We start from the raw sequence: 113140 nt of genomic DNA, 5'->3' as shown, positions 1-113140 counted from the left end.
CACCGCGTCCAGTGGTGCGGCGACTGGCGGCGCAGCCACCGGCGGCAGCGGCGGCGCGGGTGGCACCGGCCAGGGCGGCACCGGCGGCGCAGGCGGCTCGGGTGGTACCAACACCGCCGGCAATGCAACCGGTGGTGCCGGTGCGGGCGGCTCCGGTGGGGCAGGCGGTGCGGGCGGCTCGATCGCCCTCGACGCCGGCGAGTTCAACATGTCCAACTCCATCAGCGGCGGCAGCCTGGCCAATAGCGCGGGCATCATCATCAATGCCCAGAACACCGGGATCGGTTCCCTGGTGCAGCAGAGTGCCAACGTGCAGGCCAACCTGAACGTCAGGTAAGCCTGTGTAGCCGATGCCGGGCGACCTGTCGCCCGGCATCCATGCAGCAAGCGCTGTAGGAGGCAGACCATGAGACCCCATTTGTCCATGATCGCCCTGGGTATTGCACTGGCGATGACTTGCAGTTCGCCTGCGTCGGTGCATGCAGAGGAGACCAACCCGGCCACCGTCGAGCTGGGCAGGCTTATAGACGCAGAGGTGCTCGCCGAGCAACGCGGCGGCTCGGACCTTCATTTGAGCGAGATCCGCGCCATCGGCTCGGTCAGCGAAGTGGAGGCGCACAACGTCGTGACCGGGCACAACGTCGTATCGGACGGTGTGCTGGCAGGCGCCTCCGGGATGCCGATGTTCATTCAGAATTCCGGCAACGGGGTGCTGATCCAGAACGCGGTGATCCTCAACGTCGAGGTCCAGTAAGGGGAGGTTGACGATGAAACGCTGCGCACTGCGTCGCGTTTTGCTTACCGTCGTGGCGATGGGGCACGGATTCTTCGCCACGACGGCTTTATCCGATGATCTGCGGATGATTGCGCCACTCGGCGGGCAACTGACCATCCCCACGGTCAGCCTGAAAAGCGCCCGCTTCGTGTCCACGCTGCGTCAGCAGTACGACTTCAGTTGCGGTTCGGCGGCGGTCGCGACCCTGCTCACCCACCACTACGACTATAAGGTGAATGAAGCACAGGTGTTCCAGGTCATGTTCGAACAGGGCGACCGCGACAAGATCCGTCGCGAGGGCTTTTCGATGCTCGACATGAAGCGCTATCTCGACCGGCTCGGCTTGCGCGCCGATGGCATCCAGGCGTCGCTCGACCAACTCGCTGCAGCCGGCGTTCCAGCAATCGCGCTGATCCGTGAGAACGGCTACGCGCATTTCGTCGTCGTCAAGGGACTGCGTACCGACAAGGTGCTGCTCGGCGACCCCGCACTGGGAACCCGGGCCATGCCGCGGAGCAGGTTCGAACAAATCTGGATCAACGGCATCCTGCTCGTCGCCCGCAACCGTGTCGACCTGGCGCGGTTCAACGAGGAATCGGACTGGCGCATCCTGCCGCGCGCTCCGCTGGCGCGTGGTCTGGACCGCAACATGGTCGACGTGCAGTTGCTGCGCCGTGGCCCGTGGGATCAATAGAGGCAGGCGCGCAATGAACAAGTCCCAGGCGACCCTGTTGATCACGATGTTCTCCACCCTGAGTGCCGGCATCGTTCAGGCGCTGGTCGAGGACGAAGCCTACTTGTCGGCAGGGGTGTCCGGCGACGGAATCCGCAGCGTGATGGACGGCACCGGCGTGGCCACCCGACAGGGCTTCAGCCCCAGGCATTGCGCACCTGGCGAGACCCCACCGGCCGAGTTGCTGACGCTCGCCGACTGGCCGCTGGATCAGAACGGAACCTGCACGCCGCACGGACTTGCGCTGGCCGCAAGGACGGAGGATTCGGCCATCGAGCCCGTTGTTGCGATCGTGGAAGTCGTGGAAGCAAGCATCCGACCGGTATCGACAAGACCGCTGTCAGCAGGGGTCGAAGTGGTGGAAGCGATCATTCGTCCGGTTTCCAGAAACACCGAAGAAGTGCTGGCACACGACGATCAGCTCAATCGCATCATCGATGCCTATGGAGACATCCCCGCCATCGTTCCCGCGGACGCGCCGGCCCCGGTCGTGGCCGTGGGTGAGCACGGGCGCGCCTACACGGCCGATGCGACGCGGATCGACGTTGGCGAAACGCGCCCCCTGGCTCAGCCGAAAACACACACCGTTCGCGACCTGCGCCAGCCCGACCGCGCCAGCTCGGTAGGCCCCCTGCGTCCGATCCGGCTTGCCGAAGCCCCCGCAATGGCCGATACCGATCTCGATACGCTGCGCGGCGGCTTTGAAGCCCCATCCGGGCTGCGCGTTTCGTTCGGCATCGAGCGTGCGGTGTTCGTCAATGGTGTGCTCGCCAGCGTGACCACGGTCAACCTCGCCGATCTGGGTCAGTTGAGCGGTCGAGGGCTGCCCGCGGGGTCCACGGTCGCCGTCATCCAGAACGGCCCGAACAACACCTTCGTGGGCAACGCCCTCAATGCCGGCGCGCTCGCGACCGTCATCCAGAACTCGCTCGACAACCAGAACATCCGGGCGATCACCACCATCAACGCCACCGTGAATAGCATGGAGATGCTGCGCAGCGGTCAGATGGGTCAGTCCATGCGCGACGCGATGGTGCATTCGCTGATGCGCTGATCCCGCCGCCGGAATGACAGCGGCGCCGGACACATACGCCGGCGCCGCGAGACGGCTCCGGCCGAAGAAAGCTACAACGAGAACGGCGCACGCAGCGTGAGCTGCAGATCGGGCGTATCGCGGGTCACCCCCACCCCGAGCGAAAGCGACAGCAGATTCCCCGAATTCAACCGGTGCGAGTAGCCCAGCAACAGCGTGCCCAGTTCGACCCGGACCGATCCTGGAGCGGTGCTGCCGTTGATCTTCACCTTGCCGACCGACTGGTGGTCATAGCCGATGCTGAACGAGGATCGGTCGTTGAGCGCCAAGCCCATGCCGAAGTTGAACCCGATCACCCCCCCGGGGGCGACATCGCCGATGAGGATGTCTTCGCCGTCGGTGTTGGCCTTCACATTGCTGCGCTTGATGCTGTACTGGTAACTGACGCCACCGAAGAACACCGCCGGATCCGACGGAATCAGCACGGTCAGGCCCGGGGTGAAGGTATAGAAACCGGACCCGGTGGGCAACTCCGTCTGCAGGCCGGTGCCGCGACCGCCAGGCAGGGTTCTGTTGGTCTCGACCTCGAACGGATCCTTGCCGGTGCGGGTCTTGAAGCGCAGCGAGGCGATGTAGTAGGGACTGTCGCCACCACCATCGTTGATCTGGTAGCGCCCGGAGATCTCGACGTCGCCCAGACCGCGGCCGTCCGCATCGAATACCGAATCCACGGCCGAACCCTGGAAAATCTCGCGGCTGATGCTGGTATCCGAGCGATAGACCCAGGGTATCTTCGCTTCCATCTCGAAGCGGTTGGTGATGCCGCGGCGCACGGTCAGCGCGGCGGTGAAGGTATTGCGCTTGACCTCGCGGACATCGATCAGACCGATGAGGATCGCGGGGATCACCGTGTAGCCGACCAGCGCGATGCGATTGCTCGACGAATAGGCGTACTGCAGCGACGGTTCGACGACCCATTTGCCCGGTGCGGTCAGGATCCCGGGCTGCTCGAACCCGACGGTGGCCATCTCGCGCTCACGGGCGGCGCGCGAGGGCGACGGCGCCTGACCGACCGGTTGCTGGGCCGGCGTCTGCTGCGCCTGCGGCTGCTGGGCCACGACGACCGGCGCCGCGCCGCTACCGGCGCCGGCCTCCGTTCCCCGTCCGCGAATCTCGCCGACTCCCAGTGCGCGGCGCAACTCGTTCAGCGCCGACTCCTGGCGTGCCAGCTCGGCCTTGAGTACGTCGATCTGTCTGCTCTGCGCACTGATCTGCTGCTGCATGCGGATCATGTCGGGGGCGTCGGCCTCCTGTTCCGCCGCCAGTACGAGGCCGGGTGCAACGGCAATCATCATGAGACCGGCAAGGCCCTGCCCCATGGCCTGCACGACCGGTGTCGGCTTGAACTTCATATCCCCTCCCGGATAGAACGGCGCCAGGCGCCACCATTCAGCTACAAGACAATTTTCAAGCGCTCGATCAACCGATACAGCGTGACCCGGGACACCCCGAGCTTGCGTGCCGTTTCCGACACATTGTTCTGATAGAGCTTGAGGCTGGATTCGATCACTTCGCGCTCCACGGTCGAACGCACCTCCTCGAGCGTCGGCATCGCCACCTGCTCGTGTGCCGGCGGCAGGCCGAGATCGGCGGCGCTGATGAAGCGGTTCTCGGTCATGATCATGGCATGCTGCACGCGATTGATGAGCTCGCGCACGTTGCCCGGCCACGGGTAGGCCACCATGGCCTGGTAAGCCTCGGCGCTGAAGCCCCGGACCTGCGGGCTGCGCTGATCCTGATTGGCGGCATAGATGGTCTGCGCCAGCAACTCGATGTCGTCCGGGCGCTCGCGCAGCGCCGGCACCGCGAGGTGCAGCACGTTGAGGCGGTAATAGAGATCGTCGCGGAAACGCCCCTCGGCGACCGCGAGCTTGAGATCCACATGGGTCGCGGCGACCACCCGCACATTCATGCGCAGGCGCTCGGTGCCGCCGACCCGGACGATGGTCTTTTCCTGCAGGAAGCGCAGCAGGCTGGCCTGCAGGTCCATCGGCAGATCACCGATCTCGTCGAGGAACAGCACCCCGTTGTTGGCGGCTTCAATATTGCCGATCTTGCGCTGATTTGCGCCGGTGAAGGCCCCGCGCTCATAGCCGAAAAGCTCGGAGTGGATGAGATTGGCCGGGATGGCGCCGCAGTTCATCGCGATGAAAGGCCCGCTTGCGCGCGGGGAATACTTGTGGATGGCATGGGCGACGAGTTCCTTGCCGGTGCCCGATTCGCCGCCGATGAGCACCGGCGCATCCACAGTGACGATCTTCTCGATCTGGCGGTAGAGCGTGACCATCTTCGGACTGCGCCCGGTCATGCCGAAGCGTCCGTCCTCCGCCGGGCGAATCTCGGCGCGCGGGCTCAGACTGGCCTTGCCATAGGCGTGACCGAGCGTCATCAACAGCCGCTCATGCTCCAGCGGCAGCGAATGAAAATCGTAGAAATTGCGTCGCAGCAGCGGCGCGAGCGTCGGACTGTCGAGCAAACCGCGTTGCAGGATGGCAATCCATTCGACATCGTAGCGCGACAGCAAGGCCTCGATGTCACGCGCCGGCCACGAATCCGAACGATCGAACGCCACCAGTCCCACCGACGGCGCGCCACTCCCCAACACCTTGCGCGCCCCGTCCAATGTGGAGGCGACCTGAAAGTCCCACCCGGGAAGCCGCAAACCTTCAAGTGCAGCGCGTGCAGCGCCCGTTCCGTCGAGCAGCAAACCCCTTCGTCCTAGCATAAGCCGACGACCTCAGGTCGATATCATCTACTCAGCAGGAAGAACGATGCGAATTGCCCATGACCGCCCGCGGATACCGTAGACATGGTGTCCGACGCGATCGGCGCTGGCGGGCGTCCTTCCCTCCTCCTGTTGGCCACACTCGCGTTGCCGGGTTCTTGGAGCCCGTTACGAGGTGCGGGTATTCGAGTTATAGACATCGCCTTCGCCGCGATCAAACCAAATCAGGTGGCATTGCCACCTGATTTGAGTCAAACGTGAGATATCTCACAATCCATATCTCATATCCGGAGAATCACCCGGTTTCACTTATTGACGCCATACCTCAAGACGAGTACTCGTGTTCATCAACATGGACTCTGAGCGCGCAGTACTTGAACTCCGGGATCTTGCCGATGGGGTCGAGCGCCGGCTGGGTGAGCAGGTTGGCGGCGGCCTCGACATAGCAGAAGGCCATGAACACCGAGCCGCGCTGCACCCCTTCGTCGGCGCGGGCCTCGAGCGCGATGCGACCGCGCCGCGTCTCCAGCACCACGCGCGCGCCGTGTTCCGCTCCGAGCGCCGCCAGGTCTGCCGGATGCATGCCGCACCATGGGGTCGGATCGAGCGCGTCGAGCACATCGGCGCGGCGCGTCATGCTCCCGGTGTGCCAGTGTTCGAGCACGCGCCCGGTGATCAGCACCATCGGGTAGTCGGCATCGGGCAGCTCGGCCGCCGGCAGCGGACTCACCGCCACGAACCGGCCGCGGCCGCTCGCGGTCGGAAAGTCGTGATCGAACAGCACCGGTTGCGAGGGCTCGTCCACCGCCATCTTCGGTGCCACCACCGCGCCCACCTCTTCGAGCGCGGCCCAGGTGATGCCGGCGTAGCTGGGCATCGCCTGGGCGAGTTCGGCGAAGACTTCGTGCGGCCCGGCGTAGTGCCAGTCCAGGCCCAGCCGCTTGGCGATCTCCTGGATGATCCAGCCGTCCTGGCGCGCGTCACCCGGTAGTGGCAGCACCGGGCGGGCGAGTTGCACCAGGCGATCGGTATTGGTGAAACTTCCGGTCTTCTCGTACAGGCTGGACGCGGGCAGCACCACGTCGGCAAGCATCGCGGTTTCGGTGAGGAAGATGTCCTGCACCACCAGATGCTCCAGCTTGGCGAGACCGTCACGGGCATGGTCCAGATCGGGATCGGACATCGCCGGGTTCTCACCCTCGATGTACATGCCGCGGATGCGGCCGGCGCACGCCGCATCCATGATCTCGACCACGGTGAGACCGGGTTCGGTCGGCAGCTTCGTGCCCCACAGCGCCTCGAAGCGTTCGCGCACTTCGGGGTCGGCCACCTTCTGGTAGTCGGGCAGCATCATCGGGATCAGGCCCGCGTCGGACGCGCCCTGCACGTTGTTCTGCCCGCGCAGCGGATGCAGCCCGGTCCCGGGGCGGCCGATCTGGCCGGTCATCAGTGCCAGCGCAATCAGGCAGCGCGCGTTGTCGGTGCCGTGGGTGTGCTGGGAGATGCCCATGCCCCAGAAGATGATGCTGTTGGGGCCGCGGGCGTAGGCGCGCGCGACTTCGCGCACGGTTTCGGCGGCAATCCCGGTGATCGCCGCCATGCGTTCGGGCGGGTAGTTGAGCGCGCCGTCGCGGAAAGCGTCGAAGCCTTCGGTGCGGCGGGCGATGAAATCGGCGTCGGTGAGGCCTTCCTCGATAATCACGCAGGCCATCGACAGCAGCAACGCGACATCGGCGTCTGCGCGGAACTGCAGGCTGCGCCACGCATGGCGCGCGAGCGGGGTTTCGCGCGGATCCATCATCACCAGCCTGGCGCCGCGTTCGGCGGCGTTCTTGATGAAGCTCGCCGCCACCGGATGGTTGGCCGCCGGGTTGGCGCCGATGACGATCATCAGGTCGGCAAACTCGACGTCGCGCACCGGGTTGGAGACCGCACCCGAGCCGATGCCTTCGAGCAGCGCCGCGACCGACGAGGCGTGGCACAGCCGGGTGCAGTGGTCGACGTTGTGGGTGCCGAAGCCGGTCCGCACCAGCTTCTGGAACAGATAGGCTTCCTCGTTGCTGCCCTTGGCCGAGCCGAAGCCGGCCAGCGCGTGCGGGCCGTGGTCGCGCTTGATCCGGGCGAGGCCGCCGGCGGCAACATCGAGCGCCTCGTCCCAGCTCGCCTCGCGAAAGGCGGCGAGCGGGTTGGCCGGGTCGAGGTTCACGCCCTTGGGGATGCCCGGTTTGCGGATCAGCGGCACGGTGAGGCGTTCACGGTTGCGGCTGTAGCTGAAACCGTAACGCCCCTTCACGCACAGGCGCCCGGCGTTGGCGGGGCCGTCACGGCCTTCGGCGAAAACGATCTTCTGGGCCGCACCTTCGCCCGCCACATGATAGGTGACCTGGCAGCCGACACCGCAGTACGGACACAGCGAGTCGATCTGGCGGGTGGGGATGTAGGACGCGGCAGCCGCCGTGGTTTCGCGGACCGGGGCCGGCACCACGGGCGCCGATTCGGCCGCCCGCGCCACCGCCGGCAGCAGCGCGCCGGTCGGACAGGCCTGCACACATTCGCCGCAACCGACACAGGTGGAGGTACCCATGGCCACGTCGAGGTCGAACACGATCTTCGAGGCCTCGCCGCGGTGGGCGTAGCCAATGACGTCGTTCACCTGGATCTCGCGGCAGGCGCGTACGCACCGGGTGCACTGGATGCAGGCGGCGAGGTTCACCGCGATGCCGGGGTGGCTCGCGTCCGCGGCCGGCTGTGCGCGCGGAGCAAAGCGGCTGGCGGTGACACCGAGCTGCTCGCACCAGTGGGCGAGTTCGGAGTCTGCCTTCTCGGTCTCGACCGGCACGTCGGCACGCAGCAGTTCTAGCACCATGCGCTGCGAGGCGCGGGCACGTGCGCTTGCGGCCTGCACCTTCATGCCCGGCTTCGGCGTCCGGCAGCAGGACGGCGCGAGCACCCGTTCGCCATCAATCTCGACCACGCAGGCGCGGCAGTTGCCATCGGCACGCAGACCGTCGGTGTAGCACAGGTGCGGAATGTCGACGCCGGCACGGCGTGCGGCGCGCAGGATGGTTTCACCCGGTGCGGCGTCGACGCGGCGTCCGTCGAGTTCGAAAGTGATGACATCCGCTGCACCATCGGCGGACACGGGGTTCGGCGTTGCCGGGGTCAGGACTGCTTGAGTCATGCTGCACCCTCCTTCACTTGCAGGGCATTTGCGTCGGCACCGACTTCGTGCGGGAAATAGCGCAGCACCGAACGGACCGGGTTGGGCGCGGCCTGGCCGAGGCCGCAGATCGAGGCGTCCATCATCGCGCTGCCGAGTTCGCCGAGCAGATCCGCGTCCCAGGCGGGCGCGGCCATCAGACCCGCCGCCTTGGCGGTGCCGACCCGGCACGGTGTGCACTGGCCACAGGACTCATGGGCGAAAAAGTGCATCGCGTTCTCGGCCAGCAGGCGGGCTCGGTCGTGCTGCGAGAACACCACGATCGCCGCCGAACCGATGAAACAGCCATAGGGCGCCAGCGTGTCGAAGTCGAGCGGCACGTCGGCCAGGCTCGCCGGCAGGATGCCGCCCGAGGCGCCGCCGGGAAAGTAGCCGTAGAGTTCGTGCCCCGGAAGCATGCCGCCGCAGTGCTCGTCGACCAGTTCGCGCAGCGTGATGCCGGCGTCGGTCACCACCACGCCCGGCTTCACGACGCGGCCGCTGACCGAGAAACTGCGCAGACCGTGGCGACCGTTGCGGCCACGCTTGTCGAGCCAGTCGTTGCCCTGCACCAGGCTGGTGTCGACGATGTCGCGCACCCACCACAGGGTTTCCGGGTTATGCACCAGCGTCGGCCGGCCGAACACCCCCACTTCCGCCACATAGGGCGGACGCAGCCGCGGCATGCCGCGCTTGCCCTCGATCGATTCGATCATCGCCGACTCTTCACCGCAGATATAGGCGCCGGCGCCACGGCGCACCTCGATCGGGGGCAGGTCGGGCCAGGCGGCGCGAACCTTGTCGAGTTCGGCGCAGAGCATGCGGCGCAGCGCCGGATACTCGTCGCGGATGTAGATCCAGATCGCGGCGACGCCGACGATGCGGGCCGCGATCAGCATGCCTTCGATGAAGCGATGCGGGTCGCTGCCGAGGTAGTGGCGGTCCTTGAAGGTGCCGGGTTCGCCCTCGTCGATGTTCACCGCCATGTTGCGCGGTGCCGGCTGCGCCATCACCGAGCGCCACTTGCGTGCCGCGGGAAATCCCGCGCCGCCCAGGCCGCGCAGGATCGCGGTATCGAGCGCGGTGAGGATGTCCTCGGCACTGTGCTCGCCACGGCCGATGGCTTCGTACAGGCGATAGCCGCCGGCCGCCCGGTAGGCGTCGAAGTCGATGATGTCGGGGGCGGGTTCGGTGCGTTCGTTGGCCACGACCACGGCCGCCACCTTGTCGGCATCGGCATGCACCACCGGGTTCTGTCCGACCACCGCCACCGGCGCACAGTCGCAGCGCCCCACGCAGGGCACGCGCTGCACCCTGACCTCCTTGCCCAGGCGCCCCTCCAGAGTGACGGCCAACTCGGCGCCGCCGTACATGGCACAGGTGAGCGAATCGCACACCCGCACCGTGAGTCGCGGCGGCGGTGTCTCCCCCGCGGCGACGACGTCGAAATGGTGATAGAAGGTGGCGACCTCGTACACCTCGGCCTGGGCGAGCTTCATCGCTTCGGCCAGCGCGGCGAGGTGTTCGGCGTACAGTGCGCCGTGGGCGTCCTGCATGCGATGCAGATACTCGATCAAACGGTCGGCGCGCGGCGCCTCGCCGGCAAGTGCGGTCTGCGCCGCGGCACGGGCGGCTTCCGAGAGCGGTGTGCGGGTGGGACCGCGGCGGCCCCCTGCTTTGTTGGACATCAGCCTTGATCCTTTCGGACTACATCTACAAATTTTAGTCAGTCGACGACTCGCCGGCCGATGGAAAAACATAATCTCCATCCGGCAAGAAAAACCGTCGGCGGGAAACTGCCCGAGCGCGTGCCCCACCCGTGCCGAAGGCCGCAGGGCGGCTTCGGCACGCCGTCCTGCCGGCCGAGGCGCCGGTGGCCGACTGAGCGGCCCTTACGGCAAGGGCGCAGCATTCGCCCCGACCGTGAACGGCACATCAATCCCACACCGTCGCAGCGGCTCCGTCGCGTTGTCCTTTCCCTTACACCAGGCTGCGCCCGCCCAGCGCACAGCGCTGGACCAGCGGCGACACCCGGTAGCGCTCCTCGCCGTAATGTTCGCGCAGATTGCCGAGCACCCGTGCAACGAAGGCGACCCCGAGCCGGTCGGCCCAGGCCAGCGGCCCCTCCGGGTAGTTGGTGCCGTGGCGCATCGCGGTGTCGATATCGTGCGCCGAACCGATGCCCTGCACCACCCCGTCGGCGGCTTCATTGGCCAGCATGCACACCGTGCGCAGGGCAATCAGGCCGCCCACGTCGTCGATCCGGCTGACCGCGATACCAGCCGCCTGCAGGGTGCCGACGACCTCGCACCAGGCGCCGTCGCCGCACTGATCGGCGCGCGACAGGGCCAGGCGCGGTGTTGCGCCATAGTCGCGGGCGAGGTCGACCAGCACCAGGTTCGGGGTGCCCTCCTCCGCCGCGCGGCGGGTCGCGGTGCGGCCGTCTGACAGCGCGACGCGGGCGCCGCCGATCAGCAGGTCGCCGGCACCGTCGCTCCGTGCCACCCCCACGCCGGCGCGCTCCAGACGCGCCAGCAGCGGGGTGGCGATGCCGAGGTCGCCGCGCACGGTCACCTGTTCGACCCGATCCATGGCGGGCTCGACCGTCGCTTGCGGTTTTGCTGCGCCGTCGCGGTAATCGTAAAAACCCTGGCCGGACTTGCGCCCGAGGCGTCCGGCAAGCGTGAGTTCCTGCTGGATCAGGCTCGGCGTGAAGCGCTTGTCGCCGAAATAGGCATCGAACACCGAGCGGGTCACGGCGTAATTCACGTCGTGGCCGATCAGGTCCATCAGCTCGAACGGCCCCATCGGAAAACTGCACGTCTCGCGCAGGATGGCATCGAGCGTGGCCGGCGTGGCCGCACGCTCGGCGAGCACGCGCAGCGCTTCGGCATAGTACGGCCGTGCCACCCGATTGACGATGAAGCCGGGAGTCGAGGTGGCATGCACCGGCACCTTGCCCCAGGCGCGGGCGGTGTCGTACAGCGTGGTGGCGGTCGCGGGGTCGGTGGCCAGCCCGGAGACGATCTCGACCAGGGCCATGCGCGGCGCCGGATTGAAGAAGTGCAGACCGCCGAGCTGCGCCGGACGGGCGAGTGCCGCGCCCATCGCGGTGACCGACAGCGACGAGGTGTTGGTGGCGAGGATCGCGTCCACGCGGACGAGCTCTTCCAGCTGGCGAAAGAGCTTTTGCTTGACCTCGAGGTTCTCGACGATGGCCTCGATCAGCAGGCCGGCGTCGGCCAGATCCTCGATCCGGCTGCTCGGCACCACCCGCGCCAGCGTGCTGACGCAATCGGCTTCCGAGAGCTTGCCCTTGCCGACCAGGAAGCGCAGATCCTTTTCGATGCCGGCCTTGCCACGGGCCACCGCCTCGGCGTTCATGTCGTAGAGGCACACTGGGTGTCCGGCGCGCGCGGCGACATGGGCGATACCGCTACCCATGGCGCCGGCGCCGATCACCGCGACCTTGATGGACGAATGGAGTGCAGCCATGCAGATACTTCCTTGTACGAGTGGAACCGGAAAGACGGTTTGGGGCGAGGAGCGACGGGAGCGTGCCCGCTCCGGCACCGTCACCCCGCTCCGATTCGAGCCCCTGGCGGTGGACCGGATGCCCGACGACGCGCTTATTCGGGCGTGTAAGCCATGAAATTCGACTTGGGGGTGCCGCAGTCGGGACAGACGAAGTCCTCGGGCACGTCCTCCCACAGGGTGCCGGGGGCGATGCCTTCGTCGGGCAGGCCGGTGGCTTCGTCGTAAGGGAAATAGCAGGCGCTGCACTGGTATTGAGCCATGGTGATTCTCCGTTGCGGGGCGGGGGATGCCCGGGTTGTGTGGTTTTTTGTCAGTTGGCGGGCAGTACGATGAGCTTGCCGGCAACCTTGCGGCCGGCCAGGGCCTGCATCGCCGCGACCGCGCCGTCGAGCCCGCAGGTGGCGGTGATCGGCGGGGCGAGGCTGCCGTCGGCAAAGCAGGCCAGCACGTCGGCAACCTGGCGCGCGGCTTCGTCCGGCTCGCGCCGCATCAGCTCGTCCCAGAACACGCCGGACAGCTCGCAGCCCTTGAGCAGCAGCAGATTGGCCGGGATACGCGGGATCTCGCCGGCGGCAAAGCCGATCACCAACACCCGCCCGCGCCAGGCGGTGGCACGCAGCGCAGCCTCGGTGTAGGGACCGCCGACCACATCGACGACGATGTCGGCACCCTGCCCGCCGGTGGCGGCCTTGACCGCGTCCTTCAGATCCGACGTGGTGTAGTCGATCAGCACGTCGGCGCCGTGCTTGCGGCACAGCGCCAGGCGCTCGGCACTGCCGGCGGCGGCGATCACCCGCGCACCGGCCGCTTTCGCGATCTGCACCGCGGCGAGACCGACGCCACCGGCGGCACCGAGCACCAGCACGGTCTCGCCCGCCTTGATCCGGGCCCGATCATGGAGGCCGAACCAGGCAGTGCCGTAGGTCACCAGTCCGGCGGCGACGGCCTCGAAGCTCACCGCCGCGGGCAGCGGCCAGGTCTGGCTCGCCCTGGCGCGGCAGACCTCGGCGTAGCCGCCGTAGGAGGTGAACGCACAGACGCGGTCGCCCGGTCGAACGTGGGTCACGCCCTCGCCCACCGCCGCCACGATCCCGCCGACCTCGCCGCCGGGCGAGAACGGAAAGCCCGGCTTGACCTGGTACTTGCCCTGCACGATCAGGGTGTCGTAAAAGTTGATGCCGGCGGCGCCGACGCGGATCGTAACTTCGCCCGCGGCCGGCTGCGGTTCGGGCAGGTCGCCGACGGTCAGGCGCTCGAGCGGCGCGAATTCAGTGCAGATCAGGGCGCGCATGGCAGGCTCCGGGCATCGAATCGGGGCGCATCAGAACGGCGCACCGGCGGGGAACTCGGGCGGGCGACGCTCGCGCACCGCGGCCAGGCCTTCGCGCACCTCGGGACCGGTGAAGCCGAGCATCTCGAGGGCCACCGAGTTGTCGAAGATCGGCCCGGCCTGGCGCAGCCAGTTGTTGAGGCTGTGCTTGGTCCAGCGCAGCGCGGTTTGCGGCCCGGCGGCGAGCTTGCGCGCGGTGTCCAGCGCGGTGTCCATCAGCGCGTCGGCATCGACGGCCATCGACACCAGGCCGATGCGCTCGGCCTCTTCGCCGCTGATCTCGTTCGACAGCAGCAGGTGGAGCTTGGCCTTGGCCATGCCGCACAGCAGCGGCCAGATGATCGCGGCGTGGTCGCCGGCGGCCACCCCGAGCCGGGTGTGGCCGTCGATCAGGCGCGCGTTCCTGGCCGCGATCGAGATGTCGGCCATCAGCGCCACCGCCAGCCCGCCGCCGACCGCCGGGCCGTTGATCGCGGAGACGATGATCTTCGAGCAGTTGATCATGTTGTAGACGATGTCGCGCGCTTCCTTCCACACCCGGGCGCGGTGCTCGAAGCTGTCGACCATGTCGCCGACCAGTTCCAGCGTGCCGCCGCCGGAGAAACCCTTGCCTTGGCCACGCACGACGATGACCGAGACATCCGGGTCGCGATCGAGGTCGCGCCAGATATCGGCCAGCTCGCCATGACCGCCATGGTCGGCCACCGGCAGCTTGCCGTCACGGCCCATGACGAGTTCGACGATGCCGCGTTCGTGGCGGATGAGTTCGAGCGAGGTATAGCGGGAATAGTCCATCATCGTTCCGGTTCGCTTAGGGCTTAAGGTCAGGGCTCAAGGTCAGGGCTTGAGATAGGCGGCAAACCTGGGCCGCCAGAAGTCATCGGAGATCGGCACCGGGCGCAGGGTCTCCATCGACGCCAGCACCACCTTCAGTTGTGCGCGCACGCGCAACTGCTCGCCGGCATGGGCCCCGATCTCGAGCTTGAGCGAGGCATTGCCGATCTCGGCCACCTGCAGTCTGAAGGTCAGCAGGTCGCCGTAGCGCGAGGGCGCGAGGTACTCGACCTCGAGCCGCACGATGGGGATACCGAGGCCGTGGTCTTCGTGCAGGGCATGAAAATCGATGCCGATGCCGTCGGCGAACCAGTCCTCGACCACCTCGTTGAACAGCTCCACATAGCGCGGGTAGAACACGATGCCGGCCGGATCGCAGTGGGAGAAGCGGATGCGCTTGACCCGCTCGTAGGAAGTGGCGGGCTTGTCCACGACCCGGTCGATGAAGGCCAGCACGGCGTCGATCACCGCCTGCGGCTGATCCTTGTGCGGCGAGTGGCGGCAGTCGGCGAGCTTGACCAGATCGACATCCTTCACCTGGGCGGCGATGCGGTCGATCTGATCCATGGTGCCGTACTCGTCATCCTCGCCCTGGATCGCGAGCACCGGGCACTGGATGCGCGGCAGGTATTCCTCGATGTTCCAGGCGCGAAAGTCGGGATGCAGCCAGATGTCGTTCCAGCCCCGGAACACGGCGTCGACGTGCTGGTGGTGCTTGCCCAGCCGGGTCGGCAGATCGGTGCTGACGTAGGCCTCTTTGGCCTGGGCGATGCTCGTTACCGAAATTTCCTCGACCAGCACGTGCGGTGCCATCACGACGATGCCCGCAAGCGGGGTGTCGGTGCCGCCGGCGCACAGCAGCGAGATCGAGCCGCCATCGGAATGCCCGAGCAGGATCGGTTTGTCGAGTCCGAGTTCGTCGAGCAGCGCCGGCAGTACTGCCAGCCCCTCGTCGTGCATGTAGTTCACCGCGCGCGGCAGCGTGGCCGGGTCGGAGCGGCCATAGCCGGCGCGCGAATACACGATCGCCTCGCATCCGGTGGCGTCGGCGATCTGCTGCGGAAAATCGCGCCACATCGAGATCGAGCCCAGGCCCTCATGCAGGAAGACGATCGCCGGCGCCCCCTCGCGTGGATGGGAGGACGGCAGGCGGACATACTCGAGGCGGATGCCGTTGATGCTGACAGTCTTCAATTCAGACTCCGAGATGTCTCTGGATGAGTTCGGGATTGTTGCGCACCTCTTCGCTCGGTCCGTCGAACACGACCTGGCCCTTGACCACGATCATCGAGCGGTCGGTGATCGAGGTCACCGCGGCGTGATTCTTGTCCACGATCACGGTGGCGATGCCGCTGTCGCGGATCTCGCGGATCACCCGCCAGATCTCGCGCACGATCAGCGGCGCCAGGCCCTCGGTAGCTTCGTCGAGGATCAGCAGGTCGGGATTGGTCATCAGCGCGCGGCCGATGGTGAGCATCTGCTGCTCGCCGCCGGAGAGCTGGCCGCCGCCGTTGTTGATGCGCTCGGCCAGGCGCGGAAAGGTGCTCATGACCCGGTCGAAGGTCCAGTCACACTGGCCGTCGACACCCGGGCGGGCCGCCATCATCAGGTTTTCGCGCACCGACAGGTTGGGGAAGATGCCCCGCCCCTCGGGCACGTAGGCGATGCCCTGGCGCGCGATCTTGAACGTGGGGCCGCCGGTCATGACGTCGCCGCGCACGCTCACGGTGCCGTGACGCGGCTTGACCAGGCCGAGCATGGAGCGGATCAGCGTGGTCTTGCCCATGCCGTTGCGCCCCATCAGGCCCAGCGTCTCGCCCTGGTGGATGCGGAAATCGACCCCGTGCAGGATGTGGCTGGAGCCGTAGTAGGTGTGCAGCTCTTTTGCTTCCAGAAGTACATTAGACATGGCCTTCCCCCAGGTAGGCGGTCTGCACGTCCGCACTGTTGCGGATCTGCTCGGGCGGGCCGGACTCGAGCACCACGCCGTTGACCATGACGGTGATCGTGTCGGCGACCGCGAACACCGCGTCCATGTCGTGCTCGACGAGCAGGATGGCGCGATTCTTCTTCAGTCCCTTCAGCAGTTCGACCATCTGCGCCGACTCCTCCGAGCCCATGCCGGCCAGCGGCTCGTCGAGCAGCAGCACGGTGGCGTCGGTGGCGAGCACCATCGCAATTTCGAGCTGGCGCTGCTCGCCGTGCGACATGGTGCCGGCGATGCGATCCTCGCGCCCGGCCAGGCCGGCCTCGAGGATGGCGGCTCGGGCGCGGTCGACGGTGTCGGCGAGGCCGAGCGCGTCGGTAAAGATCTTCCACGGCCGCGGGTTACGCGACTGCGCGGCGAGGCGGCAGTTCTCGAGCACGGTGAAGCCGGGGAAGATGTTGGTGCGCTGGTAGCTGCGGCCGATGCCGATGCGCGAACGCTGCGCCGCGCTCAGTCTGGTGATGTCGCGGCCGCCGAGCAGGATGCGCCCTTCGGACGGCGGCAGGTCGCCCGACAGCATGTTGATGCAGGTCGATTTGCCCGCACCGTTGGGCCCGAGCAGCGCATGCAGCTTGCCGCGCTCGAGGGTCAGGCACACGTCCTGGTTGGCCGCGAGCCCGCCGAAGCGACGGGTCAGCTTGTCGGCCACCATCATCGCCTCACCCGGCACCGCGGCACTGGCGCCGGCCACGACCGTCGGGCCGGCAATCGTCATCTCAGCCATTGTCGCGCTCCCCGTTGACCCTTTTGATGATGCGTCTCGGCAGGGCCGACAGCCCGCCAGGCATGAACAGCACCGCGGCGACAATGACGCCGCCCATCAGCAGCTGCCAATGCTTGGTCCAGTCGGAGAACAGTTCCTGCAGGCCGACGAAGGCGAAGGCGCCGATCACCGCGCCGGCCAGGTTGCCCATGCCGCCGAGGATGACCATCATCAGCACGTTGCCCGACTGGTGCCAGGACAGGTACTCCGGGGTGACGAAACCGAACAGCACCGCGTACAGAAAGCCCGCCACCCCGGCGAGCCCGCCGGCCAGCGTGAACGCTGCGAGTTTGTAGCGGAAGGTGAGGTAACCGAGCGACTGCATGCGGTGCTCGTTGCTGCGGATGCCCACCAGCACGCGACCGAAGGGCGAGCGCAGCACCAGGGTCAGGAACACGAACACCGCCACCAGCGCGACCACCACGAAGTAATACAGTTGGAGCGGCTCGTTGAGATCGAACGGGACCCAGCCGGCGATGCTCGCATCGGGCTTGAAGTTCACATAGATGCCGTCCGAGCCGCCACCGAGCGCGGTGTCGTGGAAGATGAAGTACACCATCTGGGCGAAGGCCAGCGTCACCATGATGAAGTAGATGCCCTTGGTGCGCAGCACGAACAAACCGATCACGAAGGCCGCGGCTGCCGCCGCCAGCACCGAGGCCGGCAGCGCGATCCAGAAGTCGGCCGGATCGTACTTGGGCGTGAGCAGCGCGACCGTATACGCGGCGATGCCGAAGTAGGCCGCGTGCCCGAGGCTGACCAGGCCGGTGAAGCCGACCAGCAGGTCCAGGCTCATGGCGAAGATGCCCAGGATCAGGATCTTGGCCAGCATCTCGGTATAGAAGCTCGAGCCGAAGGCCGGGTAGGCAATCAGCCCGACCAGCACCACGAGCTTGAGCGCGAGGGCGATGCGGAAACTGTTTTGTGGATTCATCTTGCCTTACCCTTTCCTGAAGATGCCTTCGGGGCGCCACAACAGCACCACGGCCATGACCAGGTACACCGCGAGACCGGCGAAGTCGGGCACCAGCACCTTGCCGAAAGTGTCGGCGAAGCCGATCAGCAAGGCCGCGACCAGCGCGCCCCATACCGAGCCGATGCCGCCGATGACGACGATCACGAAGGAGATGATCAGCACGCTGCCGCCCATGCCGGGATAGACCGACGAGATCGGTGCGGCGAGCATGCCGGCCAGTGCCGCCAGCGCCACGCCGAGCGCGAACACGGTGCGGTACAGCATGTTGATGTCGATCCCGAGCGCCTGGACCATGTCACGGTCGTGGCTGCCGGCGCGGATCATCATCCCCAGCCGGGTGCGCTGCATCAGCCACCACAGGCCGCCGGCGAGTGCGAGACAGACCACCGAGATCAGCAGCCGGTAGACCGGGTAGGACAAGGTGTCCGACAGCGGAATCGAGGCCGAGAACATGGCCGGGATGTCGACGCCGTGCACGTCGTCGCCCATGGTCAGGCTGCGCAGCTCCTCGAAGATCAGGATCAGGCCGTAGGTGAGCAGCACCTGCTCGAGGTGATCGCGTTTGTACAGGTGGGCGAACAGCAGCCATTCGAGCAGCGCGCCAAAGGCGAACGCGAGCGGAATGCCGAGCGCGATCGACAACATCAGGTTGCCGGTCATGCTGGTGAGCGCGAACGCGAGGTAGGCGCCGATCATGTAGAAGCTGCCGTGCGCCAGATTGATGATGCCCATGATGCCGAACACCAGCGTCAGGCCGCTTGCCACCAGGAACAGCAGCAGGCCGTATTGCAGTGCGTTCAGGATCTGGATCAGAAACGTCGTGAAATCCATGTGCCTTCCCCTCCGGGCGCCGCGTGGGCGCCCGGATACGGTTGGGTTGATGCGGGCCCGAAAGGCTTACATGCGGCAGCCGCGGGCGGGGTCGGCGAGCTTGGGCGCGGCGATGCCGACCACCTTGTTCTCCTGCCCCTCGGCCTTGCGCAGATAGATGTCCTGCACCGGGTTGTGGGCCTTGGACAGGGTGAAGGCACCACGCGGGCTGTCCACCGTGGCCGCTGCCATCGCCTTGATCATCGCCTCCTGCTCGAGCTTGCCGCCCTTGACCGCGTCGAGACCGGACTTGAGCATCTGCGCCGCGTCGTAGCCCTGCACCGCATACACGTCGGGCGGCATCTTGTAGGTGCTCGCATAGGTGCTGCGGAAGCTCTTGTCCTTGGCGTTGTCGAGACCGTCGGCGTAGTGCAGCGCGGTCAGCAGGCCTTCGCCCGAACCGCCCATCGCCGCCAGCGTGCCGTCGGTCAGGAAGCCGCTCGAATACAGCGGGATGCTGGCCTTGAGGCCGGCCGCGTCGTAGTCCTTGACGAACTTGACCGCGCCACCGCCGGCGAAGAACACATACACCGCATCCGGCTTGATCGAGGCGATCTCGGTCAGCAGGGCCTGGAACTCGACCCCCGGGAAGGGCAGCGTGAGCTGCTTGACCACCTTGCCGCCACCACTCTCGAAAGCCTTGGCGAAGCCGTTGGTCGCCTCTTCGCCGGCGGCGTACTTCCAGGTCAGGGTGACCGCGGTCTTGTGGCCGCGCTCGGCGGCGACCTTGCCCATCGCATAGCCCGGCTGCCAGTTGCTGAACGAGCTGCGGAACACGTTGGGCGCGCACAGCGGGCCGGTGAGTTCATCGGCGCCGGCATTGGGGATGATCATCAGGGTCTTGTTGTCACGGGCGACCTTGGCCATGGCCAGGGCCACGCCGGAGTGCACCGTCCCCACCAGCACGTCGACTTCGTCGCGCTTGACCAGCTTGTTGGCGTTCTCGGTGGCCTTGGCCGGATCCGACTCGTCATCGACGACGAAGTATTCGACCTCGCGCCCGGCCAGGTTACCGCCCTGTTCAGCCACGTACTGCTTGAAGCCGTTGGTGATGGCATTGCCCAGCGCGGCATAGGTGCCGGTGTAGGGCAGCATCAGACCGACCTTGATCTTCTCGGCTGCGTGGGCCGCGCCGAGCGGAGCGAACGTGCCGACGGCCAGACCGACCAGTGCGGCGATGGTGCGCAGGGTATTGCGTCGTTGTTGCTTTTTCATTCTTGTCTCCTCATGTTTTTCGATGAACGGGTGGCAGCCATACCACCACCCCAAGCCTTTACCAGGCCTGACTCCGGTTGGCCATGAAGGCCGCCTGGATTGCTTCCCAGTCCTCGCCGGTCAAATGCTGCTCGGCCAGCGGCAGGACCACCTCCTCTTCTTTTCTCATATGTTCCCACAGGAACTCGGCATAGGCCCTGAGGCTGCGCTCGAAACCGGCGAGCTCGCCGCTCTCGCGGTAGGCCTCCATCGCCTTGCGCACCGACGCGAGCAAGGTGGCGCAGACGTTGTGTTGACCTTCGAGCTCGTCGAGGATGGTGTCGGCCTCGGCGGTTCTCATCCGCAGCAGGCGGAACAGATACTCGTCCTCCTTGGGATGGTGCACCCGGTCGGGAATGGTCTCGATATAGTCGAACATTGCATGGAACAAGGGGAAGTCGGGTTTATCCCGACCCTCGCGCACCGCCTCGAGATGGGCCTGCAGGCCCTTGAGCACGGCGCCCATCGACTGGTGTTCGTCCTTGATGATGCCGATGGCCTGAAGCATGGCGTCTTGTGTCTTTGCGGTCATGGTGTCGGCTCCCGGTTCAGCGTGCGGACGCGGCGCGCAGTTTGAAACGCTGGATCTTGCCGGTGGCGGTCTTGGGCAGTTCGTCGACGAACTCCATCCAGCGCGGATATTTGTAGGGTGCAAGCTCGCGCTTGACATGGGCCTTGAGCGCCTCGCGCAGCGCATCGTCCGCCTTCAGCCCGGGCTTGAGCACGATGTAGGCCTTGGGCTTGATCAGCCTGTCCTCGTCCTCGCACCCCACCACCGCAGCCTCAAGCACGGCCTCGTGGCCGATCAGCGCCGACTCGACCTCGATCGGCGACACGTAGATGCCGCTGACCTTGAGCATGTCGTCGCTGCGCCCGGAATAGACATAGTAGCCGTCGGCATCGACCTGGTACTTGTCGCCGCTGCGCGTCCATTGTCCCTGGAAGGTGTGCCGGGTCTTCTCGCGGTTGTTCCAGTAACAGGCCGCCGCGGTCGGGCCGCTGATCTGCAGTTCGCCCGGCTCGCCGGGTGCGGTGACCTCGTTGCCCTCGTCGTCGATCAGGCGCACCGCATAGCCGGGCACCGGTTTGCCGGTGGTGCCGTAGCGCACGTCGCCGGCGCGGTTGGACAGGAAGATGTGCAGCATCTCGGTGGAGCCGATGCCGTCGAGAATGTCGACGCCGAAGCGCTCGGTCCACCGCTTGCCGATCTCCTGCGGCAGCGCCTCGCCCGCCGAGGTACAGGCGCGCAGGCGCATCTCGTCGCGGGTCGGACAGTCGGGGCTGGCGAGCATCGACGCGTACAGCGTGGGCACGCCGTAGAAGATGGTCGGACGGTGGGTGCGCAGGCGTTCGAACACCGCCGCCGGGGTCGGCCGCTCGGCCATCAGCACCGCGGTGGCCCCGACCGCCAGCGGGAAGGTCAGGCCGTTGCCCAGCCCGTAGGCGAAGAACAGCTTGGCGGCGGAGAACACCACGTCGTTCTCGGCTATGCCGATCACCGGGCGGGCATACAGTTCGGCGGTCTGGATCAGGCTGGAGTGGATATGCACCGTGCCCTTGGGGGCGCCGGTCGAACCCGAAGAATAGAGCCAGAAACAGGCATCGTCCGCCAGCGTCGCCGCAGCTTCGAACACCTCGGCGCCACCGTCGAGCAGGGTCGCGAGGCTGTCCGGACCGGGGTTGGCCGTGCCGGCAACAATGATGCGCTCGAGCGTCGGCACCTTGCCGAGCAGGGGCTGAAACAGCGGCAGCAGCGCGGCCGACACCACCGCGATGCGGGCACGGCTGTCGGTCAGCATGTACTCGTAGTCGTGCGCGGTGAGCAGGGTGTTGACCGCGATCGGCACCACGCCGGCCCTGATCGCGCCGAGGAACACGGTGGGAAATTCGATCGTGTCGTGCACGCACATCAGGATGCGGTCTTCCTGGCGCAGCCCGGCAGTGCCGCGCAAGGCGCTGGCGCAGCGATTGATCCGGCGCGCGAGCTCATCGTAGGTGTAGCTGCCACCATCGTCGATATAGGCGAGCTTGCTGCCGCGCCCGGCGATCAGGTTGCGGGCGATGAGATCGTCGGCGGCGTTGTACTGCCGAGGAATCTCGATACGGGGCGGACTCGTGGCGTGGTCCGCCGCACTCAGGGTGGGCATCGTCTGTCTCCTCTTTGTTGTTGCGCGACCGCTTCGGTCTTGCCGCGGTGCCCCCGACCGGTCTTGGTGCCGGTATGTGGAGCGGGTTTCGTGATCTTGCTGTGGCTTACTGCCGGGTGAATTCGATTGCGCCTTGCGGCAGCAGATAGAGGACATGAGCGCGCCCTGAGCTGACCGTCGGGCGGTGCACCGTGCCGGGACCGTACACGAACCAGCCGGCACCATGGCCGTCGAACTTCGCGTCGCCCTCGAGCGGCATGATCATGTCGATTTCGCCGTTGGGGTGGGCGTGCTGCGGCCCGACCACATCGGCCATCTCGACCACGTCGACGCTGTAGCCGTGCAGTTCCGGACAGGGCTTGATCACGCGGCCGTACTTGATGCCGCCGTGTTCGCGCTCGCACATCCAGCCGGCAGCCACGGCCTCGCGGCAGGCCGCGGCGATCGCCTGGAACTCGGGGCCGGTCGCGGGAAAGCGCTGGTTGAGGAAGGTCGCCAGCGCGGCATCGACCGGCATGCCGTCGATCGCGCCCGTCACTTTGGCAATCAGGGCCTGGAAGGATTCAGGGGTCATCGGAGCTCTCCTGTGGGATTAGAGGGATGGATGGTCAGGCGCCGAGCAACGCGGCGTCCGCCGAAGCCGCGCTCAGCGCATCGAGCAGCGCCGGACCACCCTGCACCACGTAGCGGCGGTGATACATCGCCAGCGCGCGCAGTCCGCCGAGTTCTTCGCCGCCGCCGGCGCGCCCCGCCCCGCCATGCAGGCAGGAAGGCATCACGTTGCCGTGGCCGGTGTGCTGGCTGCCGACCGCGGCATCGACCACCATGACCCGTCCATGCAGTTCGGCAATCCCCGGCACCAGTTCGCCCAGAAAGCCGGCATCGGCCGAATACACCGACGCCACCAGCGAGCCCCGCCCGCGGCGGGCGATCGCGACCGCCTCGGCGGTGTCGCCGTAGGGCAGCACCGTGGCCACCGGCCCGAAGACCTCCACATCGTGTACATATATGGCAGCCAGACCCTTGTCGCAGAACAGCAGGGTGGGCTGGACAAAGGCGGCAACGGCCGGATCGGCATCCACCGGACTGAAAGCTTCACCGCCGCCGAACACGAGTTCGGCATCCTGGCGCAGTTTCGCCAGCCCCTCGAAGGCCGCCGCCTGTTGCGCGCGGCTGACCAGCGGACCGACGCGCACGCCTTCGCTGCGCGGGTTGCCGACAGTCATGCCGGCCAGCTTCGCCGCGACCGCATCGGCCAACGCACGGGCGTTCGCCGCCGGCACCAGGATGCGGCGGATCGCGGTGCACTTCTGCCCAGTCTTGATCGTCAACTCGCGCACGATCTCTTTCACCGCGAGATCGAACTCGGCACTGCCGGGCACGGCGTCGGGCCCGAGGATGGCGCTGTTTACGCTGTCCGCCTCGACATTGAGCCGTACCGAGTTGGCCACCACCGCCGGATGGGTGCGGATGCGGGCAGCGGTATCGGCCGAACCGGTAAAGGAGACCACGTCGCATTCGCCGACATGGTCGAGCAGGTCGCGCGCCGAGCCGCACACGATGTTGAGCGCGCCCGGCGGCAGGATGCCGGCGGCGACCACGTCCTGCACCATGCGCTGGGTCAGCCAGGCGGTCGGCGTGGCCGGCTTGACCAGCACCGGCACACCGGCGAGCAGCGCCGGCGCAGCCTTCTCCCACAAGCCCCAGGCGGGGAAGTTGAAGGCATTGATGAAGATCGCGACCCCGCTCAGCGGGGTCAGGAAATGCTGCCCCTGGAAGGCATCGGTCTTGGCCAGCGCCACGCGCCCGCCTTCCTTCAGATGCGTCGCCGCACCGAGCACCTTGCCCGCGCGGGCATAGGTTTTGAGCGTGAAGATCGCGCCATCGACGTCGAACCCGGCGTCGGCAGCGCTGGAGCCGGAGTTGCGCAGCGAGATGTCGAAATAGGCATCGCGGTTGGCGGCAAGCACTTCGGCGACGCGCCCGAGTAAGGCTGCACGCGCCTCGTAGCTCATTGCCCGCAAGGCCGCCCCGCCCTGCTCGCGGGCGAAGGCCAGGCCGGCGCCGATATCGAGGCCGTCGGACGAAACCCGCACCAGTTCTTCACCGCTCACCGGGTCAACGAGGGCGATACCCTCGCCCGCGCCTTCCAGCCACTGCCCATTCATATGGTTCGCCAGCTTCACTCTGTCTCCTTCGGGGGTCGATACCACGGTCTGCGCCGCGCAAGATGAAGTAAAGCGCATCTATCGCGCTTCAGCTTGGATATAGAATACACCCACCGAAGTTTGCGTCAAGCACTTTAGTGCATGTTTCCAATCAACATCGCTTGCTGCATTGCACTATAGATCAGCATCTCCAAGCAACCTATAGTGGCAACTGCGATTCATCTCTACATGAACTGCACTAAACTGCACTTTACCTCTTGACGCCGTTTTTTTGATGCACTATTGTTCAACAACGCCGTGCAGTTTTCTGCACAAGGACATCCGACATGAACGCCAGGACCGAGATCGCCAACAACGCCCCCATCGAGCAGGAAGCCCGCCACACCGACGAACGCGGTGACGGCGAGTTTCTGATGGCGCTCGGCAAGCGCGTCCGCGAGATCCGCGACCGCCGCGGCATGACGCGCAAGCTGGTGGCACGCGAGGCGGCCGTATCGGAACGCCACCTCGCCCACCTCGAAGCGGGCGAAGGCAACGTCTCCATCGTGCTGCTGCGTCACATCAGCCGCGCGCTGGATGTATCGCTGATCGAACTGCTGGCGCCGGAAGCGGAGGACACGGTCGAGAAGCGCCTGATCCGTCGCTTCCTCGAGCGCCTGCCGCAGCACCGCCTGGAAGAAGTGGTGTTCCGCCTGATGCGCGACTTCGGTCACGAGGAAGCGGTGCGGCGCAAGCGCATCGCCCTGATCGGCCTGCGCGGTGCGGGCAAGTCGACCCTGGGCGGCAAGCTCGCCAACGAGATGGGCGTGCCCTTCATCGAACTCGACCGCGAGATCGAGCGCGAAACCGGCATGCCGGCGCGCGAACTGTTCGCGCTGTACGGCCAGGCCGGCTATCGCCGGATCGAGCATCGCACGCTCGAGCGCCTGTTCCGCGAGCAGGACAAGGGCGTGATCTCGGTCGGTGGCGGCGCAGTGTCGCAGCCGGAAACCTACGACCTGCTGCTGTCGAACTGCCTGACCGTGTGGGTGAAGGCGCAGCCGGAAGAACACATGGCCCGCGTACTGGCCCAGGGCGACCTGCGGCCGATGGCGGGCAACGACGAGGCGATGGAAGACCTCAAGCGCATTCTCGAGGCGCGCGAATCGCTCTACGCCAGGGCCGACACCGTGGTCGACACCTCGGGCGAGACCGTGGAGCAGAGTTTCATGAAGTTACGACAGCTCGTCATGAGCTGACCCCCCAAGAAGAGGAGACAGAAAGTGGAAGCAGCAATCGCCAACAAGCAGGAAGCCGTGGATACCGTGGATTACCGTACGGAGCCCTCGCGCTACAAGCACTGGAAGCTCGACGTCAATGGCGAAGTCGCCACCCTGACCCTGAACATCGACGAAGACGGCGGCATCCGCCCGGGCTACAAGCTCAAGCTGAACTCGTACGACCTCGGCGTGGACATCGAACTGCACGACGCGCTGCAGCGCATCCGCTTCGAACACCCGGTCGTCAAGAGCGTGGTGTTCACCTCCGGCAAGCCGAAGATCTTCTGTTCCGGCGCCAACATCTACATGCTGGGCGTCTCGTCCCACGCCTGGAAGGTGAACTTCTGCAAGTTCACCAATGAAACCCGCAACGGACTCGAGGATGCCAGCCAGTACTCCGGCATCAAGTCGATCGCCGCGTGCAACGGCACCACCGCCGGTGGCGGCTACGAGCTGGCGCTGGCGTGCGACGAGATCGTGCTGGTCGACGACCGCAACTCGTCTGTCTCGCTGCCCGAAGTGCCGCTGCTCGGCGTGCTGCCCGGCACCGGCGGCCTGACCCGTGTCACCGACAAGCGCAAGGTTCGTCGCGATCACGCCGACATCTTCTGCACCATCTCCGAAGGCGTGCGCGGTCAGCGTGCCAAGGACTGGCGCCTGGTCGACGACGTGGTCAAGGCGCAGCAATTCGGCGAGCACATCGCCCAGCGTGCCGCCGAACTGGCCAAGGGCTCGATCCGTCCGGCTCAGGCCAAGGGTGTGGCCCTGCCGAAACTGGAACGCACGGTCGACGCCACCGGTTACCACTACGAGTTCGTCGATGCCGCGATCGACGCCGCTGGCCGCACCGTGACTCTGACCGTGCGCGCACCGGCCGCCGTCACCGCGAGCACCACTGCCGAGATCGAAGCCGAAGGCGCCAACTGGTGGCCGCTGAAAATGGCACGCGAACTCGACGACGCGATCCTGAACCTGCGCACCAATCACCTCGACATCGGCCTGTGGCAGCTGCGCACCGAGGGCGACGCCCAGGTGGTGATGGACATCGACGCCACCCTCGTCGGCAACCAGGACAACTGGTTCGTGCGTGAAACCATGGGCATGCTGCGCCGCACGCTGGCCCGCATCGACGTGTCGTCGCGCAGCCTGTACGCGCTGATCGAGCCGGGCTCGTGCTTCGCCGGCACCCTGCTCGAGATCGCGCTCGCCGCCGACCGCAGCTTCATGCTCGACACCACCGACGCACCGAACGCGATCGGCCTGACCGCAATGAACTTCGGCCCGCTGCCGATGGTGAATGGCCTGTCGCGCATCGACGCCCGCTTCTACCAGGAAGAGGCCCCGATCGCCGCGGTGAAGGCACGCGAAGGCAGCCAGCTGACTGCGGCCGAGGCCTTCGAGCTCGGTCTGGTGACCTCGATCCCCGACGACCTCGACTGGGCCGACGAAGTGCGGATCGCGATCGAAGAGCGCGCCGCGCTGTCGCCGGACGCGCTGACCGGGCTGGAAGCCAACCTGCGCTTCGGCATCACCGAAACGATGAACACCCGCATCTTCGGTCGCCTGTCCGCGTGGCAGAACTGGATCTTCATCCGCCCGAACGCGGTCGGCGCGAACGGTGCACTGAAGCTGTTCGGATCGGGCAAGAAGGCCCAGTTCGACTGGAACCGGGTTTAAGGAAACCGCCCCCCGGCGCGCGTCCGTAGGGCGGGTTTCAGCCCGCCAGCCCGCGCCGGGGGGGGAAAACGAATCCCTCGTTCAGCCGCGTGGCAAGCCGTCCCTCTGCCGTTGCAGTCGGCGCCTTGACGCGGTTCAGGAGGTCAGTAGCAGAAAGCGGAGCCGTGGCCCGGAGGCCAGGTCCGAATCGTCAAAACCAGAGGAGTAGCGAGACATGATCAACTACAGCGACCGCATCCCGAACAACGTCAACCTGTCGGAGAACAAGACCCTGCAGCGTGCCCTCGAGCACTGGCAGCCGGCCTTCCTGCAGTGGTGGGACGACATGGGTCCGGACAACTCGACCAACTACGACGTGTATCTGCGCACCGCGGTCAGCGTCGACCCGACCGGCTGGGCCCACTTCGACCACGTCAAGATGCCCGACTACCGCTGGGGCATCTTCCTGACCCCGCAGGAGCAGAACAAGAAGATCACCTTCGGCGACCATAAGGGCGACGACGTGTGGCAGGAAGTGCCGGGCGAATACCGCTCCACCCTGCGCCGCATCATCGTGACCCAGGGCGACACCGAGCCGGCATCGGTCGAGCAGCAGCGCCACCTCGGTCTCACCGCGCCGTCGCTGTACGATCTGCGCAACCTGTTCCAGGTGAACGTCGAGGAAGGCCGCCACCTGTGGGCCATGGTCTACCTGCTGCACGCCCACTTCGGCCGCGACGGCCGCGAGGAAGGCGAGGCCCTGCTCGAGCGCCGTTCCGGTGACGAGGACAATCCCCGCATCCTGACCGCGTTCAACGAGAAGACGCCCGACTGGCTCAGCTTCTTCATGTTCACCTTCATCACCGACCGCGACGGCAAGTACCAGCTCGCCTCGCTGGCCGAGTCGGCCTTCGACCCGCTGGCGCGTACCTGCAAGTTCATGCTGACCGAAGAAGCGCACCACCTCTTCGTCGGTGAGTCCGGCATCGCCCGCATCATCCAGCGCACCTGCGAAGTGATGCAGCAACTGAAGACCGACGACAAGGACAAGCTGCGCGCCGCCGGCGTGATCGACCTGCCGACGCTGCAGAAGTACCTGAACTTCCACTTCAGCGTGACCAGCGACCTGTACGGCAACGAAGTGTCGTCGAACGCCGCGACCTACTACACCACCGGGTTGAAGGGCCGTTTCGAGGAAACCAAGATCGATGACGACCACAAGCTGATGAACAACGAGTACGAAGTGATGGACGTCGCCGGCGACAAGATCGGCAGCCGCCACGTCGCCGCCCTGTCGGCGCTCAACGAGCGCCTGCGCGACGACTGGATCACCGACGTGCAGGCCGGCGTCGACCGCTGGAACCGCATCCCGGCCAAGTTCGGCTTCGACTTCAAGTTCACCCTGCCGCACAAGGGCTTCCACCGCGCGATCGGCATGTTCTCCGACGTGCATGTGAGCCCGGACGGCCGCCTGCTGTCGGAAGTCGAATGGACCCACAAGCACCTGCAGTGGCTGCCCAGCGACGAGGACCGTCTGTACGTTCATTCGCTGATGGGGCGCTGTCTGGAGCCGGGCAAGTTCGCCAACTGGATTGCGGCGCCGGGTCGCGGCATCAACAACCAGCCGATCAACTTCGAGTACGTGCGGTTTAATTAACAGCAGGCGGGCATTGGAGGGTTCCTCCCCCTTCAAGGGGGAGGACAGGAGGGGGATGGGTTTTCATCGGCGCCGCTCAAACCACCCATCCCCACCCCAACCCGGGAGTCTCCGCTACGCTCGGCCGCTCCGGCGGCGCGCAGCGATGCTCCGCGAAACCCCGCCTCCGCCCCCTTGAAGGGGAGGGCGACAACCTCACACACCCTACGGAGAAAGGAGACAACATGAACGCGCCAGCAGAGCACGCCAACATCGCCCGGCAACACCTGATCGATCCGGAGATCTGCATTCGCTGCAATACCTGCGAGGAGATCTGTCCGGTTGACGCCATCACCCACGACGCGCGCAACTACGTCGTCAAGTTCGACGTCTGCAACGGCTGCCTGGCCTGCATTTCGCCCTGTCCGACCGGCGCGATCGACTCCTGGCGCAATGTCGAATCCGCAGCATCCTATTCGCTCGACGACCAGCTCGGCTGGGACGTCCTGCCCGACACCCGCGACCTCGACAAGTTCGAGGCCAGCACCGGCGCGGCTGCCAACGAGACGCCGGCCGAAGTGCAGCAGATCACCGACGTCGCCACCGCCGGCCATGGTGGCCCGGCGCTCGCACCGTGGTCCGCGTCGCACCCCTATGTGAACCTGTACTCGCCGGCCACCCCGGTCACCGCCACCGTCACCGGCAACTACCGCCTGACCGCGGAAGACGCCTCCAGCGACATCCACCACGTGGTGCTCGACTTCGGCGCGACCCCCTTCCCGGTGCTCGAAGGCCAGTCGATCGGCATCATCCCGCCCGGCACCGACGACAGGGGCAAGCCCCACCTGCTGCGCATGTACTCGGTGGCCAGCCCGCGCGAAGGCGAGCGCCCGCATCACAACAACCTGTCGCTCACGGTCAAGCGCGTCGCCGAAGACCACGAAGGCAAGCCGGCCAAGGGCGTCGCCTCGAACTACGTGTGCGACCTCAAGAAGGGCGACAAGGTGCAGGTCACCGGCCCCTACGGCTCGACCTTCCTGATGCCGAACAATCCCGGTTCGTCGATCATGATGATCTGCACCGGCACCGGCTCGGCGCCGATGCGGGCGATGACCGAGCGCCGCCGGCGGCGCATGGAGCTCAAGGAAGGTGGCGAGCTGCTGCTGTTCTTCGGCGCCCGCTCACCCGGCGAACTGCCCTACTTCGGCCCGCTGCAGAAGCTGCCCAAGGACTTCATCGACATCAACTTCGCGTTCTCGCGCGTACCGGACGAGCCCAAGATGTACGTCCAGGACCGCATCCGCGAGCGAGCCGACAAGGTGTTCAAGATGCTCACCGACGACAACGCCTACATCTACATCTGCGGCCTGAAGGGCATGGAAGCGGGCGTACTCGAAGCCTTCCGCGACATCTGCCGCGCCAACGGCATCGACTGGGAAGCACTGCGCCCGCAGATTCTTGCCAAGGGCCGCTTCCATATTGAAACGTACTGAGCGAAACGTGCTGGGCATTTTTTCTCCAGAGGGTTGTCTCCAACTCTCTCCTTCCGGGCGGGCGTGGCAACGCGCCCCCCGCTTTTCTTCAGACGAAGACTGACCGACCGATACGCCATGACCGCCACCGTCTATCTCTGCGACGCCATCCGCACCCCGTTCGGCCGCTACGGCGGCATGCTCTCGTCCCTGCGCACCGACGACCTCGCCGCGCTGCCGATCAAGGCCCTGATGGCGCGCAACGCGGGCGTCGACTGGTCTCAGGTCGACGACGTCATCTACGGCTGCGCCAACCAGGCCGGCGAAGACAACCGCAACGTCGCGCGCATGGCCGCGCTGCTGGCCGGCCTGCCGGTCGAGGTGCCCGGCAGCACCGTCAACCGCCTGTGTGGCTCCAGCCTCGACGCCATCGGCAGCGCCGCGCGCGCGATCGCCGGCGGCGAAGCCGCGCTGATGATCGCCGGCGGGGTCGAGAGCATGAGCCGCGCCCCCTTCGTGCTGGCCAAGGCCGACACCGCGTTCTCGCGCAGCGCAAGGATCGAGGACACCACCATCGGCTGGCGCTTCGTCAACCCGCTGATGAAAGCGCAATACGGCGTGGATTCCATGCCCGAGACCGCCGAGAACGTCGCCACCGACTTCAACGTCAGCCGTGCCGACCAGGACGCCCTCGCCCTGCGCAGCCAGCAGCGCTGGGCGGCCGCCGCCGAACGCGGCTTCTTCGCGCGCGAGATCGTCGCGGTCGACATCCCGCGCAAGAAGGGTGAGCCTGAGCGCATGCACGCCGACGAACATCCCCGCCCCGACACCACGCTCGAAATGCTCGCCAGGCTCAAGGGGGTGGTCCGCCCCGACGGCTCGGTGACCGCCGGCAACGCCTCCGGCGTCAATGACGGCGCCGCCGCGGTGCTGCTCGCCTCCGAAGCCGCGGTCAAGCGCCACGGCCTCACCCCGCGCGCGCGCATCCTCGGCGCCGCCGCGGCCGGGGTGGCGCCACGCATCATGGGCATCGGCCCGGCACCCGCCTCGCTCAAGCTGCTCGCCCGCCTCGGCATGAAGATCGGCGACTTCGATGTCATCGAACTCAACGAAGCCTTCGCCGCCCAGGCGCTGGCGGTGACCCGCCAGCTCGGACTGCCCGACGGAGCCGACCACGTCAACCCGAACGGCGGCGCGATCGCCATCGGCCATCCGCTCGGCGCCTCCGGTGCACGCCTGGTGACCACCGCCTTGAATCAGCTCGAAACCAGCGGCGGCCGCTACGGCCTGGCGACCATGTGCATCGGCGTCGGCCAGGGCATCGCGCTCGCGATCGAACGCGTGTAAACATCGACCGACGCCACAACGATAAACCGGGAAAGTGAGGAGAACACCGTGAGACCCGAAGCCATCCAGATCATCAAGGACGAACACCTCGCAATCAGCGCGGTGCTGTATTCGCTGCGCCACCTGGTCAGGCAGATGCGCGCCGGCGCCGCTGCCAATTTCCCGCTGTTGAAGGCGATCCTCGACTACGTCGTGTCCTACCCCGACCGCTGGCACCATCCGAAGGAAGACAAGTACCTGTTCGCCGCGGTCAAGCGCCGCACCCACGAGGCCGACGCGCTGATCGCCAAGCTCGAACGCGAACACCAGCTCGGCTATCCGATGATGGAAGCGCTCAAGAAACAGCTGACCGCGTTCCAGAACGGCGACGCCGCGGCGCGCGAGCAGTTCTTCGCCACTGCCGAGCACTATGCCGAACTCGAGTGGGCCCACCTCTCGACCGAAGAAGACGTGTTCATGCCGATTGCCGAACGCGTGCTCACCGCCGAGGACTGGGACGAGATCAACACCGCCTTCCGCGAGAACGACAACCCGCTGTTCGGGATCAAGCCCAAGGAAGAAGCCGAGGCGCTGTACCAGAAGATTCTCGCGCTGGCCCCGGCACCGATGGGCTTCGGCCCTGCGGCCTGACACCCGCGCCGTCCCGGCTTCGATCAGCACGCAGGGACAAGCAGCGCCGACGCAAGCGACTCAGTGCGCGCCGCGATCTCGCCCCGCGGCGGCCCGCACGAAAGACGGGGCATGCAGGTGCAATGCCGATCGAATGGCGCGGCAGCGGCGGTGGTTCACGCCCCGCCATCGCCAGCCGCATCTCATAGCGTCGTCCACCGGGCGAGACGCTCGCCCAGCCAGGCGGAGAGCAGCAGCCAGATCGGAACGAAGGCGATGAAGGCCCGGAGCACCCACTGGATGAACGGATGGGCATGATTCGCCTCGATGAAGTAACGCGCGATCAGCGTTCCCTTGACCCATACGAGGGCGGCAATCGCCAGCGGCAGCCACGAGGCACCGTGATACCACTGCCCGGCACCGAGGCTCCCGAGGGTCAACATCACGAGCAGCAACCAGGCGCCGGCAAGCGTGAGGCCACTTGTGCGAGAAGCTTGCGCGCGCATCTGAGCCGTCCTCCTGATCAAACCAGTACGTAACACAGCGAGAAAATGATCAGCCAGATCATGTCCGTCACATGCCAGTAGCAGGCCAGGGCCTCCAGGCCGGAATGCTCGGATGCGTCGTAGGCCCCGGCAAGATTCCGCGCCAAAACCCACAGGATGCCGAGAATGCCCCAGAAGCCATGCACCAGGTGGGTCAGCGTCAGGTAGTAGTACACCGTGAAGAAAATGCCGGAATTGCCACGAATGCCATGTGACAGATTCCAGTCGAACTCCAGATACTTGAGCAGGGGATAGCCGAGCGCCAGCACCAGACCGCCGGTGAGCCACAGCAGCGATCGCCCCCGCGCGCCAGCGCGGATCGCATGCACCGACAACGCGAGAAACAGGCTGCTGGTGAGCAGCAGCAAGGTGATCGCAGTGCCCGCCACCTGCGACAGCCGCGTGTGGCCCGCTTCGAACGCCGCTGGAAAATGGGCACGGGCAATGAAGTACACCGTAAACAGGACGGCAAACTCGACCAGCACGCAGGTGATGCCCACCCAGATACCCTTGTTGCCCGGGACGCGAAACGGTCGCGCGGGTCCACGCGCATCCGGGCGCACCGCATCGCGACGGGCTTGCGGGCGGGTGACGGGATCGAGACTCAGGACATCGTTCAGCACTTCGCGCTATCCGCGCTTGCGCAAAGCACTGGCGGGTCCTCGGCTTCGTCTGGCACGTCGAGGCCCCAATCGCCCCACCGGTACCAATCGTCCCCCAGCATCTCGGCCGGGTGCAGCGTACGACCCGAACCATTTCCGCAGTTCAGCGAATCGGCCGGACAATACTTGTCGCACCCCCAGCAGATTCGCTCGGGATGTTTGGGATGAAGGGGGAATTTTCTGGCCATTCGCGGAGAAGTGCGCACTTGCATGCGTACTCGCGGTTCGATAGTTGAGCATTATGCTCGGGCATATTGACCGGGCCTTGATACTCATCAAGCGGACCGATTCACCCGATCGGACCGTACTGGCGGACCGCGTCCGGAGCGCGGTGCGCAGGACCCGATCGAATCAACACCCGATTCGCGATCGACGCCTCAGTTGCTGGCCGCCCGGGTCCGCCACACCAGCCCCCAGGCCACGGCCGCCGTCATCACGCCCCAGAACCACATGCCGTTGGTCAGCGGCAGCACGGTGCCGTCCATGCGGGCTCCGAGCCAGTGCCCCATGCCGAAGGCCGACAGCATCATCAGGAAGCCGCTCAGCGCCGAGGCCGCCCCCGCGGTGTGCGGGAATGGTCCGACCGCGCCGCTCTGGCCGCAGGGCTGATGGATGCCGTGACCGAGCATGAAGACATAGACCGGCACCATGATCCCCCAAACGGTGTACACCCCGGCCAGCGCCAGCACGCCGAGGGTGGTGCCGCCGACCAGCGACAACATGCCGCCGATGGCCACCGTGCGGTGCACCCCGTAGCGCTTGAGCAGGCGCCGGCACAGCACCGTACCGACCAGGTATGAGGCCGCCATCGAGAACATCAGTCCGCCGTAGACCGTCTTCGACAGGCCGAGCAACTTGATGAACACGAACGACGAGGCGGCGAGGAAGGTGAACAGCCCGCCGTAGGAGGTCATGGCGAGCAGGGCGAAGGCCCAGAAGGTCGGATGGCGCAGGATGCCGGCCCAGGTACGGACCAGGGTGAGGGGCTCGAGCGCGCGGAGATTGGGCGTACGCATGCTCTCTTCGAAGCGCATCACCACCACCGCCAGCGCCGTCGCCGCGAACACCGCCAGCGCCAGCAGCGCCGCCCGCCAGCCGAACAGATCCGACAGCAGCCCGCCCAGCGGGGTACTCAGGCACGCGATCACGCCCAGGCCGGAGAGCCCCTTGCTCATCGCGCGCGCGCCCGCCTCCGGCGAATAAAGATCGCGCACGATCGCGCGCGCGCACATCACCGAGGCGCCCATCGCCGCCCCCTGCACGATGCGCCACACCACCAGCAGGCTCATCGACGGCGCGAAGGCGCTGCCGATGGCCGCGATGGTGTAGGCAACGAGCCCGACCAACAGCACCGGCCTGCGCCCGAATCGATCGGACAGCGGCCCCCACACCAGTTGTGACAGGCCGAAGGCCAGCAGCAAGCCGGACAGCGTCAGTTGCGCCTGCGCCATCGAGCCACCGAAACCGTCGGTGATCGCCGGCAGCGCGGGGAGGTAGAGATCGGTGGTGACCGGCTGCAAGCCAAGCAGCAGCGAAAGGATGAGCACTACCAGGGGAGAGGACATGGGAACGACGGCCGGACGCGCGAGCGGAAGCGATCGATTGTGTCCTGCCCGGTCAGGCCGGACAAGGCCGAAACACGCTAACTGCTATCCACAAATGGCATGGGCCGGAGGCATGGAAGGCGGGCGCCATGTCCGGCCTCCGCGATCCGGCTCAGGCCTGCCGATGGGTGTGGTAGTAGCTCATCCGCCGCCGCGGCGACAGATAGTTGAGCGCGGGCCGATCGAGCTCGCGCGGGTTGAGCACCAGATCGATCTGCACGTCTGGCTCCTCGATCAGATCGACGACCAGCGCATTCTCCTTGGGAATGGAGGGGTCGAACACCATCACCGACGGACGCAGCAGGTCGGCGTGATTGACCGCCACCACCAGCGCCACATTGCCGTTCGACAACTGTACCAGGGACCCGGGTGGATAGACCCCCATCAGCCGGATGAAGACCTGCAGCATGGTCTTGTCCCAGGCGTTGCCTTCGGCGCGGAACATCTGGGTGAGCGCCTCGGCCGGGGTGAGGGCAGCGTCGGCATTGAGCGGGTTGCACAGATTGTCGTAGCGGTTGGTGATCCCGACGATCCGCGCCAGCAGCGGTATCTGCTGGCCGCGGAGGCCGCGCGGGTAGCCTTTGCCGTCCATCGTTTCGTGATGCAGCTCGATCACGTCGCAAGCCGCCGGCGCCAGGGTGCCGGCCTCACGCGCCATCTCCCGGCCATAGGTGGTGTGCAGGCGGAAGAATTCTTCCTCGTGGCGGTTGCGTCTGTCATTGCGCAGCACGGTGTCCGGTATCCGCAGCTTGCCGATGTCGTGGAACAGCGCACCTTCGCCGAGCAGGCGCAGCACCTCCGGCGGCAACTTCAGTTCCCGTCCGAGCAACATCGACAGGATCACGACGTTCAGGACGTGGAAGTAGGCGGTTTCGTCGGACAGTTTTTCGTTCATCAGGTGAATCACGATGTCGCCCGACACCGACAGTCCGTCGACAATGCCGCCGACCAGCCTGCGTGCTGCCTCCAAAGCCTTGGCGCCCGCAGGCGACACATCACGCATCACCGTCCGCACCTCGGCCGCTGCCGCCACATACTGTTGCTCGCAGCGCGCGATCTCGGCGCGTTGCGCCGCCAGCTTGCGGGCCTGGGTCGCCTTTTGCAGCACCGCCTCCGGGACCGCAGCGGCCACGCTCCCGTCCGCATCGGCGCGCGACGCCTCCCCCTCCACGGGATCGTCGGCAGTCCGGGCAGCATTGCCCGCAGCAGCAACCGGTATCGATTCCGAAGCTGGCGCCGGTTCCGAAGATGAAGACGATTCCGAAGGTGGAGCCGGTTCCGAAGGTGGCGTCGAAGCAAGCGGTGCAGCGGTCGCCGGCGCAGCAGCGGGAGCCGGTTCAGCACCCGGAACGGGAGCCGCGCCCGCTGGCGCCACTGCGTCAGGCGCGGGCATCGGAGGCAGCGCTCCTTCATCGAGCGGCCGCGCCGTACTGCGGGCCGGGTAGTAGGTGATCGATTTCAGCCCGAGCGCCTGCAGTTCCCGGACCTGGGCGTCACTGGTGATCCTGAACTGACTGAACAGAAAGGAATGTTCCATCCAGTTCAGGTTCAGGCGCACGAACAGCCCCGGACAAAGCCGTGCCGGGTCAAGCTCGATCCCGCCGTCAGGGCCGCCAGCGCCAGATTTTCCAGGGGACACGGTGACTCCCTATGCATGGTGTGTTGCCGATGTATATCTGGATTTTAGCCGGCGCTGCCGATATCCTCGCTTAATCTTGATCAAGCGGGACAAATAATGTCCGCACATGGATCCTCCGCGAACCCGGACGCGCCGGACGAACAGCAGCCGGAGGGCTGGCTGCGCCCGCATCCGGATGGAATGGCAGATGCTTGGCGGCTTGCGCTCGAGTGCGCCGGCGACGGTGCATGGGATTGGAATATCGCCGCCGGCACGATCGTATGCGGGCCACGCTTCAAGGCCATGCTCGGTTACGCGGACGACGAACTGGGCACTTCCTGCGACGAACTGCTCGCCCGCGTCCACCCGGACGACCTGCCACGCCTGCGCGGGGGTGTGGCAGCCCACTTCGAACGCGAGGATCGCCCGTTCGGCTGTGACCTGCGCATCCGCAACCGCGATGACGAGTATCTGTGGATGCAGGTTCGCGGCCGTCTGGTCGAGCGCGACGCCGAGGGCCACCCGGTGCGAATGGTCGGCACCCAGCGCGACATCAGCCAGGCGCGACAGGCCGAGACCGTCCTGCAGCAGCAGCTGGCCGAGACGGTGCGCCTCAACCGCCAGCTCGAAGGTGCCCAGGTGCAGCTCGTCCAGTCCGAAAAGCTCGCCGCGATCGGCCAGCTGGCGGCCGGCGTGGCGCACGAAATGAACACCCCGCTCGGTTTCGTCAGCTCCAACTTCTCTACCCTGGAACGGTATGTGAGCCAGCTGTTTGCCGTGCTCGAAGCCTACCGCGCGGCCACCGCCGAGGGCGAGGAACGGGCGGAGGCCGAGGCCATCTATCGGGTCGCCGATATCGACTTCCTGCGCGACGACCTGCCCTCCCTGCTGGCCGAGACCCGCGACGGCCTCGACCGCGTGCAGCGCATCGTCCGTGACCTGAAGGATTTTTCGCGTGTCGGCGAGCAGGAGTGGCAATTCACCGACCTCCATCGCGGGCTCGACTCCACCCTCAACATCCTGCGTTACGAAATCAAGAACAAGGCCGAGGTCGTTCGTCGCTATGGCGACCTGCCCGAGGTCTGGTGCGTGCCGTCGATGATCAACCAGGTATTTCTCAACCTGCTCGCCAACGCGACCCAGGCGATCGAGACCCACGGCACGATCACGGTGCACACCGCGATCGAGGCGGACAATGTCGTGATCCGCATCGACGACACCGGCAGCGGCATCGCCCCCGAGCATCTGGGCCGCATCTTCGATCCCTTCTTCACCACCAAGCCGGCGGGCAAGGGTACCGGCCTGGGCTTGTCGCTGGCGCAGGACATCGTCCTCCAGCATCACGGCCGGCTCTCGGCCACCACCGTGCACGGCCAGGGCAGTACCTTCACCATCGAACTCCCGCTGACCACCCTGTCGCGCATGGAAACCCTCGCGTCGACCGATTCCGGCGAATCATCATGAATACGATTGCCGCGCCGGCTCCGGCGGCCACCCTGTTGCTGGTCGATGACGAGGCCAACATCCTGTCCAGCTTGCGCCGTCTGTTCAGACCGGAGGGATACCGCGTACTCACCGCCGAAAGCGGCGATGAGGCACTCGAACTGCTGGCCGCCGAAAGCGTGGATCTGATCCTGTCCGACATGCGCATGCCCGGCATGACCGGCGCCCAGCTGCTGGCCACCGCATGCGAGCGCTATCCGGGCAGCGTCCGCATCCTGCTCACCGGCTATGCGGACATGGCGTCCACGATCGACGCGATCAACCTCGGCCAGATCTATCGTTATGTGTCCAAGCCCTGGGACGACAACGAGCTGCGTCTCATTGTCCGCGACGCTCTCGCGCACGAGCGGCTCAAGCGCGAGAACGAGCGCATGTCGCGCACTATCGCCGAGCAGAACGAGCAGTTGCGCCAGTTCAATACCGAACTCGAAGCCAAGGTGCAGGCCCGCACCAGCGAGCTCAGCGCGGCGCTGTCCACGGTGGACAAGGCCCATCGCGAGCTCAGGCAGTCGTACATGGCCACGGTGCGCATTTTCTGCGACCTCATCGAATCGCGCAGCCCCCTGCTCAAGGGACACGGGCGGCGGGTGGCCGACCTGGCGCGCTCGATCGCGCGCAGCCTCGGGGTCGGCGACGCCGATCAGCAGACCCTCGTGCTTGCCGGGATGCTGCACGACATGGGCAAGATCGGCTTTCCGGACGAGCTCCTCGCCAAACCTTTCAGCACCCTGCACGCCGAAGAACGCGGAACCGTCATGCTGCATCCGGCGCGCGCCGAAACCCTGCTCATCGGCATCACCCCGCTGCGCGAGGCGGCCGGCATCATCCGCGGCCACCACGAGCACTTCGACGGCACCGGCTACCCGGACGGCATTGCGGGTCTGGCCATCCCGCGCCTCGCCCGCATCCTGGCGGTGGCCAACGCCTACGACGCGCTGCAGCTCGGCACCATGGTGGGGCGCACGCTCAGCCCGAAGGACGCACTCGAATTCATCGTCTCGCATCGCGGCAAACGTTTCGATCCGGAAGTGGTCGACGCCCTCGCCACCGTCGCCGCAGCGGTCCCGCCCGAGCGCGCGCGTCCGGAGCGGCGCCTGCGGCCCTCGCAGCTGGCGGCCGGCATGGTGCTGGCGCAGGACCTGATGCACGTCGATGGCTATCTGCTGCTGAGTCGCGGTTTCGTCGTCGACGACACGATCGTCCAGCAGCTGCTGCGCCTCGAACGCACCGAGGGGCGTCCGATCACGATCTGCATTGCCGCGCCGCAGACCGCGGAGCGCACATGACCAGGGAAGCGGCGGACGGCGCGGCGCCCTTTGCCTGGGCCGACTATTTCGAGACCGGCTTTGGTGAGGTCGACCAGCAGCATTACAAGCTCGTCGAGCTGATCAATCGCCTGGGCGAGCGTCTGGCCTCGGGGCGACCGCTGTCCGGCGAGGAGCTCGATCACGTACTCGGCGGCCTGCGCAAATACGCCGAACTGCACTTCAGCACCGAGGAGCAGATGATGCTGAACGGCGGCATCGATCGTCGCCATTTCGATGCGCATTGTCGCGCCCATGCCGACTTTGTCGGCCAGATCGATACCCTTGCCGGCAGCGCAGCCAGCGACCAGCGCGGTGCGCTGCCCGAACTGCTGCGCTATGTTTCGAGCTGGCTGGTGCTGCATATCCTCGGCATCGACATGTCGATGGCCCGTCAGCTGCGGTCGATCGCGGGTGGCACCGCTGCGGCCGACGCGTTCGAGCACGAGTCGCGTGCCGCCGACCCCGCCATGACCGCGCTGATCAACGCCGTGCACACGCTGTACAGCACGGTTGCCGAACGCAATGCAGCGCTGATCACGGCCCATGCCGAACTCGAGACCCGGGTCGCCGCGCGCACCGCCGAGCTGCAGGACGCGGTGCTGCGCCTCGAAGCGGCCAGGGAGGAAATTGTCCAGGCCGAAAAGATGGCCGCACTGGGTCAGTTCGCGGCCGGCATGGCGCATGAACTCAACACCCCGCTCGGCTATGTCGGCGGCAATCTCAATGCGCTCGGCGACTACTGCATGCGGCTGCTCGACCTCAGCGATCAGGCCGACAGCCTCACCGCCGGCGGGCCGCTCGAGAAGCCGTGGAAAAATGCTTGCGACCAGGCGGACCGTGCCTTCATCCGCGAAGATGCGCCCGAACTGCTGGGCGAGTCGCACGCGGGGCTGGAGCGGATCGGTCGCATTGTCGACGGCTTGCGCCGCAGCGCCGTCGGTATCGCCGAGCTTCCGGTCCCGACCGATTTCAACAGCATCGTCAGCCAGGTCATCCTCGAGCGCACGCCGACGCTGCCGCCTTCGATCCGGATCGATTGCGCGTGCGATTGTCCGATTACCGCACTGGTCTCGCCGCACGCCATCGCCAGTGCGGTCGAAGAGATTTTCGACAATGCGGTGAAGGCACTGGGCGACCAGGAGGGCGTCATCCGCTGCGTCGCCGATCACGATGCCGAGCACGTCTGGCTCGAAATCATCGACACCGGCCCGGGGGTCGACAGCGCCATCGCCGCGCACATTTTCGAGCCCTTCTTCACCACCCGGCCGGTAGGCGGCGGCGCCGGTCTCGGACTCTATCTCGCCTACCAGACCGCCCGCCAGCATGGCGGACACGTCGAACTCCGCAACGCCGGTCCCGGCGCCGTGTTTCGCCTCGTCCTGCCGAGGAGCGCCTGAGCGACTGCCGGCGCAGCCCACCGGCGCACCGGGCGCACCGGCGGGCACGCGCAGCGACTTCCTGATCACGACGCCGCAGGCGCCCACCCCGGCCCCGTTCGTGGTAGAACTGCCTTCTTCCCCCGCCCGATCCGCCCGCCGATGTCCGACCTGCCGCTGCGCGTCCTCGCCGTCATCCCGCCGATGACGCAGCTCAATACGCCCTACCCGTCTACCGCCTACCTGACCGGTTTCCTGCGTTCGCGCGGCGTCGACGCGGTGCAGGAAGATCTCGCGCTGGCGCTGGTGCTACGCCTCCTGTCCCCCGACGGCCTGGAGGCGATCCGCGCACGGGCGGACGAGATGCCGGTCCGGCGGCGCCCGCCGACGGTGCAGCACTTTCTCGATCACTTCGATCGCTACCGGGTCACCATCAGTCCCACGATTGCCTTCCTGCAAGGACGCGACCCGACCGTCGCCCACCGCATCTGCAGCCGCGCCTTTCTGCCCGAGGGCCCGCGTTTCGACGCCCTCGAGGTGTACTACGACCCCGACGGCGGCGATCCGCTGGCGTGGGCCTTCGGTTCGCTCGGGCAGCAGGACCGCGCCCGCCACCTCGCGACCCTCTACCTCGACGACCTCGCCGACGTGCTGCGCGAGGCGGTGGATCCGCGCTTCGAGTTCGTGCGCTACGCCGAGTCGCTGGCGCTGAGCCAGCCCACTTTCGAACCGCTGGCGCTGGCGCTGGCCGCCGCCCCCAATCTGGTGGACGAGACCCTGCAGGCCCTCGTCATCGACGCATTGAGGCGCCATGCGCCGCAGGTGGTGCTGCTGTCGGTTCCGTTTCCGGGCGCGGTGTATGCGGCGTTCCGGATTGCGCAGACGATCAAGGCCCGGCACCCCGAGATCGTCACCGTGCTCGGCGGCGGCTATGTGAACACCGAGTTGCGCGCACTGGGCGAGGCGCGGGTGTTCGATTACTTCGACTACGTCACCCTCGACGACGGCGAACGCCCGCTACTGGCGCTGCTCGAGCACCTGCGCGGCAAGCGCTCGTGCCAGCGTCTGGTGCGCACCTTCGTGCGCGACCCGGAGCCGGGCGCGGTGCGCTACGTCAATCTGGTCGAGCCCGACATTCCGTTCGCCGAAGTCGGCACCCCGACCTGGGACGGCCTGCCGCTCGACCGCTACCTGTCGCTGCTCGACATGCTCAACCCGATGCATCGGCTATGGTCGGACGGGCGCTGGAACAAGCTCACCGTGGCCCACGGCTGCTACTGGAAGAAGTGCAGCTTCTGCGACGTCAGCCTCGACTACATCGGCCGCTACGATGGCGCCCCGGCCGCCCTGCTGGTCGACCGGATCGTGGCGATCATCGCCGAAACCGGCCAGACCGGCTTCCACTTCGTCGACGAGGCCGCGCCGCCGAAAGCCCTGAAAGCGCTGGCGGAGGAGTTGCTGCGCCGTGGGGTGTCGATCTCGTGGTGGGGAAATATCCGCTTCGAGAAATCCTTCACCCCCGAACTGTGCCAGCTGCTCGCCGACAGCGGCTGCATCGCCATCTCCGGCGGCCTGGAGGTCGCGTCCGACCGCCTGCTCACGTTGATGAAGAAGGGCGTGTCGGTCGACCAGGTTGCGCGCGTGACCCACGCCTTTGCCGAGGCCGGCGTGCTGGTCCATGCCTATCTGATGTACGGTTTCCCGACCCAGACCGTGCACGACACGGTGGATGCGCTCGAATACGTGCGCCAGCTGTTCGAGGCCGGCTGCATCCAGTCGGGCTTCTTCCACCGCTTCGCGTGCACCGTGCATTCGCCGGTCGGCATGCACCCGGAAGAATACGGCGTGCGCCTGGTGCCACTGCCTGCGGGCAACTTCGCGCGCAACGACATCGGTTTCATCGACCCCACCGGGGTGGATCATGACGCGCTCGGCAAGGCCCTGAACAAGGCGCTGTACAACTACATGCACGGCATCGGACTCGATACCGACGTGCGCCAGTGGTTCGCCGGCAAGCTGCCGCGACCGCGGGTGGCGCGCCAGTTCATCGAGCGGGCGCTGAGCCGGCCGCCCGAACCGCCCCGCCGCTCGCGGGTCTGACCTGCATTCCCCTTATCCGGAGCCCACCGATGGACAAGCCCTCCCGCCGCGACCGCGCCGCCGGCGCCCTGATGGGCGCCTTCATCGGCGATGCGCTGGGCCTGGGCCCGCACTGGTACTACGACCTCGACGAGCTGCGCCGCGACCATGGCAACTGGATCGACGGCTATACCGAGCCCAAACCCGGCCGCTACCATGCGGGCATGAAGGCCGGGCAGCTGTCGCAGGCCGGCATCCTGTTGCAGCTCACGCTCGAGTCCCTGGTCGAATGCGGCGGCTACGACGAAGCCGATTTCTGCCGGCGACTGGACGAGGACCTGTTTCCATTGCTGGACGGCTCGCCGATGGGCGGGCCGGGTGGCTACACCAGCCAGTCGATCCGCGAGGCCTGGCGGCGCCGGGTACAGCAGCGCAAGCCGTGGGGCGAAACCGGCGGCCATGCCGACACCACCGAGGCGATCGAGCGCACGCTGGCGATCGCGGTGCGCTACGCACGGCAGCCGGATCGACTGGCCGCCGACATCGCGCGCAATACCGTACTCACCCAGGCCGACGCCGCGATCGTGGCGATGACCGTAGCCTATGGCGCGGTGCTCGGCCTGCTGGTGCAGGGGGAGCCCCTCGACGCTGCGATCTCGGGCAAGCTGATGGCCCAGGTCAAAGCGGGCGCCCTGCCCTTCCACACCGTGACCGGCGCCATGCTCCAGACGCCCCGCGCCGATGTGCCGGAGGGGCCGTCCGCCGGGCGTTTTTCCTCACCGGACGCACTGCTGACGCCGTCCTACATGGCCGCGGCAGCCGCCGACCCCGATATCCGCATCGAGCCGGCGTGGAAGGTATCGCTGGTGTATGGCATGCCGTGCGCGATCTATCACCAGTTGCCGGCGGCCTATTACCTGGCCGCCCGCTTCAGGCACGATTTCGAGTCTGCGGTGCTGCACGCGATCAATGGCGGCGGGCAGAACCAGGCTCGTGCCATGCTCACCGGGGCGCTGGTCGGGGCACAGGTCGGCCTGGCGGGCATCCCGCAACGCTTCATCGACGGTCTGGAGCACGGCAACGCGCTGTGCACCCTGGCGCAGCAGCTCGCGACCCGGGCCGACTGACGCGTATCCCCCGGGATGCGCCTCGTTCGACCGTGCCTTCACCCGCCGCTCCCGCACCGACGCCGAACCGCTCGCCCGATCAGCGTCCGCGCTGACGCATTGCAATCCAGTGGTCCACCGAGGCGCGCCCCGGCCCGTGGGCCATCAGGTACAGCAGCACGGCCGCCCACACGCCGTGGGTCGGCCACGCATCGGGATAGACGAAGATCTGGATGGTGAGCGTCATCACCAGCAGGGCGAGTGCCGACAGCCGCGTCGCCAGGCCGAACAGAATCAGGATCGGGAACAGATGCTCGGCGAAGGCGGCCATCGGCGCGGCGAGCTCGGGCGCAATCAGCGGCAGGCGGTATTCCTCCTGAAACAGGTATAGCGCACTGTCCGACAGGCTCGGCAGCCCCAGCGTGAACTCGCCGTTGATCAGGTCGATCGCCAGCCCCTCGACCTTGGTCTGGCCGGATTTCCAGAACACGCCGGCAATCGAGAAGCGGGCGATCAGCGCGATCAAGGTGTCGGGAATCCGGCCGAACAGGCCGATCAGGCGCTCGGCCTGCCGATGCAGGGGGTATCCGGTGCCAGATCCGGCGCCGGCTGCGGCTTCAGTGCGGGTGCTCATGATGATCTCCGATGTGGAGGGCGGTGATGATCTGCCACTGCAGCAGGATGGTCAGCCCAGTGACGAGATCGAAATCGGGGCCGGCTCCGTGCGCGGCGTGCTGCGCCGTCGCAAGCCCGGCCCCATGGAGGAGTCGGTCGATGAACACGGCGATGGCGGGGGCAAGTTCGACGCAGTGCACATCGAGCCCGGCACGCACCACGAGCACGCTCTGGGGTTGCGCGGGGTCGACGGTGGCCAGTTCGATCTCCGGCGCGCCCTCGCCCTGATGTGCGGCCCATAGTGAGAACACCGCGAATCGGGAGCGCAGGACGGCCGCCGACGGATGGGCCTCGATGCGCAGGGCGGGCAAGCGGGCGGGGTCCGCCAAGGCCGCCGCGATCTCGTCCGGCGCCAGCGCTTCGACATCGGCGGCATGGCAGGCCTCCAGTCGGGCCATCTCGAGGCGGGCCACGTCGGCCAGATAGGGGACCGATGCGGCCGGCGCGAAGGCGTCGACGAAGGCGGGAAAATCGCGCCCGTAGAAGGCCAGTACGCGCGAGCGTGGCGGCCGCACCGCGACGAACTCCCGCGCCATGGCGCGGAAGAAGGCTTCGCCGACCAGCGCACCGCACACCGGAAAGGTGGTACTCAGCGCATCGACCAGCGAAACCACGACGTTGTTGCGGTACACCGCGAAGCGCGTTGCCGGATCGGAGCCGTTCCATGCCCGCAACCCGTCAGGACAGGCCCACGCCGGATCGAGCAGGGCCCGGGCGAAGCTCGCCTGGGCGGTCATGCCTGTACCCCGACGGGCACATGCGCGGCAGCGGTCGCCGCCGTGGGCGCGGTCGGCAGCAGCATGGCGTCGGCAGTGTCGGCCTCGGCCAGCAACACGGCCAAGGACGGAATGTCGTTGTCACGCTCGATCAGGGTGGCGAGCGGCCCGGTCAGCTCGAGCACTTCGGCGTAAAGCGCCCAGACCGCCTGCGCAACCGGTGCACCGTGGCTGTCGATGAGCAGTGGGTCGCCGTTGGCGTCGGCCTGGACGGCGAATCCGGCAAGATGGATCTGTTCCACCCGGTCGAGCGGCAGGGCGCGGAGGTAGGCGTGGGCATCTCGATGGTGATTGACGCACGAAACATGCGCGTTATTCACGTCGAGCAGCAGACCGCAACCGGTGCGCCGCACCACTTCGGCGATGAAGTCGGCTTCGGACCGGGTCGAGGCCGCAAATTCGACATAGGTCGCCGGGTTCTCGAGCAGCATGCGACGACCGAGATGCGCCTGCACCTGGTCGATGTGATCGCACACGCGGGTCAGCGTGGCGAGCGTGTACGGCAGGGGCAACAGGTCGTTGAGGAAGACCCCGCCATGACTCGACCACGCCAGGTGCTCGGAGAAGGACTGCGGCGCATAGCGATCGACCAGCACCGCGAGTGCATCGAGATGGGCCGCATCGAGCGGCGCCTCGGCGCCGATCGACAAGCCGACGCCGTGCACGGACAGCGGGTAGTGTTCGCGGATGCGCCCCAGGTAGTGATGCAGCGGACCGCCGGGCACCATGTAGTTCTCGGCATGGATCTCGAAAAAACCGATCTCCGGCCGGGAGCCGAGGATGTCCCCGAAATGCACCGGCTTGAGCCCGAGACCGGCCCGTGCGGGCAGGCCCCGGACGGGCGGTCGCGATACGTGCCGACCGCTGGCGGACGCACGCCGGGCGGGCGACAGGGGTGCCTGGCAAGATGAGCTCATTCGGGCGCTCCGCGCGATGGGGGACGATCAGGCCTTCTTTTCCTTGAACGCTACAAGTTGGCCGGAGCCGGTCGGCGAGGTCGGCGATGCGGTCTTCTCGCACGTGCCCTTCGGGACCAGTGACCAGGCATTGCCCTGATAATCGACCTTCGAGGTGCCGGCGCAGGTGGTTCCGGGCCCGGCGGCACAATCGTTCTTGCCCTTGAGTGCGACCCCGAAGCATTTTTCCTTGTCCGCCGACTGGGCAGCGGCCGGCGTGGCGGCGATGGTGAGCGCTGCACTCAGTGCGAGCGCCATGGCAGCGGCGGAAGCGTAGCGGGTGGTGGTGGATTGCGACATGTAGATCTCCTGGGATGGACGGGAACTGGGGCTGATGAGCGACACGCCGAGCGATGTGTTCGACGTCTCGCTGGCTTGGTCGGCCTGCACCGGGGCTTTCTTACACGCCTGCCGAAAAGATTTTTCGAGACGGTCAGGCGCACGGGATGTAAGAATCCGCGACAGTCGCACGACCAAGCCTGCAAGCCACCGTCAATCGACCGATCGTCACACTTGCCGACACAAGGACCTCCATGCATGCCACGCTGCCCCTGCTCCAGGCAACCGATTTCCCCGCACTCAGGCGCCACCGTCTGAGCACGCTGCAGGTCAACCTCGGCTATCGCTGCAACCAGACCTGTGTGCATTGCCATGTGAACGCGGGACCGGGTCGTACCGAGATGATGGACGACGACACCCTGGCGCTGATCGGCCCCGTGATCGAGGCGCGCGGGATCGAGACGCTGGACCTGACCGGGGGCGCGCCCGAGCTTCATCCGGCGTTTCGCCAGGTGGTTGCCAGCGCTCGCGCGCTGGGCGTGCGGGTGATCGACCGTTGCAATCTGACCATCCTGTTCGAGTCCGGCCATGAGGATCTGGCCGATTTCCTCGCCGGCCAACAGGTCGAGGTGGTGGCCTCGCTACCCTGTTACTCCGAGAAAAACGTCGACCAGCAGCGCGGCAAGGGGGTGTTCGACAAGAGCATTGCCGCCCTGCGCCAGCTCAATGCCCGCGGCTATGGCGTGCCGGGTTCCGGGCTGGTGCTCAATCTGGTGTACAACCCGCAGGGGCCGTCGCTGCCGCCGGACCAGGCGAAGCTGCAGGCCGACTACAAGCGCGAATTGTTCGACCACTTCGGTGTCGTGTTCAACGAGCTGTATGCGCTCGCCAACATGCCGATCCAGCGCTTCGGCTCGACGCTGGTCTCGAAGGGGCTGTTCGAGGACTACATGGCGCTGCTGAAGGCGAACTTCGATCACGGCAACCTCGACGGCGTGATGTGCCGCAACCTGATCAGCGTGGACTGGCAGGGCTATCTCTACGACTGCGACTTCAATCAGCAGCTCGGCCTGGCCACCGCCGGTCAGGGGCGTCCCCACCTGCGCGACTTGGTGCACGCCAACCCGGAGGGACGCCCGATTCGCGTTGCTGACCACTGCTACGGCTGTACGGCCGGCCAGGGCAGCAGCTGCGGCGGTGCGCTGCACGAGCAGGCACGATGAGAAGACTCGTCCTGATCTTGACCATCGCGGTGATGGTCGGTCTGTTCTTTGCCTTCGATCTGCACCAGTGGCTGACGCTGGAAGGACTGAAGGCCGGCATGGAGCGCTTCGTGGCCTGGCACGAAGCGTCGCCGGTGCTGGTCGCCGCCGCCTACTTCGCGCTCTACATCGTGGTCACCGCGCTGTCGCTGCCCGGCGCGGCGGTGATGACGCTGGCCGGTGGCGCGCTGTTCGGCCTGGTCCAGGGCTTGGTGCTGGTGTCTTTTGCGTCGAGCATCGGCGCCACGCTGGCCTTTCTGGCCTCGCGCTACGTGCTGCGCGACAGCGTGCAGGCGCGCTTCGGCGACCGCCTCAAGGCGCTCAATGAAGGCATGCGCAAGGACGGTGCCTTCTATCTGTTCACCCTGCGCCTGGTGCCGGTATTCCCCTTCTTCCTGATCAACCTGCTGATGGGCCTGACCCCGATCCGCGCCGCCACCTTCTACTGGGTAAGCCAGGTGGGGATGCTGGCTGGCACGCTGGTGTACGTAAACGCGGGCACCCAGCTCGCCCGCATCGACGGCCTGGCCGGTATCGTGTCGCCCGGGCTGCTGGCGTCGTTCGCGCTGCTCGGGGTCTTTCCGCTGATCGCGAAAGGCGTGCTCGGCTGGCTGCAGCGGCGCCGGGTGTATGCCCGGTGGACCCGACCGCGGCGTTTCGACCGCAACCTGGTGGTGATCGGCGCGGGCGCAGCCGGCCTGGTGACCGCCTACATCGCCGCGGCCGTCAAGGCGAAGGTGACCCTGATCGAAGCGCACCGGATGGGCGGCGACTGCCTCAACTACGGCTGCGTGCCGAGCAAGGCGCTGATCCGCAGCGCCAAGCTCGCCCACCAGATTCGCCATGGCGAGCGCTACGGGCTGGAGCCCGGCGAGCCGGCATTCAGCTTTCGCAAGGTCATGGCGCGCATCCATGCGGTGATCCGCAGCGTCGAGCCCCATGACAGCGTCGAGCGCTACACTGCGCTCGGGGTCGAGGTGCTGCAGGGCTACGCCAAAGTGGTCGATCCGTGGACGGTCGAGGTCAAGCTGAACGATGGCGGTGTGCAGCGCCTCACCACGCGCAGCATCGTCATCGCGGCCGGCGCCAGCCCGGTGATCCCGAAGCTGCCGGGCATCGAAGACGTCGCCCCGCTGACCAGCGACACCCTGTGGGATGCGTTCTCCCGTCTCGACGCGCCGCCCGCGCGGCTGGTGGTGCTCGGGGGCGGGCCGATCGGCTGCGAACTGGCGCAGGCCCTCGCCCGGCTCGGTTCGCAGGTCACCCAGATCCAGGGCAGACCCGAGCTGTTGCCGCGCGAAGACAGCGAGGTCTCCGCACTGGTGCGCACGGCGCTTGAACATGACGGCGTCACCGTACTGACTGGACACCGGGCAGTTCGCTGCGGACGCGAAGGCGACGGCGTTGAGGTGCGCAAGTTCATTGTGGTCGAGCACGCCGGCCAGCAGCAGCGCATCGAGTTCGACACCCTGCTGTGTGCGGTGGGTCGGGCTCCACGCCTGAGCGGTTACGGACTGGAGGATCTGGGCGTTCCGGTCGAACGCACGGTGATCACCAACAACTACCTGGAGACGCTCTACCCCAACATCTTCGCCGCCGGCGACGTCGCCGGCCCTTACCAGTTCACCCACGTCGCGGCCCACCAGGCCTGGTATGCCGCGGTCAACGCCCTGTTCGGCAATGTGCGAAAGTTCAAGGCCGACTACTCGGTGGTCCCGTGGACCACCTTCGTCGATCCGGAGGTCGCCCGGGTCGGGCTCAGCGAGCATGAGGCGAAGGAGAAGGGCATCCCCTTCGAAGTCACCCGCTACGGGATCGACGACCTCGACCGCGCGATCGCCGACGGCGCGGCCTACGGCTTCGTCAAGGTGCTGACCGCGCCCGGCAGGGACCGCATCCTCGGCGTCACCCTGGTCGGCGAGCATGCTGGCGACCTGCTCGCCGAATTCGTGCTGGCGATGAAGCACGGCCTGGGGCTGAGCAAGATCCTCGGCACCATCCATACCTACCCCACCTTGTCCGAGGCCAACAAGTACGCCGCCGGCGAGTGGAAGCGCGCGCACGCGCCGCAGCGGACGCTGGCCTGGCTGGGCCGGTATCACGCGTGGCGCCGCGGATGAGCATGGAGCGCGCATGAAGCCGACCCGGATCGTCATCTTCGCCAAGGCGCCGGTCGCCGGCCGGGTCAAGACGCGGCTGATCCCCGCGCTCGGCGCAGAGGGCGCAACCCGGCTGGCGCGACGGATGCTGGCACATACGGTGGACAAGGCGATTGCGGCGGGTGTCGGTGCGGTGGAGCTTTGCGCCAGCCCGTCGATGAATGACCCGGCGTGGCACCGCCCGACCCTGCCGCCCCGGCTGCAATGGTCCGATCAGGGCGAAGGCGACCTCGGCCAGCGCATGGCACGTGCCGCCAGGCGGTGGCTCGACGCCGGTCAGCGGCTACTGCTGATCGGAACCGACTGCCCGGAACTGGACTGGCGCATGCTGCAGACGGCCGCCCGATCGCTGTCGGAGCACGACGCGGTGATCGTGCCCACGGCGGACGGCGGCTATGCCCTGCTCGGGCTGAACCGGTTCGATGCGACCATCTTCGACCACATCCGCTGGAGCACCGACACTGTGGCGCGGGAAACCCTGAACCGGATCGAAACCCTCGGCTGGACCGTGCACCGGCTGCCGAGCCTGCGTGACATCGACGAAGCGGCGGACCTTCGGTGGATTCCGGAAGCGTGGCGCGATGAAATCGGGCAGGATCGCCCCGCCGTGGATCAGCACGCTCATTCAAGCCCGAGCGGACACGCGCGATAGATCAAGACGACCCGCGGTGGTCTGCCGATCGCACCGCCGTCGGCGGTGGCGCCGTCAGTCGATCAGGAACGCACCGCGGGCGCGGTGCATGCGCCACTCGCCACCCTCGTCGCGGCACGCGCCATAGCGAAAAGAAGGCGGCATGGACGGCAGCACGAAGCGCATGTCGACAAACCATGCACAGCGCTCGGCCCCATCCCCGCCGTCCTCGTCCACCCGCTCCAGCACCGGAAACACCGCAAAGCGGCGAAAGCCGTCGAAGGCGGGCTGGTGCCATGCGTCACGGGCGAAGTCGCTCGCAGCCGCGGCATCGCCGAAGCGGCCAAGCACTTGCCACTGCGCCCGCATCACCGGCCGGAACGCCGAATGCAGGGTCTGCAAGGCGCCGATCCAGCTCAACGGTGGCCACAAATGCCGCGCCTCCACCAGCGCGATGTGGGCAACATGATAGGTATCGCCATCGCGGATGATCAGCTTCCAGTTGAACGGGGACAGCGGCTGCGGCAGCACATGCACCGCGACCGTCGCCAGGCCACGGCGGTCCGCATGCACGGCACCCGCGTCTCGCGCCCGCTGCATCTGCTGCGTCAGAAAGCTCATATAGGCAAGCAGCGCAATCAGCGCGAGCACCGCGGGTGAGCGTCGCTTCGGCAGCGCTACGCCCGCGCACAGGCCGGCGACGACGATGGCGCTGATCCATGGATCGATGACGAACGCGAGCGGCACCGAGTAGCGCGCGGTCGACAGGGGCGCGAGCAACATCAGGCCGTAGGCAGTAATGAGGTCGCCGCCAATATGGATGCCGATACCCAGGCAAGCCGGTCCGAAGAAGGCTTGCCAGCGGCGGTGCGCGGGGTCGAGCCACGCAAACAGGCGCGCCAGCGCAAGAGCCCACAGCGGCACCATGAGCGGTGCATGGGTGATGCCCTGATGCCAGTTCAGGTAGGTGATGGTGTCTATCAAGCGCAGCACGATGTCGACGTCGGGAAACACGGCGGCAACAAAGCCCGCCGCCACCCGGGAGCGAACCGGCAGCGCGCCGGGCCCCGGCGGGGTCGCGGCGGTCGCACGCGCGATCAGGGCGCCGCTGAGGGCGTGGGTCAGTGGATCCATTCGCGGATCCAATTCGCCAGACCGGTCAGGGCACCGGCCCGTTGCCGGACGGGTGCAGTGCATCCTTGGTGGTGCGCACGCCGCGACGCGCCCAACATCCACCGCACCCGTGGAACACCCATTGGTTGAGCGACTCGGCCGTTTCGAGGCGGTCATCGAGAAACCGGCGCGTGCGCTCCGCATCTTCCGAGCCGTCGTACATCCAGTAGGCAAAGGTCATCAGATAGATCGTCGTCAGCCCGGTCTCTTCCAGCGCCCGTCGCACAAAGCTGGCGTCGCGATGCGCGGCCTCGCGCATCCACTGCACGGTGCGGCTGACGCGCAGGAGGCCGGGAATCTGAATATGGAGGTGTCCCGGCTCGAGCTTGCCGTGGATCATCTCGCGCGTAAGCCTGCGATGCGGCGCGAGCGCATCGAGCCACGCCATGATCAGGCGATGCAGCCGGGCACGCGTCGGCAGGTGCGCAAAGGCCAGGCGTTCGGCCTCGGCGAGCATGGCGCCGTCGGCACGGTCGAACCACGCATCGACGATGTCCTCCTTCTCACGGAAATGATGGCGGATTTCGTCCAGCGAGATTCCCAGCTCCGACGCCACCTCGTGCAGACGCACGGTCTCCCAGCAGTCGCGTTCGCCCAATGCAATGGCGGTGTCGACGATGCGGTCACGGACGGTGTCGTGGTCTGACATATCGGCTCCTGCGGACACGATCGAATCGGTTTTCATTATAGGAAACCGCGATCAGGTCGCACCGCACCCGCCCATGCGGCCTGTTCATGCCGGCGCATGGGATCGGCCTCCAGTTCGCCAGGCTGCTAGAATCCCCCTGGCCTTCAGCCCTTCACCACCCTTCACCGCGCGCCCCCGATGCCCCCCGATGAGACTCCTGCTGATCGAAGATGACCCCATGATCGGCGCCGGCGTGCAGCAGGCGCTCCGCCAGGAAGGCTACGCGGTGGACTGGGTGCGCGACGGCGTCGCCGCCGAACTTGCGGTCGGCGACAACCCTTACGATCTGCTGCTCCTCGACCTCGGGCTGCCGCGGCGCGACGGCATCGAACTGCTCACCCGTCTGCGGGCGAGCGGAAACAAGCTTCCGGTACTGGTATTGACCGCCCGCGACACCGTTGCGGACCGGATCCGCGGCCTCGACGCGGGGGCCGACGACTATCTGGTCAAACCCTTCGACCTCGACGAACTCGCGGCCCGCATCCGCGCGCTGCTGCGCCGCCAGCGCGGCGAAGCAGCGCCGCTGATCACGCTCGGCATGTTGCAGGTGGATCCCGCGCGGCACGAGGTGACGCTCGCCGGCGAGCCGGTCCATCTGTCGGCGCGCGAGTTCGGCCTGCTCCGTGCCTTGCTGGAAGAGCCGGGCAAGCCGCTGTCCCGCGCCCAGCTCGAAGAGCGCCTGTACGGCTGGAACGAGGAAGTCGAAAGCAACGCGGTCGAGGTCTATATCCACGCCCTGCGCCGCAAGCTGGGGGCCGAATGGATACGCAACCTGCGCGGCGTCGGCTACTACCTGGCGGAGCCGAAATGAACTCGCTGCGCCGCACCCTGCTGATTTCCTTGCTCGGCGCGATCGTGGTCGTGTTCGCGATCGGCGGCTTCGCGACCTACCTGACCGCACGCGGCGAGATCGACACCCTGATGGACTACCATCTGCGCCAGCTCGCGCTGTCACTGCGCGACCAGCACTTCGGTGAGCCCACCACGCCGCCGCTCACCCCACCGGACCCGGCCTTCGATTTCGTCATCCAGATCTGGGACGATCAGGGCGTGCGCCTCTACCTGTCGCATCCGCACAGCGTGCTGCCCACGCTCGCCCAATTCGGCTACAACACGGTCCAGACCACCGAGGGCACCTGGCGGGTCTTCTCCGTTCCGCTCCAGGACCACGTCATCCAGATCGCGCAGCCGATGGCGGTACGCGGACGGATGGCGGCCGGCGCCGCCCTGCGCACGCTGATTCCGGTGCTCGCCCTGATCCCGCTGCTCGGCGGCCTGATCTGGTATCTGGTCGGCCGCGGCCTGCGCCCACTCGACCGCCTCGCCGCCGAAGTCGGCACGCGCCGGGCGGACTCGCTCGACTCCCTGCCCGCCGCCGATGTCCCCGACGAAGCACGGCCGCTGGTCCTCGCCCTCAATGCGCTGCTCGAACGCCTGGACCAGGCCCTGAGTGCACAGCGCGCCTTTGTCGCCGACGCCGCGCATGAGCTGCGCACGCCATTGGCGGCGCTGCAGATCCAGCTCCAACTCACCGAACGTGCACCGGACGAGGCGGCACGGCGCGCGGCGCTTACCGAGTTGCGACGGGGTCTGGAGCGGGCGTCCCATCTGGTGCAACAGCTGCTGACCCTGGCCCGCCAGGAGCCGGGCACCGATTCGAAGGGGGAAGTGGCCACCGTGGTGCTGGCCTCGATCGCGCGGCAGAGTCTCGCCGATCACGCCGCGCTCGCCGATGCGCGCCACATCGACCTCGGCGCCGTCGAACTGGACGACGGCCTGCACGTGACCGGCGACCCGGCCGCCCTGCGTACGCTGATCGGCAACGTGCTCGACAACGCCATCCGCTACACGCCCCCGGGCGGGCGCGTCGACCTCGCTGTCCATGGTCGACCGGCCAGCAGCCACGCCGGCGCCGGAGCTGCCACCGTGGCGACGGCGCCGCGGTGCTGGCTGTACGTGAGCGACAGCGGCCCCGGCATTCCTCCCGGCGAGCGGCAACGGGTGCTCGATCGCTTCTACCGACGGGCCGAGACCGACCAGCCGGGCAGCGGCCTCGGCCTGGCGATCGTGCGGTCGATCGCCGAGCGTCACGGTGCGTGCCTCGAACTCGATACCTCGCCCTACGGCGGGCTGCGGGTGGGGGTGGGCTTTCCGGCCACCTCCGCTGCCATTGCAGCTTAAGTCTGGTTTAAGTCTGGTCTCGCTACATTGAATGCCTCGCGGGCAGCATCTGCCCGTCCGGTTCAAGGAGCAAGCCATGAAAACTCGAGTACTCAAGCTGTCCGCCGTTGCCGCTGCCGTTACCGCACTCGCAGTGGGCGGCTATGGCATGTCCCGGCAGTCGACCGATACCGCGCCCGCAACCGTTGCGGTCGCCACCGGCGCAAGCACGGCTGCAAGCTCCTCCACCACCCAGTTCGCATTGCCGGATTTCCACAGCATCGTCGAGCGCTACGGTCCGGCCGTGGTGAACATCAGCGTCGAAGGCACGGAAAAGAGGCCGCACCAGGGCCAATCGCCGTTCGGCGGACCGGGCGCGGACGACCCCTTGTCCGAATTCTTCCGCCGCTTCGGACCGCAGGTCCCGATCCCGCAGGACGACCGCATCACCCACGGCATGGGTTCGGGCTTTATCGTCAGCGCCGACGGCACCATCCTCACCAATGCCCACGTGGTGGCCGAAGCCACCCAGGTCACGGTCAAGCTCACCGACACGCGCGAATTCGTCGCCAAAGTGGTCGGCATCGACCGCATTACCGACGTGGCCGTCCTCAAGATCGACGCCAGCGGCCTGCCCACCGTGCCGCTGGGCGATCCGGGGCAAACCCGGGTCGGCGACTGGGTGCTGGCGATCGGATCTCCATTCGGCTTCGAGAACAGCGTGACCGCCGGCATCGTCTCGGCCAAGTCGCGGTCCCTGCCGGACGACGGCTACGTGCCCTTCCTCCAGACCGATGTCGCGATCAACCCGGGCAACTCGGGCGGCCCGCTGCTCAACCTCAAGGGCGAAGTCGTCGGCATGAACTCGCAGATCTACAGCCGTTCGGGGGGCTATCAGGGCCTGTCGTTCGCCATTCCGATCAACGTTGCGGCGCAGGTCAAGGACCAGCTCCTGGCCCACGGCAAGGTCACCCGCGGCCGGCTCGGGGTGGTGGTTCAGGATCTCAACCAGGCGCTGGCGCAATCGTTCGGCCTCGACGCGGCGCGCGGTGCGCTCGTGAGTCGGGTCGAGGCCGATAGCCCCGCCGCCCGGGCCGGCATCGAGGCCGGCGACGTGATCGTCAAGATCGGCGACGAGGCCGTGGTGTCGTCGGCGGAACTGCCGCCGAAGGTGGCCGCCATTGCCCCGGGGCAGCCCATCACCCTCGAAGTATGGCGCCAGGGCAAGACACGCACGGTCACCGCAACCGCAGCCGAACTCAAGACCGCCGCCGCGGGTGACGACCCGTCGGCGACCGACCGTGGCCGGCTCGGGGTGGCGGTACGCCCGCTGAGCCCCGAAGAGGCGCAACAGACCGATGCCGATGGCGGACTGGTGGTACTCGATGCGTCCGGTCCCGCGGCCCGTGCCGGCATCCAGCAAGGGGACGTGATCCTCGCGGTAAACGGCAAGGCGGTGCGCAGCATGGACGACTTGCGCAATCAGCTCGCGACCCTCGGCAAACACGCGGCGATTCTCGTCCAGCGCGCCGATGCACGCATTTTCGTTCCGATCGAACTCGGCTAGGAGGCCGTCGGACTCGAGCGAACTGGCGCAATAGATCGGCCCAAGTCCGACCGCCGTCCAGGACAGCACAACACCGGCTACGGACCGCAGCACGCAGCCGCCACGACAAAGGAGCAACACATGAAACGCAGGCAACGGAGTTCACGACGGGTGTTGCGGCATTTTCTTCAGCTCGCCGCAGTCACCTTTGCGATCAACGCCAATGCGGTACCGCCGGCCAGGATGGACCGCGACGACGTGCCCAGGAGCACACGGCAACCCGAACTCAAGACGCGGGAGTCCGGCGCCGGCGAACGCAGCGAGCGGCCCCGCTACCTGCACGCCTTCGTCCTGCCGGACCATGCCCCCGGGACGCTGAATCACGCCGAGCTTGCCAGCGTTCGCATCCTCGACGCCCGCGGTCGCAACCTCGTGCACCTCGCGCTGCATGGCGCAGGCATGGTCGGCCCGCTCGATCACGGCCCCTACACCGTATTGCTCCGGATCTCCGGACTGACCGAGGTACACCGTCTGCGCATCGGCGCCGACACCTTGCCCTACCTGAGCTTCGGCGACACGGCCTGAGGAAGTCACGGATCAGGTGCAAGAAGCACGGGCAAGAAAAAAGCGCCCCGAGGGGCGCTTCTTTCCTGCAGCATTGGCGGAGACGAAGGGATTCGAACCCTTGAGACAGGTTTTGCCCGTCTGCTCCCTTAGCAGGGGAGTGCCTTCGACCTCTCGGCCACGTCTCCATCACGAAGGCGGGACTATATAGACTCCGCGCCTCGTGGTCAATTTCAGTTCGCGTCCTTATGCCTCAGATCGACTGGTCGAGTCCGAAGGCCTTGTGCAGCACGCGCACGGCGAGTTCCAGGTACTTTTCCTCGATCGCGACCGAGATCTTGATCTCGGACGTGGAGATCATCTGGATGTTGATGCCCTCCTCCGCCAGCGTACGGAACATCTTCGAGGCCACCCCCGGGTGCGAACGCATGCCCACGCCGACGATGGAAACCTTGCACATGGTCTTGTCCGACTCGATCTCGCGCGCACCGATATGCGCCTTGACGCCGTCGAGCACCTTCACCGCCTTGTCGAGATCGCCGCGGCTGACGGTAAACGAGAAGTCGGTGGTGCCGTCGTGGCCCACGTTCTGGATGATCATGTCCACGTCGATGTTGGCATCGGCCACCGGACCGAGAATCTGGTAGGCGATGCCGGGCTTGTCGGGCACGCCGAGCACGGTGAGCTTGGCCTCGTCGCGGTTGAACGCGATGCCGGAGATGACGGGTTGTTCCATGTTGTTGTCTTCCTCAACGGTGATGAGCGTGCCCTCGCCTTCCTCCTGGAAGCTGGAGAGGACGCGCAGCTTGACCTTGTACTTGCCGGCGAATTCGACCGCGCGGATCTGCAGCACCTTGGAGCCGAGACTGGCCATTTCCAGCATCTCTTCGAAGGTGATGGCGTCGAGCTTGCGGGCCTCAGGAACGACGCGCGGGTCGGTGGTGTAGACGCCATCGACGTCGGTATAGATCTGGCATTCGTCGGCCTTGAGCGCCGCAGCCAACGCCACACCGGTGGTATCCGAGCCGCCCCGACCGAGGGTGGTGATATTGCCGTGCTCGTCCACGCCCTGGAAACCGGCCACCACAACGACGCAATCGTCGTCCAGATCCTTGCGGATCGGGGCCTCGTCGATATTGAGAATGCGTGCCTTGGTATGCGCATTGTCGGTGAGGATGCGGACCTGCCCACCGGTGTAGCTGCGGGCCTTGAGCCCGATGTCGTGCAGCGCCATGCACAGCAGGCCGATCGTGACCTGCTCGCCGGTCGAGATCACCACGTCGAGTTCGCGGGGATCTGGATTTGCCGCGACTTCCTTGGTCAGCGCGATCAGGCGATTGGTCTCGCCACTCATTGCCGACACGGCGACCACTACCTGGTGCCCCTGTGCGCGGAACTTCGCCACTCTGCTGGCCACGTTCCTGATGCGCTCAGGGCTGCCCATCGAGGTGCCGCCGTACTTCTGAACTATCAGTGCCATCGTCGTATCCAAGAGCTTGTGGATAAAGGGCACGATTCTATCGAAACGCGGATTGTTTTGCAGGACTACAACAGGAGGGCATTTTTTGCTATACCGATTGCAGTTACCACCGGTTCGTGAATTATCACCGTTGTATATATGGCAAGTGCTGATCTATACTTCGGTCATCCTACAACTTAAGTTGTAGGAGCCCAATGAAGGCCCATCCAGCCTCGATATACGTCTGGCAACTCAACACAGGACACGATCATGAAGAACTCTGACAACCTCGATGTACGCGAAATCCGCCGCAAGCTCGGACTGAACCAGTCCCAGTTCTGGTCCAAGATCGGCGTGACCCAGAGCGGCGGCTCCCGCTACGAAAGCGGCCGCAACATTCCGCGCCCGGTTCAGGCCCTGCTGCGCCTCGTCCATGTCGAGCAGATCGACATCAACAAGGTCAAGAAGGACGACGTGGATGTGGCCGAGTACCTGAAGGCCTCCAATCCCGAGCTGTACAAGACCCTCAAGAAAGAAGCCAAGGCCAAGCGCAAGGGCTCCTGATTGCGGCACCCGCGAGTGGGTGCGCACAGGGATCAGGGGCTGACGCGAACCGTCAGCCCTTTTTGTTCGATCCGCGCGGCGATCGCCTCGAGCTCGCCGGTGGTCAGCGGCGACAGGTGTTCGGCCTCGGCTTGCATCGACGGTCGGGCAATGCCATAGAGCAGCACCCCGCGGAGCGTGTCGACCCCGGCACGGACGAGGACATCGAGGTAGGCGTCGAGTTCGTGCGCCGCTGGCAGGACACCGTCCCAGCGGAACATGCAGGTCTGCACCCAGGTCGGGCACAGGGACGAGCAGATCGCCAGATTGCGGACGATTGCAGCGGGCTCCAGGCGGACGCCGTTGATGCGCTCGATGGCCGCGGCGTCGCCCGCATCGACCTTGAACCAGACCTCGCCCCCCGCCGCACCGAGCAGGCGAACCCCATCCTGCACCCGGGTGTGGGTCATCAGGCTGCCATTGGTGATCAAGCGGATGGGAACCGCTGCGCCGAGGCCGAACTCGGCATGGAGTCGCGCCACCATGGCGATGGCCTCGGGAAACACCGCGGCGCTGGTCGGCTCGCCATTTCCGGAGAAGGCGATGTCACGAATTTCACGCAGGCCCTCGGGGGCATTCCAGGCGAGCCAGTCGCCGTTCACCAGCGCTTCGAGGAAACCACGCAGCTCGGCCTCGAGTACGGCCAGGTCGATATCGGGCGCCTTGCCACGCACCAGGTTCGGCACCTGGCAGTAGGCACAATGCCAGTTGCAGGCGTTGTTCGGATTGAGATTGATGCCGATCGACACGCCGCCGGCCCGTCTCGACAGCACCGGATAGATGTAAGTCAGGCCGGCCAGATCACGGTCGTGGTTATGGATGGTCAGGGTCACCGGGACTGAAATCATTGTGTGCTCAGTAGCTTGCGTATTTGCGGACGGCCATCCGGCACCCGCACGGATGGTATAATCCACGGCTGTTCAAGCGAGGTCCATCATGCGCATCACCCGTCGTCTCGAATTCGACGCTGGTCACCGGATTCCGGATCACGCCAGCCAGTGCCGGCATCTGCATGGCCATCGCTATGCGCTGGAGGTGACGCTTTCGGGCCAGATCATCGACGCTGCGGGGCAGGCGGTCAATGGCATGGTGATGGACTTCGCCGACGTCAAGAAAGTTGCCAACGAGATGATCGTCAAGCGCTGGGACCATGCATTTCTGGTCTATCGCGGCGACATCAGCGTCGTGGACTTCCTGGCCACGTTGCCCGGACACAAGACGGTGACCCTGGACGTGGTCCCGACCGCCGAGAATCTTGCGGCAGAAGCGTTCCGCGTGCTGAATGCCGCCTACAAGGATACCTATGGCAATCAGCTGAGGCTGGAACGGGTGCGCCTCTACGAGACCCCCAACTGCTGGGCCGACGCGGTGCGCAGCGAAACCTGAGCCCACCGTCCCCCGAGCCTCATGAACGACAAGGGGAGCCGGCGCTCCCCCTGTCTGCATCCGCAGTCGCTGCTTAAACCGAGTAGCGCCGCAACCGCAGCGAAAACTCCCGCAGTTGCTGAATGCCGCTCTGCTCCGCGCGCTCGATCCAGTCATTCAACTGTTTGAGCAACTGCTCGCGGCTCGCGGTCGAGCGCGCCCAGATTGCAGTCAGTTCCTCACGCATCGTCACCACGGTCGCCAGCGCATTGTTGCTGCGGATCACGACTTCGAGCTGCTGCTTCTGCCCGACTTCCAGGTGGCGCTCCTCGCCCGACAGTACCCAGCGCCGCAAGGCACGGGCGTCGAATCGGCCGACATGGTCCGCCTTGAGCTTGTCGATTTCGTCCGCGCAGATGCGCTTGAGCGACTGCACGTAGCGCGTCATGACATCGTAGCGGTGGGTGATGATGGCCTGCAGCGTATCGAGATCGGGAACGTGCTTCGCCTCGCCGAACTTCGGCACCGGGATCACCTTCTTCGCCTTGGCCAGACCGACGATCTCGAGCATCCGGATATACATCCAGCCGATGTCGAACTCGTACCACCTGGCCGAGAGCTTGGCCGACGTGGCAAAACTGTGGTGATTGTTGTGCAGCTCCTCGCCGCCGATCAGGATGCCCCACGGAACGAGGTTGGTCGACGCATCGCTGCAGTCGAAGTTGCGATAGCCGAAGTAATGGCCCAGACCGTTGACCACGCCGGCAGCCCAGATCGGAATCCACATCATCTGCACCGCCCAGATCGTGAGCCCGAGCGGTCCGAAGGCGGCGACGTTGATGACCAGCATCAACGACACCCCGACGACCGAGCGCCGGTAGACATGACGCTCGATCCAGTCGTCGGGCGTGCCGTGACCGTAACGCTGCAGCGTTTCGGTGTTCTTTGCCTCGGCCCGATAAAGCTCGGCGCCCTCGAACAGCACCTTGCGGATGCCGCGCGTCTGCGGGCTGTGCGGATCGTCGGCGGTCTCGCACTTGGCGTGATGCTTGCGGTGGATCGCTGCCCACTCGCCGGTCACCATGCCGGTGGTCAGCCACAGCCAGAGGCGGAAGAAGTGGCTCGGTAGCGGATGCAGATCAAGCGCACGGTGCGCCTGATGACGATGCAGGTAGATGGTGACGGAAGCAATGGTGATGTGGGTCAGCACCAGGGCGACGACGACATACCCCCACCAGGGGAGCTCGAACAACCCGGAATACATTCAAAAAAGTCCTTATGCGAGAATGGCTTGTTGCTCGACGATTCTACGCGAGGCATGGCCGGGCGACAAAAGAATCACCCCGCCGGAAATCCGCGATCGCCATCATTCGGGGACTTGATCACTTTGGACAACAGAAACCGCAGGAAGTGGCGGGAGCAAGCGAATTTCGCGCTGCGGGAATGGAATGCCGATGCCGGCACCCTTGAACCGGCGCCACACCTCCAGGTTGATCGCAGAGGAGATCGCCAGCGTGCCCTCCTGCGGATCGGCAATCCAGCAGCCCAGGCGCAGGTCGATCCCATTGTCGCCAAAGCCGGTCAGGAAAGCCACCGGCGCGGGATCCTGCAGCACACGGGGCTGGGTGGCGGCAACCTCCACCAGGATCCTCATCGCGTGCTCCAGGTCGGCGTCGTAACTCACCTGGAATGCCAAGGGCAGTGCGACCTTGCTGTCGCTGAAGGTTTCGTTCTGCACCACCGAACCGACCAGAATCTCGTTGGGCACGATGGATTCGATGCCGCTCGGCGCCCGGATCACCGTGTAGCGGGTGGTGATCTCCTTGACGACGCCACGCTCGGAACCAACCGAAATGAGGTTGCCGATGCGCAGCGAGCGATCAAGCAGAATGATGAAGCCGGAGACGTAGTTCGCGGCGATCTTCTGCATGCCGAAGCCGAGCCCGACGCCAAGCGCACCACCGAACACCGACAGCGTGGTGAGATCGATGCCGACCATCGGCAAGGCCACCAGGAAAGCCACCAGGATGAGCAAGGCCTTGGTGACCCGGGTCAGCACCAGCCGCACGCTGGCGTCGATGCTGGTGGCCGCGACCAGCTTGCGCTCCAGCGTGCCAGCCACCCACATCGCCACCAGCAGGGTCAGCAGCACCATCGCCAGCCCCTGCATCAGGGTCCACGCCGACAGTTTCTGCCCGCCGAGGGTGAAGGACATCGCCTTCAGACTGTCGATCACTTCCGGCAACCAGCCCACAATGTGCAGGGCCACGACGCCCCACGCGAGAGTGGCGAACACCTTCTCGAATGCCCCCAGCCAGCTCGAACGCCTGACCGCCTGGCGCAAGGCGAAGACCACGAAGCGGATCACCGCGAGCGAGGTCAGCAGCGGAACCGCCAGATCGAGCAGGTGGACGGAGTGAAAGCGCGCCAGCACCCAGCGCCCGACGACGACCAACACCAGCGCCGCGAGGGGAAACAGCACCCGCTTGGCGCCATGCTGGCCGAAGCGGAGCGCTGAACTCAGGGCTTCGGGCTCGGCCTGGCGCAACCGTTGGTCCAGCGCGCGCTGAATCAGCCAGCCGGCAATCAGCGCACCGCCAATGATGGCCAGTTGCAAAAGCACGGCAGTCTGGCTCAGCTCCGCGCCCGCCAGCGCGAACACCGCAGCGAGTTCGGGGGGAGCGGCACTTTCCGGCATGGTCAGGGCTTCCAGGGCAGTCGGGAAATCGGGGTCGCCTGCGCCCGATGGCGCAGCCAGTTGTCGCGATAGGCGCGGGCGAGCGGGCAATGTCCGCGCAGCACCAGCAGATTCTCGGCATTGCGGTGCTCCGCCGACCAGGTGAAATTGTAGGAGCCGGTCACCACGTTGCAGCCCGGCCCCTCTGCATCGGCAATCAGCACCTTGTTGTGCGCCGCCCGGTAGCGCGTCTCGAACGCCACCGGCACCCCGGCGGCGAGCAGGCGAGGCACGGCATTGCCCTTGTCGCGCCGGTTCATCTCGCCGTCGGCCAGCACCTCGACGCGCACCCCGCGCCGGTGCGCGGCGACCAGTGCGTCGGCGAAGTGCTTGCTGGTAAACGCATAGGCCTGCACCTGCAGGCTCTTGCGCGCGCCCCTGACCACCCCCAGCAGCAGTGCTTCGGGATTGTCCCAGGGCGAGAAGGCGAGCTCGACCTCGCCCTGCGCGCGAAAAGTCTGGGCCGCTCCGGCGCCGGCCATCCACGCCAGCAAGGCAAGCGCGATGCCGCCGCGCCGCCAGCGCTCAGGCATCGGCAGTGCGTTCCAGCACCGCGGCGAAGAAGCCGTCGGTGTCATGCTGGTGCGGGGACAGGCGCAGGCGCTCTCCGGTGGCAAGCTTCAGCCCCTGGCGCTCGAGGATGTCTTCGGCCGACACCGTCCGGAAGCCGGGATGGGCGGCGAGGAAGGCATCGACCACGCCGTCGTTCTCCTCGGCCAGCAGGCTGCAGGTGGCATAGACCAGGCGTCCACCGGGCCGCACCAGGCGTGCGGCCGCGGCCAGGATGGCGCCCTGCTTGACCACCATCTCGTCGACCGACTCCGGCGTCTGCCGCCACTTGAGGTCGGGATTGCGGCGCAATGTGCCGAGCCCGCTGCACGGCGCATCGACCAGCACGCGGTCGGCCTTGCCGGCAAGGCGCTTCACCTTGGCATCGTTCTCGTGCGCGATGAGCACCGGATGCACGTTCGACAGGCCGGCCCGAGACATTCTCGGTTTGAGCTTGGCGAGCCGCTTTTCCGACACGTCGAAGGCATAGAGGCGCCCGGTCGAGCGCATCATCGCCCCCAGTTGCAAGGTCTTGCCGCCGGCACCGGCGCAGAAATCGACCACCAGTTCACTGCGTTTGGGCTGGACCAGCAAGCCCAGCAACTGGCTACCCTGATCCTGAACTTCGAAGCTGCCGTCGAGAAACAGCGGGTGCTTCTGCAGCGCAGGTTTGCCACCAAGGCGTACGCCTTGTGGCGACAGGGCGCACGGCTCGGCCTCGAAACCGTCCGCGCGCAGGCGGGCAAGGACCGCTTCGCGATCGGTCTTCAGCAGGTTGATCCGCAGGTCGAGCGGCGCTGCGCGATTGAGGCTGTGCGCCAGTTGCAGCAACGCGGCCTCGTCGTGCGAGCCGAGCAGGCGTTCGGCAAGCCAGTCGGGAAGGTCGGCACGCTCGGCGACCGTGCCTTCATCCAGCGCCGCAGACTTGATGGTCTCGATCCAGCTGCGCTCGGTGGCCGAGGCGAGGCCTTCGAACTGGCGCATCGGCCAACCTTCGCCACGCGCCAGCCAGGCCAGCAGCAACTGCCGCGGGGTCGCGTTGGCTCCGGCCAGGCGGCGCAGCCAGCGCAACCGGCGCACGATGCCATAGACCGTTTCGGCAATGAAACCGCGATCGCGATGACCGAGTTCCCGATTCTCGCGAAAGTGCCGCGACAGCACCGCGTCGGCCGGGTGTTCGAACGACAGCACGGTGCCCAGCACCTGGGTGGTCTGGATGATGAGACCGCGCGAGATGGCCTCGGCTGCCTTGACTGTTTTCTGCATGATGTCCGTTCAGTTGATGTGGAGGTCGGCCTGCGGGTACGCCGGCACTTCTTCTTTGAGTTCGATGATTTCCGTATTGTCTGTGGTCTCGCCCGATGTCTTGCCCGGCGGCGACAGGCGCAACTCGATGGCCTGCTGGTCGAGCACCTCGCCCTTGTCGTCCACCATCCGGATACGCACCGGCAGCATGCCGTAATTTCGCGCCAGCCAGATGTCGATGGTGAGCTTGCCGTCTTCGGCCTGGGCCCGCAGACGCAGGGTATCCAGATTACCGATGGGCAGGCGCAGCCCCTCTTCACCCACGGCCTCGAGCAGTACGGTCTTTGCGTCCTTGTTGCTCGCCACGATGAGCGTTCGCGGCAAACCGGCAACGCCCACGATACCGATCTGATGCCACAGGCTGAGCACGTCCTGATCGCCGGCCTGCAGGCTCGCCGTGCGTCGCTCGCGTTCACCGCGGCGGATGCTCACCCGCTCATTGTTCCAGTCGAACACCGCGGTTTCCACTGCCTTGCCCTTCTGCGTCACCGAAAAAAGCTGCGGCCTGAGCCCCTGCGGGCCCAGTTCGCCCTCACTCCGCTGCACGTAGTGGAACCCGCGCAGCAGCGCCGCAACGCCGGTAGTCTCAAGCGTGACCTGCATCTGGTAGCGATCGCGGTCATGCCACCAGGCGTGGCGCGCCTCGCCAACCTGCAGGCCACCGCTGCCGAGGAGTACCCGGAACACGATCTCGCCCTGCTCGGGCCAGCCGTCGATCGCGAACACCTCGGCGGACGCAGACGGCGCACCGGCAGCCTGTGCAAGCGCGGCAGGAATTGGGGAAGCGTCCGCTGCCGCATCGAGCGGCAAAGGGTCGGGCAGTGCATCGCTGAGCACGGGCTCGGCGGGCGCCACCGCGGCTACCGCCGGTGGACGCTTGGGCTTTGCGGGCTTTGCCGGCTTTGGCGGCGTTGGCGGCGTTGGCGGGTTGATCCGCGGCGGCGCCGCGACAGGTGGTGGCGGCGGCGGGGAATCCGGGAGCGATTGTGCCGCGCTGATCTCGACCGGTACCGTCAGCGGGCGCAAGGTCGCACGCAGCACCGGCTCGGCGGGCTCAGCCGGGGGCTCCGGCCATGACCAACTGGTGGTGCCGAGCAAGGCAGCGTGCGCCAGCACCGATACCCCCAGCGCCACGAACAGGCTGCGCTCGACCATCGCAAGCCCGGCCTCAGCCGGACACCTCCTCGAGCGGCGGAATACTCCACGCGGTCGCGCTCTGACCCGCGTTGGCGATCGCGACCCGGCCGTCGGCGCCGATCGCAACGCGGTCCTCGACGAACCAGCGCACCGCCTGCGGATAGATTCGATGCTCCTGCTCGAGCACGCGCGCGGCCAGAGCGGCCTCGTCGTCGTCAGGTCGTACCGGCACCACGGCCTGAACGACGATCGGGCCGCAGTCCAGGGTCGGCGTCACGAAGTGCACGGTGGCACCGTGCACCCGCACCCCGGCCTCGAGCGCACGGCGATGGGTATGCAGCCCCGGAAAAGACGGCAACAGCGACGGATGGATGTTGATCAGACGGCCTTCGTAGTGGCGGACGAAATCGTCGGTCAGCACCCGCATGAAGCCGGCGAGCACCACCAGATCGGGGTGATGACGGTCGATCGCGGCCGCCAGGGCGGTGTCGAAGCTGGCGCGATCGGGATAATCGGTGTGATCGACGACGGCAGTGGCAATGCCGTGTGCGGCTGCAAAGGCGAGGCCCGATGCCGACGGCCGGTTGCTGACGACCGCAGCGACGCGCAGGCCGGGAATCGCTGCACGCACGATCGCCTCCATATTGCTGCCACGCCCGGAAACCAGAATAACGATGGACTTCATGACTCTCTGAAAGGGATGCCGGTCGTCAATACACCGGCAGAAAGACGGCAGTTGCCAGGTTCTGGACCACACGGGTAACGGTACGTTCGGTTTTTTCTTCGACCACGTCGGAAAGCACCTCGAGCTGCCCGATGACGCGACCGAACTCGCGCTCGAAACTCAGGTTGCTCACTGCGCCGGCCTCGTTCGACAGCAGCAGCAGGCTGCCGCCGGCGTCACGCGCATTGGCCAGCTTCCACGCTGCGATCTCGACGTTGCGGGCAGCATTGTAGAGGTGCTGGGCGTCAAGATCATCCAGAAGATAAAACTCTTCACGATCGCCAAAGGCCGACTGCACCATGCTCGCCAGCCCGACCATGTAAGCCTGGACGCGATCGCCGCGATAGTCCGGATGCAGGGCGACGGTGAGGGCATCGATATCGCGCCGGTAACCGAGCGACTCGAGGCGCCAGCCGTGAGCGGCGTCGAAGATGCCCGCCACTGCCGCCTCGACGCTGGCCGCCTCGGACTTGCGCCACTCGCGCGGGTTACGCTTGTACAATTTCTCGGCCAGCCGCCGAAGACTGGCGAAAATCCGCTGCTGATGCGCCTCGGCGAAGCGGTTGAAATCGGATTTCATCAGATGCTGCGGCGCGAACCCGGGCAAGCGTCCCAGCTTCGGCCCGGTCCCCGGCGACGAGCAGGCAATCAGGCCGGCACCGAGTATCGCCACCACCAGTCCGCGCCGGACCCTGCGCTCACGCGTCATTCAGCCCCCTTATCGAACATGCAGCCGGGCGTCCCCGATCACTTCGCCCCAGATCATACCGGATCGACATTGATCGCAATGGGTCTGGATCGCCGCCACGCGCCCGTATAATTCCAGCCCGTGCGCCAACATTGTCCTGGCTATGCCCTCCATCCACCGCCTGTCAGACCTCCTTGTCAACCAGATCGCCGCCGGCGAGGTGGTCGACCGCCCCGCGTCGGTGCTCAAGGAAGTCCTCGAGAACGCGGTGGATGCCGGCGCACGGGCGATCGAAGTCCAGCTCGAACAGGGTGGTGTGCGCCGTATCCGGGTGAGCGACGACGGCTGCGGCATCGAACGCGATGAGCTCGCGCTCGCGCTGGAACGTCACGCGACCAGCAAGATCGCCAGCCTGGACGACCTCGAACGGGTCGGGACCATGGGCTTCAGGGGTGAAGCGCTGGCGGCGATTGCTGCGGTGGCGCGCACCACGATCACCAGCCGTGCCGAGGGCGCTGGCCATGCGTGGCGGATCGACGGCGACAACCGCGCACTGACACCCGCCGCACTCAACCAGGGCACGGTGGTGGACGTGGCCGACCTGTATTACAACACCCCGGCCCGGCGCAAATTCCTCAAGTCGGAGAGTACCGAATACGCCCACTGCGACGACATGTTCCGCCGCGTCGCCCTGGCGCGGCCCGACGTCGGACTGCAACTGAGCCACAACGGCAGGGTGGTGCACCGGCTGCCGCCGGGGGAGCCGATCCGCCGGGTGGCGGCGCTGATGGGTGACGACTTTCTCGAACATGCCCGCGAGGTGCGTGCCGAGGGCGGCATCCTTGGTCTCACCGGTTTTGCTTCGCTGCCCGCCTACTCGCGCACCAGCCGCGACGCCCAGTACTTTTTCGTCAACGGCCGCTATGTGCGCGACAAGCTGCTGACCCACGCCGTCCGGCAGGCCTACACCGACATCCTGCACGGCAGCCGCCATCCGGCCTATGTGCTGTTCCTCGAACTCGATCCCGCGGGCGTCGATGTGAACGTGCACCCGGCAAAGATCGAAGTGCGTTTTCGCGATGCGCGCCCCGTGCATCAGTTCGTGTTCCATGCGGTGAGCCGCGCCCTGGCCGAGTCAGGCGCCGGGCGCGCGCTGGAAGATGCGCTCAACGCACCGCGTGTCGAATCGACCGCACCGGAACCCGCCCCGTCCGCACCCGGTGCGCCACGCGTCGCACCGGCTTACAGCAGTGCACCGGACGGCGGTTGGCAGCGCCCGGTACAGGGGCAACTGGCAATGGATTCGGCCACCCGTTCCTACTTCGAGTTTGCCGCAAGCGCGCGGCCACCAAGCACCGGATTTCGCCACGACTCCGGTTCTTCGGCCCGGTCAGCCCCCACCCCGCAGCCGCTGCCGGAAGGCGAGACCGGCGCGCCATTGGGCTATGCGGTCGCCCAGCTGCACGGCGTCTACATCCTTGCGCAGAATGCCAGGGGCCTGGTGCTGGTCGACATGCACGCCGCCCACGAACGCATCCTGTACGAGAAGCTCAAGACCGTACTCGACGGCACGCCCGCGGTGCAGCGCCTGCTGATCCCGGCGGTGTTCTCGGTCAGCGCGAAGGACATGGCAGTGGTCGAGGAAAGTACCGAGGTTCTCGCGCGCATGGGCTTCGAGGTGGCGCCTGCCGGCCCGCTGGAGCTGGCGGTACGCAGCGTACCCGCCCTCCTCGCCAGCGCGCCGGTCGCCGAACTGGTCCGCAAGCTGCTGGAAGAACTGCGCGAGTTTCCCGCGTCCGAGGTGGCCACTGCGCGGCGCAACGAATTGCTCGCCACCATGGCCTGCCATGGCGCGGTCCGCGCCAACCGGCAACTCGCCCTGCCCGAAATGAATGCCCTGCTGCGCGACATGGAAGCCACCGAACGTGCCGACCAGTGCAATCACGGCCGCCCGACCTGGACCCAGCTGACGATGGCCGATCTCGACCGCTTCTTCATGCGCGGCCAATAGGCCATTGCGCGCCGCCCGGGATCGACCCGGACCGATCGCGCCCACTCAGTCAGGCCCGGCCCCTCTCAGGCGCGGTACACCAGCACCCCGACCACCACCGCGACGACCGTGGCCCAGCCGAGGCGATCGATGTAGCGGTGCAGCACCGCCTCCATCCGCGCCCCGCCCCACGCCATCAGAGCGGCCACGAGAAAGAAGCGCGCCCCGCGCCCGACCAGCGATGCCAGAGCAAAAGGCAACACCGCCATCGACAGTGCACCGGCGGCGATCGTGAACACCTTGTACGGAATCGGCGAGAAGCCGGCAACGAATACGGCCCAGAAGCCCCACTCGCCAAACCAGGTCACCGCCACGTCGTAACTGCTCCAGTAGCGGGTGGTACGCAGCCAGGGCTCGATCATCTCGAACGCGTAGACACCAATCAGGTAGCCGAACAGCCCGCCGGTCACCGATGCCAGCGTCGTGATCAGCGCGAACCATAACGCCCGCTTCGGATTGGCGAGACTCATCGGGGCGAGCATCACGTCGGGCGGAATCGGGAAGAAGGACGACTCTGCAAAACTGAGCCCGCCCAGAAACCACGGTGCATGCCGGTGCCGTGCCCACTGCATGGCACGTTGATAGAGCGGAGAGAAAATCTTCACGAAAACATCCTTGCAATCCGAAGTTCCGGCAGCGGCCGGGAGCGGCCGCCATGATAGCCGTTTGAGGTGACGACAACCGCGATCATGCCGACCGTGGCGCTTAGCGTGGCGCCGGACGACGGTCGTCGGGCCGGGTGATGTCGTCGGCCACACGCTCGCGCCGCCTGTCGTCCGGTGGCTGCCGAGGGGGTCGCTCGGCCTCGCCTGCCGGCCGCTGCGGCGGGCGCTCGCCCCGACTCGGCGCGCCGGGGTGCGGAGGCCTGGAGTCGCCCGGAGGGCGGTCCGGTCGCAGCACCGGCGGGCGATGTGGTCGCGTCGGCACCACGATGTAGCGCCGGCCGATCGGCTGTCCGTCGACATCGCACGGCTCCCGATAGCGAGCCTCGCATTCGGCCTGCGACCTTGCATCCCGCGCCTCGCGCTCGCGGTCGGCTTCGTCACGATCCTGCCGCAGCGCCCGCTCCGCTTCCAGCGCGCGCTCCAGTCGTTCGAGCCGCTCGGCGTCGGAGGGGGGGACCGGGGTCGGCACGGGTTGGCGCACCGGGGCCGGCACGACGGTCAGGCGGCCATCCGCATCGAGCGGTTCTGCCTGCACGCCCGGTGGCGGCAGGTTGCCATAGTTGACCCGGCCATCCCTATCCTTCCAGCGATAGACCGCCGCGTCGTCGGCCATCGACGCCGACGCCAGGAGCACCCCGATCGCACCCGCCACCCACCCGCATCTCATCACCATCTCCCGCCCTTCATCCGCGCTCGCGCGGCAAATGCCGAACCACGCAGCCCTGAGAGCTTACCGCACGCGGCCGGATCCGCAGAACGCAAAGCGCAACAAGGAGTTGCCGCTTTTCCAGGCACTCAATATTCATATAGAAAAGTGTTGCAGGACACCGTCCGTGCCCGCAGAATCCGGCTCTTCCAGCAGATGCAAAGGCACTCCGATACAGCGCCTGCAGGGAAGCCGCGGCGAGCGGGGCGCAAAGCGCCACGATGCAATCCGGCTATACGGCGGGATTCGTTCCCGCGCCTTGAGCGAGATCCGGCCAAACCGACCATGAGCAAGCGCCCCCCGACCCCGCTGTCCCTCAAGCTGGTACTGATCGTTCCCTATGTGGTACTGGTGATTGCACTGGCGCTCGCGGTCGGGATCCTGTCCTACTCGGCCGGCAGCCGGGCAGTGGTCACGGTATCGGAACATCTGCTGCTGGAGACCGTCGGCCGCATCGCCCAGGCGGTCGACCGGCACATCGTCGGCTCGGGCGCGGTGCTCGAATCCGCCTTTCCGGACGGCATGGCCGCACCGGGCACGATCGAATCGGAGTTCCACGACCTTCGCACGCGGTTCTGGATTGCCACCTCGCTGCACATCGATCCGAACAACTATGTGTATTACGGCAACGAATCGGGCCAGGGCCTCGGGCTCTATCGCCACTCGCTGCACGACGCAGAGCTGCGCATGAAGATCACTGCCGACGAGCATCGTGCAATCTATCGCTTCAGCGGGATCGACGGTCCACTCGAATTCGAGCGCCGCGAGACCAAGCTGTTCGACCCCCGCACCCGCCCCTGGTACGCAGATGGCAAACGCGTATCCGGCCACACCTGGACCTCGGTCTATATCGACTTCGGCACCCGCGAACTGGTTGCAACCCGCGCCCGTCGCGTACTCGCTGCCTCCGGAGCGTTCGAGGGTGTGGTGGCCACCGACGTATCGTTGCGCGCGCTCAACGACTTTGTCGGCAAACTGGAGGTCTCGCCCAATGGCATCGCCTTCATCATCGAACAGGACGGCAACCTGATCGCTTCGTCCGCCAGCCCGAACGTCGTCAGCCTGCCCGACGGCGGCAACGCCAGGCTCCGCGCGGCAGACAGCGAGCATCCGCTGCTGCGGGCGTCGTACCGGCTGGTGCAGGAGCGACTGGGTGCGCCCGACGCCACCGCCCTGCCCCGCGTGCTGACCTTCATGACCGACGAAGGCGACGAGATCCACGTCGCATTCGATCGGATCGAGGACGCCGCCGGGCTGGAGTGGATCACGATCGTGGCGATGCCGACCAGCGACTTCATGGCCGGCGTTACCGACAACGTCAGCCGTACCGTGCTGCTTGCCGCCGCGGCGGTCGCGCTGGCGGTGCTGATCGGATTCCGTATTCTGGCCTGGGTCGCCGGCGACCTGAGACGCATCTCCGAGGCTGCGCGCAAGGTGGGCGAAGGCGAATTCGACGCGCCGGTCGGCGTCCAGCGCAGCGACGAGATCGGCGAGCTTGCGCGCAGCTTCGAGGCCATGCAGACCCGCCTGCGCACCGACAAACTGACCGGCCTCGCCAATCGGGACGCTTTCCTGCAGCGGCTGCGCAAGCGCATTGCGGTGGCAGGCAGCGACCGTCGCAGCACCCTGTTCGGTGTGCTCTTCATCGATCTCAACCGCTTCAAGCAAGTCAACGACCGCTACGGGCACGACGCCGGCGACATCGCCCTGCAGGAAATCGCCGAGCGCTTGCGCACCAACGTTCGCGCAGGCGACCTGGTGGCACGTTACGCCGGCGACGAATTCGTAATCCTGCTCGACCAGATCGCCAGTCGTGAAGCGGTCGGCCATATTCGCCGCCAGATCGAGGAGGTGCTGCGCCAGCCGCTGACCGCGATCGAAGTGGCCGACGCCGAACCGATCAGGGTCGGCGGTGCGATCGGGGAAGCGCTCTACCCCGAGGACGGCAGCGATGCCGAGAGTCTGCTCAAGAGCGCCGACCGGGCCATGTACGTACACAAATTTGGCGAGCGGGACGACGATATCGATCCGCCCTGCTGAGGCCGCGGCTTATCCCCAGCGGCCGTAGACAAGGCACTGGACAAGTTGTGGATAGATCGTCCAAGCGCCTGAACGCAATCGTCTTGCGTCGATCGCACATAAAATGCGCAAGCCGGCCCACGATCGGCGCTCAGGTCTAGTGTCGCTCCCGTCGCGCCATCGAACAAACTGCACCTGTACGGGGCAGCGCACCAAGATGGCGTGCGACAGGGCTGCAGGTTCCCCGTGTTCCAGCGTCAACCGACTGCCAGGGTCCGCACTGTCTATACGGTGCACCCGCCGGCAACCATGGTCTTGGTGCGAAGCCGCAGGTCTGCTGCCGAATGGCACGAGGCTTGCTAAAATCGTCGTGACATGCCGGCTTACCCGGGCCGCCAACAAACAACCACGCCCCTGCTCACCGGAGACCTCGATGACGCTGTCCCGCTCGTTCGCCGCTTTCGTGCTGTTGCTTGCCGCCAATTCCGTCGGTGCGCACCCCGGCCACGAGGCCGCCGGCTTCGCGTCCGGCTTCCACCACCCTCTCGGCGGACTCGACCACGTGCTGGCGATGCTGGCCGTCGGTCTGTATGCCGGCCGTCAGCCGGGCGCGATGCGATGGGCACTGCCCGGCGCCTTCGTCGCGGCCATGCTCGGCGGCGCAGCGATCGGCGCCACCGGCGTCGAACTGCCGGCGGTCGAGACCGGCATCGCGGTATCGGTACTGGTATTCGGGGTGCTGATCGCGTTCATGACCCGGCCCCCACTGGCCGTGGCCGTGGCGCTGGTGGCCGCATTCGCGCTGTTCCACGGCTACGCGCATCACGCCGAAATGGGCGATGGCACGCTCGCCTCCTACGCCGCCGGCTTTGCCATCGCGACCGCGGGTTTGCACGGCGCAGGCTTCATGGTGGCGCGCTGGCTACCGCAAACACCGCCCGCCATCCTCGGCAAACGTGTGCTCGGCGCGCTGATTGCCGGCACCGGGGCAGCGCTGCTGGGCATCTGAGGCGAGCGCTTCAGGGCAGGACGCGCTCGCGCAGGAAGGACGGAAAGCGCGGCAGCCCCTTGCGCGTCAGTTCGCGGTAGCGATAGGTGATGATCGTCCCGATCGCGGGCGCCCGCCGACGCTGTACATCCGTGAACCCGCTGCCGACGCGAAAGCGGCGTCCGTCGGCGGCCTCGACCTCCAGTGCCCCCAACAGGCCGCGATACTTGCCCTTGCCCGGCACATGCGCCACCACTCGGGCCTCGGCGTCGAGCCAGGGCACGTATTTCAGCACGGCGTCGCTGCGCCCGGCCACCCGACGGGCATCTGCCCGATGCAGCATCAGACCCTCGCCGCCCCGCCGCAGAACCTGATCGAACATGTTACGCAGTGCCTCGCGGTCGGCCACACGCTGCTGGTGGACAAACTGCACCCACGGCACACCGGCATCGCCGACCACGTCCCGGATCGCCGACACGCGATCGCTGAAGCTGCCCGGGTGCTCGGGCAGATCGAAAACCATGTATTTCACGCTGCGCCAGGCATCATCGTCGGGCTCGCGGGTGCGCACCACGCCGACCAGTTCCTCGAAGCGGCGGCGGCCGATCCACAGTTCGCCGTCGAGCGCCTGCTGCGGAAGGCCGGCGACGAACCAGTCGGGTGCGGCCACCGGCTGACCGCTGCGAAAGTAGAGCAGCCTGCCGTCCCACAGCGCGCGCACACCATCGAGTTTCTCACTGACCCAGTAATCGGCGGGATCGATGCCTTCATGATAGCGATCGGCGAGCATCACGGATGGCGCCGCCGACCACGCCGGGCAGGCACATGCAAGCAGCAGTCCCCACAGGACGCGGAGTATCGGCTGCAACAGGCGGGCGGGAAGGCTGATCATGGCATTTTTCCGGAACCATCCGAATGATGCCATCAGGATAATCCGGATGTACACGCCGGCGCTGTATACATTCGGCACGACGCCTGGGCGCGCATCCCGGTACCGCAAACGACGAGGCGCTGGGATAATGCGACTCCAACCACGCCTTGTTCACCGATGACCCACGCCGGACTTCCACCCGCCCTGCTGCTGCTCGGTCCCACTGCCAGCGGCAAGACGGCCTGCGCGCTGGCGCTGGCGCGCGAATTGCCGATCGAGATCGTCAGCGTCGACTCGGCCCTGGTTTATCGCGACATGGACATCGGCACCGCCAAGCCGAGCGCGGACGAGCAGGCGGCCTGCCCGCATCACCTGATCGACATCCTGAGCCCGGAGGCCGCCTACTCGGCGGCGTGTTTTCGCCGCGATGCCCTCCGGCTGATGGCCGAGATCACCGCGCGTGGGCGTATCCCGGTGCTCACCGGCGGCACCATGCTCTACTTCAAGGCCTTGCGCGATGGCTTGTCCGACCTGCCTCAGGCCGATGCCGAGCTACGTAACGAAATCGACGAAGCCGCCCGCGCCGGCGGCTGGCCCGCCGTGCATGCCGAACTTGCCCGGCTCGACCCCGAGGCCGCGGCGCGGCTCGAGCCGAACGATTCGCAACGCATCCAGCGCGCGCTCGAGATCGTGCGCGTCACCGGCCGCCCGCTGGCCGACAGCTACGCCCGCCGCGAGATGACGCCACCGCCCTTCCGCCTGCAGCCGATCGCCCTCGTGCCATCGGACCGCGGCGTGCTGCACGCACGGATTGCCGAACGCTTCGACCTGATGCTCGGCGCGGGCCTGATCGACGAGGTCGGGCGACTGCGCACACGCTATCGGCTCGACCTGTCGATGCCGTCGATGCGCTGCGTCGGCTATCGTCAGGCCTGGGAATACCTGGACGGTGCGGGCGATCTCGAGCTGCTCCGATTCAAGGGCATTGCTGCCACCCGCCAGTTGGCCAAGCGCCAGCTCACCTGGCAGCGCCAGTTCCGAGACCGCTGGCCAGAGCTGGTCGAAATCGACTGCCTGCGTCCCGACCTTGCTGCGGCAGTGCGCGAGACTGCGCTCGGCCGACTCGATGCCTGATCACCGCAACAAACCTGGAAAGCACTCAGATGGATGAACAAATCATTGCCGATGTAAGCCAGTGGCTCGACGACGTCGTGATCGGCCTCAACCTGTGCCCCTTCGCCGCCAGACCGCGGGCGGAGAAACGGGTTCGGATCTGCGTCAGCCACGCGACCACCGACGAAGCCCTGCTCGACGACCTGCAGGCTGAACTCGAGCGTCTGTCGGATGCCTCTTCGCAAGAAATCGAGACCACCCTGCTGGCGATTCCCGACATGCTCGCCAGCTTCGAGGACTACAACCAGTTTCTCGATCTGGTCGACCTGTGGCTCGATCAGTTCGGCTGGGAAGGCGACCTGCAGGTGGCGAGCTTTCACCCCGACTACCAGTTTGCCGACACCGAGCCGGACGACGCCGGCAATCTCACCAATCGTTCGCCCTGGCCCTTGTTGCATCTGATCCGCGAGGACAGTCTGGAGCAGGCCCTGGAACATTTCCCCGACGCCGAGGGCATCCCTGAACGCAACATCAAGCGCATGGAGACGCTCTCGGCCGACGAGCGGCGGCGGCTGTTTCCCTATCTCTTCGGCTGACCGGGCAACAGCACCACGCGGGTACCGGCCAGGCGATCGTGCAGGAACTGTCGATCGCCGTCGACCAGCGCCCACAACAGACCGACCCCGCCGAGCAGCAGCGACGGCCACGACAGCGCATAGCGCAGCCAGCTGCGCGCGCTGTCCGGATTGCGGCCGTCATCGGCGTTCACCAGTTTCAGGCGCCAGGTCTGCATCGCCAGGGTCTGGCCGTGGCGGTGCCAGTACCAGACAAAATAGAAACCGAGCACCAGGAACACATGAAGCCAGGCCAGCCAGCCCGGCGGCGTGAATTCGAACCCCAGTCCAAGCAGCAGATACGGCACCATGAAGGTCAATGCCAGCACGCCGAGCAGCAGCATGGATTCGTAGAGCATGCTGGCCAGACGACGACGCACGCCGGCGAGTTCGACCACGGTGGGCAGGGCAGCAGCGGCAGCGGAACGGCCGACCACGGCTGCGGGTTTCTTGCTTGTTCGACTCATCGGGATACGTTCACCTGTCCTTGAATCGCTGCACCGGGACGGCGCGGCGACGGGGTCGCCTGCGATGGGCGACGCTCCTCAGGGCACAGATTCTGATAGCGTTCCCACTCTGCGTGCAAATTGGCGCGTCGCTCGGGCGGCAGATTGCGCAGGGCCCGGTACTGCTCGCGGGCGCGGCTGCGATCGTTTGAACGCACGCTTTTCGCTGCCTTCGAGAAACGCGGCGAGTTCAGCACGGGAAGCCAGCGGCAAATCCTTGAGGAAACACAGTCCGTTGCCGAACTGTGGGGCTGCATGCCCAGCCTTGACCAAACGGCCCCTGAACGGTACTGTTCTCCGTTTCTTCAAACGTAATACAAGGCGAGCTTGCGATGGTGCTGACTGGAGCGGAAATTGTAATCAGGTGCCTGCAGGAAGAAAAGGTCGAATACGTATTCGGCTATCCGGGCGGCGCCGTACTGTTCATCTACGATGCGCTCTTCCAGCAGGATCAGATCCGGCACATCCTGGTTCGCCACGAGCAGGCGGCGGTCCATGCCGCTGACGGCTTCGCGCGCAGCACGCAAAGCGTGGGCGTGGCACTGGTCACCTCGGGCCCGGGTGCGACCAATGCGGTGACCGGCATCGCCACCGCCTTCTGCGATTCGATCCCGATGGTGATCATCTCCGGTCAGGTGCCGACCGCCGCGATCGGCCAGGACGCCTTCCAGGAAGTCGACACCGTCGGCATCACCCGCCCCTGTGTGAAGCACAACTTTCTGGTGCGCGACGTCCGTGACATCGCCCCGACACTGAAGAAAGCCTTCTATCTCGCGAAATCGGGCCGCCCCGGCCCGGTGCTGGTGGACATTCCCAAGGACATCACCAACACCCGGTGCGAGTTCGAGTATCCGAAAGAGATCTCGATGCGCTCCTACAACCCGGTGGTCAAGGGTCACCAGGGCCAGATCAAGAAGGCCGTGCAGTTGCTGCTCGAAGCCAAGCGCCCGATGATTTACGCCGGCGGCGGGGTGGTGCTGTCGGATGCTGCCGAACAGCTGACCAAACTCACCCGCCTGCTCGGCTACCCGATCACCACCACCCTGATGGGCCTCGGCGGCTACCCGGCGAGCGACGGCCAGTACCTCGGCATGCCGGGCATGCACGGCACTTACGAAGCCAACATGTCGATGCACTACTCCGACGTGCTGCTGGCCGTCGGCGCCCGGTTCGACGACCGCGTGATCGGCGACCCGGCCAACTTCGCCGAAGAGCCGCGCAAGATCATCCACATCGACATCGACCCGTCGTCGATCTCCAAGCGCGTGCGGGTCGACGTGCCCATCGTCGGTGACATCAAGGACGTGCTCGACGAGATGATCCGCCAGCTCGAAGCCGGCCCCGCCCGCCCCGACATCGGCGCGTGGTGGAAGCAGGTCGGGGAGTGGCGCAGCCGCAAGTGCATGGAATACAAGAATTCCGACACCATCATCAAGCCGCAGTTCGTGGTCCAGAAGCTGTGGGAAGTCACCGGCGGCGACGCCTACGTCAGCTCCGACGTCGGCCAGCACCAGATGTGGGCGGCCCAGTACTACCGCTTCGACAAGCCGCGACGCTGGCTCAACTCCGGCGGCCTGGGCACCATGGGCGTGGGCATGCCTTACGCGATGGGTGCACAGCTCGCGCATCCCGGCGCACCGGTGGCCTGCATCACCGGTGAAGCCTCGATCCAGATGAACATCCAGGAACTGTCGACCTGCAAGCAGTTTCGTCTGCCGATCAAGATCTGCAACCTGAACAACCGCTATCTGGGCATGGTGCGCCAGTGGCAGCAGCTGTTCCACGGCCAGCGCTACTCCGAGTCCTACATGGATTCGCTGCCCGATTTCGCCAAGTTGGCGGAATCCTACGGCCACGTCGGCATCCGCATCGACAAGCCGTGCGATGTCGAAGGCGCACTGCGCGAGGCCTTCACCACGCACAAGAACGATCTCGTGTTCCTCGACTTCCAGGTCGATCAGACGGAAAACGTGTATCCCATGGTTCAGGGCGGCAAGGGTCTCACCCAGATGATCCTGTCGGCCGAAGACCTGTGATCTGCGCAACCTTGTCACTCATCTGAATCCAGGACCGAAATCATCATGCGTCACGTCATTTCCCTGCTGATCGAAAACGAATCCGGCGCGCTGTCGCGTGTCTCCGGCCTGTTCTCCGCACGCGGCTACAACATCGAATCGCTGACCGTGGCGCCGACCGAAGACGCGTCGATGTCGCGCATGACCATCGTCACCACCGGCTCGGACGAGATCATCGAGCAGATCACCAAGCAGCTGAACAAGCTGATCGAAGTGGTCAAGGTGGTCGATATCTCCGAAGCCGCCCACATCGAACGCGAGCTGATGCTGATCAAGGTCCGTGCCACCGGCAAGGACCGCGAGGAGATCAAGCGCACCGCCGACATCTTCCGCGCCCGCATCATCGACGTCACCGAAGCCTCCTACGTAATCGAGCTCACCGGCAACCAGTCCAAGCTCGACGCCTTCATTGGCGCCATCGAACCGACGCTCATCCTCGAGACCGTGCGCTCGGGCGTATGTGGCGTCGGGCGTGGCGATCGCGTGCTGAAGCTCTGATTTCTCCTCCCGTTTTGCGTCGGGCCGACGCGCCTTTATCATGTCGGCCGCCGGCGATTCCCGCCCTCGATATCTGAAAGGAAAACCATGAAAGTTTATTACGACAAGGACGCCGACCTCTCCCTGATCAAGGGCAAGAAGGTCACCATCGTCGGCTATGGCTCGCAGGGCCACGCCCACGCCCAGAACCTGAACGACTCCGGCGTCAAGGTCACGGTTGCGGTGCGCAAGGGCGGTCCGTCGTGGGACAAGGCCAAGGCCGCCGGGCTGAAGGTCGAGGAAATCGCCAAGGCGGTCAAGGCCGCCGACATCGTCATGATCCTGTTGCCGGACGAGAACATTCCGCAGGTGTACAAGGAAGACGTCGAGCCCAACATCAAGAAGGGCGGCGTGCTGGCCTTCGCCCACGGCTTCAACGTGCATTACAACCAGGTCGTGCCGCGTGAAGATCTGGACGTGATCATGGTCGCCCCCAAGGGCCCCGGCCACACCGTGCGCTCCGAGTACCTGCGCGGGGGCGGCGTGCCCTCGCTGATCGCGGTGTACCAGGACAAGTCGGGCAAGGCCAAGGACATCGCACTGTCCTACGCGGCAGCCAACGGCGGCACCAAGGGCGGCGTGATCGAGACCAACTTCAAGGAAGAGACCGAAACCGACCTGTTCGGCGAACAGGCCGTACTGTGCGGCGGCGCGGTCGAACTGGTGAAGATGGGCTTCGAGACCCTGACCGAAGCCGGCTACGCCCCCGAGATGGCCTACTTCGAGTGCCTCCACGAACTCAAGCTGATCGTCGACCTGATGTACGAAGGCGGCATCGCCAACATGAACTACTCCATCTCCAACAACGCGGAGTATGGCGAGTACGTGACCGGCCCCGAGGTCATCAACGAACAGTCGCGTGCCGCCATGCGCAACGCCCTGAAGCGCATCCAGAGCGGCGAATACGCCAAGATGTTCATTCAGGAAGGCAAGACCAACTACCCGAGCATGACCGCGCGTCGCCGCCTCAATGCCGAACACGCAATCGAGCAGGTCGGTGGCCAGCTGCGCGACATGATGCCGTGGATCAAGGCCAAGGCACTGGTCGACAAGTCGAAGAACTGAGACTGACCGTCCGGGTTCGAGAGGCCGGGGGCGCACTGCGCCCCCGGCCTTTTTATTGGTCATGCGCCCGTAACGACTCGATACATTTGGAATATCCGGCTTAAGCCTGGCTTCATGCTGGCGCGTTCAAATGCATCCCGTCGTCCCGCCCGGGACGCTGCACTCGACCAAGGAAGCCACCATGAAAAAACTCGCCGTATCGATCGTTGTTGCCCTCACCACCACCAGCGCGCTGGCCGGTCCCACCTGCAATGCCCCGGAAGAGAAATGGATGAAGGAGTCCGATTTCAAGGCCCGACTCGAGGCCCAGGGCTACCAGATCAAGACCTTCAAGGTGAGCAAGGGCAAGTGCTACGAAATCTACGGTTTCGACAAGGACGGCAAGAAGGTCGAGATCTACTTCGACCCGATCACCGCGGCCGTGCTGGAAAAGAAGGCGTGATCGGGGCGTAGTTTTCGAGACACCGGCGTTGGGCGCTCCCCCCGCCCGACGCCGCCAACAAAGGAGCAAAGCCATGAACGACGTTCGCGCGGCCACCGCAGTCCGGGTCTGGGACCCCTTCGTCCGTATCTTCCACTGGAGCCTGGTCACCTGCGTGGTGCTCAATTACTTTGTCATCGACGACGGAGAAGCCGCTCATCAGTGGCTCGGCTATATCGCGAGTGCACTCGTGATGGCGCGCATCGTGTGGGGCTTCGTGGGCTCGAAACACGCGCGCTTCACCGACTTCTTTCCGACGCCTTCACGCATCAGACAGCATCTGCGCCGTGCGATCGCCGGAGAGCCCGATTTCCATCCCGGGCACAATCCGATCGGCGCATTGATGATGCTCGCGCTGCTTACTCTGGTACTGGCACTGGGTCTGACCGGTTTCATGCAAGGTCTCGATGCCTTCTGGGGCGAGGAGTGGCTTCAGGAAACACACGCGGTGCTCGGTTCCACCCTGATCGCCTTCGCCGGCCTCCATGGACTCGCTGCGATCATCATGAGCCGGGTCGAACGAACCAATTTGATCGGCGCCATGTTTTCGGGGGTCAAGGTCCGCCGCGGCATCGCATCCGCCCGCTGACACCATGATCGCCCCTCCCGGATTCCCGATGAACATGTGGTGAATGAGCACCTCATGTGTGGTTCAGACAACGTCGCGCAGAATGCATCCATGGCAGACGCATCCATTCAAGGCGCCGGCCCGGAACACATCCGAACCGACTGAATCACCACCATGGCGCCCCAGGCGCCCGAGGAGCACACCATGAAATTCCGCGAAACAGCATTCTTCCATGAGCTTTTTGCCGTCGTCGTCGGCACCGTGCTGGCGGTTGCCAGCTTTGCCTTCCTTGCCATCCCGCTCAGCATTGCGCCGACCAGGGTCCTACTCCATCTAACGTGACCCCGTTCCGGATACGCTCCCGCCTGAGCGGGAGCCGCAAGCGGGAGCCGCAGTCGGCTGTGCCCCCCAAAGGTGGAGATGGCGGGTCACCTGCCCTTCGTCTTTGCCTCGAGATGAGGGTCGACCGGCGGAACGACGCTGGAGCCTGCGGTCAAGGGCAAACGCGGCATGGTCTGTTGCGGGAAGTTGCCACCAAGGCTGCCCAGAAAGGCGACCACATCCTTGACCTGCGCCTGGGAAAGGTCCTTGTTCAGCTGGGCTTTCGCCATCACCCGCACCGCCTCGTCAAGCGTCGGGACCTTCCCGTTGTGCAGGTAGGGCGCTGTCAGTGCAACGTTACGCAGGGTCGGAACACGCCATAGATGCCGATCGCCCTCCTGCCCGGTAGCGGACTGTCGCCCCGTATCCGATAGCAAATCGTACTTCGTGTCGAACTCGCTGCCGGCGACGGTCGGAAACTTCATGAAGAACCCTTCGCCTGCGGGCAGTGGCGGACCACTGAAGTTAGCGCCCGAGTGGCACGCGTTGCAACCTACTTCGGCAAAGGTTTGCATGCCGCGCAGCTGTCGCGCATCCAGCGCGGTCTTGTCGCCCCTGACATAACGGTCATACGGTGTATCCGGGTTGATCAGGGTGCGCTCGTATGCCGCAATTGCCTTTGCGACATTATCGATATTGAGCGGCTCCTGTGTTTCGGGGAAGGCCGCCTTGAACAGCGGCAGATAGCCCGGAATGGCCTTAAGCCGCTCCACCGCGACCTTGGCGTCACTCATGCCCATCTCGATCGGATTCGTGATCGGTCCCTTGGCCTGATCCTCCAGCGTGGCCGCACGGCCATCCCAGAACTGGGTGGAGAGGAAGGCCGCATTCCACACGCTGGGCGCACTGCGTCCCCCGCGCGCGTCATGCATGCCGATGGAGTTAGGCCGATTGTCGTCACCCCCTGCCATCACGTTGTGACACGAGTTACAGGACATCGTCCCATGTTCGGAAAGGCGCGGATCGAAGAACAGCATCTTCCCGAGTTCGACCTTCTCATCGGTCTGTGGATTGCTCGACGGACTCGGCGCCTGCTTCGGCAGAGCCTCCCACTGTTGTGCCTGCGCGCCGCTCGGTAGCGTACAGACACCCGACAGCATCAGGGCCAGCATCGTTTTCTTCATGGTCACCACTCCTTCATGAATTGTTCCCCGGATATTCGATGTCTCGAACGCCGCGTTTCGGATCGACTCTTCAGTCACTCCGGGGCGCGGAAAAATCTCCGAAAGATCGAATGCCGGACGATTGCATATGCCAGGTGAACACAGGATGAATGACGACGATGCCGAAAGAAGTGTCCTTGTCCTCCGTCTGGGCGGCTTCGGCCCCGCCGATGGCCCGCTGAGCGCGGACTCGGGATGACTCGGCAACGTGGCATCGCCGCGCCCATGTGCGGCAGGCCGGGCAAAGCGCGTTCGATAGGCTAGAATCGGGGCTCACCTCAAGTCGAGTCCTGACCATGGACCACCCCGACCGCATGCCCCTGATCACCCCCGACAAGCGCCGCCGCGGCATTTACATCCTGCCCAACCTGTTCACCACCGCCGCGCTGTTCGCCGGCTTCTTTGCCATCGTGCAGGCCATGAACCAACGCTTCGAAGTGGCCGCAGTCGCCATCTTCATCGCCATGGTGCTCGACGGCCTCGACGGCCGCATCGCCCGCCTGACCCACACCCAGAGCGAATTCGGCGCCGAGTACGACTCGCTGTCCGACATGGTCTCGTTCGGGGCGGCACCGGCGCTGGTGGTGTACGAGTGGGCCCTCAAGGACATGGGCAAGCTCGGCTGGATCGCGGCCTTCATCTACTGCGCCGGCGCGGCCCTGCGTCTGGCACGGTTCAACACCAATATCGAGGTCGTGGACAAGCGCTACTTCCAGGGTCTGCCCAGCCCCGCGGCAGCCGCACTGGTCGCCGGGCTGGTATGGGTGGTGATCGACAACGGTATTACAGGCCAGGATGTGCGCTGGTACGCCTGCATCCTGACCATCTTTGCCGGCATCTCGATGGTCAGCAACGTGCTGTTCTGGAGCGGCAAGAGCATCAACCTGCGCAAGAGTGTGCCCTTCATCGTCGTGATCGCGCTGGTGATGGGTTTTGCCCTGGTGTCGAGCTATCCGCCGGGGGTGTTGTTCGCGCTGTTCGTCGTGTATGCACTGTCGGGCTATGTGGTGTACGTGATGCGGTGGTTCCGGCGCAGACGCCGGGCCGAGGCGCTCGCTGCCACTTCGCGACCCGCCGCGACGCCGGATGAAGCGCCGCCGCAAGACGCGCCGCCGCCGGACTCTAGCGCGGGCAAAAATCAGGATTGAGCCAGCCCCGCAGTCGGGCCCGTTTCACATCTTTTTCACATGCACTTGAGCTCCAGCTGACACGGCGGGAAGCAGTATCGGGAATCTGTCGCCGGAGTCCCGCATGTCCCGTCCGTGGTCCCGCCTGCCCTCCCCCTCGGGGTTGAATCGCTTCCTGCTGCTGTCATGGGCCATCGCGGTCGTCCAGGTCCTGCTGTTCCAGAGCGCGCGCGAATTCGGCACACCGGCCGTGGCCGGCTGGAGCCTGGTCACCACTCTGACCTACGCCGGCATCTACCTGCTGCCGACCGTGCTGTCGTGTCACTTCGCGCTCCGTTTGCTCCGGCCCCACGGCGGCAACCCCGCGGCCGCGGTATTGATGGGCCTGTTGGCAGTCGGACTCGCGGCACTCACCCAGGTGCTGCTGTTTGCAGACCGCATGATCTACGGCATGTACGGTTTTCACATCAACGGTTTCGTGGTGGACCTGGTCCTCACGCCCGGCGGCATCGCTTCGCTCGGCGCCAGTCGCAGCACCGAATTGACCGCCGCTGCCATCGTGTTCGCCCTGGTCGTCATGCAGGGCGGCGCCTGGCTGCTGGCGCTGCGGACAAGGCCGGCAGCCACGCCGCCCCGAACGCACCGCTGGCGTTGGATTCTGGCCGCCTTTCTTGCCCTCGCCTTGGGCGAACGCCTTGCCTACGGCTACAGCGCCATCGTGCACTACGAACCGATTCTGTTCGCCAGCGAGCGTTACCCGCTCTATCTGCCCCTGACCTTCGGCAAGACCGCGCGCAAGCTCGGAATTGCTGGCGCGACAGACGGCGAAGACGGCGTCCGGGTCCGCCACGGCACGCTCGCCTATCCGCGCGTCGCACTCGATGTCGTCGCACCGCCGAAACCCCTCAATATCGTATGGCTGGTTGCGGAGTCGCTGCGCTTCGACATGCTCGACGCGAGGATCATGCCGCAATTGTGGTCGTTCTCGAACCAGGCGCTGCGCCTGGAGAAGCATTTCAGCGGCGGCAACATGACCCAGATGGGCGTGTTCTCCATGTTCTACGGCCTGTATGGCAACAACTGGTTTCCGATGCTGTCCGCGCGGCGCGCGCCCGTGCTGATGGACGTGCTGCAACAGCAGGACTACCAGTTCAGCCTGCACACCAGTCAACGCTTTACCTACCCGGCTTTCGACAAGACCGTGTTCGCCAACATGCGGCCCCAGGACATGCACCCCATCGAAGGCGGCGCCCCGGCGTGGCAGCGCGATGTGCAGAACATCGACGACATGCTCGGCTTCATCGACGGGCGCGCCACCGATCGTCCGTTCATGACCTACATGTTCTTCGAATCGACCCACGCCAACTACGACTTCCCGGAGCACGCCGCGATCGCGCGCCCGTACATGGAGGACTTCAACTACATCACCACCGACCTCGCATCCGGGATCGCGCCGATCAAGAACCGCTACATCAACGCGGCGCATCACGTCGATGCGCAGATCGGACGCGTGGTCGAGCATCTGCGCAAGAATGGCTTGATCGACAACACCGTGGTGATCGTGCTCGGCGACCACGGCGAGGAGTTCATGGAGCGCAAACGCTGGGGCCACAGTGCGGAGTTCAACCGCTTCCAGACCGGCACCCCGGCGGTCATCCATGTTCCGGGAAGCGCGCCGCGGGTGGTCACCGGCATCACCAGCCACCTCGATATCCCGGCCACGCTGATGCCACTGCTCGGCGTACGCAATCCGCCCACCGACTATTCCAACGGCCAGAGCCTGCTCGCCGCCGACTATCACCGCGACTACGCGGTGGCGGCGGACTGGAACCGCATTGCCTATATCGGTGAAGACTATAAAGTTGCCTTTCCGATCAACGCTTCCGGTGCCATACGCCGCGAGGTCACCGACGGCGACGACCATCCGGTTGCCGACGTCGCGGCCGTCCGCACGGCCATCCGTCAGCCGATGATCGAGATTATGGATACACTCACCCGCTTTACCCGCTCGCCCGGCTGACACGCCCGGACAGGACGCCACCATGCGGCTGCTGTTGATCGAAGACAACCGCGACATCCTCGCCAACCTCGCCGATTACCTCACGCTCAAGGGCTACGAGACCGATTGCGCACAGGACGGCCTTACCGGCCTGCATCTGGCAGCCGTCAATCACTACGACCTCATCGTGCTCGACGTGATGCTGCCGGGCATGGATGGCTTCAGCCTGTGCCAGCGCTTGCGCGAGAGCGAGCGCAGCGATACCCCGGTGATCATGCTCACCGCGCGTGACGCGCTCGACGACCGCCTGACCGGATTTCGCGCCGGTGCCGATGACTATCTCACCAAGCCCTTCGCCCTCTCCGAACTCGCTGCTCGGATCGAGGCCGTGCTCAAGCGCAGCCGCGGGGGCGGGCGGCGTCAGCTCCGGGTGGCAGATCTGAGCTACGATCTGGACACGCTCGAGGTCAGCCGCGGCGGCCAGTCGCTGCACCTGGGCCCGATCGCGCTCAAGCTGCTCGCGGTGCTGATGCAGAAGAGCCCGGCGGTGGTGCGGCGCGAAGTCCTGGAAGCCGCACTGTGGGGCGACGAACCGCCCGACAGCGACAGCCTGCGCAGCCACATCCACGCGCTGCGCCAGCAACTCGACAAACCCTTCCCCACTCCCCTGCTGCATACCGTGCATGGTGTCGGCTTCCGCCTTGCCGCGCTCACGCATGAAGTCTGATTCCAGCCTGTCACACCGTATCGTCGCGGCATTCACGCTGATGACGGTGGTGGTCGCCGGCCTGTTTGCGATCGCCATCGTAGTGTTCATCGAGCAGGCCGAGATCCAGCTGATTGACGAAAACCTGAACCGTCAGCTCGACGTCATCATCTCGAGCGTGGACGAGGGCGAAACGCCGTATCTCGGCCCCGAGCTCACCCTGTATCGCAGCGGCGCTGCCGCCGATCCACCACTGCCAGATTGGCTGCAGGGCCTGCAACCCGGCCTCGGCGAGATCGTACGCGACGGCGTCGAATGGCATGTGACGGTGCGGGATGTGGCCGACCGCCGCTACATCCTGTTGCTGGATCAGGTGGAGTTCGAGCAGCGGGAGGAGATGCTCCATCTGGCAGCGAGCGGTGGATTCGTCCTCAGCGTTCTCGCGGCATTGCTCATCGGCGCGCTGACTGCACGAAAAGTCATCGCCCCGGTGATTCGCCTCGCCGGTCAGGTGCAGCATCGCGACCAGCTCCTTTCGCTTGCGCCGCCACTGGCCACCGATTATCCGGCCAATGAGGTCGGCCAGCTGGCGCAAGCCTTCGACAACACCCTCAACCGGCTACGTGCCGCCCTCGATCGCGAGCGGCTGTTCACCAGCGACGTCAGCCACGAGTTGCGAACGCCGCTGATGGTGATTGCAAGCTCCTGCGAACTGCTGCTGGAAACCTTGCCGCCGGGCGCGCGCGAACGGGTCCAGCTGGTTCGCATCGAGCACGCCTGCGAAGAAATGCGCGAGCTGGTGGAAACCTTCATGTGGCTTGCGCGCGGCGCGGAAGCCACACAGGAGACCAGCTCGGCGAGCACGCTGCGCACGATTGCCGAAGAGCAGATCCGCCGCTGGCAACCGGAAGCCGATCAACGCGGGCTGACGCTGGGGCTCGAGTTCGACGGCGAGGACGATCGCAGCACCCGCTACCCGACGCCGATGTTGCGCGCAGTCATCGCCAACCTGCTGCGCAACGCCCTTCACTACACCGATCGCGGCGGCGTGCGTCTGGTGGTGCGCGGCACACGCTTTCAGGTCATCGACAGTGGCGCGGGGATTCCGGAAGCCGAGCGGCTGAGCGTGTTCCGGCCCTTCGTGCGGGGCGGCGCGACGCGCGGTGACGGCATCGGCATCGGACTTTCGCTGGTACAGCGCATCTGTGCCCGACAAGGGTGGCAGATCCGGCTTTCGGAAGCGGCCGGCGGTGGCTGCGTGTTCGAGGTGGACTTGGGCGATTTGACGGAAGTTTGACACGCGGCTGACGGCGCGATCACGGCCGCGGACTCAAGCTGAGCGCTGTGATCCTTTCCGGAGTCAGGCCGTGTCCCGTTCCAGCCCCCAGCCGATTGAACTGCCCTTTTCCGAAAAATACGATCAGGCCCATTCCGCGGCCTACTTCGAGAAGCATCAGGATGGCCTGGCCCGCCGTCTGTCTCACCAGCGCGACCTGCAACTGGCACGCAAGGCGCTCAATCTGGCCGGCGATCCCACCCTGGTGCTCGACCTGCCCTGCGGCGCCGGTCGCTTCTGGCCCCTGCTGGCGGAACAACCCAACCGGGTGATCCTGGCCGCCGACAATTCGGCCGACATGCTCACGATCGCCCGCCAGTCCCAAGCGCCCTCGGTGGTGAGCCGGGTAAAGACCTTCCAGACCTCGGCGTTCGATATCGACCTGCCCGATCGCGCGGTCGACAGCATCTTCTGCATGCGCCTGATGCACCACGTCGGCGACTCCGCGCATCGCGTCCAGATGCTGCGCGAGTTCCACCGCGTGACCCGGGACACCGTGATCCTGTCGCTATGGGTCGACGGCAACTACAAGGCGTGGAAACGCAGAAGGCTCGAAGCGGACCGCGACCGCCGCATCGGCCGCGGGCTGCAGAACCGCTTCGTGATACCGGCCAGACAGATCGAGAGCGAGTTCCACGGCACCGGCTTCGAGATGCTCGGTCACTACGACTTCCTGCCGCTCTATGCGATGTGGCGGGTGTACGTGCTGCGCCGGACGGACCGATGAGCGCGCTCGTCAGCTCCATGGCGCGCAGCGCACCGCAGCCCGGTGCATTCGAGCGCTGGTGGACGGCGCGCGGCGAATGGGTGGAGACGCCCAACGAACGGCGTAATGGCTGGAGCGGCGTGGTCAGGGCAAACACCGGCGACCGACTGTGCTACATCAAGCGCCAGCGTCATCACCTGTGCCACAGCTTCGCCCACCCCTTCGGCTGGCCGACAGCAAGCCGCGAAGCACATTTCCTGAAGCAGGTCGAAAAGCTTGGCCTGCAGGTTCCGGAGATCGTGTTCCATGGCACACGCGAGACCGCAGGCGGTACCGAGGCCCTGCTCGTCACCCGGGCACTCGAAGGCTATGCCGCGCTGTCGGCGCAAACGGCGCTGAGCCCGGCGCAACAGGACGCCCTGGCGATCGAGCTGGGAAGGGCGCTGGGCGTGCTCCATCGCGCCCGCCTGCAACACGGGTGCCTGTACGACAAGCACATCATGGTGCGATGGCACGGCGACAAGCCGGAAATCGCCCTGCTCGATCTGGAAAAAATGCGCCGGCGATTCACCGCCGAGGCCGCCGCGCGGCGCGATCTGGACCAGCTCCGACGGCATCAGTCCGTATTCGCCGCGGCCGTCTGGACCCGGCTGACCGACGCACATCGCCGGGCCCTCAATCGATGAGCTCGTACTTGCGTGGACCGTGCCCTCAAGCCGCAACCGGCCTTCAGCCGATCGCTCGCGGCGGGGCCGCGCGGAACACGACCATCCCGAACCGACCAAGACTGACATGAAACCCAGGGTCGAAGCCCCGAAAGACCCCATCGCCGAAGTCCTGCGCAGCTATTTCGTCCTTCTTTACCTCGCCGTGTTCGCGATGATGGCGATGTTCTGGCGCTTCGCCGAGACGGATCTGCCGACCGTGCAGGGCTTCATCCTTGCCACCTCGGCCAGTTATGCGGCGCTGTATACGCTCATTCCGCTGGCCCTGACCAGCGCGATCGCATGGGCCCTGCGGCCTGCAATCGCACGCGCTCACTGGCGCCGCAAGCTCGTCTATCTGACCGCCTACCTGAGCGGCACGCTCACCCTGGTATGCATGTACGCCGACTACCGGGTGTACGACCTGTACGAATTCCACCTCAATGGATTCGTATGGAATCTGGTGAGCACCCGTGGCGGTGTCGCCGCGCTCGGGGCAACCGACTCCACCATGGTGACCATCACCCTCCAGGTGTGCCTGTTCTTTGTCGCCACCGCGCTTGCGCTATGGTTGCTGCATCGCCACCAAAAGGCACACAGCCCGGTCTCCCGCCGGGCGCTGCTCGCGGCTACGAGTGCGATGCTGCTGATACTCGGAGCGGGCGAAGTGGTGTACGCCTACAGCGTGCATACCGGACAGGAGGAATACCTGCAGGCCGCGGAAGTGGTCCCCTTCCATCTGCACACCAGCGCGAGCGGCACCTTCAAACGGATGGGCATCGAGCGCACCGCGCTCACCGAACGGAGGATAGCCACCGGCGAGGTCGACTACCCGGGCACGAATCTCGTTTCGACGCCCCTCAGGCGCTACCCGAATGTGATCATGCTGGTCGCCGAGTCCTTCCGCTGGGATCTGCTCGATCCGGAAATCACCCCCAATATCTGGGCGTTCTCGAACCAGGCACTGCGCTTCGATCGTCACTACAGCGGTGGCAACCGGACACGCATGGGCCTGTTCTCGATGTTCTACGGCCTCTATGCGCCCTACTGGTACAGCTTCGAGCGCCAGCGTGTGGCACCGGCGCTGATGAACTTCCTGCAGGACAAGAACTACCAGCTGGCGCTGCACACCAGCCAGAGCTTCGACTACCCCGAGCTGCGCAACACCGTGTTCGCCGGCATCCCCGAGCAGTACATGCAGGAACTGCAAAGCGGTGAACCGTGGAAGCGGGACGTGCAGAATATCAGCGACATCATCGGCAAGCTGGACCAGCGCGACCCGGACCGCCCGTTCTACGGCTTCATGTTCTTCGAATCCACCCACGCTCCCTACACCTTCCCCGAAGCAGCGGTGATCCGGCCGGAGTACGAGCCCGACCTGAACTACGTCCGGATGAATCTGCAGGACAATATCGACGGCATCCATGCCCGCTACATCAATGCCGCCCATCACGTGGACCAGGAGGTGGGTCGCCTGCTCGATTACCTCAAGCATCACGACATGCTCGACGACACCATCGTGATGTTCACCGGTGATCACGGCGAAGAGTTCATGGAAAAAGGGCACTGGGGGCACGGCCACAACCGGACCTTTCCCGAAGAACAGATCCGCGTACCGCTGGTGCTGTGGATGCCCGGTCACCAACCCGAGGTCGTCGACTACCGCACCTCACACGCGCAGATCTCGCCCACGCTGCTCGAGGAACTCGGCGTCACGCAGGCTGCAAGCACTTACAGTTCGGCAAGCAATCTGTTCACCCCGCTCTCCTACTTCGTTGCCAGCGGCTACGACTACATGACCGTTTTCGACAGCAAGCACAAGATCACCTTTCCATTCACCGGCTCGGACTTCTTCCGCTACATGGTCAACGACCGCAACGACCGTGCGCTTGGTCGCGAGGCGCGCAAGGAGGTGGTGGCGCAATATCAGGACCGGATCGACGAGGTGGTCGGCGAGAGCCAGCGCTTCGTTCGCTGATGCCCTCGGGAACGGGCTCACGGCCTGTGTCCCTCCCAGGCATCTTGATTGCCCTTATCCGGCCCTGCGGAAGGTCTTGTTCATCTGACGCTCAGACAAGGTGTGCGAGGATCGGAAACTTCGGGCAGCCCGGTTGCGTCTCATGCTTCCCGATGTCAATGCCGACCAGTGGGCGCTTGCGTGCAATGTGTTCGCATAAGCCCACCGGTCATCACCCACGCCCCCAGGACAGGAAGAACACATGACCCCGAATCAACAGCAGGCCGTCCTCACCATCGGACTGATGGCCGCATTCGCCGACGGCGCCAATGACGATCGCGAGCGCGAACAGATTCGCCAGATGGCCGAGTCCCTTGGCGGCGAAGCCGGTGCATCCGGGCTGCCCGGTCTCTACCGGCAGGTGCTGCTCAAGCGCGCGAGCATGACCGATGCGGCGGCCAGCCTGACTGAACTCGACCATCGCCAGCTGGCCTACGAGATGGCGGTCTGTGTCTGCGATGTGGACGGCCACCTCTCGGGCGCGGAGAAACAGTTCCTCGCCGAGTTGGCGACAAGCCTGGGTCTGGACCGCGGCGTGACCGCGCCGATGGACCGGCAGGCGGACGCGCTGGCCGACCTGGTCGAGGCCGCGGCCCCTGCCACGGTGGCCACGGACACGCCGCCCACCCCAGGCATTGCGGCCGACCCAAACGCCCGGTCCGCGCACAAGCCCGAGCTCGACCGCAGCGTTCTCAACCATGCCATCCTCGCCGGCGCACTCGAGCTGCTGCCGCAATCGTGGGCATCGATGGCCATCATTCCGCTGCAGATCAAGATGGTCTATGGCATCGGCAAGGCCTATGGCCACGAACTCGACCAGGGCCATATTCGCGAGCTGCTGGCAACCGTCGGCGTCGGACTGACCTCGCAGTACCTGGAGCAGTTCGGGCGCAAGCTGCTCGGCGGCCTGCTGGGCAAGATCGGCGGCGGGCTGGGCCGGCAGGTCGGCAAGAGCGCCACCGGGGTCGCCTTCTCCTTCGCCACCACCTATGCGCTCGGGCAGGTCGCCAGCCGCTACTACGCCGGCGGACGAACGATGAGCACGGCGCTGCTCAAGGAGAGCTTCCAGGGCTTGCTCGGTCCGGCAAAGGACATGCAGAACCAGTATCTGCCGCAGATCCGGGACAAGGCGAGCACCCTGGACATGGCCCAGGTCATGAACATGGTGCGCGGCAACACGCTGTAGGCACGATAGGGCGGGGGGCTGTCGTCGCGGCGATGGCGGGTGGTTTCGCCGATACGGGCCAACATCGGCCGATTGCCGGCCGACTACGGGCTGCCTGCCGGCAAACTCAGGGCGGCGCGCAACCCACCCGCCGGGGAGGTATCCAGCGCAACCTGGCCGCCATACAGCCGGGCCAGGTCGCTGACGATGGCCAGCCCCAGCCCGGAGCCGGGGACCTGCTCGTCGGCGCGTACGCCGCGGGCAAACACCGCCTCACGCGCAGCTGGCGGCAGTCCGGGACCATCGTCGTCGATCGTGACCACCACACTGCCCGCAAGGACGGAGACGCGCACATCGACCCGATGCGCAGCCCATTTGCACGCATTCTCGAGCAGATTGCCGAGCATCTCCTGCAGATCCTGCTCCTCGCCGCGAAACGTGGACTCACCCGCCAACCCCGACCAGCCCAGCTCCACCACCCGGTCCGGATGCAGTCGCTGCATGAGCCGCAGCAGCCCTTCGAGCACCGGCCGCAGCGGCGTGCGCAGTCCCGGCACCTGCACCGCCGCCGCCGCCCGCGCCCGTGCGAGGTGATAATCGACCTGACGGCGGGCGGTCGCCACCTGCTCGGTCACCAGGCGCGCCAGCGAGCTGTCCTCCTGCGCGGCTGCGTTGGCGAGCACGGCAAGCGGCGTCTTGACAGCGTGGGCCAGATTGCCCGCCTGGGTGCGGGCCCGCGTCACCACCTCGGCGTCATGCACCAGCACCGCGTTGAAGTCCTCTACGAGGGGCTGCACTTCATCCGGAAAGCGGCCTTCGAGCAAGCGCTCGCGCCCGTCGCGTACCGCGGCAAGGCCCACATGGAGGCGCCGCAGCGGCGCCAGCCCGGCCCATATCTGGATGAACACGGCCGCCAGCAGGCCGGCGGCCAGAATGCACAAGGCCAGGATCAGCAGTCCGACGAAGTCTTGCACCGGCCCTTTCATCGCCTGTTCGTCGGCGGCGACGATCAGGCGCAGCGCCAAGTCGGGATGGTCCGCGGGTCGAACCAGACGCTCGATGGAGATCAGCATCGCGCCATCCGGCCCCGCCACCCGATGAAGATGGATCTGTCCATCATCGGGACTATCAGCCGGCACCTGCAACACCTGATCCCACAGCGAGCGCGAGCGCAGACTGCCGACGCCTTCCGGACCCGGCGTGTCGACCTGCCAGTACAGACCGGAATAGGGTTTGCGCAGCCGCGGATCGCTCAGTTCTGACACCAGCTGCGGGCGGCGGTCGGCGCCGGTCTCGACGTGTGCAGTCAGTTGATCGAGGTGCATCTGCAGCTCCGCTTCGAAGCGGGTCGCGACATGTTGCCGAAACAGGTCGGCAAGGAAGAACCCGGACAGGGTGAGGGTCGCGAAAATCCAGACCAGACTGCCCAGCAGCAGCCGCAAGCGCAATGAGCCCGGACCGGGCACACGGAACCTCATGTCGGGGCGGCCAGGCGATAACCCAGCCCGCGGGCGGTCTCGATCAGGCCGGGCGGCAGCTTCTTGCGCAAGCGCCCGATGAAGACCTCGATGGTGTTGGAGTCGCGGTCGTAGTCCTGGGCATAGATGTGTTCGTTGAGGTCGGTGCGCGACACCACTTCGCCCTGGTGGTGCATCAGGTAGGCCAGCACCCGGAACTCGTGGCTGGTGAGCGTCACCGGCTGCCCGTCCACGCTGACCCGACCGGCCCGGGTGTCGAGCACCACCGGCCCGCAGCTCAGTATCGCACTGGCATGACCGCCGGCACGCCGGATCAGCGCCCGCACCCGGGCGAGCAACTCTTCCATGTGGAACGGCTTGGTCAGGTAGTCGTCGGCGCCGGCATCGATGCCGGCCACCTTCTCGTGCCAGCTGTCGCGCGCAGTGAGGATCAGCACCGGAACCGTCAGCCCCGCCGCACGCCATTTTCCCAGCACGGTAAGGCCGTCCATGCGCGGCAGGCCGAGGTCGAGCACGATTGCATCGAAGGCTTCGACCGACCCGAGATAGTGCCCATCCTCACCGTTGTCCGCGCTCACCGCCGCATAGCCCGCCTCGCCCAGCGCGTGCACCAGCTGACGCGCCAGCGTCGGCTCGTCCTCCACCACCAGGATACGCATCAGCGCACCTTTTCCCAGGTCTTGTGACCATCCGCATCGCGGCCCCGGATCGACAGCACGCGACCGTCGCGCGCATCGACCTCGAGCTTGGCGAGGCTACCGTCGGCACGCAACAGCTTGATCTCGTACAACCAGTGGCCATCGTCACGTTCGAGCTCGATCTCGACGATCTGACCCGGATGATCGCGCTCGACCACATCGATGATGGCGCGCAGGGGCATCACCTCGCCGGCTTCGAGCGCACGCCGCGCACGCTCGTGATCCTGCGCGTCACTGGCCATGACAGGGCCAGGGTGGACGGAAGCACCAAATCCCACAACAAACAGGATCGCCAGAACTCGTTTTGCAGACTGGAACATCAGAGGCCTCCTTTGATGGGCGAAATAGGCCCTATATCCGACTCAGGCGGCAGTGACCACACGCCGCAGCCCACTTATAGGGGAACGGAGCTGAATCTGCGGTGAACACGACCCTCAGCATTCGTTCAGAAGACACCTGCCACGATAGCGCCATCTTCAACGCCACACCTCAATACCACACCATCGGGAGCAAGCATGAACCGCAAACAGACCACCCTTGCCCTAGCCCTGTTCGCCGGGCTGCTCTCCTCCGCCGTGGCCGGCCCGAGCGACGATCTCCTTGCCCGTTACGCCACCGAGGCGCGCACCGCAGACGCCAGCTTCAGCACCTTCTCCGCGACCCGTGGTGAGGCCTTGCACCGCGACCGCCATGGCCTGGGAAAACCGGACACCCCGTCCTGTACCGCCTGTCACGCCGATGACCCGCGCCGGCCCGGGCGTACCCGGACCGGGAAAGCGGTCGACCCGGTTGCGGTCTCGGTCAGCCCGGCGCGCTACACCGATGCCGCAAAAGTCGAAAAATGGTTCAGGCGCAACTGTACCGAAGTGTTGGGACGCGAATGCACCCCGCGCGAAAAGGGCGACTGGATCACCTACATGATGGGCCTGTGAGCCCCGGGAGCACACCATGAACATGACACCGATCCGTCCCTTCCTCTCCGCGGCAATGATCCTGGCGGTCAGTGCCTTTGCCCTGTCCGGCGCGAGTGCGGACGGCAAGCACTTTTTTGCACCGGTCGGCGACAAGCTCACCGCGGACGAATGTGGCAGCTGTCATATGGCCTTTCCGCCATCGATGCTGCCCACCGCCTCGTGGCAGAAGATGATGGGCGAGCTCGGCCAGCACTTCGGCGAGGACGCCAGCGTCGACGCCGATACCGCCGCGCTGATCACCCGCTACCTGAGCTCGAACGCCGGCGATGCAAGCGGCCTGCGCTTCGGCGGCAAACTGCTGCGCGACCTCGCCCCGGGCGCGGCGCCGCAACGAATCACCGAATTGCCGCGGTGGCGACGCGAGCACCGTGAGATCAGCGCTGCCGAGTGGGCAGATCCGAAGGTGAAGTCGAAGGCGAACTGCGGCGCCTGTCACGCGGACGCGGAACGTGGCTACTTCGACGACGACTGAAAGTCGGCCTCCCTGCACGACCTCGGATGCTGCCCGGCGGCGCCACCTTGCCACCGCAAACGACAGGACCATCAAGATGAAACGCTTTCTCTTCTGCTTCCTCAGCCTGGTCAGTCTCGCCGGCGTCGGCGCGCTGCTCGCCGACCCCGCCCCGGCAGCAGTGGCTGCGCCGTGGGTGTTGCGTCAGCAGGCGCTTTATCTCACCGGCCTGTGGTCCTTTTCCCTGATGTCGCTGGCCATGGTCCTGGCCACGCGACCCACCTGGCTGGAGCCGCTGCTGGGCGGCATGGACCAGATCTATCGCACCCACAAATGGACCGGCATTCTCGCCGTCGGGTTCGCCGCCGCGCATTGGCTGGTGGAGATGTCGGATGACGTGATCAAGGCCATGATCGGGCGTGAAGGCCGGTTTCCGAAAGAACGTGGCAGCGGCTTCCTCGAGATGATGCGCGATGTCGGCGAGGATCTCGGCGAATGGGCGATCTATGCGCTGCTCGCGATGCTGGTGATCACGCTGTTGCGCCGCTTTCCCTACCACCTGTGGCGCTATGTGCATCACGCCATGCCGGTGCTCTACCTGATGCTGGTGATCCACAGCGCCTTCCTCGCCCCGGTCGGCTGGTGGGCCGGGCCGGCCGGACCCTTGCTGGCGCTGCTCATTGCGGCGGGATCGGCCGCGGCGCTGCTGTCACTGGCGGGGCGCGTCGGACGGCGGCGCCAGGTCGGCGGCACCGTCGAATCGTTCCGTAACGCGGGCACCGGTGTCACCGAGGTCGTGTGCCAACTCGATCCCGCCTGGAAAGGCCACAAGGCCGGCCAGTTTGCCTTTGCCACCTTCCAGTCGCTCGAGGGCGCCCATCCGTTCACCATTGCCAGTGCAGACCGTGGAGATCGTCGCATCACCTTCCAGATCAAGGCCCTCGGCGACTACACCCGCCGTCTCGGCGAACGCCTGCACCACGGGCAGCCGGTCACCATCGAAGGCCCCTATGGGCGCTTCGATTTCCGCCGGGGCTCGGCGCGTGCCCGACAGATCTGGATCGCCGGCGGCATCGGCATCACCCCCTTCCTCGCCTGGCTCGAATCCCTGCAGGACACCGGGAACGTGCCAGATGCGGACCTGTACTACAGTACCCGGGCGCGCGCCGACGACCCCTTCGTCCCCCGGCTCGAGGCCTTGTGCAAGCCACTGCCCACCGTGCGGCTGCACATCATCAGTACCGACCGTGACGGCACACTGAGCGCAGAACTTCTGCACCAGCGTCACGGCGACGCAAAGCGGACCGACATCTGGTTCTGCGGTCCGCGCCCCTTCGGCGACGCACTGCGCGCCGGCCTCGCCCGCCTTGGCATGCGCCGGCTGCGCTTTCATCAGGAAGCGTTCGAGATGCGCTGATCCCGACCGGGGCGCGCAACGCGCCCTGCCTGGCGGCCTCGTGCTCCTCCGGGAGCGGCTTGCCATGACGCAAATCGCTGCTTTATAGTGCGACACATGACTACCGAACGCGGCCTTCCTCTCCCGTCGCTTCGCCTCCTGCCGGCGGGCGTGCCACTGTGCGCCCTGCTGCTGCGCCCCGCGCGCTAAATACCTACCCCCTCCCTTCGTGCTTCACCCCCTGCCCGCGAAACTACGCCGGCAGCCCCGCCGCATCCGCAAACCGAACCCCTGCAGGAGCCGACCATGAAAGACCAGTTGATCATTTTCGATACCACCTTGCGCGACGGCGAACAGAGCCCGGGCGCCTCCATGACCCGCGACGAGAAGCTGCGCATCGCCCGGCAACTGGAGCGGATGCGAGTAGATGTGATCGAAGCGGGCTTTGCAGCGGCCTCCAACGGGGACTTCGAGGCCGTGCGTTCGATCGCCGAAGCGATCAAGGAATCGACCGTCTGTTCGCTCGCACGCGCCAGCGAGAACGACATCCGCCGCTCCGGCGAGGCGATCCGCCCGGCCGCGCACGGTCGCATCCACACCTTCATCGCCACCAGCCCGATCCATATGGAAAAGAAGCTGCGGATGACACCCGACCAGGTCGTCGAGCAGGCGGTCAAGTCGATTGGCTGGGCACGGGAATACACCGACGATGTCGAGTTCTCGGCAGAGGATGCCGGCCGCTCGGAGATCGACTTCCTGGTGCGGATCTTCGATGCCGTGATCAAGGCCGGCGCCACCACCATCAACGTGCCCGACACCGTCGGCTACAACGTGCCCGAACAGTACGCCGCCACCATGCGCACGCTGATCGAACGTGTGCCGAACTCGGACAAGGTCATCTGGTCGGTGCATTGCCACAACGACCTCGGCCTTGCGGTATCCAACTCGCTGGCGGCAGTGATGGTCGGCGCGCGTCAGGTGGAATGCACCATCAACGGTCTCGGCGAACGCGCCGGCAATGCCTCGCTGGAAGAGATCGTGATGGCCGTCCGCACCCGTGCCGACGTGTTCCCGGTGGAGACCCGCATCGACGCCACCCAGATCGTGCCGGCCTCGCGTCTGGTGTCGCAGGTCACCGGTTACGCGGTGCAGCCGAACAAGGCCATCGTCGGTGCCAACGCCTTTGCCCACGAATCCGGCATTCATCAGGACGGTGTGCTCAAGCATCGCGAAACCTACGAAATCATGCGCGCCGAGGACGTGGGCTGGGGTGCGAACAAGCTGGTGCTCGGCAAGCACTCCGGGCGCAACGCCTTCCGCGCGCGCCTGCAGGAACTCGGCATCGAGGTCGAATCCGAAGAGCAGCTCAATCTCGCCTTTGCCAGCTTCAAGGAGCTCGCCGACAAGAAGCACGAGATCTTCGACCAGGATCTTTACGCCCTGATGAGCGATGAGGCAATCACCCCGGAGATCGAACACTACCGCCTGGTGGCCAGCCGTTTTCACTCCGAGACCGGCGAAACCCCGCAGGCGGAAATCACCGTGAGCGCGGGTGGCAAGGAGACGCGCGCCAGGGCGACCGGTTCGGGTCCGGTCGACGCCGCGTTCAAGGCCATCGAGTCGGTGGCGGCGAGCGGCACCGAACTGCTGCTCTATTCGGTCAACGCAATCACCACCGGCACCGATGCGCAGGGCGAGGTGACCGTGCGCCTCGCGCGCGACGGGCGCATCGTCAATGGCCAGGGCGCCGACACCGACATCATCGTGGCTTCGGTCAAGGCCTACCTGAATGCGCTCAACAAGCTCCACGCCGGGGCGGAGAAACTGAACCCGCAGGTCTGACGCCAGGGTCGGTCGGCAGCAGGCTCAAGGCACGCGCAAGGCCGACTTTCGCCGACCTCAGGTGCCTGCGCCTGGCCTTGGTGCTCGAACCACCCCCTGCGGCGGGCTTAAGTCCGCCCTTCCGCGGCGGACGTGATCCGGATGGCGGGAATCGGCACTTCACCCGGATCACGAGCATCTGCGAACGCCGCAACACACGGCGACTCCCGCTCACTCCTGGCGCAGGCGGGAAGGCGCGGCGTTACGGGCGTAGTACATGGTGCTCAGGAACAGCACCACCGACAGCGCGACCTCGATCAGCGCCAGCGTTCCAGTCAGCCCGGGGTCGCTCGCCCGCACCACCCCCTCGGTGAAGTACAGCAGCACCAGCATCGACAGCCACTGGTAGGTGTAGCGCTTGCCACGCAGGATGCCGAACACCGCCGGCAGCAAGGGCACCACCTTGAGCATCATCCACGAGCCCTCGGGGCGCAGCGGCGCAAGCCATACCTCCCACAGCACGCACAGCACGATGAGGGCCAGCAGCGCCGCGCTCGAGATCAGGGACAGGAGGCGCGGGCTCATTGTGCCACCGCCAGTTTCTTTGCCACGCCGGCAAGACGCCTGCCCTGCGCCAGCGCCAGGGCGATCTCGTCGTCGGTCAGCACCGGCATGCCGTCCGCCCCGGCGACATGGGTGACGCCGTAGGGCGTGCCGCCACTTCGGGTGGCGTTCAACGCCGGCTCGGTGTATGGCAGCCCGACCAGCACCATGCCGTGGTGCATCAGCGGCAGCATCATCGACAGCAAGGTGCTCTCCTGACCGCCATGCTGGCTTGCCGTCGACGCGAACACACAGGCCGGTTTTCCCGCCAGCGTGCCATTGACCCAGGCTCCGGCGAGCCCGTCGACAAAGTATTTCATCGGCGCCGCCATGTTGCCGAAACGGGTCGGACTGCCGAGCGCCAGCCCGACGCATTCTTCAAGGTCACGAAGCTCGACATAGGGCGGACCGGCTGCGGGGATCTCCGCTTCCACTGCCTCGCACACGGCAGACACCCGCGGTACGGTACGCACCCGCGCCCGCATCCCCGGTACCTGATGGATGCCACGGGCAATCTGTTCGGCCAGCGCCCGGACCGAGCCGCGATGGCTGTAATACAGCACGAGTATTTCCTGCATGAAGAACCGGAGTCGATAGAATGCGCGGATTATACCCGTCACCCCGCCGACCCCGTCCGCACCCTCCCATGACGCTGCAGTCATTCCGCGATTTCGCCGCGCTCTTTGCCGAGCGCTTCACCTCGACCCGCTGCCCGCAAGTGGCCAGCAGTCTGGCATTCACCACCTTGCTTGCGCTGGTGCCGCTGATCACGGTCACCATCTCGGCGTTCGGCAATTTGCCCGGCATGGATGCGATCGGGGCCTCGCTCAAGGTCTTCCTGCTCGAGAACATGCTGCCTGACCGCGCGGGCAAGATCATCACCACCTATGCGATCCAGTTCTCGCAGAAGGCCGCGCGACTGACCCTGATCGGCACCACCCTGCTGGCGATCGCCGCCTTGCTGCTGCTCGCCACCATCGAGCGCGTGTTCAACCACATCTGGGGGGTCCGCCGGCCTCGGCGGATGCTGCTCCGGATCACGGTCTATTGGTTCGTGCTGACCCTCGGACCGGCCATTCTGGGCGCGAGCGTGATCGCAACCGGTTACCTGGTGAGTACCTCGATGCAGTGGTCCGCGCATCTGCCGTGGGTCGGCGAGCTTGCAGCCCGGCTGCTCCCGCCGTTAATGCTGGGCGCCCTGTTCAGCTTCCTGTACTACGCGGTGCCCAATCATCCGGTTCGTCCGCTGCATGCGGTCGCCGGCGGATATGCCGCCGCGCTGGTGTTCTCGCTGATGCAGCGGGCATTCGGCATGTTCATCGCCCAGTTCCCGACCTACACCCTGATCTACGGCACCTTTGCCGTGCTGCCGATCTTCCTGCTGTGGCTCTATCTGTCGTGGATCGTCGTCCTCCTCGGCGCCCTGGTCGCCGCCACCCTGCCCGCCTTTGTCGAGCGCCGGCGCCGGGTGGCAAGCTTCCCCGGAAGCGAGGCCTGGGCCGCCGTCATCCTGCTCGTGCACCTGGCACGAGCCCAGCGGACCGGATCCAGCATCAGTTTCACCGGCCTGCGCGACCAGGCCGGGCTCTCGGAACACGACGCCGAGACCCTGCTCGGCAAACTCGGCGAGGCAGGCTGGGCGACGCGTTCCGAGACCGGTGAGTGGGTGCTGACCCGCGCGCCCGAGCTGATCCGGGTCAGCGACATCATCCGCCGCTTCGCCCTCGACGCCGCGGCATGGCGCAGTGCCTCGGGCGGCGCCCTGTCCGCACTCGCACAACGACTGGAGCGCAGCCTGAACATGGACGACGAAAGCCTCGCATGCCTACTCATCCCACCGGATCAGGATGCCTCGGGGACGCCTTGACGGGGGTCGGCAGACGGCGGCCGCCCGCCGATCAGATCGGATAGGGATCGATTTCGTACTGAAACAGTTCAATGGCTGCAGTCTGCAGATCCAGTCCGAGCACCCGGCCCTGGGCGACATACAGCTGCTCGCCTTCGTGCACCAGCACGAAGCGACGCGACACATAGGTGCCGGCATGGGTCACCAGTGCAAGATGCGGGCGGACGGCCGGCAATGGCTGCAGCATCAGTGCGGGAGAGGTATTGCGGGCGTCGCTGCCGCGAAAACCGATCGACACCGAAGTATAGCCTTGCGCCACCACCTGCAGGCCGAGCTCGACCTGATCCGGATTGTCGCTGCGGATCCAGCGCACCACACAGATCGACCAGGGCTGCGCCCCGTCCCGGCGCAGGGCGAGGATCATCCCCGCCGACAATGCGCCGTCGACGCCGCCCACACACAGGATCGCGTAGCCGCCCGGACTCTCGTTGAACACCATCCACTCACCGATCGACGCCGGATTACCGCGGCCGACATCCCAGATCGCCTTCAACCCGGCGCTGACCTGAACCGTGTATTGATGCTTGCGCCGGGGCTGGCTTCGCATCGGGGGAGAGGTCCAGCGCTCGTGCAGTCGACGCAGGAGCGACAACACCTCGACCGGGGTCAGCCCCTCGGGCAGCCCCGAGGTGTCGGGATCGAGCAGTTCGCCGTCGCGCTCGAGCCCCACCACCTCGGCCTGGAGAATGCGTTCCTCGAGCCACTCGGTCTGCACGCCGACCCGCCTGATCATAGACTGCGGGCTGAAATGGAGAACAGAGGAGCCCTCGCCAGGCCGCCTTCGGGAAATCGCAATCGGCGGATTGTCCTGGGCGGTATCGAGCCAGTACGAGGTCGCCGCCGGCTCGATCGGCTGCAAGGAAAGCGTGGCATCGCTCGCCGCCACCTCGAGATAGTCGTACAGCCACTGCAGTTCGCGTGCAGTCAGGCTTTCCGGCTGGCTGACCGCGACCGCCAGCAGGCGCCGGTATTGTCGGCACGCCGGGGGCATGACCGCATCCGATGCGTCCTCGCCCATCTGATCGCGCTGGCCCGACGCCAGCCACAGCATGTGCGCCCGCTGCCACAGTCCGTAGGGTGCCGCAGCGCCGGCCATCGCGCCGAGAATGCAGGCCTCGCCCACCACCCCGAGCGCGTGTCCGCTGAGCACAACGAGCTCCTGCCGCCTCGACCGCAGCCAGCGCCGCTGCACGTCGGCAAGCAGCACCCGGTAGTGTTCCGCGATCACCAGCAAACTGTCGATCAGGGTCACCGCCGGACCGTGGAGTTCGCGCGACAAGGGCAGCGTCGCGGTCAGCAGACCGGGCCGGAACCGCCCGCTGATATCGAGTGCACGCAGCCTGAACAGCGCGAGCAGCTCTTCGCGTTGCGAAATCGACAGCGCTTCATCCGCGGCCACAGCCAGATGGCTGCGGAGCATCGCCAGATCGCCGAGCGGGTCATCGCCGGGTTCACCGGCAAGCCAGGTCAGCACTGCATCAAGCGTTTCGGAAGATTGCGCTGGCTCGGACATCGCATGTCGCCGCGGGTTGAAGGTTCCGCCATTCTATTCAAATTTGCCGCCTCGCACCGATGCCACGCGTTTTTCCCTGATCGCTCCGGGACGAGGGTTGGCGGGCATCTGCAGTGCGCACCAACCCTCGATAGTCGCAAGAACCTTGCTGTAATCCTCCGTGTGCCATACAATCATGCGCTTTTCGTCTTCACCGATCTCAGGATACTCAGATGGTCGTCATTCGCCTTGCCCGTGGTGGCGCCAAAAAGCGCCCGTTCTACAACATCGTCGCTGCCGACTCGCGTAACCGTCGTGACGGTCGCTTCATCGAGCGCGTCGGGTTCTACAATCCGGTTGCTTCCGGCGCCGAGAAAACCCTCGTCGTCAATGCCGAGCGTCTCGCCTACTGGGAACAGAACGGCGCGCAGCTCTCGCCGACGGTTGCCCGTCTGGTGAAGCAGTCTGCCAAGGCCGCCTGATTCTCAGGCTGTTGAAAGCATGATTGTACTGGGGCGCATCGTCGCCCCATTCGGCGTTCAGGGCTGGCTCAAGATTCATCCGTTCGGCGACGACGCGCTGTCGTGGCGCAGCATGCCGGACTGGTGGATTGCGACCGACCCCGATGCGCCGGCAGAAAACTGGTCACGGCGCAAGCTCGCCGGCTGTCGTGCACACGGCAAAGGCCTGGTTGCCGCGCTCGAGGGCGTGAATGACCGCAACGGCGCCGAGGCAGTCGAAGGCTGGTACATCGGTGCGCCCCGCGAGGCGCTGCCTGCGCCGGCCACGGACGAATACTACTGGGGCGACCTGGTGGGCCTGGCAGTGATCAACGAGGCTGACGAGCCCCTGGGCAGCGTCAGCGGACTGATCTCCACCGGAGCCCACGATGTGCTCCAGGTGCAGGACGGCGACAACGAACGGTTGATCCCCTTCGTTGCCGCCTATGTACTCGATGTAGACCTTGCTGCCCGGCGCATTCGGGTGGCGTGGCAGAAGGACTGGTGAATCCGGCGTGATTCAGGCGACCGGCGGCCCGCGCCGCTACGATGTGGTTACCCTGTTTCCCGAGATGTTCGCCGCCCTGACCGGCAGCGGCATCACCCGGCGCGCGCTGGATCGCGATCTGTACCGGATCGCGTTCCACAACCCGCGCGACTTCACCAGCAATGCCCACCACACGGTGGACGACCGACCCTATGGCGGCGGCCCCGGCATGGTCATGCTGGCCCATCCGCTGGAGCAGAGCATCCGGCAGGCTAGGCAGCAACAGCAGGACGCGCTCGGCACGGCCGGTCCGGTGATCTACCTGTCGCCGCAGGGCAGGACGCTGCAGCACCGCCGGGTAATGGAACTGGCGCAGGCGCCGGGTCTGATCCTGCTGTGCGGAAGATATGAAGGGGTTGATCAGCGTCTGATCGACCGCTGCGTGGATGAGGAGATCTCGCTCGGCGATTTCGTCCTCTCGGGTGGCGAACTGCCCGCGATGGTGCTGCTCGATGCCATCGTGCGCCAGCTGCCCGGCGCACTGAACGACGCCGATTCGGCGGTGGAGGATTCCTTCGCCGACGGCCTGCTGGACTGTCCGCACTACACGCGGCCAGAGGTATACGAGAATGAACGGGTGCCGGATGTGCTGTTGTCCGGCAACCATGCCTTGATCCGCCGCTGGCGGCTGAAGCAGGCCCTGGGCCGCACCTGGTTGCGGCGCCCGGAACTGCTCGCCGACAGGGCGAAGAACAAGGAAGAATTGCGCCTGCTGGAGGAATTCCGGCAGGAGCAGACGGAAGCGGCGGAAGGCAGGACCGACTGACGCTTCGATGACAAACCGCATGCATCAGGTTGCGACCTGCTCTGCATGTCAGGCCACTGGCCACTAGACGACATGGAGTCGAACACATGAACCTGATTCAGCAGCTCGAACAGGAAGAACTCGCCCGCCTGACCGAAGGCAAGACTTTCCCGGCATTCGCCCCCGGCGACACCGTGGTGGTGCAGGTCAAGGTCAAGGAAGGCACGCGCGAACGTCTGCAGGCTTACGAAGGCGTCGTCATCGCCAAGCGTAACCGCGGTCTCAACTCGTCCTTCATCGTGCGCAAGATCTCCTCCGGCGAGGGCGTCGAGCGTACGTTCCAGACCTACTCCCCGCTGGTCGCCTCGATCGAAGTCAAGCGCCGCGGCGACGTTCGTCGCGCCAAGCTGTACTACCTGCGCCAGCGCTCGGGCAAGTCGGCACGGATCAAGGAAAAGCTGGACTACAAGTCGGCTGCAGCAAGGAAGCATCAGGGCTGATTCCGGACACCGGAAGCGCACAAGAAACGGACCCGAGGGTCCGTTTTTTCATGCTGCCATGGGCTCCGGGGCGGCGCCCATGGCAGCTGCGCCGGAACGGCAATGCCCTGCGTCGGTCAGCGGCGTTCGACCGTATACAGCATTACCGCGGCCGCGAGCAGGAACAGCAGGCTTGGCGTCATGGCCGCCAATGCCGGCGCCCACGCGTTGATCACCCCGAGATTGGAGAACAATCCGTTCAACAGATGGAAACCCACCCCGAGCATCACGCCGAGGAAGACCTTCACGCTCACGCCGCCCATGCGGTCATGGGTGAAGGCGAAGGGCAGCGCCAGGGCGATCATCACCAGGGCCGCAAACGGGTAGGTCAGCTTCTTCCACAGCGCGATCTCGTAGCGGTCGGCGCTCTGCTGGTTGTCGCGCAAGTGCCTGATGAAGGCCCACAGATTGGCCACCGACATCCGCTCCGGCACCACCATCAGCACGCTCAGCACCTCCGGCGTCAGATCCGAGCGCCAGATGAACTCCGGCAGCTGTTCGAGCTCGGTGCGCTCGCCGAGAAAATTCGTGCGAACCACCCCGGTCAGCCGCCAGAACCCTTCCCGCGCATATTCGCCCCGTCCGGCCTCGCTGAGCGAGGTCAATACGTCGTTCTCGTCGAAGGCATAGATCCGCACCTGCTCCATCGTCCGATCGGGTTGCATGGTGCGCACATTGACAACCAGCCGCCCATCCTTGACCCACAGCCCCGAGTCCAACTGCTGCGAAACGGTGGAACTGGTGGCGGTCAGCCGCCATTGCTGGGCGGCGGTCTCGGCCGGAGGCGCGATGTACTCACCAAACACGAAGATGAGCACCACGAACGCACTGCCGATCAGCCCGAGCGCCCGCAGCATCTTCCAGGTCGACATGCCAGAAGCGCGCATCACGGTGATCTCGGAGTGGCGCGCGAGGGTCGTCAAGGCGTAGAGCGAGCCGATCAGCACCGCAACCGGCAACAGTTCGTAGACTCTGCCGGGCAGGATCATCGCCACGTAAACCATGGCGTGGTGAAGCATGTACCCGTCCTTGCCGACACTTTCGAGTTCGTTTACGAAATCGAAAAAGGCAAACAGGGCAAGGAAAGCGACCAGCACCGTGGCCGTCGCACCGTAGATTTCGCGGGCCAGGTAGCGCGTCAGCGTCCAGCTCATGCGCGCGCCCGCCAGAACGGAGAGACCGCCAGTCTCCGATAGAACATGATCGCCAGCAAGGCCAGCACGATCAGATGCGGGAGCAGCACCGCCAACTCGAAGCGCATCCGCCCCTGCGCCACCCAAGCCTGGCAGATACTGATCATGTTGCTGTAGATCAGGTAGATCAGGATCGCCAGCAGCAGATTGTTGGTACGTCCGGCGCGCGGATTGACGAAAGACAGCGGAATCGCCAGCACGGCCAGCAACAGCGCCGCCAGCGGAATGCCGATACGGCCGGCAAGCTCGCCGAGGTTGCGCTCATCGGGGTTCTGCAGCAACTCCGCGGTCGGCCGCGAGCGGGTCCTGGCGGGCGCCGACGCCGTCTGACGTTCCTCGATCTGCACCTGATAGCGCTCGAATTCCATCACCCGGTATTCCGGCGTGCCCGGCGTGCCGTCGTAACGCCGGCCCTTTTCGAGAATCACGTAGCGGTTGCCCTCGGCATCGGCTTTCAGCGAACCCTCGGCAGCCGCGATGACGGTCAGCGTGCCTTCCTTTTCTTCGCTGACGAACACATTGCGCACCCGACCATCGGCGCCCGCCCCGACCTCGACGAAGAACACCCGGCGTGCGCCCGAGGATTCGCGGAACACCCCGGGCGCCACCCGCTGGGTATCGTCACGACTGTCGAGCCGGTCACGATATTCGGCGTTCTGGACTTCCGCCCACGGACCGAGGAACAGGGTCACCCCCGCGATCACCACCACCAGCGGCACGGCAAAGCGCAGCACCGGCCCGATCCAGGCGGTGAGCGGCACGCCCGCGGCGAACCACACCACCATCTCCGAGTCACGATAGCTGCGCGACAGCGACAGCAGAATGGCGATGAACGCGGTGAGGGTGAGCACGATCGGCAGCTTCGTCACCGCACTGAACCCGATCAGGGCGAGTACGGCGTCGGAAGGCACACGCCCGCCCGCGGCCTGACCCAGCAGACGGATCAGCAGCGTGGTGATGAGGATCGCGAACAGCGCGACGAACACTGCTGCGGCGGCGTGGGTAAATTCCCGCTGGAGGGCGCGGCGGAAGATCATCGCACCAGAATGGACCGTTATGCGTTTTGGAGGGACGCTGCCAGTGATTTTGACGGGTTCATCAGGAACGGGCCATAATCGGCCACAGTTCTAACGACGCGTCTTCCCAGGAGCAAGCCAGTGGAATTTACCATAAAGACCGCCACCCCGGAGAAACTCCGGACCGGCGTTCTCGTTGTTGGCGCCTTCGCCGACGGCCCCCTCCCCGCCCCCGCGCAGGCCATCGACAAGGCGAGCGCGGGCCGTCTGTCGCAGCTGATCAAGCGCGGCGATCTCGAAGACAAGGCCGGCGCCTCGGTGCTGCTGCACGACCTCCCCGGCACGACGGCCGAACGGGTGCTGGTAGTGAGTCTGGGCAAGGCCGACGAATTCGGCGACAAGGCCTACCGCGATGCACTGTCGAGCGTTGCGAAAACGCTCGCCGGATGCGCGGCCAAGGACGCCGCGGTCACCCTGGCCGACGCCGTCGTTCCCAAACGTTCGCTGGCCTGGCGCCTGCAACAGGCCAGCCGCATGATCGCCGACGGGGCCTACCGCTTCGACGCCCCGAAAGCCAACGGCAAGGACAGTAAAAAGGAGCGCGGTGCACGCAAGATCACCCTGGTCATCGCCGAGAAGCTCAATGCCGAACTCGAGGCGGCCGCGCGCCGCGGCCACGCCATCGCCGAAGGCATGGCGCTGGCAAAGGATCTCGGCAACCTTCCCGGCAACGTGTGCACCCCGGCCCATCTTGCCGATACCGCCAAGGCCCTCGGCAAGCACTTCAAGTTCGAGGTCGAGGTGCTCGAACGCGCCGACATGGAAAAGCTCGGCATGGGCTCCTTGCTGTCGGTGGCCCGCGGATCGCACCTGCCGCCCCGATTCATCGTGATGCATTACAAGGGCGGCAAGGCGAAGGCCAAGCCGGTCGTGCTGGTCGGCAAGGGCGTCACCTTCGACAGCGGCGGCATCTCGCTCAAGCCCGGCGCCGAGATGGACGAGATGAAGTACGACATGTGCGGCGCGGCCAGCGTGATCGGCACCTTCAAGGCGATCGCGCGCATGGCGCTGCCGATCAATGTCGTCGGGGTCATTCCGGCCACCGAGAACATGCCCGGCGGCAGCGCGACCCGACCGGGCGACGTCGTGACCTCGATGTCGGGCCAGACCATCGAGATCCTCAATACCGACGCCGAGGGCCGTCTGATTCTGTGCGACGCGCTCACCTACGCCGAGCGCTTCAAACCCGATTGCGTGATCGACATCGCCACCCTGACCGGCGCCTGCGTGGTTGCGCTGGGCAAGATCCCGAGCGGCCTGCTCGCCAACGATGACGAACTCGCCGCCGAACTGCTCCGGCGCGGCACCGAGTCGGGCGACCGCGCCTGGCAACTGCCGCTGTGGGAAGAATACCAGGAGCTGCTCAAGAGCAATTTCGCCGACATGGGCAACATCGGCGGGCGCTACGCCGGCACCATCACCGCCGCCTGCTTTCTCGCCCGCTTCACCAAGGCCTACAAGTGGGCGCACCTCGACATCGCCGGCACCGCCTGGGTATCGGGCGAGGCCAAGGGCGCCACCGGACGGCCGGTGCCATTGCTCGCCGAGTTCCTGATCGGGCGCGCCGAGGGCAAGCCGGACTGAGCGCGGTGACGCGGATCCAGTTCTATCACAACACGCCGGACCGGCTCGCGCTCGCCTGCGAGCTCGCGGCAAATGCCCACACGGGCGGGCGACGGGTGGCGATCCGGGTACCTGACGTCGCCTTTGCGCGCCGCCTCGATCAGCAACTGTGGACCTCCGCGCCGCTCGCCTTCGTCCCCCATGTCATGGTCGGGTCGCCGCTGGCGGCCGAGACCCCGGTCGTCATCGGCGCCGCCGACACCAATCCGGCATGGCCGCATGCCGATCTGCTGTTCAACCTTGCCGAGGATGTACCGCCGGGTTTCGAGCACTTCCGCGCCGTGGTGGAGATCATCGGCCAGACCGAGGCCGAAAAGGCACCGGCGCGCGCACGCTGGATGCACTACAAAAAGAACGAGCATCCCCTTAAAGCCTTCGATGCCGAGAGCAGGACAGCCCTATGAACGAGTGGTCGCCCCTTGGCGATGATCCCGCCGCCGAGCTCGAACTGGCCGATAGCCTGATCGGCAAGGCCGATGCCCTGTTGCGCAAGCATCGCGGCGCCGAGCCGCCTGCGCACCCCGACGACCTGCCTATCCTGACCGATGTCGTCACCGACTTCGACGACGGCATCCCGCTGCTGGCCGATCCGGTCGGCGGGCAGGACAGTGTCGAACCCGCGGACCCGAACCGCGCGCTGAACCGGGCCGAACTGGTCGAACACCTGATCCGGATCGACACCCTGATTGCGCGCGAAGTCGAAGCCTGGCTGAGCAACGAACTACCCCAGCTGCTGTCGCGCGAACTCGACAGTCTCAGCGAACGGCTGCGCGTCGAGACCCTGGCCCATCTGCGCGCCACGCTGCTGCCCACCCTGTCCGAGCACATCGCCAGCCGGCTGGACGAGATCGATCGCTGAGACGGCCCGCGATCTCGCCTACCGGCCGTAAAGGACGCCTGGCAGCCAGGTCGCGAGCGCCGGAAACACCATCACCAGCAACAGCGCGAGCACCTGGATGGCAAGAAACACGAGCGACGACTTGAAGATCGTTCCCATCGTGATCGTCGCCGGCGCCACCCCGCGGATATAAAAGAGCGCGTAGCCGAATGGCGGGCTGAGAAAACTCATCTGCATGTTCACCAGATACAGCACACCGAACCACACCAGGACCTGATCCGGCGTCGGCCCGGGCATGCCGAGCAAACCGTCGAAGGCCAGGCTCTTGATGATCGGAACGAAGATGGGCACGGCCAGCAGGAGAATCCCGACCCAGTCGAGGAACATCCCCAGGATCACCAGCAGGAACATCATCAGGAACAGGATGCCGTAAGGGGAGAGCCCGGTGCCGAGCAGGGAGTCGGTGATGAAGGCCTGCCCCCCCTTGAGGATGTAGAGGCCGACGAAGATCGACGCCCCGAAGATGATCCACAACACCATCACGGTGGCCTTCACGGTTGCCAGGCTGGCACCGAAGAGCCCTTCGAGCGTGAGCCGGCGGTGAATCAGGGCCACCACCATTGCTCCGAAGGAGCCGAGACCGGCGGCCTCCACCGGCGTGGCAATGCCGGTAAACAACAGCCCCAGCACGACCATGACGAGCAGGATCGGCGCGATCAGACCACGCAGCAAAATCAGTTTGGCGCCGAGCCCGAGCCGCTCATCCACCGGCACCGCCGGTCCGACCGCCGGATTCAGCAGCGAGCGGATCAGCACGTAGGCGACATAGAGCGCTGCCAGCATCAGGCCGGGCACCACGCTGCCCGCATACAGCTCCCCCACCGACTGCTGCGCCACCACTGCATAGAGAATGGCCAGGATCGACGGCGGAATCAGGACCCCGAGCGCGCCGCCCGCCATGATCGAGCCGAGCGCGATCTGTTCGTCGTAGTGGCGCTTGAGCATTGCCGGCAGCGCAATGATCCCCATGGTGACGATCGCGGCCCCCACCACACCGACCATCGCGGCCAGGATGGTGGAGGCGACGATGGTCGCGACCGCCAGACCTCCGCGCAGGCCGCCCATCCACTGGTAGACGGCGTCGAACATCTCCTCGATGAGGCCGGCACGCTCGAGCATCGTCGCCATGAAGATGAACAGCGGAATGGCCGCCAGATCCGGGTTGGTCATCATCGGAAAGATGCGGCTCGGCACCATGTTCAGCATGTCGGCATCGCCGACAAGGTAGAGAAACGATACCCCGAGGCCCCCGGCAACGAAGGCCAGCGGCAGCCCTGCCATCAGCAGCACGAAAAGCGAGCCGAACATGATCCAGGTGAGCGTGCTCATCCCCACGTCGCCGAGCACGCCCTGCAGCCGGAACAGGAAGTGGGCCTCGCCCCAGGGATCGTAGAAAGCGATATTGATCGCTTCCACCGCCATCACGGCGGCAAGCAGCAGGGCGGCCCCATAGACCGCCAGACGGTAGCCGGATCGAGCGCCCGACGGCTCCGGGGTGCGCGTCGTCTGCATCTCAGCCGTGCTCCCGGCAGGCCGTTTCGAACTTGCGGATATCCTTGATCAGTTGAGAAATACCGGCAAGAAGGATCAGGACCGCGCCCAGCAGAAGGAAGCCTTTGACCGGCCAGTACTGGATCTGCCAGGTTTCGAGCGAGCGCTCGCCCTGATTGAAACTGTCGGCAAAGAACCGCCATCCGGTGGAAATCATCACCAGCACGAAGGCAAAGAAGAACACCGAGGTGGTCACATCCACCGCACTCCGCGCACGCATGGACAGCCTGGTGTAGATCACATCCACCCGGACATGGGAGCCGTGCAGCAGGCCGTAGGCCCCGGCCAGCGCATACTGCATGCCGAACAGCAGATAGCTCGACTCATGCACCCAGATCGTGGGCTGGTTGAAGGCATACCGCATGAGCACCTCGTAGGTGTAGGCAAACACCGCATTCACGCTCCACAGCGCGACGAAGATCCCACTGCGGTCGCTCACCCAGTCGACCACGCGTTCGAAGGTGGTGGCACCCTCCGCATG

Annotated in this window: 108 protein-coding genes, 1 tRNA gene and 1 pseudogene (2 of these 110 running past the window's edge); 55 read left to right on the top strand and 55 right to left on the bottom strand. The window is 66.0% G+C overall.

The features are described from left to right. The 4 genes from AC3A35_RS06380 to AC3A35_RS06365 all read left to right on the top strand — a co-directional run. Positions 1 to 337 carry the end of a hypothetical protein gene (locus AC3A35_RS06380; protein ID WP_487435117.1) on the top strand. Its footprint begins 1289 nt before the window's first position, so 337 of the gene's 1626 nt are visible here — the last part of the coding sequence; its start codon lies beyond the left edge, outside the window; its stop codon occupies positions 335 to 337. 87 nt (positions 338 to 424) lie between these two features. Continuing rightward, the gene (locus tag AC3A35_RS06375; RefSeq protein WP_487435376.1) at positions 425 to 754 is read left to right on the top strand and encodes a hypothetical protein; all 330 of its coding nucleotides are present in this window, start codon (positions 425 to 427) and stop codon (positions 752 to 754) included. A 13-nt stretch (positions 755 to 767) separates the two neighbouring features. Continuing rightward, on the top strand, positions 768 to 1469 hold the full coding sequence (locus tag AC3A35_RS06370; RefSeq protein WP_487435116.1) for a C39 family peptidase: 702 nt from the start codon (positions 768 to 770) through the stop codon (positions 1467 to 1469). A 13-nt stretch (positions 1470 to 1482) separates the two neighbouring features. Next, positions 1483 to 2562 (top strand): hypothetical protein, encoded by a 1080-nt coding sequence (locus AC3A35_RS06365; RefSeq protein ID WP_487435115.1) that lies wholly within the window; start codon positions 1483 to 1485, stop codon positions 2560 to 2562. Positions 2563 to 2633: 71 nt separating this feature from the next. Here AC3A35_RS06365 and AC3A35_RS06360 read toward each other — a convergent pair whose 3' ends face one another. The 18 genes from AC3A35_RS06360 to AC3A35_RS06275 form a co-directional block, all read right to left on the bottom strand. After that, the gene (locus AC3A35_RS06360) at positions 2634 to 3953 is read right to left on the bottom strand and encodes an acetate kinase (RefSeq protein WP_487435114.1); all 1320 of its coding nucleotides are present in this window, start codon (positions 3951 to 3953) and stop codon (positions 2634 to 2636) included. A gap of 41 nt (positions 3954 to 3994) precedes the next feature. Next, positions 3995 to 5326, bottom strand: coding sequence for a sigma-54 dependent transcriptional regulator (locus tag AC3A35_RS06355; protein ID WP_487435113.1), 1332 nt, complete (start codon positions 5324 to 5326; stop codon positions 3995 to 3997). A gap of 325 nt (positions 5327 to 5651) precedes the next feature. Continuing rightward, positions 5652 to 8507 (bottom strand): formate dehydrogenase subunit alpha, encoded by a 2856-nt coding sequence (gene fdhF, locus AC3A35_RS06350; RefSeq protein WP_487435112.1) that lies wholly within the window; start codon positions 8505 to 8507, stop codon positions 5652 to 5654. After that, entirely contained in the window at positions 8504 to 10213 is a 1710-nt protein-coding gene (locus tag AC3A35_RS06345) for an NAD(P)H-dependent oxidoreductase subunit E (protein WP_487435111.1), read from the bottom strand. Before AC3A35_RS06345 ends, fdhF begins: the two co-directional genes overlap by 4 nt. Positions 10214 to 10505: 292 nt before the next feature. Then, the gene (gene paaH, locus AC3A35_RS06340) at positions 10506 to 12020 is read right to left on the bottom strand and encodes a 3-hydroxyacyl-CoA dehydrogenase PaaH (RefSeq protein ID WP_487435110.1); all 1515 of its coding nucleotides are present in this window, start codon (positions 12018 to 12020) and stop codon (positions 10506 to 10508) included. A gap of 134 nt (positions 12021 to 12154) precedes the next feature. After that, complete coding sequence (locus tag AC3A35_RS06335) at positions 12155 to 12322, bottom strand: rubredoxin (RefSeq protein ID WP_487435109.1); 168 nt, start codon at positions 12320 to 12322, stop codon at positions 12155 to 12157. A gap of 50 nt (positions 12323 to 12372) precedes the next feature. Beyond that, the gene (locus AC3A35_RS06330; RefSeq protein WP_487435108.1) at positions 12373 to 13353 is read right to left on the bottom strand and encodes an NADPH:quinone oxidoreductase family protein; all 981 of its coding nucleotides are present in this window, start codon (positions 13351 to 13353) and stop codon (positions 12373 to 12375) included. A 30-nt stretch (positions 13354 to 13383) separates the two neighbouring features. Further along, positions 13384 to 14190 (bottom strand): enoyl-CoA hydratase/isomerase family protein, encoded by an 807-nt coding sequence (locus AC3A35_RS06325; RefSeq protein ID WP_487435107.1) that lies wholly within the window; start codon positions 14188 to 14190, stop codon positions 13384 to 13386. A 39-nt stretch (positions 14191 to 14229) separates the two neighbouring features. Beyond that, on the bottom strand, positions 14230 to 15420 hold the full coding sequence (locus AC3A35_RS06320; protein WP_487435105.1) for an alpha/beta fold hydrolase: 1191 nt from the start codon (positions 15418 to 15420) through the stop codon (positions 14230 to 14232). Position 15421: 1 nt separating this feature from the next. Then, complete coding sequence (locus tag AC3A35_RS06315) at positions 15422 to 16135, bottom strand: ABC transporter ATP-binding protein (RefSeq protein ID WP_487435104.1); 714 nt, start codon at positions 16133 to 16135, stop codon at positions 15422 to 15424. Then, entirely contained in the window at positions 16128 to 16868 is a 741-nt protein-coding gene (locus tag AC3A35_RS06310; RefSeq protein ID WP_487435375.1) for an ABC transporter ATP-binding protein, read from the bottom strand. Before AC3A35_RS06310 ends, AC3A35_RS06315 begins: the two co-directional genes overlap by 8 nt. A gap of 61 nt (positions 16869 to 16929) precedes the next feature. Further along, on the bottom strand, positions 16930 to 17910 hold the full coding sequence (locus AC3A35_RS06305; protein WP_487435103.1) for a branched-chain amino acid ABC transporter permease: 981 nt from the start codon (positions 17908 to 17910) through the stop codon (positions 16930 to 16932). Positions 17911 to 17916: 6 nt separating this feature from the next. Continuing rightward, a complete protein-coding gene (locus AC3A35_RS06300; RefSeq protein WP_487435102.1) occupies positions 17917 to 18783 on the bottom strand; it encodes a branched-chain amino acid ABC transporter permease in 867 nt (288 codons plus the stop codon). A gap of 66 nt (positions 18784 to 18849) precedes the next feature. Beyond that, a complete protein-coding gene (locus AC3A35_RS06295) occupies positions 18850 to 20037 on the bottom strand; it encodes an ABC transporter substrate-binding protein (protein WP_487435100.1) in 1188 nt (395 codons plus the stop codon). Positions 20038 to 20095: 58 nt separating this feature from the next. After that, positions 20096 to 20608 carry a hemerythrin domain-containing protein gene (locus AC3A35_RS06290; protein WP_487435099.1) on the bottom strand — a complete coding sequence of 171 codons (513 nt, stop codon included), beginning with the start codon at positions 20606 to 20608 and terminating at the stop codon, positions 20096 to 20098. A gap of 16 nt (positions 20609 to 20624) precedes the next feature. Beyond that, positions 20625 to 22223 (bottom strand): benzoate-CoA ligase family protein, encoded by a 1599-nt coding sequence (locus AC3A35_RS06285; RefSeq protein WP_487435098.1) that lies wholly within the window; start codon positions 22221 to 22223, stop codon positions 20625 to 20627. A gap of 106 nt (positions 22224 to 22329) precedes the next feature. Then, a complete protein-coding gene (locus tag AC3A35_RS06280; protein ID WP_487435097.1) occupies positions 22330 to 22797 on the bottom strand; it encodes a 4-hydroxylaminobenzoate lyase in 468 nt (155 codons plus the stop codon). 34 nt (positions 22798 to 22831) lie between these two features. Next, a complete protein-coding gene (locus AC3A35_RS06275; RefSeq protein WP_487435096.1) occupies positions 22832 to 24409 on the bottom strand; it encodes a 3,4-dehydroadipyl-CoA semialdehyde dehydrogenase in 1578 nt (525 codons plus the stop codon). Between the two features lie 308 nt (positions 24410 to 24717). Between AC3A35_RS06275 and AC3A35_RS06270 the strand changes: the two genes are divergently transcribed. The 6 genes from AC3A35_RS06270 (at position 24718) to AC3A35_RS06245 (ending at position 32391) form a co-directional block, all read left to right on the top strand. Then, positions 24718 to 25629: a helix-turn-helix transcriptional regulator gene (locus tag AC3A35_RS06270; protein ID WP_487435095.1), complete on the top strand. Its 912-nt coding sequence runs from the start codon at positions 24718 to 24720 to the stop codon at positions 25627 to 25629. Positions 25630 to 25653: 24 nt separating this feature from the next. Beyond that, entirely contained in the window at positions 25654 to 27327 is a 1674-nt protein-coding gene (gene boxC, locus AC3A35_RS06265; RefSeq protein ID WP_487435094.1) for a 2,3-epoxybenzoyl-CoA dihydrolase, read from the top strand. Between the two features lie 214 nt (positions 27328 to 27541). Beyond that, positions 27542 to 28963, top strand: a complete 1422-nt coding sequence (boxB, locus tag AC3A35_RS06260) for a benzoyl-CoA 2,3-epoxidase subunit BoxB (RefSeq protein WP_487435093.1) — start codon at positions 27542 to 27544, stop codon at positions 28961 to 28963. A gap of 224 nt (positions 28964 to 29187) precedes the next feature. Further along, entirely contained in the window at positions 29188 to 30435 is a 1248-nt protein-coding gene (boxA, locus tag AC3A35_RS06255; protein WP_487435092.1) for a benzoyl-CoA 2,3-epoxidase subunit BoxA, read from the top strand. Positions 30436 to 30552: 117 nt separating this feature from the next. Then, positions 30553 to 31761 carry a 3-oxoadipyl-CoA thiolase gene (gene pcaF / locus AC3A35_RS06250; protein ID WP_487435091.1) on the top strand — a complete coding sequence of 403 codons (1209 nt, stop codon included), beginning with the start codon at positions 30553 to 30555 and terminating at the stop codon, positions 31759 to 31761. Positions 31762 to 31809: 48 nt separating this feature from the next. After that, entirely contained in the window at positions 31810 to 32391 is a 582-nt protein-coding gene (locus tag AC3A35_RS06245) for a hemerythrin domain-containing protein (protein WP_487435090.1), read from the top strand. Between the two features lie 182 nt (positions 32392 to 32573). Here AC3A35_RS06245 and AC3A35_RS06240 read toward each other — a convergent pair whose 3' ends face one another. From AC3A35_RS06240 to AC3A35_RS06220, 5 genes are all read right to left on the bottom strand, one after another. Then, positions 32574 to 32876 carry a cytochrome C oxidase subunit IV family protein gene (locus tag AC3A35_RS06240; protein WP_487435088.1) on the bottom strand — a complete coding sequence of 101 codons (303 nt, stop codon included), beginning with the start codon at positions 32874 to 32876 and terminating at the stop codon, positions 32574 to 32576. 17 nt (positions 32877 to 32893) lie between these two features. Further along, a complete protein-coding gene (locus AC3A35_RS06235; protein WP_487435374.1) occupies positions 32894 to 33478 on the bottom strand; it encodes a cytochrome c oxidase subunit 3 in 585 nt (194 codons plus the stop codon). 53 nt (positions 33479 to 33531) lie between these two features. Next, positions 33532 to 33765 (bottom strand): DUF3079 domain-containing protein, encoded by a 234-nt coding sequence (locus AC3A35_RS06230; RefSeq protein ID WP_487435373.1) that lies wholly within the window; start codon positions 33763 to 33765, stop codon positions 33532 to 33534. Between the two features lie 189 nt (positions 33766 to 33954). Next, complete coding sequence (locus AC3A35_RS06225) at positions 33955 to 35142, bottom strand: multidrug effflux MFS transporter (protein WP_487435087.1); 1188 nt, start codon at positions 35140 to 35142, stop codon at positions 33955 to 33957. A gap of 151 nt (positions 35143 to 35293) precedes the next feature. Then, a complete protein-coding gene (locus AC3A35_RS06220; protein WP_487435086.1) occupies positions 35294 to 36820 on the bottom strand; it encodes an HD-GYP domain-containing protein in 1527 nt (508 codons plus the stop codon). A gap of 96 nt (positions 36821 to 36916) precedes the next feature. Here AC3A35_RS06220 and AC3A35_RS06215 point away from each other — a divergent pair, with 96 nt between their 5' ends. From AC3A35_RS06215 to AC3A35_RS06195, 5 genes are all read left to right on the top strand, one after another. Then, positions 36917 to 38263, top strand: coding sequence for an ATP-binding protein (locus tag AC3A35_RS06215; protein WP_487435085.1), 1347 nt, complete (start codon positions 36917 to 36919; stop codon positions 38261 to 38263). Continuing rightward, entirely contained in the window at positions 38260 to 39588 is a 1329-nt protein-coding gene (gene nosR / locus AC3A35_RS06210) for a response regulator c-di-GMP phosphodiesterase, NosR family (RefSeq protein WP_487435083.1), read from the top strand. The genes AC3A35_RS06215 and nosR overlap by 4 nt, the downstream gene beginning before the upstream one ends. Beyond that, positions 39585 to 41006, top strand: coding sequence for a hemerythrin domain-containing protein (locus AC3A35_RS06205; protein WP_487435082.1), 1422 nt, complete (start codon positions 39585 to 39587; stop codon positions 41004 to 41006). Before nosR ends, AC3A35_RS06205 begins: the two co-directional genes overlap by 4 nt. A gap of 141 nt (positions 41007 to 41147) precedes the next feature. Then, complete coding sequence (locus AC3A35_RS06200) at positions 41148 to 43085, top strand: B12-binding domain-containing radical SAM protein (RefSeq protein WP_487435081.1); 1938 nt, start codon at positions 41148 to 41150, stop codon at positions 43083 to 43085. Positions 43086 to 43114: 29 nt separating this feature from the next. After that, positions 43115 to 44191: an ADP-ribosylglycohydrolase family protein gene (locus AC3A35_RS06195; protein ID WP_487435080.1), complete on the top strand. Its 1077-nt coding sequence runs from the start codon at positions 43115 to 43117 to the stop codon at positions 44189 to 44191. A 79-nt stretch (positions 44192 to 44270) separates the two neighbouring features. Here the strand turns inward: AC3A35_RS06195 and AC3A35_RS06190 are convergent, their stop codons facing one another. The 4 genes from AC3A35_RS06190 to AC3A35_RS06175 are packed head-to-tail and all read right to left on the bottom strand — an operon-like array spanning position 44271 to position 46877. Continuing rightward, positions 44271 to 44804, bottom strand: a complete 534-nt coding sequence (locus AC3A35_RS06190; RefSeq protein ID WP_487435078.1) for a DoxX family protein — start codon at positions 44802 to 44804, stop codon at positions 44271 to 44273. Beyond that, entirely contained in the window at positions 44788 to 45582 is a 795-nt protein-coding gene (locus AC3A35_RS06185) for an HvfC/BufC N-terminal domain-containing protein (RefSeq protein ID WP_487435077.1), read from the bottom strand. The genes AC3A35_RS06190 and AC3A35_RS06185 overlap by 17 nt, the downstream gene beginning before the upstream one ends. Beyond that, the gene (gene bufB, locus AC3A35_RS06180; protein WP_487435076.1) at positions 45579 to 46538 is read right to left on the bottom strand and encodes an MNIO family bufferin maturase; all 960 of its coding nucleotides are present in this window, start codon (positions 46536 to 46538) and stop codon (positions 45579 to 45581) included. Before bufB ends, AC3A35_RS06185 begins: the two co-directional genes overlap by 4 nt. Positions 46539 to 46565: 27 nt before the next feature. After that, complete coding sequence (locus AC3A35_RS06175; protein WP_487435074.1) at positions 46566 to 46877, bottom strand: BufA1 family periplasmic bufferin-type metallophore; 312 nt, start codon at positions 46875 to 46877, stop codon at positions 46566 to 46568. Positions 46878 to 47110: 233 nt separating this feature from the next. On the opposite strand from AC3A35_RS06175, the gene arsS reads away from it, so the two are divergent. From arsS to AC3A35_RS06160, 3 genes are read left to right on the top strand one after another with little or no spacing between them, the layout of a single operon-like run. Next, complete coding sequence (gene arsS, locus AC3A35_RS06170) at positions 47111 to 48079, top strand: arsenosugar biosynthesis radical SAM (seleno)protein ArsS (RefSeq protein WP_487435073.1); 969 nt, start codon at positions 47111 to 47113, stop codon at positions 48077 to 48079. Further along, entirely contained in the window at positions 48076 to 50238 is a 2163-nt protein-coding gene (locus tag AC3A35_RS06165) for a dihydrolipoyl dehydrogenase family protein (protein WP_487435072.1), read from the top strand. Before arsS ends, AC3A35_RS06165 begins: the two co-directional genes overlap by 4 nt. Before the next feature lie 13 nt (positions 50239 to 50251). Next, entirely contained in the window at positions 50252 to 50929 is a 678-nt protein-coding gene (locus AC3A35_RS06160; RefSeq protein ID WP_487435071.1) for a TIGR04282 family arsenosugar biosynthesis glycosyltransferase, read from the top strand. Between the two features lie 54 nt (positions 50930 to 50983). Here the strand turns inward: AC3A35_RS06160 and AC3A35_RS06155 are convergent, their stop codons facing one another. Together AC3A35_RS06155 and AC3A35_RS06150 are read right to left on the bottom strand one after the other, a co-directional pair. Beyond that, positions 50984 to 52042 carry a metal-dependent hydrolase gene (locus AC3A35_RS06155; RefSeq protein ID WP_487435070.1) on the bottom strand — a complete coding sequence of 353 codons (1059 nt, stop codon included), beginning with the start codon at positions 52040 to 52042 and terminating at the stop codon, positions 50984 to 50986. Positions 52043 to 52067: 25 nt separating this feature from the next. Then, positions 52068 to 52730: a hypothetical protein gene (locus AC3A35_RS06150; protein ID WP_487435069.1), complete on the bottom strand. Its 663-nt coding sequence runs from the start codon at positions 52728 to 52730 to the stop codon at positions 52068 to 52070. Between the two features lie 187 nt (positions 52731 to 52917). On the opposite strand from AC3A35_RS06150, the gene AC3A35_RS06145 reads away from it, so the two are divergent. From AC3A35_RS06145 to AC3A35_RS06130, 4 genes are all read left to right on the top strand, one after another. Then, positions 52918 to 53580 (top strand): response regulator, encoded by a 663-nt coding sequence (locus AC3A35_RS06145; protein WP_487435068.1) that lies wholly within the window; start codon positions 52918 to 52920, stop codon positions 53578 to 53580. Further along, the gene (locus tag AC3A35_RS06140; RefSeq protein ID WP_487435066.1) at positions 53577 to 54950 is read left to right on the top strand and encodes an ATP-binding protein; all 1374 of its coding nucleotides are present in this window, start codon (positions 53577 to 53579) and stop codon (positions 54948 to 54950) included. Before AC3A35_RS06145 ends, AC3A35_RS06140 begins: the two co-directional genes overlap by 4 nt. A 76-nt stretch (positions 54951 to 55026) precedes the next feature. Next, the gene (locus tag AC3A35_RS06135; protein WP_487435065.1) at positions 55027 to 56496 is read left to right on the top strand and encodes a DegQ family serine endoprotease; all 1470 of its coding nucleotides are present in this window, start codon (positions 55027 to 55029) and stop codon (positions 56494 to 56496) included. A gap of 120 nt (positions 56497 to 56616) precedes the next feature. Beyond that, positions 56617 to 57060, top strand: coding sequence for a hypothetical protein (locus AC3A35_RS06130; protein ID WP_487435064.1), 444 nt, complete (start codon positions 56617 to 56619; stop codon positions 57058 to 57060). Between the two features lie 74 nt (positions 57061 to 57134). Here AC3A35_RS06130 and AC3A35_RS06125 read toward each other — a convergent pair. After that, a tRNA-Ser gene (locus AC3A35_RS06125) sits at positions 57135 to 57227 on the bottom strand. Positions 57228 to 57292: 65 nt separating this feature from the next. Next, a complete protein-coding gene (locus AC3A35_RS06120) occupies positions 57293 to 58519 on the bottom strand; it encodes an aspartate kinase (RefSeq protein WP_487435063.1) in 1227 nt (408 codons plus the stop codon). Between the two features lie 249 nt (positions 58520 to 58768). On the opposite strand from AC3A35_RS06120, the gene AC3A35_RS06115 reads away from it, so the two are divergent. After that, positions 58769 to 59062: a helix-turn-helix domain-containing protein gene (locus AC3A35_RS06115; RefSeq protein WP_487435062.1), complete on the top strand. Its 294-nt coding sequence runs from the start codon at positions 58769 to 58771 to the stop codon at positions 59060 to 59062. 32 nt (positions 59063 to 59094) lie between these two features. On the opposite strand, the gene AC3A35_RS06110 is transcribed toward AC3A35_RS06115, so the two are convergent. Beyond that, entirely contained in the window at positions 59095 to 59949 is an 855-nt protein-coding gene (locus tag AC3A35_RS06110; protein WP_487435061.1) for a radical SAM protein, read from the bottom strand. An 88-nt stretch (positions 59950 to 60037) separates the two neighbouring features. Here AC3A35_RS06110 and queD point away from each other — a divergent pair, with 88 nt between their 5' ends. Next, positions 60038 to 60487 (top strand): 6-carboxytetrahydropterin synthase QueD, encoded by a 450-nt coding sequence (queD, locus tag AC3A35_RS06105; RefSeq protein ID WP_487435059.1) that lies wholly within the window; start codon positions 60038 to 60040, stop codon positions 60485 to 60487. Positions 60488 to 60560: 73 nt separating this feature from the next. Here queD and AC3A35_RS06100 read toward each other — a convergent pair whose 3' ends face one another. The 7 genes from AC3A35_RS06100 to AC3A35_RS06070 form a co-directional block, all read right to left on the bottom strand. After that, positions 60561 to 61730, bottom strand: a complete 1170-nt coding sequence (locus AC3A35_RS06100) for a DesA family fatty acid desaturase (protein ID WP_487435057.1) — start codon at positions 61728 to 61730, stop codon at positions 60561 to 60563. Between the two features lie 102 nt (positions 61731 to 61832). Further along, complete coding sequence (locus AC3A35_RS06095; RefSeq protein WP_487435056.1) at positions 61833 to 63164, bottom strand: mechanosensitive ion channel family protein; 1332 nt, start codon at positions 63162 to 63164, stop codon at positions 61833 to 61835. A 2-nt stretch (positions 63165 to 63166) separates the two neighbouring features. Then, entirely contained in the window at positions 63167 to 63736 is a 570-nt protein-coding gene (locus tag AC3A35_RS06090) for a phospholipase D family nuclease (protein WP_487435054.1), read from the bottom strand. Beyond that, the gene (locus tag AC3A35_RS06085; RefSeq protein WP_487435053.1) at positions 63729 to 65018 is read right to left on the bottom strand and encodes an RsmB/NOP family class I SAM-dependent RNA methyltransferase; all 1290 of its coding nucleotides are present in this window, start codon (positions 65016 to 65018) and stop codon (positions 63729 to 63731) included. The genes AC3A35_RS06090 and AC3A35_RS06085 overlap by 8 nt, the downstream gene beginning before the upstream one ends. Positions 65019 to 65027: 9 nt before the next feature. Further along, a complete protein-coding gene (locus AC3A35_RS06080; RefSeq protein ID WP_487435051.1) occupies positions 65028 to 66212 on the bottom strand; it encodes a DUF3108 domain-containing protein in 1185 nt (394 codons plus the stop codon). A gap of 13 nt (positions 66213 to 66225) precedes the next feature. Then, positions 66226 to 66879 carry a phosphoribosylglycinamide formyltransferase gene (purN, locus tag AC3A35_RS06075; protein WP_487435050.1) on the bottom strand — a complete coding sequence of 218 codons (654 nt, stop codon included), beginning with the start codon at positions 66877 to 66879 and terminating at the stop codon, positions 66226 to 66228. A gap of 25 nt (positions 66880 to 66904) precedes the next feature. Beyond that, positions 66905 to 67627, bottom strand: coding sequence for a hypothetical protein (locus AC3A35_RS06070; protein WP_487435049.1), 723 nt, complete (start codon positions 67625 to 67627; stop codon positions 66905 to 66907). 142 nt (positions 67628 to 67769) lie between these two features. Between AC3A35_RS06070 and mutL the strand changes: the two genes are divergently transcribed. Then, positions 67770 to 69617, top strand: a complete 1848-nt coding sequence (mutL, locus tag AC3A35_RS06065; RefSeq protein WP_487435047.1) for a DNA mismatch repair endonuclease MutL — start codon at positions 67770 to 67772, stop codon at positions 69615 to 69617. Between the two features lie 65 nt (positions 69618 to 69682). Here mutL and AC3A35_RS06060 read toward each other — a convergent pair whose 3' ends face one another. Both AC3A35_RS06060 and AC3A35_RS06055 read right to left on the bottom strand, forming a co-directional pair. Beyond that, positions 69683 to 70261, bottom strand: a complete 579-nt coding sequence (locus AC3A35_RS06060) for a YqaA family protein (protein ID WP_487435046.1) — start codon at positions 70259 to 70261, stop codon at positions 69683 to 69685. Between the two features lie 100 nt (positions 70262 to 70361). Continuing rightward, entirely contained in the window at positions 70362 to 70994 is a 633-nt protein-coding gene (locus AC3A35_RS06055) for a DUF4124 domain-containing protein (RefSeq protein WP_487435045.1), read from the bottom strand. A 318-nt stretch (positions 70995 to 71312) separates the two neighbouring features. Between AC3A35_RS06055 and AC3A35_RS06050 the strand changes: the two genes are divergently transcribed. Both AC3A35_RS06050 and AC3A35_RS06045 read left to right on the top strand, forming a co-directional pair. Then, entirely contained in the window at positions 71313 to 73067 is a 1755-nt protein-coding gene (locus AC3A35_RS06050; RefSeq protein ID WP_487435044.1) for a diguanylate cyclase domain-containing protein, read from the top strand. 412 nt (positions 73068 to 73479) lie between these two features. After that, the gene (locus AC3A35_RS06045) at positions 73480 to 74055 is read left to right on the top strand and encodes a HupE/UreJ family protein (protein WP_487435043.1); all 576 of its coding nucleotides are present in this window, start codon (positions 73480 to 73482) and stop codon (positions 74053 to 74055) included. A 10-nt stretch (positions 74056 to 74065) separates the two neighbouring features. Here AC3A35_RS06045 and AC3A35_RS06040 read toward each other — a convergent pair whose 3' ends face one another. Beyond that, positions 74066 to 74926 carry a DNA ligase gene (locus AC3A35_RS06040; protein ID WP_487435042.1) on the bottom strand — a complete coding sequence of 287 codons (861 nt, stop codon included), beginning with the start codon at positions 74924 to 74926 and terminating at the stop codon, positions 74066 to 74068. A 156-nt stretch (positions 74927 to 75082) separates the two neighbouring features. Here AC3A35_RS06040 and miaA point away from each other — a divergent pair, with 156 nt between their 5' ends. Beyond that, positions 75083 to 76039 carry a tRNA (adenosine(37)-N6)-dimethylallyltransferase MiaA gene (miaA, locus tag AC3A35_RS06035; RefSeq protein WP_487435041.1) on the top strand — a complete coding sequence of 319 codons (957 nt, stop codon included), beginning with the start codon at positions 75083 to 75085 and terminating at the stop codon, positions 76037 to 76039. Positions 76040 to 76068: 29 nt separating this feature from the next. Continuing rightward, complete coding sequence (locus AC3A35_RS06030; protein ID WP_487435040.1) at positions 76069 to 76614, top strand: DUF1415 domain-containing protein; 546 nt, start codon at positions 76069 to 76071, stop codon at positions 76612 to 76614. Here the strand turns inward: AC3A35_RS06030 and AC3A35_RS06025 are convergent. Both AC3A35_RS06025 and AC3A35_RS06020 read right to left on the bottom strand, forming a co-directional pair. Continuing rightward, a complete protein-coding gene (locus AC3A35_RS06025) occupies positions 76599 to 77099 on the bottom strand; it encodes an RDD family protein (protein ID WP_487435038.1) in 501 nt (166 codons plus the stop codon). The genes AC3A35_RS06030 and AC3A35_RS06025 overlap by 16 nt on opposite strands. Further along, positions 77096 to 77395, bottom strand: coding sequence for a DUF3106 domain-containing protein (locus tag AC3A35_RS06020; RefSeq protein WP_487435037.1), 300 nt, complete (start codon positions 77393 to 77395; stop codon positions 77096 to 77098). The genes AC3A35_RS06025 and AC3A35_RS06020 overlap by 4 nt, the downstream gene beginning before the upstream one ends. 75 nt (positions 77396 to 77470) lie before the next feature. Here AC3A35_RS06020 and ilvB point away from each other — a divergent pair, with 75 nt between their 5' ends. The 6 genes from ilvB (at position 77471) to AC3A35_RS05990 (ending at position 82206) form a co-directional block, all read left to right on the top strand. After that, complete coding sequence (gene ilvB / locus AC3A35_RS06015; RefSeq protein ID WP_487435036.1) at positions 77471 to 79174, top strand: biosynthetic-type acetolactate synthase large subunit; 1704 nt, start codon at positions 77471 to 77473, stop codon at positions 79172 to 79174. A 45-nt stretch (positions 79175 to 79219) separates the two neighbouring features. Next, a complete protein-coding gene (gene ilvN / locus AC3A35_RS06010) occupies positions 79220 to 79711 on the top strand; it encodes an acetolactate synthase small subunit (protein WP_487435034.1) in 492 nt (163 codons plus the stop codon). An 87-nt stretch (positions 79712 to 79798) separates the two neighbouring features. Further along, entirely contained in the window at positions 79799 to 80815 is a 1017-nt protein-coding gene (gene ilvC, locus AC3A35_RS06005; protein ID WP_487435033.1) for a ketol-acid reductoisomerase, read from the top strand. Between the two features lie 181 nt (positions 80816 to 80996). Further along, positions 80997 to 81257: a PepSY domain-containing protein gene (locus AC3A35_RS06000; protein WP_487435032.1), complete on the top strand. Its 261-nt coding sequence runs from the start codon at positions 80997 to 80999 to the stop codon at positions 81255 to 81257. A 73-nt stretch (positions 81258 to 81330) separates the two neighbouring features. Next, positions 81331 to 81885 carry a cytochrome b/b6 domain-containing protein gene (locus AC3A35_RS05995; RefSeq protein WP_487435030.1) on the top strand — a complete coding sequence of 185 codons (555 nt, stop codon included), beginning with the start codon at positions 81331 to 81333 and terminating at the stop codon, positions 81883 to 81885. A 183-nt stretch (positions 81886 to 82068) separates the two neighbouring features. Next, a complete protein-coding gene (locus tag AC3A35_RS05990; protein WP_487435028.1) occupies positions 82069 to 82206 on the top strand; it encodes a hypothetical protein in 138 nt (45 codons plus the stop codon). Positions 82207 to 82292: 86 nt separating this feature from the next. Here AC3A35_RS05990 and AC3A35_RS05985 read toward each other — a convergent pair whose 3' ends face one another. After that, entirely contained in the window at positions 82293 to 83369 is a 1077-nt protein-coding gene (locus AC3A35_RS05985; protein WP_487435026.1) for a cytochrome-c peroxidase, read from the bottom strand. 335 nt (positions 83370 to 83704) lie between these two features. On the opposite strand from AC3A35_RS05985, the gene pssA reads away from it, so the two are divergent. The 8 genes and pseudogenes from pssA to AC3A35_RS05945 all read left to right on the top strand — a co-directional run. Beyond that, the gene (gene pssA, locus AC3A35_RS05980) at positions 83705 to 84556 is read left to right on the top strand and encodes a CDP-diacylglycerol--serine O-phosphatidyltransferase (RefSeq protein WP_487435025.1); all 852 of its coding nucleotides are present in this window, start codon (positions 83705 to 83707) and stop codon (positions 84554 to 84556) included. A 103-nt stretch (positions 84557 to 84659) separates the two neighbouring features. Further along, positions 84660 to 86555, top strand: a complete 1896-nt coding sequence (locus AC3A35_RS05975; RefSeq protein ID WP_487435023.1) for a sulfatase-like hydrolase/transferase — start codon at positions 84660 to 84662, stop codon at positions 86553 to 86555. 22 nt (positions 86556 to 86577) lie between these two features. Then, complete coding sequence (locus AC3A35_RS05970) at positions 86578 to 87261, top strand: response regulator transcription factor (RefSeq protein WP_487435021.1); 684 nt, start codon at positions 86578 to 86580, stop codon at positions 87259 to 87261. After that, positions 87251 to 88537, top strand: a complete 1287-nt coding sequence (locus AC3A35_RS05965) for a sensor histidine kinase (protein ID WP_487435020.1) — start codon at positions 87251 to 87253, stop codon at positions 88535 to 88537. The genes AC3A35_RS05970 and AC3A35_RS05965 overlap by 11 nt, the downstream gene beginning before the upstream one ends. A 70-nt stretch (positions 88538 to 88607) precedes the next feature. Beyond that, complete coding sequence (locus AC3A35_RS05960; RefSeq protein WP_487435018.1) at positions 88608 to 89303, top strand: class I SAM-dependent methyltransferase; 696 nt, start codon at positions 88608 to 88610, stop codon at positions 89301 to 89303. Next, on the top strand, positions 89300 to 89968 hold the full coding sequence (locus tag AC3A35_RS05955; RefSeq protein ID WP_487435016.1) for a lipopolysaccharide kinase InaA family protein: 669 nt from the start codon (positions 89300 to 89302) through the stop codon (positions 89966 to 89968). Before AC3A35_RS05960 ends, AC3A35_RS05955 begins: the two co-directional genes overlap by 4 nt. Before the next feature lie 106 nt (positions 89969 to 90074). Continuing rightward, the gene (locus tag AC3A35_RS05950; protein ID WP_487435015.1) at positions 90075 to 91964 is read left to right on the top strand and encodes a sulfatase-like hydrolase/transferase; all 1890 of its coding nucleotides are present in this window, start codon (positions 90075 to 90077) and stop codon (positions 91962 to 91964) included. A 223-nt stretch (positions 91965 to 92187) separates the two neighbouring features. After that, a pseudogene (locus AC3A35_RS05945) lies at positions 92188 to 93189 on the top strand (YcjF family protein); the annotation flags it as partial. An 83-nt stretch (positions 93190 to 93272) separates the two neighbouring features. On the opposite strand, the gene AC3A35_RS05940 reads toward AC3A35_RS05945, so the two are convergent. From AC3A35_RS05940 to AC3A35_RS05930, 3 genes are read right to left on the bottom strand one after another with little or no spacing between them, the layout of a single operon-like run. Then, positions 93273 to 94646, bottom strand: a complete 1374-nt coding sequence (locus AC3A35_RS05940; protein ID WP_487435014.1) for a sensor histidine kinase — start codon at positions 94644 to 94646, stop codon at positions 93273 to 93275. After that, positions 94643 to 95305 (bottom strand): response regulator transcription factor, encoded by a 663-nt coding sequence (locus AC3A35_RS05935; RefSeq protein ID WP_487435013.1) that lies wholly within the window; start codon positions 95303 to 95305, stop codon positions 94643 to 94645. The genes AC3A35_RS05940 and AC3A35_RS05935 overlap by 4 nt, the downstream gene beginning before the upstream one ends. Further along, positions 95305 to 95586, bottom strand: a complete 282-nt coding sequence (locus AC3A35_RS05930; protein ID WP_487435012.1) for a PepSY domain-containing protein — start codon at positions 95584 to 95586, stop codon at positions 95305 to 95307. Before AC3A35_RS05930 ends, AC3A35_RS05935 begins: the two co-directional genes overlap by 1 nt. A 273-nt stretch (positions 95587 to 95859) precedes the next feature. Here AC3A35_RS05930 and AC3A35_RS05925 point away from each other — a divergent pair, with 273 nt between their 5' ends. The 4 genes from AC3A35_RS05925 (at position 95860) to AC3A35_RS05910 (ending at position 100007) form a co-directional block, all read left to right on the top strand. Then, positions 95860 to 96276 (top strand): DUF1924 domain-containing protein, encoded by a 417-nt coding sequence (locus AC3A35_RS05925; RefSeq protein ID WP_487435011.1) that lies wholly within the window; start codon positions 95860 to 95862, stop codon positions 96274 to 96276. A 16-nt stretch (positions 96277 to 96292) separates the two neighbouring features. Continuing rightward, positions 96293 to 96790: a diheme cytochrome c gene (locus tag AC3A35_RS05920; RefSeq protein ID WP_487435010.1), complete on the top strand. Its 498-nt coding sequence runs from the start codon at positions 96293 to 96295 to the stop codon at positions 96788 to 96790. Positions 96791 to 96866: 76 nt separating this feature from the next. Further along, positions 96867 to 98186, top strand: a complete 1320-nt coding sequence (locus AC3A35_RS05915; protein ID WP_487435008.1) for a ferredoxin reductase family protein — start codon at positions 96867 to 96869, stop codon at positions 98184 to 98186. A 285-nt stretch (positions 98187 to 98471) separates the two neighbouring features. Then, a complete protein-coding gene (locus AC3A35_RS05910; protein WP_487435007.1) occupies positions 98472 to 100007 on the top strand; it encodes a 2-isopropylmalate synthase in 1536 nt (511 codons plus the stop codon). A gap of 210 nt (positions 100008 to 100217) precedes the next feature. Here AC3A35_RS05910 and AC3A35_RS05905 read toward each other — a convergent pair whose 3' ends face one another. Together AC3A35_RS05905 and wrbA are read right to left on the bottom strand one after the other, a co-directional pair. After that, positions 100218 to 100571 carry a DUF2069 domain-containing protein gene (locus AC3A35_RS05905; protein ID WP_487435006.1) on the bottom strand — a complete coding sequence of 118 codons (354 nt, stop codon included), beginning with the start codon at positions 100569 to 100571 and terminating at the stop codon, positions 100218 to 100220. Continuing rightward, positions 100568 to 101167, bottom strand: coding sequence for an NAD(P)H:quinone oxidoreductase (gene wrbA, locus AC3A35_RS05900; protein WP_487435372.1), 600 nt, complete (start codon positions 101165 to 101167; stop codon positions 100568 to 100570). Before wrbA ends, AC3A35_RS05905 begins: the two co-directional genes overlap by 4 nt. Before the next feature lie 68 nt (positions 101168 to 101235). On the opposite strand from wrbA, the gene AC3A35_RS05895 reads away from it, so the two are divergent. After that, on the top strand, positions 101236 to 102456 hold the full coding sequence (locus tag AC3A35_RS05895; protein WP_487435004.1) for a YihY family inner membrane protein: 1221 nt from the start codon (positions 101236 to 101238) through the stop codon (positions 102454 to 102456). 31 nt (positions 102457 to 102487) lie between these two features. Here AC3A35_RS05895 and AC3A35_RS05890 read toward each other — a convergent pair whose 3' ends face one another. Next, a complete protein-coding gene (locus AC3A35_RS05890; protein WP_487435003.1) occupies positions 102488 to 104008 on the bottom strand; it encodes a hypothetical protein in 1521 nt (506 codons plus the stop codon). Between the two features lie 212 nt (positions 104009 to 104220). Here AC3A35_RS05890 and rpsP point away from each other — a divergent pair, with 212 nt between their 5' ends. The 4 genes from rpsP to rplS all read left to right on the top strand — a co-directional run bounded on the left by rpsP (position 104221) and on the right by rplS (position 106279). Then, positions 104221 to 104469, top strand: a complete 249-nt coding sequence (gene rpsP, locus AC3A35_RS05885; protein ID WP_487435002.1) for a 30S ribosomal protein S16 — start codon at positions 104221 to 104223, stop codon at positions 104467 to 104469. 19 nt (positions 104470 to 104488) lie between these two features. Continuing rightward, positions 104489 to 104995: a ribosome maturation factor RimM gene (rimM, locus tag AC3A35_RS05880; RefSeq protein WP_487435001.1), complete on the top strand. Its 507-nt coding sequence runs from the start codon at positions 104489 to 104491 to the stop codon at positions 104993 to 104995. Between the two features lie 7 nt (positions 104996 to 105002). After that, positions 105003 to 105800 carry a tRNA (guanosine(37)-N1)-methyltransferase TrmD gene (trmD, locus tag AC3A35_RS05875; protein ID WP_487435000.1) on the top strand — a complete coding sequence of 266 codons (798 nt, stop codon included), beginning with the start codon at positions 105003 to 105005 and terminating at the stop codon, positions 105798 to 105800. Between the two features lie 86 nt (positions 105801 to 105886). Beyond that, the gene (gene rplS / locus AC3A35_RS05870) at positions 105887 to 106279 is read left to right on the top strand and encodes a 50S ribosomal protein L19 (protein WP_487434999.1); all 393 of its coding nucleotides are present in this window, start codon (positions 105887 to 105889) and stop codon (positions 106277 to 106279) included. Between the two features lie 116 nt (positions 106280 to 106395). Here rplS and lptG read toward each other — a convergent pair whose 3' ends face one another. Both lptG and lptF read right to left on the bottom strand, forming a co-directional pair. Next, positions 106396 to 107472, bottom strand: coding sequence for an LPS export ABC transporter permease LptG (gene lptG, locus AC3A35_RS05865; protein WP_487434998.1), 1077 nt, complete (start codon positions 107470 to 107472; stop codon positions 106396 to 106398). Next, positions 107469 to 108548: an LPS export ABC transporter permease LptF gene (gene lptF / locus AC3A35_RS05860; protein ID WP_487434997.1), complete on the bottom strand. Its 1080-nt coding sequence runs from the start codon at positions 108546 to 108548 to the stop codon at positions 107469 to 107471. The genes lptG and lptF overlap by 4 nt, the downstream gene beginning before the upstream one ends. Before the next feature lie 120 nt (positions 108549 to 108668). On the opposite strand from lptF, the gene AC3A35_RS05855 reads away from it, so the two are divergent. From AC3A35_RS05855 to AC3A35_RS05845, 3 genes are read left to right on the top strand one after another with little or no spacing between them, the layout of a single operon-like run. After that, positions 108669 to 110171, top strand: a complete 1503-nt coding sequence (locus AC3A35_RS05855; protein WP_487434996.1) for a leucyl aminopeptidase — start codon at positions 108669 to 108671, stop codon at positions 110169 to 110171. 5 nt (positions 110172 to 110176) lie between these two features. Next, on the top strand, positions 110177 to 110614 hold the full coding sequence (locus tag AC3A35_RS05850; RefSeq protein ID WP_487434995.1) for a DNA polymerase III subunit chi: 438 nt from the start codon (positions 110177 to 110179) through the stop codon (positions 110612 to 110614). Further along, positions 110611 to 111069 (top strand): hypothetical protein, encoded by a 459-nt coding sequence (locus AC3A35_RS05845; RefSeq protein ID WP_487434994.1) that lies wholly within the window; start codon positions 110611 to 110613, stop codon positions 111067 to 111069. The genes AC3A35_RS05850 and AC3A35_RS05845 overlap by 4 nt, the downstream gene beginning before the upstream one ends. A gap of 18 nt (positions 111070 to 111087) precedes the next feature. Here the strand turns inward: AC3A35_RS05845 and AC3A35_RS05840 are convergent, their stop codons facing one another. Both AC3A35_RS05840 and AC3A35_RS05835 read right to left on the bottom strand, forming a co-directional pair. Then, complete coding sequence (locus AC3A35_RS05840) at positions 111088 to 112620, bottom strand: TRAP transporter large permease (RefSeq protein WP_487434993.1); 1533 nt, start codon at positions 112618 to 112620, stop codon at positions 111088 to 111090. A 1-nt stretch (position 112621) separates the two neighbouring features. Beyond that, positions 112622 to 113140: the 3' portion of a TRAP transporter small permease subunit gene (locus AC3A35_RS05835; RefSeq protein WP_487434992.1), read on the bottom strand. Its footprint extends 123 nt past the window's final position; only the last 519 of its 642 coding nucleotides appear in the window; its start codon lies off the right edge, out of view; it ends in the stop codon at positions 112622 to 112624.

The organism is Azoarcus sp. Soil_N_20, from assembly GCF_057656155.1.
The sequence above is the reverse complement of the archived record's forward strand: the minus strand, read 5'-3'. Positions and strand labels throughout refer to the sequence as shown.

Excerpts from the sequence above, each read along its gene's own strand:
- AC3A35_RS06375 (WP_487435376.1), top strand. The coding sequence starts at position 425 with ATGATCGCCCTGGGTATTGCACTGGCGATGACTTGCAGTTCGCCTGCG.
- AC3A35_RS06370 (WP_487435116.1), top strand. The coding sequence starts at position 768 with ATGAAACGCTGCGCACTGCGTCGCGTTTTGCTTACCGTCGTGGCGATG.
- AC3A35_RS06365 (WP_487435115.1), top strand. The coding sequence starts at position 1,483 with ATGAACAAGTCCCAGGCGACCCTGTTGATCACGATGTTCTCCACCCTG.
- AC3A35_RS06360 (WP_487435114.1), bottom strand. The coding sequence starts at position 3,953 with ATGAAGTTCAAGCCGACACCGGTCGTGCAGGCCATGGGGCAGGGCCTT.
- AC3A35_RS06355 (WP_487435113.1), bottom strand. The coding sequence starts at position 5,326 with ATGCTAGGACGAAGGGGTTTGCTGCTCGACGGAACGGGCGCTGCACGC.
- fdhF (WP_487435112.1), bottom strand. The coding sequence starts at position 8,507 with ATGACTCAAGCAGTCCTGACCCCGGCAACGCCGAACCCCGTGTCCGCC.
- AC3A35_RS06345 (WP_487435111.1), bottom strand. The coding sequence starts at position 10,213 with ATGTCCAACAAAGCAGGGGGCCGCCGCGGTCCCACCCGCACACCGCTC.
- paaH (WP_487435110.1), bottom strand. The coding sequence starts at position 12,020 with ATGGCTGCACTCCATTCGTCCATCAAGGTCGCGGTGATCGGCGCCGGC.
- AC3A35_RS06335 (WP_487435109.1), bottom strand. The coding sequence starts at position 12,322 with ATGGCTCAATACCAGTGCAGCGCCTGCTATTTCCCTTACGACGAAGCC.
- AC3A35_RS06330 (WP_487435108.1), bottom strand. The coding sequence starts at position 13,353 with ATGCGCGCCCTGATCTGCACTGAATTCGCGCCGCTCGAGCGCCTGACC.
- AC3A35_RS06325 (WP_487435107.1), bottom strand. The coding sequence starts at position 14,190 with ATGATGGACTATTCCCGCTATACCTCGCTCGAACTCATCCGCCACGAA.
- AC3A35_RS06315 (WP_487435104.1), bottom strand. The coding sequence starts at position 16,135 with ATGTCTAATGTACTTCTGGAAGCAAAAGAGCTGCACACCTACTACGGC.
- AC3A35_RS06310 (WP_487435375.1), bottom strand. The coding sequence starts at position 16,868 with ATGATGGTGGCCGACAAGCTGACCCGTCGCTTCGGCGGGCTCGCGGCC.
- AC3A35_RS06305 (WP_487435103.1), bottom strand. The coding sequence starts at position 17,910 with ATGAATCCACAAAACAGTTTCCGCATCGCCCTCGCGCTCAAGCTCGTG.
- AC3A35_RS06300 (WP_487435102.1), bottom strand. The coding sequence starts at position 18,783 with ATGGATTTCACGACGTTTCTGATCCAGATCCTGAACGCACTGCAATAC.
- AC3A35_RS06295 (WP_487435100.1), bottom strand. The coding sequence starts at position 20,037 with ATGAAAAAGCAACAACGACGCAATACCCTGCGCACCATCGCCGCACTG.
- AC3A35_RS06290 (WP_487435099.1), bottom strand. The coding sequence starts at position 20,608 with ATGACCGCAAAGACACAAGACGCCATGCTTCAGGCCATCGGCATCATC.
- AC3A35_RS06285 (WP_487435098.1), bottom strand. The coding sequence starts at position 22,223 with ATGCCCACCCTGAGTGCGGCGGACCACGCCACGAGTCCGCCCCGTATC.
- AC3A35_RS06280 (WP_487435097.1), bottom strand. The coding sequence starts at position 22,797 with ATGACCCCTGAATCCTTCCAGGCCCTGATTGCCAAAGTGACGGGCGCG.
- AC3A35_RS06270 (WP_487435095.1), top strand. The coding sequence starts at position 24,718 with ATGAACGCCAGGACCGAGATCGCCAACAACGCCCCCATCGAGCAGGAA.
- boxB (WP_487435093.1), top strand. The coding sequence starts at position 27,542 with ATGATCAACTACAGCGACCGCATCCCGAACAACGTCAACCTGTCGGAG.
- boxA (WP_487435092.1), top strand. The coding sequence starts at position 29,188 with ATGAACGCGCCAGCAGAGCACGCCAACATCGCCCGGCAACACCTGATC.
- pcaF (WP_487435091.1), top strand. The coding sequence starts at position 30,553 with ATGACCGCCACCGTCTATCTCTGCGACGCCATCCGCACCCCGTTCGGC.
- AC3A35_RS06240 (WP_487435088.1), bottom strand. The coding sequence starts at position 32,876 with ATGCGCGCGCAAGCTTCTCGCACAAGTGGCCTCACGCTTGCCGGCGCC.
- AC3A35_RS06230 (WP_487435373.1), bottom strand. The coding sequence starts at position 33,765 with ATGGCCAGAAAATTCCCCCTTCATCCCAAACATCCCGAGCGAATCTGC.
- AC3A35_RS06225 (WP_487435087.1), bottom strand. The coding sequence starts at position 35,142 with ATGTCCTCTCCCCTGGTAGTGCTCATCCTTTCGCTGCTGCTTGGCTTG.
- AC3A35_RS06215 (WP_487435085.1), top strand. The coding sequence starts at position 36,917 with ATGTCCGCACATGGATCCTCCGCGAACCCGGACGCGCCGGACGAACAG.
- nosR (WP_487435083.1), top strand. The coding sequence starts at position 38,260 with ATGAATACGATTGCCGCGCCGGCTCCGGCGGCCACCCTGTTGCTGGTC.
- AC3A35_RS06205 (WP_487435082.1), top strand. The coding sequence starts at position 39,585 with ATGACCAGGGAAGCGGCGGACGGCGCGGCGCCCTTTGCCTGGGCCGAC.
- AC3A35_RS06200 (WP_487435081.1), top strand. The coding sequence starts at position 41,148 with ATGTCCGACCTGCCGCTGCGCGTCCTCGCCGTCATCCCGCCGATGACG.
- AC3A35_RS06195 (WP_487435080.1), top strand. The coding sequence starts at position 43,115 with ATGGACAAGCCCTCCCGCCGCGACCGCGCCGCCGGCGCCCTGATGGGC.
- AC3A35_RS06190 (WP_487435078.1), bottom strand. The coding sequence starts at position 44,804 with ATGAGCACCCGCACTGAAGCCGCAGCCGGCGCCGGATCTGGCACCGGA.
- AC3A35_RS06185 (WP_487435077.1), bottom strand. The coding sequence starts at position 45,582 with ATGACCGCCCAGGCGAGCTTCGCCCGGGCCCTGCTCGATCCGGCGTGG.
- bufB (WP_487435076.1), bottom strand. The coding sequence starts at position 46,538 with ATGAGCTCATCTTGCCAGGCACCCCTGTCGCCCGCCCGGCGTGCGTCC.
- AC3A35_RS06175 (WP_487435074.1), bottom strand. The coding sequence starts at position 46,877 with ATGTCGCAATCCACCACCACCCGCTACGCTTCCGCCGCTGCCATGGCG.
- arsS (WP_487435073.1), top strand. The coding sequence starts at position 47,111 with ATGCATGCCACGCTGCCCCTGCTCCAGGCAACCGATTTCCCCGCACTC.
- AC3A35_RS06165 (WP_487435072.1), top strand. The coding sequence starts at position 48,076 with ATGAGAAGACTCGTCCTGATCTTGACCATCGCGGTGATGGTCGGTCTG.
- AC3A35_RS06160 (WP_487435071.1), top strand. The coding sequence starts at position 50,252 with ATGAAGCCGACCCGGATCGTCATCTTCGCCAAGGCGCCGGTCGCCGGC.
- AC3A35_RS06155 (WP_487435070.1), bottom strand. The coding sequence starts at position 52,042 with ATGGATCCACTGACCCACGCCCTCAGCGGCGCCCTGATCGCGCGTGCG.
- AC3A35_RS06150 (WP_487435069.1), bottom strand. The coding sequence starts at position 52,730 with ATGTCAGACCACGACACCGTCCGTGACCGCATCGTCGACACCGCCATT.
- AC3A35_RS06145 (WP_487435068.1), top strand. The coding sequence starts at position 52,918 with ATGAGACTCCTGCTGATCGAAGATGACCCCATGATCGGCGCCGGCGTG.
- AC3A35_RS06140 (WP_487435066.1), top strand. The coding sequence starts at position 53,577 with ATGAACTCGCTGCGCCGCACCCTGCTGATTTCCTTGCTCGGCGCGATC.
- AC3A35_RS06135 (WP_487435065.1), top strand. The coding sequence starts at position 55,027 with ATGAAAACTCGAGTACTCAAGCTGTCCGCCGTTGCCGCTGCCGTTACC.
- AC3A35_RS06130 (WP_487435064.1), top strand. The coding sequence starts at position 56,617 with ATGAAACGCAGGCAACGGAGTTCACGACGGGTGTTGCGGCATTTTCTT.
- AC3A35_RS06120 (WP_487435063.1), bottom strand. The coding sequence starts at position 58,519 with ATGGCACTGATAGTTCAGAAGTACGGCGGCACCTCGATGGGCAGCCCT.
- AC3A35_RS06115 (WP_487435062.1), top strand. The coding sequence starts at position 58,769 with ATGAAGAACTCTGACAACCTCGATGTACGCGAAATCCGCCGCAAGCTC.
- AC3A35_RS06110 (WP_487435061.1), bottom strand. The coding sequence starts at position 59,949 with ATGATTTCAGTCCCGGTGACCCTGACCATCCATAACCACGACCGTGAT.
- queD (WP_487435059.1), top strand. The coding sequence starts at position 60,038 with ATGCGCATCACCCGTCGTCTCGAATTCGACGCTGGTCACCGGATTCCG.
- AC3A35_RS06100 (WP_487435057.1), bottom strand. The coding sequence starts at position 61,730 with ATGTATTCCGGGTTGTTCGAGCTCCCCTGGTGGGGGTATGTCGTCGTC.
- AC3A35_RS06095 (WP_487435056.1), bottom strand. The coding sequence starts at position 63,164 with ATGCCGGAAAGTGCCGCTCCCCCCGAACTCGCTGCGGTGTTCGCGCTG.
- AC3A35_RS06090 (WP_487435054.1), bottom strand. The coding sequence starts at position 63,736 with ATGCCTGAGCGCTGGCGGCGCGGCGGCATCGCGCTTGCCTTGCTGGCG.
- AC3A35_RS06085 (WP_487435053.1), bottom strand. The coding sequence starts at position 65,018 with ATGCAGAAAACAGTCAAGGCAGCCGAGGCCATCTCGCGCGGTCTCATC.
- AC3A35_RS06080 (WP_487435051.1), bottom strand. The coding sequence starts at position 66,212 with ATGGTCGAGCGCAGCCTGTTCGTGGCGCTGGGGGTATCGGTGCTGGCG.
- purN (WP_487435050.1), bottom strand. The coding sequence starts at position 66,879 with ATGAAGTCCATCGTTATTCTGGTTTCCGGGCGTGGCAGCAATATGGAG.
- AC3A35_RS06070 (WP_487435049.1), bottom strand. The coding sequence starts at position 67,627 with ATGACGCGTGAGCGCAGGGTCCGGCGCGGACTGGTGGTGGCGATACTC.
- mutL (WP_487435047.1), top strand. The coding sequence starts at position 67,770 with ATGCCCTCCATCCACCGCCTGTCAGACCTCCTTGTCAACCAGATCGCC.
- AC3A35_RS06055 (WP_487435045.1), bottom strand. The coding sequence starts at position 70,994 with ATGGTGATGAGATGCGGGTGGGTGGCGGGTGCGATCGGGGTGCTCCTG.
- AC3A35_RS06050 (WP_487435044.1), top strand. The coding sequence starts at position 71,313 with ATGAGCAAGCGCCCCCCGACCCCGCTGTCCCTCAAGCTGGTACTGATC.
- AC3A35_RS06045 (WP_487435043.1), top strand. The coding sequence starts at position 73,480 with ATGACGCTGTCCCGCTCGTTCGCCGCTTTCGTGCTGTTGCTTGCCGCC.
- AC3A35_RS06040 (WP_487435042.1), bottom strand. The coding sequence starts at position 74,926 with ATGATCAGCCTTCCCGCCCGCCTGTTGCAGCCGATACTCCGCGTCCTG.
- miaA (WP_487435041.1), top strand. The coding sequence starts at position 75,083 with ATGACCCACGCCGGACTTCCACCCGCCCTGCTGCTGCTCGGTCCCACT.
- AC3A35_RS06030 (WP_487435040.1), top strand. The coding sequence starts at position 76,069 with ATGGATGAACAAATCATTGCCGATGTAAGCCAGTGGCTCGACGACGTC.
- AC3A35_RS06025 (WP_487435038.1), bottom strand. The coding sequence starts at position 77,099 with ATGAGTCGAACAAGCAAGAAACCCGCAGCCGTGGTCGGCCGTTCCGCT.
- AC3A35_RS06020 (WP_487435037.1), bottom strand. The coding sequence starts at position 77,395 with ATGCAGCCCCACAGTTCGGCAACGGACTGTGTTTCCTCAAGGATTTGC.
- ilvB (WP_487435036.1), top strand. The coding sequence starts at position 77,471 with ATGGTGCTGACTGGAGCGGAAATTGTAATCAGGTGCCTGCAGGAAGAA.
- ilvN (WP_487435034.1), top strand. The coding sequence starts at position 79,220 with ATGCGTCACGTCATTTCCCTGCTGATCGAAAACGAATCCGGCGCGCTG.
- ilvC (WP_487435033.1), top strand. The coding sequence starts at position 79,799 with ATGAAAGTTTATTACGACAAGGACGCCGACCTCTCCCTGATCAAGGGC.
- AC3A35_RS06000 (WP_487435032.1), top strand. The coding sequence starts at position 80,997 with ATGAAAAAACTCGCCGTATCGATCGTTGTTGCCCTCACCACCACCAGC.
- AC3A35_RS05995 (WP_487435030.1), top strand. The coding sequence starts at position 81,331 with ATGAACGACGTTCGCGCGGCCACCGCAGTCCGGGTCTGGGACCCCTTC.
- AC3A35_RS05990 (WP_487435028.1), top strand. The coding sequence starts at position 82,069 with ATGAAATTCCGCGAAACAGCATTCTTCCATGAGCTTTTTGCCGTCGTC.
- AC3A35_RS05985 (WP_487435026.1), bottom strand. The coding sequence starts at position 83,369 with ATGAAGAAAACGATGCTGGCCCTGATGCTGTCGGGTGTCTGTACGCTA.
- pssA (WP_487435025.1), top strand. The coding sequence starts at position 83,705 with ATGGACCACCCCGACCGCATGCCCCTGATCACCCCCGACAAGCGCCGC.
- AC3A35_RS05975 (WP_487435023.1), top strand. The coding sequence starts at position 84,660 with ATGTCCCGTCCGTGGTCCCGCCTGCCCTCCCCCTCGGGGTTGAATCGC.
- AC3A35_RS05970 (WP_487435021.1), top strand. The coding sequence starts at position 86,578 with ATGCGGCTGCTGTTGATCGAAGACAACCGCGACATCCTCGCCAACCTC.
- AC3A35_RS05965 (WP_487435020.1), top strand. The coding sequence starts at position 87,251 with ATGAAGTCTGATTCCAGCCTGTCACACCGTATCGTCGCGGCATTCACG.
- AC3A35_RS05955 (WP_487435016.1), top strand. The coding sequence starts at position 89,300 with ATGAGCGCGCTCGTCAGCTCCATGGCGCGCAGCGCACCGCAGCCCGGT.
- AC3A35_RS05950 (WP_487435015.1), top strand. The coding sequence starts at position 90,075 with ATGAAACCCAGGGTCGAAGCCCCGAAAGACCCCATCGCCGAAGTCCTG.
- AC3A35_RS05940 (WP_487435014.1), bottom strand. The coding sequence starts at position 94,646 with ATGAGGTTCCGTGTGCCCGGTCCGGGCTCATTGCGCTTGCGGCTGCTG.
- AC3A35_RS05935 (WP_487435013.1), bottom strand. The coding sequence starts at position 95,305 with ATGCGTATCCTGGTGGTGGAGGACGAGCCGACGCTGGCGCGTCAGCTG.
- AC3A35_RS05930 (WP_487435012.1), bottom strand. The coding sequence starts at position 95,586 with ATGGCCAGTGACGCGCAGGATCACGAGCGTGCGCGGCGTGCGCTCGAA.
- AC3A35_RS05925 (WP_487435011.1), top strand. The coding sequence starts at position 95,860 with ATGAACCGCAAACAGACCACCCTTGCCCTAGCCCTGTTCGCCGGGCTG.
- AC3A35_RS05920 (WP_487435010.1), top strand. The coding sequence starts at position 96,293 with ATGAACATGACACCGATCCGTCCCTTCCTCTCCGCGGCAATGATCCTG.
- AC3A35_RS05915 (WP_487435008.1), top strand. The coding sequence starts at position 96,867 with ATGAAACGCTTTCTCTTCTGCTTCCTCAGCCTGGTCAGTCTCGCCGGC.
- AC3A35_RS05910 (WP_487435007.1), top strand. The coding sequence starts at position 98,472 with ATGAAAGACCAGTTGATCATTTTCGATACCACCTTGCGCGACGGCGAA.
- AC3A35_RS05905 (WP_487435006.1), bottom strand. The coding sequence starts at position 100,571 with ATGAGCCCGCGCCTCCTGTCCCTGATCTCGAGCGCGGCGCTGCTGGCC.
- wrbA (WP_487435372.1), bottom strand. The coding sequence starts at position 101,167 with ATGCAGGAAATACTCGTGCTGTATTACAGCCATCGCGGCTCGGTCCGG.
- AC3A35_RS05895 (WP_487435004.1), top strand. The coding sequence starts at position 101,236 with ATGACGCTGCAGTCATTCCGCGATTTCGCCGCGCTCTTTGCCGAGCGC.
- AC3A35_RS05890 (WP_487435003.1), bottom strand. The coding sequence starts at position 104,008 with ATGTCCGAGCCAGCGCAATCTTCCGAAACGCTTGATGCAGTGCTGACC.
- rpsP (WP_487435002.1), top strand. The coding sequence starts at position 104,221 with ATGGTCGTCATTCGCCTTGCCCGTGGTGGCGCCAAAAAGCGCCCGTTC.
- rimM (WP_487435001.1), top strand. The coding sequence starts at position 104,489 with ATGATTGTACTGGGGCGCATCGTCGCCCCATTCGGCGTTCAGGGCTGG.
- rplS (WP_487434999.1), top strand. The coding sequence starts at position 105,887 with ATGAACCTGATTCAGCAGCTCGAACAGGAAGAACTCGCCCGCCTGACC.
- lptG (WP_487434998.1), bottom strand. The coding sequence starts at position 107,472 with ATGAGCTGGACGCTGACGCGCTACCTGGCCCGCGAAATCTACGGTGCG.
- lptF (WP_487434997.1), bottom strand. The coding sequence starts at position 108,548 with ATGATCTTCCGCCGCGCCCTCCAGCGGGAATTTACCCACGCCGCCGCA.
- AC3A35_RS05845 (WP_487434994.1), top strand. The coding sequence starts at position 110,611 with ATGAACGAGTGGTCGCCCCTTGGCGATGATCCCGCCGCCGAGCTCGAA.
- AC3A35_RS05840 (WP_487434993.1), bottom strand. The coding sequence starts at position 112,620 with ATGCAGACGACGCGCACCCCGGAGCCGTCGGGCGCTCGATCCGGCTAC.